Consider the following 109,885-nt stretch of genomic DNA (forward strand, 5'->3'; position numbering starts at 1 on the left):
TGCCAATTGAGCTAATGGCGCTTGCGACAGGAGAAACATTAACACCGGTGGGGGCGCCGTACGAAATCGAGATGCGGCCCCCACCGGATCCCGGCACTCAGCCCCCGCTGACGATGCGGGTCGAGAGCCGCTGCTTGCGGATCTGCGCCGACGTGAACGGGAAACGCACCCACTTCTCCTTGCCGAAGAGCGCGGTCTGGTCGCTCGACCACCGCGACCGCGGGTTCTCCGACTGCGAGTAGGTGAGGATGGTGCGCGCGATCACCTTCTGCTTGCCCCGGAAGGCGATCGCCTGGATGTGTGACGAGCCGTAGGTGACCGGCGCCCAGCGATCGGTGTTCTGGGCCGGTGCGTAGGGCTCGACGACGTTGGCGTTGCCTGCCTCGTGCGACCCTCCGCCGAGCGCGATGGGCGGCGCGCCTCGGTCGCCGGCCACGTGGACGGCACCCCATCGGGCATCGATCGGCACCCCAGCCTCCGCCAGCTCGGCCAGGCCGTCCTTCATCGCCGCCACGACCTTGGCGTTGCCTGCGTCGAGCCCGCGCGGAGTGTTCATCGGATCGGCCGCGCTGAAGGGCACCTTCCAGACGCCCTTGGCGGGCAGGCGGCGTACGAATGCCTCGAAGATGTGGGTACCCACCGAACCGACGTCGCTGCGGCCGTTCCAAGCGGCCAGCACGTCGCAGGCTGCGCCCCCGGCTGCCGCCTTGCAGACCTTGTCGAGAGCACCGTCTGCGCGCATGACCTCGGCCCCCATCACCCGGTTCTGGTGCTCGAAGGAGGCGAGCCGTGCCGGCGAGATCTTCCGGCCGGCACGTTGCAGCTCACCCGGGTAGGCGTAGACCATGCGGGTCCGCAACGACCGCTCGCACTTCTCACATCCCATGATCTTCGGGAAGCCCTCGAGGGGCTGCTGAGGGTTGGGCAGCCAGTAGGAGTCGTTCGCGTTGGCCACCCAGTCCCGCCGGAACGCCTCCGGCTGGTTGGCCGGGCCGATGATCCCCGGACGGGCCGCGTCGGCGTCGGTCTTCCAGGCGCACTGACTTCCCGCCAGCACACCGTTGAGGCCGGGCAGCCCGGCCACCTTGAAGAGCAGCTGACCGATCACCGTCATGCAGGTGTTGAGCTGCTTGTTGGTCACGTTCGGCGTCACGGAGTGGTCGGCGTAGACGACATTGCCCTGACGGTCGGCAGCGATCGTGTTGACCCACGGGATCCCGCCCCACTTGTCGGACTTCGCGAGCAGGTCGCGCACGTTCGTGGCCTCACCCATCGCGAGGAAGCTGTCGAAGGTGCGCAGCTGCTCGGCATTGGCGTCGCGGATCGCCCAGAGGGTCAGCGGTCCCCACGGCATGAACTTGTCGGGGGCGTCGATGACGTACCCCTCGGCGGTGCGGTAGACGTCCTCCCGGACCACCTTCACCGAGCCGTCGGCCTGACGCACCTTGACGTCCACGACGCCCTTCATCAGCTGCGCCGGACCCCGGGAGCCGATGTAGGTGGTGGTGCCCGCGACCGTCGGGTACTCGTAGGGCGTGAAGCGGTACGACGTCGAGACCGTGTGGCTCCAGGCCACCGACTTGTTCCACCCGATATTGACCACCGGAGACCCGATCAGCGAGGCGCCGGCGACGTCGTACTTGCCGGGGATCGTGAGGTGTTGCTGGCTGAACCGGTAGCGCCCGCGCCACGGGAAGTGCGGGTTGCCCAGCAGCATGCCCCGGCCGGTAGTGCTGAGATCGCCGCCGACCGCGGTCGCGTTGGACCCGAACGGCGTCTCGTCCCTACGGAGCGCCGCACGCAGCGCCTTCGCGTCGACCTGCTCGGCGAGCGCCTCGACGTCCTTCGCCTTCAGCGCGTCGAGGCCGCCGACGGGGAGCTTGAGCCCCGGCAGCTCCGGCAACCCGGGGTCGGTGAGCGACGCCGGGGAGGCCGTCACGATCTCGTGCACGAAGACGCCGGTGGAGGCGAGCAGGTTGGCGAGGTAGACGCCGTACCAGAGGTCGATCGGTTTGGCCTTCTGGTTGAGGAAGGCCATCCCCGAGCACTCGGGATCGGTCACGCCCCGCGCCCCACCCTGGTCGGCGAGCCACTTGTTCACTCCGGCCGTGTAGCCGTCGGCGAGCTTCTTGGCGCGCTTGCTCGGGCCACGGACCGGGTCGGCGAGGAGCTTCTCGACCACCTTCCGCTGTCGCAGGTCGCCGACGAGCGTGTCGATCTCCAGGTTCGTCGCCTTCAGCTGCACCTGGTCGTCGTAGCTGCCCTCGCCGTAGTGGAGGGAGCGCTGGCCCAGTCCGGTGATCAACGTGTCGGCGAGGGTGCAGATCGACGTCTCCGCCGAGGCGTAGCCGCTACCGAACCCGAGATCGCCCCAGGAGTCAGCGACCACGTGCGGGATGCCGTGCTTGGTGCGGGTGATCCGGGCGGTGTAGCGCGGCGCCGCGCGCTTCGCCGCCGGCTTCGCAGCGGGCGCGACCGCAGCCAACGTGGGAACGGCGGGTTGACCGGACGCCTGGATGCCGACCGCCGAGAGGGTCGGGACCACGAGGGTCAACGCAGTCAGGGCAAGGAGACGACGAAGGTGCACCTGCCTTCAACGCCGGACGCGTGATGTTGGTTACGCCAAACGACCGGCGACTGCCACCAACGTCATGACCGAGTACATCTAGAGATAGAGGCCTGCCGAAGCCTCGCCCAAGCGATCCGCAGCGACGGCGTGCACGTCGCGTTCACGCATCACCACGTAGACCTCGCCGTTGACCTCGACCTCGGACTTGTCCTCCGGGTCGAAGAGCACCCGGTCACCGGCCTCGACCGCCCGGACGTGCGGGCCGATCGCGACGACCCGGGACCAGGCGAGCCGGCGACCGCCCATCGCCGCGGTCGCGGGGATCACGATTCCGCCGGAGGAGCGCCGCTCACCGGACTCCCGGTCGATCTCGACCATGAGCCGGTCGTGCAGCATCTTGATGGGGGTCTTGTCGCTCACGGGTGTGGGTCAGCTCGCGATCTTGCGGATCACACGCAGGACGACGATCACGCCGACGACGCCACCGACGACCTTGAGGATGTTGTCGGTCCGCGGCTGGCCCGTCTCCACATCCACGAAGTGAGCCTTGAGGCTCGCCGTCTGCCGGTTGGCGATCGTCTTGGGGTTCGCGCGGTAGACCAGCTGGTCGATCGTCGCGACGAGCCGTTCCCGGGTCGCCTCGATATCCGCTTCCAGGGCGTTCATCTCGTTGGTCACCCGCGAAGGCTACCAAGCGGTGTCGCCAGCAGCCGGGCGCGATACGGTCGAGAGACAGCCGCCGAGCCGAAGGACCCGACGTGACCGAGCAGACCCGCCTCTCCCCCGGCGACCTCGCCCCCGACTTCACCCTCCCCACCGACGACGGCAGCTCGGTGACGCTCTCCGACCTGCGCGGACAGAAGGTCATCGTCTACTTCTACCCAGCCGCCATGACGCCGGGATGCACGAAGCAGGCGTGCGACTTCACCGACTCCCTCGACTCGTTGCGCTCCGTGGGCTACGAAGTGCTCGGCATCTCCCCGGACAAGCCCGAGAAGCTCGCGAAGTTCCGGGAGCGCGACTCCCTCACCATCAGCCTCCTCTCGGACGTCGACAAGTCGGTGATGACGGCCTGGGGCGCGTTCGGCGAGAAGAAGCTCTACGGCAAGGTCGTGCAGGGCGTGATCCGCTCCACGATCGTCCTCGACGAGGAGGGCCGGGTCGCGGTCGCCCAGTACAACGTGAAGGCCACCGGTCACGTCGCGAAGCTGCGCCGCGACCTCGGCCTGGACTGAGCTGTGGCCCCCTGACAGGGGGCCACACTGGTCTGCACCAGTCGTAGGCCACGGGCGTCGCCACGCCCACGGCACTACACTGGCCAGCCGCGCCGAAGTGGTGGAACTGGCAGACACGCAGGTTTTAGGTACCTGTGCCTCCGGGCATGAGGGTTCGAGTCCCTCCTTCGGCACGCTCAAGAACCTTCATCAGGAGACTCCGTGAACAACACGCCACCCAACGGCCCCGGCAACCAGCCCTGGGGCCAGCCCGGCCAGGACCCGCAACAGTGGGGCCAGCAGCCCGGCGGCCAGCAGCAGCCCGGCGGCCAGCAGTGGGGGCAGCAGCCCGACCAGCAGCAGTGGGGGCAGCAGCCCAACGACCCACAGTGGGGCCAGCAGCCCGGCGGCCAGCAGTGGGGCCAGCAGCCTCCCGGCCAGTGGGGTCAGCCCGTCCCGGGCGGCCCGGGCGGTGAGCCGCCGAAGAAGAAGACCGGCCTGATCATCGGTGCCATCGTGGCCGCGCTCATCCTGGTCGGCGGTGGCATCGCTGCCGCGATCGCCTTGAGCGGTGACGACGACAAGGACGACAAGAAGGCCGTCGACAAGACCAGCCAGTCGGTCGAGCCGACGGACTCCACCACCACCGACTCCACCGAGGAGCCGACCGACACGCCCACCACGGAGGACACTCCCCCGACGCCTGACGGTGACACCGTCACCGGTGACGGCTACTCGTTCGCCCTCCCCGACGGTTGGATCGACGCCAGCACCGACCCTGGTGCGACGTCCACGCCGAGCATCGACACCGTCGCCGCGTGGGGCAACGAGCTCAACGGCAGCCGCGCCAACATGATCGTGGAGACGCAGGCAGCCGGCACGGCGACCGGCCCGGACGACCTGAAGGAGACCTGGATCGCCACCATGACCCAGGCCACCGGCGGAGCAACCCCGGAAGACGCTGACTCCATCACCGTCGACGGTGACGAGACGATCGGCGTCCGATTCGAGCGCGACAACGGTGCCGGCGTGCAGATCGTGCAGATCGCCCACCTGCTCGTGCACGGCGACACCGCCTACGCGATCACGCTGAGCTTCCGTCCCGACGACGAGTCCGAGGTCATGGACTACTTCGACGAGATGATCTCCAGCTGGAGCTTCGCCTGATCCACGATTGAGCACGACTGCGCCCCTGGCCATCCGGCCAGGGGCGCAGTCGTCTCTGGCCGTCAGCCGCGCAGCGCGGCGGCCACCAACGGGGCGACCTCGGTCAGCGCCCGGCCCCGGTGCGAGATGGCGTCCTTCGCCTCGCGGCTGAGCTCGGCTGTCGTCACCTCGTGGCCCTCGGCACAGAAGAGCACGTCGTAGCCGAACCCACCGCTGCCACGCACCTCTCGGATCACCCGGCCGTCCATCCGGCCGTGCACGACATGCTCGGAGCCGTCGGGGAGGCAGAAGGCGACGGCACAGGCGAAGTGCGCGCCGCGACGCTCGTCAGGCACGTCCTCAAGCTGCGCAAGAAGCAGGGTGTTGTTGCGCTCGTCAGACTTCGGCGGTCCGGACCATCGGGCCGAGAGCACACCGGGCATGCCGTTGAGCGCATCGACGCACAACCCCGAGTCGTCGGCCAACGAGGCGAGGCCCGTGGCAGTGACACCGGCCCGCGCCTTCACCAGCGCGTTCCCTGCGAAGTCGGGCTGATCCTCCACCGGCTCGGTGTAGCCGTCGACGTCGTCGATGCCGAGCACCCGGATCCCCGACACGAGCGGGCGGAGGATCCGCTCCATCTCCTCCAGCTTCTTGCGGTTGCGGGAGGCGAGGAAGACGACCGGCTCAGCCATCGGCCAGCGCACCCTGCTGCAACACGGTGAGGTCCGCGCAGCCCTTGGCGGCCAGGTCGAGCAGGGCGTCGAGCTCGGCACGGTCGAAGGCGGCACCCTCGGCGGTGCCCTGGACCTCGACGAAGGATCCCGCGCCCGTCATCACGACGTTCATGTCGGTCTCCGCGCGGACGTCCTCCTCGTAGGGCAGGTCGAGTCGCGGCGTCCCGTCGATGATGCCGACAGAGACCGCGGCGACCGAGCCCGTCAGCGCGCCCGGTACGCCGAGGGTCCGGCAGGCGTCGGCCAGGGCGACGTACGCCCCGGTGATGGCGGCGGTGCGGGTGCCGCCGTCGGCCTGGAGGACGTCGCAGTCGATCTGGATCGTGTTCTCCCCCAGCGCCTTGTAGTCGATGACCGCGCGGAGCGACCGGCCGATCAGTCGCGAGATCTCGTGGGTCCGTCCACCGATCCGACCCTTGACCGACTCCCGGTCGGAGCGGGTGTTCGTCGAGGCGGGCAGCATCGCGTACTCGGCGGTGACCCACCCGAGCCCGGAGCCCTTGCGCCACCGCGGCACCCCCTCGGAGGCGGAGGCCGCGCACAGCACCCGGGTTTTGCCGAACTCGACGAGGACCGACCCTGCCGGGTGATCCAGCCAGTTGCGAGTCAGCTTGATGGTGCGGAGTTCGTCGTGGGCCCGGCCGTCGGCGCGTTCTGTCATGGCCTCGACCCTACGTGGGCGCGGCCGCCCAACGCACAGGGCCCGATCCCCCCGAGAAGGACCGGGCCCTACACGTTGCTGTCGCGGAATCAGCAGGTCACTTGATCTCGGCCTTCTGCACGCGAATCCAGCCGATCACCAGCGGAAGCACGATCCAGATGAAGCCGCTCGTACCGATCTGCGCCCACTCCTTGCCGGAGAGGCCGTCCGGGTTGAAAAGCATCGAGGAAGAGGTGCTCAGGTCGAACCAGAGCAGCTTGTCCTGCATGGAGGTCCAGATGCCGGTGACGATGGAGACCACGGTCGGCACCGCGAAGTAGGCGACGATCGCGAAGGCGCTGTTGAGCAGGGCGATGCCGAAGGCGAAGCCCCACACACCACCGAGCACCAGCGCGAGAACGATCCGCGCCAGGAACGGTCCACTCACGTCCTCCCACGGGTCCGCAGCGCCCGCGATCGGGGTGAGCACCAGCGCAATGGCCACCGCGACGAGGAACGCGGCGAGGATGAAGATCAGCGCGGCGAGGAACTTCGCCGCCAGGACCCGTCCCCGGTGCGGCACCAGCGAGAAGGTCACCAGTCCGGTGCGCTGTCCCCACTCCTGGGTGACCAGAAGGATCGCCAGCACCGGCAGCAGCATCCCCTGCGGCATCGCGGAGAACTGCAGGAAGGCGAGGAACGGCAGGTCGTCCTTGCTGAAGATCAGGAACAGCGTGTTGACCAGGACCGTGACGGCGCCGATGGCGATCAGCAGCCACAGACCGGCCCGGGTGTCGGCCATCTTGCGGATCTCGACCTGCACCAGCTTGGCCAGGGAGGGGCGGGAGGTGCCGGAGATGTCGATCATCCCCGGCTCGAGTGCGGTCTGGGTGCTCATGCCTGGGTGCCTCCGGTCTGCTCGCTGTAGCTCTCACGCTGGGTTCCCGCGGTCAGCTCGAGGAAGAGGTCCTCAAGGCCACCGTCGGCCGCACGCAGCTCGATGAGGGTGATGCCGTGCTTCGCGGCGACAGCGCCGATCTGCACGGACTCGGCGTCCGCGCGGTAGCCGTCGGCCACCGGGTTCGCCTGGATGCCGGCCTCGGCAAGCGCAGCCACAAGCTGCTCCTGCTCGACGGCACGGACATAGGTGCCAGACTCCTGCAGCAGCTCCTCGGGCGTGCCCTGCGCGACAATCGTGCCGCGGCCGATCATGACGAGGTCGTCAGCGATCATCTGCACCTCGTGCAGCAGGTGGCTGGAGAGCAGCACCGTGCCGCCACGGTCGGCGTACCCCTTGAGGAGACCGCGCATCCAGCGGATGCCGGCCGGGTCGAGGCCGTTGGCCGGCTCGTCGAGGATCAGCACCTGCGGGTCGCCCATCAGGGCGTTGGCGATACCGAGCCGCTGGCGCATGCCCAGCGAGTAGTTCTTGACCCGCCGCTTCGACTCGGAGTCGGTCAGCGAGACCAGCGCAAGCATCTCGTCGACGCGGGAGCTCGGGAGCCCCATCGTCGCGGCGCTCAACGCCAGCACCTCGCGGCCGGTGCGGCCGGCGTGCTGTGCGGAGGCGTCCAGGAGCACCCCGACGTGACGTCCCGGGTTGGGGATGTCGAGGTAGTCGTGGCCGCCGACGGTGATCCGCCCCGCGTCCGGGCGGGTGAGCCCGACCATCATCCGCATCGTGGTGGACTTGCCGGCGCCGTTCGGTCCGAGGAAGCCGGTGACCCGACCCGGTAGGGCGGTGAAACTGACATCGTCGACGGCGGTGAAACCGCCGTACTTCTTGGTGAGGTTCTCAACCTTGATCATGGCATCCAGCCTGCCGGAGCCGCCTGCCCGGCACATCGGCCCGGAGCATGGATCCACCCCCTACCAAAGTCGGTAGCCGAGCCGACTCGAGCATGGGATAGGAGCTCCCTACTACGCCACTAGGCTGAGCGCCGTGAAGTGGCGGATGGAGTGGCGACCCGAGGTGCGACCGTGGGAGGTCGCGCCGATCTCCCGCGGCGGCTCCATCGCCCGCTATCTCGGATGCCTGCTCATCAGCGCCCTGGTGTGGAGCCAGACCTGGGGATTCTTCCAACGAGCCCACTGGTGGGTCGTCGCGCTCGACCTGCTGGCCGGAGTGGTCACGTTCGCCTTGGTCAGCTGGCGCCGTCGCCGGCCGCTCGCGGTCGCGCTGGTGACCGCTGTGATCGCATGCGCCTCCGCGACAGCCGCCGGGCCGGCAACCCTCGCTGCCCTGTCGGTGGCGACCAGACGCCGATGGCCCCACGTGATCCTCGTCGGCCTGGCGACCGTCGTCAGCGGCGAGATCTTCTCCCGATGGACCCACGCCCCCAGCGACAACAGGCTCCTGGACCTCTCGGTGACCATCGGCTTCGTCGCCGCGCTCATGTCATGGGGCATGTACATGGGCTCCCGGCGCGAGCTCCTCTACAGCCTCAAGGAGCGGGCCGAGCAGGCCGAGGCGCAACAGGAGCTGCGCACCGACAAGGCCCGGGGCGACGAGCGCGCTCGCATCGCCCGCGAGATGCACGACGTGCTTGCCCACCGGATCAGCCAGGTCTCGATGCTGGCCGGCGCACTCTCCTTCCGGACCGATCTCTCCGCCGAGCAGATGCGCGAGCATGCCGGGCTCATCCAGTCCCAGGCCAACCGGGCCCTCGACGAGCTGCGTGCGGTGCTCGGGGTGCTGCGGGACCGGACGAGCGGCGAGCTCATGGACCGGCCGCAGCCGACCTGGGCAGATGTTCCGGCGCTGCTCGCCGAGGCCCGGGTCGGCGGCACCCAGGTCACCCTGGACGATCAGGTCATCGATGCTGCCACTCTCTCCGGCGCAACCGGACGGACGGCGTACCGGATGGTGCAGGAGGCGGTGACCAACGCCCGCAAGCATGCCCCCGGGGCGGTGGTGCGGATCGAGGCTCGGGGCGGCCCCGACGAGGGGCTAGCACTCACGATCCGCAACCCGCTCGGCTTCGGCGATGTCGCTGCCCCCGGCTCCGGGCTCGGCCTGGTAGGCCTCGCCGAGCGGGCCGCGTTGAGCGGCGGAACCTTGGAACACGGCCGTGAGCGAGGCGAGTTCGTGCTCAAGGCCTGGCTACCGTGGACCCCGTGAATCTCGACGCCGGAGCCAACGCCGCACAGATCCGACTCCTCATCGTCGACGACGACCCGCTGGTGCGGTCCGCGCTCGGTCTGATGCTCGGGGGTCAGGCCGACATCTCGGTCGTCGCGGAGGCCGGTGACGGTGCAGCGGGGGTGGCTGCGGTCCGCGAGCACCGCCCCGACGTGGTGCTCATGGACATCAGAATGCCGGGCATGGACGGACTGGAGGCCACGCGACTGCTCCAGGACGAGGCCGCACCGCCTCGCATCATCGTGCTCACCACCTTCGACGCAGACGACTATGTCGTCTCGGCAGTTGCTGCCGGGGCCGAAGGCTTCCTGGTGAAGGACACACCGCCCGGCGACATCGTGACGGCGGTGCGAGCCGTGGTAGCCGGCGACCCGATGCTCTCTCCCTCCGCGACCGCCTCCCTGATCCGTCAGGTGCGCAACGATGCCCCCGATCGGACGTCGGCAGCCCTGGACCGGGTCGACCGGCTCACCGAGCGCGAGCGCGACGTGGCGCTCGCCGTAGGCCGGGGGCTCAGCAATGCGGAGATCGCCCGCGAGCTCTTCCTGTCGCTGCCGACGGTCAAGGCCCACGTCTCGCGGATCTTCGACAAGCTGGAGGCGACGAACCGGGTGCAGATCGCGATCTGCATGCACGACGCGGGACTCGTCTAGCCAGGGAGCCCGGCCCGGGGAGTGCTGATCGGCCGTTTCTAGATCTCGTAGACCGCGCCGACCCGAGCCAGGTCGAGCGGCCCGGTCCAGCGCGAGCGCGCCTCGTCGTACGCCCGCTGCTTGTCGTGCCACGGCGGCACGTGGGTGATCACCAGCCTGCCTACCGCGGCGCGGGTGGCGAGGTCACCGACCTCGACCCCGGTGAGGTGCAGATCCTCGGGGTTCTCCTCGCCGTCGCAGAAGGCGGCCTCGGCGAGCATGAGGTCGGCACCCACCATCGCGCGCTCCAGGCCGTCGCAGGGACCGCAGTCTCCGGAGTAGGCCAGCACCTTGTCGCCGCAGCTGATCCGCAGCGAGTAGGCGGGCACCGGATGCACCACGTCGAACGCCTCGACAGTGAACGGACCGAAGGTGAAGGCCTCGGCCGGATAGGTACGGAAGTCGAACTCCTCATGCATCCCTGGCTCCGGCGCCAGATCGTAGGCCCCGGCCAGTCGCTCGGCCGTGCCGGCGGGCCCCCAGACCGGGATGATCGGCGCATGGCCGCTCGGGTGGTAGCGACGCAGCACGTAGTAGCCGCAGAGGTCGAGGCAGTGGTCGGCGTGCAGGTGGCTCAGCAGCACGCCGTCGATCGCCAGCGGGTCGGCGAAGTTGTGCAGGCTGCCGAGCGCTCCGCTGCCGAGGTCGAGAAGAACCCGCCAGGTGCGGCCCTCGTGCTCGGCCTCCAGCAGGTAGCAGCTGGCCGGTGAGTCGGGCCCTGGATAGGAGCCGGAGCAGCCGACGACGGTGAGCCTCATGCCAGCCCTCCGACGTACTGGTGCGCGGCAGCCAGCTCGGGGCCGAGGAACCGGCGCCCGATGCGCTCGAACTCCTCCGGCGCACCGGTGGTGAGGAAGCGGTGCTCGGGCGCACCCTGAGAGCGCATCAGATCCGCTCCGGCCAGCGTTCGGTAGACATCCTTCGCGCACTCCTCGGCACTGCTCACCAGTGTCACCTGGTCACCCATCACGTAGGAGATCACACCAGTCAACAGGGGATAGTGCGTGCACCCGAGGATCAGCGTGTCGACGCCGGCCGAAGTCAGCGGGTCGAGGTACTCGTGCGCGGCGGCCAACAGCTCGGGACCGCCGGTGATGCCCTGCTCGACGAAGTCGACGAAGAGCGGACACGATCGGGTGTGCAGGTCGACGTGCGGCGCCGCCGCGAACGCATCGTCGTACGCCATCGACTCGGCCGTCGCGCGCGTGCAGATCACCCCGATGCGACCGGTGCGGCTGGCGGCCACCGCGCGGCGGGTCGCCGGCAGGATCACCTCCACGACCGGCACGTCGTAGCGCTCGCGGGCATCGCGCAGCATCGCCGCACTGGCCGAGTTGCAGGCGATGACGAGTGCCTTGACGCCCTGGTCCACCAGGTGGTCCAGACACTCCAGCGCGTACTCGCGGACCTCGCCGATCGGCTTGGGACCGTAGGGCTGGCGCGCGGTGTCACCCAGGTAGAGGACGGACTCGTGCGGCAACTGGTCGATCACGGACCGGACGACCGTGAGACCGCCGAAGCCCGAGTCGAAGATGCCGATGGGAAGGTCCGTCACGAGAGAGCAATCTAGACGCCGACGGCCTCGCTGGCAGCAAGAGGCGATCCAACTCACTACCGTGGAGGGATGAGGTCCCTCCCGCACGCCCCGATCCGCCGGCTCAGCGTCTTGGTCGCGACCCTGCCGATGCTGCTCGGCAGCGCGGCCTGCGGGGCGGTGACCTCAGGCTCGCCCGAGGTCGCCGCACCCGAGACGAACGCCCGCGCCTCCGTCAACGACCGGCACGTCCTGCTGATCTCCCTCGACGGCTTCAACCCGAAGTCCCTGGCGCTCCTCGGGCAGAAGCAGACGCCGAACCTCCACAAGATCATCAGGCGAGGAGCAACCACCCTCAACGCACGCACGCTACGAGAGCGGACGCAGACGCTGCCCAACCACACCGGCATGATCACGGGCCGGCGGGTGGACCCCGCCGAGGGCGGCCACGGTGTCTGGTTCAACACCGATCCCGGCACCACGGTCAGTGATGCCGCGGGCGAGCCGGTCGCCTCGGTCTTCGACGCGGTGCACCGGGCCGGCGGCACGACGGCGCTCTTCACCTCCAAGGACAAGTTCCGCTACTTCCAGCGCAGCTGGCCCGACACGATCGACCGGTTCACCTATCAGAGCGACAACGCGAAGCTGATGAAGTCGACGCTCAAGGACCTCAAGACACGCCGCGCCTTCACGATGCTCCATCTCTCGGCACCTGACGCCGCCGGCCACCGCTACGGGTTCCTGAGTCCCGCCTACCTGCGGGTGGTGAAGCGGGTGGACGCTCTGATCGGCAAACTGCTCACGAAGCTGCGCAAGCGCCCCGAGCTGGCGGAGGGACTCGTCGTGCTGGTGACCGCTGACCACGGCGGCCCCCGCAACCACAAGCTGCACTCGAAGGTCAACCTTCGCGCCAACTACCGGGTGCCGCTCCTGGCCTGGGGCGACGGCGTGGCCCGCGGTGACCTCTACCGGCTCAACCCGGGGTTCCGGGACCCCGGCACGAAGCGCACCGGCTATGCGGGCACACAGCCGATCCGCAACGGCATGGTCGCCAACCTCAGCACGTCGCTGCTCGGCCTGGACGCGGTGCCGGGCAGCACCCTGGATCCTGCGCAGCAGCTGGACGTCTTGCGCTGACGCGATCGCACCGTGGCCAGCGGGCAGCTTGAATCCACCCCGCGGGACAGCAGGCTCAGGCCCAGAGCTGGCCCTCGAGGCGGGCCTCCGCCTCGTCCATCGTGCCCTCATAGGCTCCGGTGGACAGGTACTTCCACCCGGCGTCGGCGACCACGAAGGCGATGTCGGCGGACTCCCCCGCCTTGGCCGCCTTGACCGCCTGCCCGATCGCGGCATGGAGGATGGCGCCGGTCGAGATGCCGGCGAAGATGCCCTCGAGCTCCAGCAGGTCCCGCACCCGGCGTACGGCGTCACGAGGGCCGACCGAGAAGCGGGAGTCGATGAGCGAGGCGTCGTAGAGCTCCGGCACGAAGCCCTCGTCGAGGTTGCGCAGCCCGTAGACCAGCTCGCCGTAGCGGGGCTCGGCAGCCACGATGCGCACCTCGGGCTTGGCCTTGCGGAAGAAGCGGGAGACGCCCATCAGCGTGCCGGTGGTGCCCAGCCCCGCCACGAAGTGGGTGATCTCGGGGAGGTCGGCCAGCAGTTCCGGGCCGGTGCCCTCCTCATGCGCCAGCGCGTTGGCCGCGTTGCCGTACTGGTAGAGCATCACCCAGTCCGGGTGCTCGGCCGCCATCTGCTTGGCCACCCGCACTGCCTCGTTGGAGCCACCGGCCGCCGGCGAGGAGACGATCTCGGCTCCCCACATGCGGAGCAGCAGGCGGCGCTCCTCCGAGGTGTTCTCCGGCATCACGCAGACGAGCCGATAGCCCTTGAGCTTGGCGGCCATCGCCAGCGAGATGCCGGTGTTGCCCGACGTCGGTTCCAGGATCGTGCAGCCCGGACGGAGCAGCCCGTCTGCCTCGGCCTGCTCGACCATCCGCAACGCCGGCCGGTCCTTGATGGAGCCGGTCGGGTTGCGGTCCTCCAGCTTCGCCCAGATCCGCACGTCGGGATGTGGCGAGAGTCGGGGCAGGCCGACCAGCGGCGTACCCCCGACGGAGGCGAGGAGGTTGTCGAAGCGGGCCATGGGTCGGATCAGGCCGTCTCGCCCGCTCCGCCCGCGACGGCGGGCAGCACGACGACCTGGTCGCCGTCGGCGAGCTTCGCCTCGAGGCCGCCGATGAAGCGCACGTCCTCGTCGTTGATGTAGACGTTGACGAAGCGGCGCAGGTCACCGTTGTCGATGAGTCGGTCCTTGATGCCGGCGTGGTTGGCCTCGAGGTCGTCGATCAGCGCGGACAGGGTCTCCCCCTGGGCAGTGACGGCCTTCTCGCCGTCGGTGTAGGTGCGAAGGATGGTGGGGATCCGGACCTCGATGGCCATGGGGTGCTCCTCTGGTGTCGGTATGCCCGTCTCCGGGCGTGTATCGGTGGTTCGGTGTGCTCGGGATGCTCAGCCGAGTTCGGGGACCACGGCGACCTCTTCCTCGGTCACCTCGCCGTCCACGATCCTGTAGGACCTGAACTCCACGGGTCCGTCGTTATTCCCGTGCTCACGGGTGGAGACGAGCACATAGTGGGCACCGGGCTCGCTGGCCAGCCCGATGTCGGTACGGCTCGGGTATGCCTCGGTCGCGGTGTGCGAGTGATAGATCACCACCGGTTCCTCGTCGCGATCCCACATCTCCTTGTAGAGCTCCAGGAGCTCCGTGGAGTCGAACTCGTAGAACGTGGGACTGCCGGCGGCGTTGACCATCTCGACGACACGCTCCGGTCGGTCGCTGCCCTCCGGACCGGCGACGATGCCGCAGGCCTCGTCGGGATGGTCCCGCTTGGCATGGGCGACGATCGCGTCGTAGGTGGCCTGATCGATGGTCAACACGGGCCTCAGCGTAGTTGAGCCGGTCCGCGGGCCGGACCGCCACCGTCCACCGTGTGGATGGTGAGACGAATCGGCCCGGAAGGTGGAAGTCGTCTAGGCTGCGCCCATGTCTGAACTCCACCCCACCCTGGACCGCGTGTTCGGCACCGTCCTGGACCGGAACCCTGGCGAAGCCGAGTTCCACCAGGCGGTCCGTGAGGTCCTTGAATCGTTGAACCCGGTGGTCGAGGCTCGCCCGGAGTACGCCGGCAACGGCGTCATCGAGCGTCTCTGCGAGCCCGAGCGCCAGCTCATGTTCCGTGTTCCGTGGACAGACGACAACGGCGTCGTCAACATCAACCGCGGCTTCCGCGTGGAGTTCAACTCCGCGCTCGGCCCCTACAAGGGTGGTCTGCGTTTCCACCCCACCGTCAACCTCGGCATCGTGAAGTTCCTCGGCTTCGAGCAGATCTTCAAGAACGCCCTCACCGGCCTCCCCATCGGCGGCGGCAAGGGTGGCTCTGACTTCGACCCCAAGGGTCGAAGCGACGCAGAGATCATGCGTTTCTGCCAGTCCTTCATGACCGAGCTCTACCGTCACATCGGTGAATACACCGACGTTCCGGCCGGCGACATTGGCGTCGGCGGCCGGGAGATCGGCTACCTCTTCGGTCAGTACAAGCGGATCACCAACCGCTACGAGTCCGGTGTCCTCACCGGCAAGGGCCTCGCGTACGGCGGCTCCCAGGTGCGCACCGAGGCGACCGGCTACGGCACGGTCTTCTTCACCCGCGAGATGCTCGCGACGAAGAACCTCACGCTCTCGGGCCGCCGCGTGGTCGTCTCCGGCTCGGGCAACGTGGCTATCTACGCCGCCCAGAAGGCGACAGCCCTGGGCGCGCAGGTCGTGGCCTGCTCCGACTCCGGTGGCTACGTCGTCGACGAGGACGGCCTGGACCTTGACCTGCTCAAGCAGATCAAGGAGATCGAGCGCGGCCGTCTGACCGACTACGCGGAGCGCCGCCCCAAGGCCACCCACTACGCCGAGGGCTCGGTCTGGTCGGTCCCGTGTGAGATCGCGCTGCCGTGTGCAACCCAGAACGAGCTGCACGCTGCGGACGCCAAGACCCTCGTGGCCAATGGCGTCCTCGCGGTTGCCGAGGGTGCCAACATGCCGTGCACCCCCGACGCCGTGGCGATCCTCGCCGAGAACGACGTGCTCTTCGCTCCGGGCAAGGCCGCCAACGCCGGCGGCGTGGCCACCAGTGCGCTCGAGATGCAGCAGAACGCCTCCCGCGACTTCTGGCACTTCGACCACACCGAGCAGCGCCTCGACCAGATCATGATCGACCTGCACAACCGCTGTGCGGAGGCGGCCGACACGTACGGCCTCCCGGGCAACTACGTTGCTGGCGCCAACATCTCCAGCTTCGTCCAGGTCGCCGACGCGATGCTGGCACTGGGCGTCATCTGATCGATCGGGTCACGACCGCGAAAGCGCCCCGGAGCTGTCGGCTCCGGGGCGCTTTCTCGTCTTCGGCGATCAGTCGCCGAGCGCGTCGACCAGGGTCTCCTGCAGGTAGCCGACCCACTCGTAGATGTCGTGAGCCTGGCCGACCGGATCGTCGTCGGGCAACGCCGCCCAACGTGCTTCATCGCCCTCCTCGATGCCGAGGCGGGTCGCCAGCGCCAGCCTGATGTCGGTGAACGAACGCATCCAGAGCTGGGCCCGCGGCAGATCGAGCTCGACGTCGAGATACAGCCCTTCGTCGGTGAGCTCGGCCGGCAGTCCCGCCTCCTCGAGATCGTCGATGATGGCGATCGCCGCCGTAGCCTTGCTGCTGCGCAGCGTGCTCTCGGTGTAACGGCGGAACTCCCCCGCCGCCTCCTCGTCGTCGACGTACGCCGAGGGGAAGAGCCGGGCCAGCACCGGATCCTCCGGCACGGTCGTGGGACCGGTGAAGTCGAACAGCGCCTCGAGCGGGTCCGAGCTGACCGGCGCCGCGGCCTCGTCGCGGAGCAGCTCCACGAGCTGGCTGGCCAGCGAGCGCAGCAGGTCGGCCTCGAAGCCGGTGAAGTTGGCGATGGTCCGGCCGCTGCGCCGGTGCCGCTCGAAGCCCGTCACGTGGACTGCTCCATGGTCGCCCACAGCCCGTACTCGTGCATCGCCTGCACGTCGCGCTCCATCTCCTCGCGGCTGCCGGTGGAGACGACAGACCTGCCGTCGTGATGCACCTCCAGCATCAGCTTCTCCGCCTTCGCCTTGTCGTAGCCGAAGTAGGTGCGGAAGACGTAGGTCACGTAGGACATCAGGTTGACCGGGTCGTTCCACACGATGGTCACCCAGGGCTTGGCGAGAAACGTGATCGCGTCGGGGAGCTCCGTGACATCGGGCTCGGCGTGGATCGGACTCACGCGGTCATCGTGGCACAGTAGGCCGCGTGACTGTCGCATCGGCCATGCCCTCGACCGCCTTGCTGACCGACCACTACGAGCTCACCATGCTCCAGGCAGCGCTTCGCTCCGGCACCGCGCACCGGCGCTCGGTCTTCGAGCTCTTCGGCCGGCGGCTCCCGGAGGGCCGGCGCTACGGGGTGGTCGCCGGAGTCGGGCGCGCGCTGGAGGCGCTCAAGGCCTTCCGCTTCGACGACGAGGTGCTCACGCTGCTGCGGGAGCGCTCCGTCGTGGACGAGGCGACCCTCGACCACCTGGCGCAGTGGCGCTTCGAGGGGGATATCTGGGGCTACCCGGAGGGCGAGATCTACTTCGCCCACTCCCCACTCCTGGTCGTCGAGGCGACCTTCGCCGAGGCCGTCGTCCTGGAGACGCTGCTGCTGTCGATCTACAACCACGACTCGGCCATCGCCTCCGCCGCCTCTCGGATGACCCTGGCTGCGGCGGGCCGACCCTGCATCGAGATGGGGTCACGGCGTACCCATGAGGAGGCCGCGGTCGCCTGTGCCCGCGCCGCCTGGCTGGCCGGCTTCGCCTCGACCTCCAACCTCGCCGCCGCGCAGCGGCACGACATCCCCACCAGCGGGACCTCCGCGCACAGCTTCACCCTCCTGCACGACACGGAGGAGGCGGCGTTCCGCGCCCAGCTCGCCTCGCTCGGCACCGACACCACTCTGCTGGTCGACACCTACGACGTCACCGCCGCCGTACGCACCGCCGTGGAGCTCGCCGGCCCGGGGCTGGGGGCGGTGCGCCTCGACTCCGGCGACCTCGGCGTCCTCGCCCACGACGTGCGCCGCCAGCTCGACGAGCTCGGCGCCACCGAGACCCGGATCATCGTCACCAGCGACCTCGACGAGCACGCCATCGCGGCCCTCGCCGCTGCGCCCGTCGACGGCTACGGGGTCGGCACCCAGCTGGTGGTGGGCAGCGGGCACCCGACCTGTGGATTCGTCTACAAGCTCGTCGCGCGGGAGAACTCCGCCGGCACCGTGGAGCCGGTCGCCAAGCGCTCCCCCTCCAAGGCGTCCCTAGGCGGACGGAAGTGGGCGGCCCGCCGCCTCGGCCCGGACGGGCGCGCCGCTGCCGAGGTCATCACCGGCACGCCCCAGCTTCGGCCTGAGGATCGCCCACTGCTGACGCCGCTGGTCCGCGGGGGCGAGGTGGTCGGGGCAGAACCACTCTCCGCAGCCCGGGAGCGGCACGAGCACGTGCGCGCAGAACTCCCCCGGGTGGTGCGGATGATGAGCAAGGGCGAGGCCGCGCTGCCCACACTCTTCGAGTGAGCCTGTCCAGCACCGGGTGGCGCACTAGGCTGAGACCATGACCCGGGCACTGATCGTGGTGGATGTCCAGAACGACTTCTGCGAAGGCGGCTCGCTCGCCGTCAGCGGAGGTGCGGCCGTCGCGCACGGTGTCGCCACCCTCATCCGTGCGTGGCGGAGCGGCGACGAGGGCGCCCCCACCTGGGCACACATCGTGGCGACCAAGGACCACCACATCGACCCCGGCGAGCACTGGGCGGCTCACGGCACCGAGCCCGACTATCGCACCTCCTGGCCGATCCACTGTCGCGTCGGCACCGAGGGCGAGGCCTTCCACCCGAACCTCGATCCGGCTCCCTTCGAGGCGGTCTTCCTCAAGGGCCAGTACGCCGCGGCGTACTCGGGCTTCGAGGGTGCTGCCTCCGACGGTGCCGGGCTCGCCGACTGGCTCCGCAGCCGCGGTGTCACCGACGTCGACGTCTGCGGCATCGCCACCGACCACTGCGTCCGCGCGACCGCGCTCGACGCCCGGGCGGCCGGCTTCGGAGTACGCCTGCTGGTCGACCTGTGCGCGGGCGTGGCGCCGGAGACCACCGCTGCCGCGCTGGCCGAGATGCAGGCGGCCGGGGTCACTGCCTGACCGCGGCCCCGCCGTTCAGGCTCCAGTGAAGCGTGGACGCCGCTTCTCCGAGAAGGCGGCCATTCCCTCGGCGACGTCCGCGGTCCGCAGCAGCATCGTCTGGGTGGTGCGCTCGTACTCCAGCGCCTCCTCCAGCTGGGGCAACGATGCGGCGTTGACCGACCGCTTGGTGGCGGCGATGCCGAGCGGCGCTCCCTGCCGGAGCCTCCGCACCACGCCGGCAAGCGTGTCGGCGTACTCCTCGTCGGCGACGCAGTGCGAGATCAGCCCGGCCGCGTAGGCATCGCTCGCCGGCAGCGGCTCCGCCAGCAGGGCCATCCGCATCGTGCGAGCTCGACCGATGGAGGCGGCGACGGTGGCTGCCGCGCCGCCGTCCGGCATCAGGCCGACGCGGGCGAAGGCGAGCAAGAAGGAGGCCGAGGCGGTGGCAACGTTGAGATCGCAGGCGAGGGCTGCACTCAGTCCCACCCCTGCTGCCACCCCGTTGACCCCGGCAACCACCGGCTTGTCGCAGCTGGTGATCGCCCGGACCAGGCGGTTGGCGGCATCCAGGGCACGCACGTCGAAGCGCTCGTGGGCATCGGCTCCACCGATGTCGGCGCCGGTGCTGAAGGCTGGACCGGTGCCGGTGAGCACCACGACGCGGACGTCGTCGCGCGATGCCGCCCGTTCCAGCTGCTCGGCAGCCGCGGTCACCATCTCCCCGGTCAGGGCGTTGAACACCTCGGGGCGGTCGAACCGCAGGGTGAGCACGCCGTCGTTCTCGGTGACCACCAGGCCCGCAACAGTCATGATCGCAGGCTAGTCGGACACGCCTACCGCGTTGACACCGGCACACACCCCCTGAAAACTCCGTCGGGACCCTGAAGGAGGAACGGTGGACCGCGGATCGTTCGCGCCGCTGCGGGAGCGCAACTTCCGCTGGTACTTCAGCGCGCGTGTGGTCAACACGCTGGGCACCACGATGGCATCGGTCGCGCTCGCCTTCGCAGTGCTTCACATCAGCGACTCCCCTGCCGCGCTGGGCACCGTGCTCGCTGCCCACAGCATCCCGATGGTCGTCTTCCTGCTGCTCGGCGGTGTTGTGGCAGACCGCTTCGACCGGGCCCGGCTGCTGCGCCTGTGCAACCTGATGGCCGGCCTGAGCCAGCTCGCCTCTGCGGTCCTGGTGATCAGTGGCCAGGCGGAGCTCTGGCACCTGGTGGTCCTGGGGGCGGCCAACGGCACGGTCTCCTCCGTCAGCCAGCCGGCGATGGCCGGCGTGGTGCCGCAACTGGTGCCGCGGGAGCACCTGCAGGCCGCGAACGTGCTGCTCTCGATGATCCGGGGCGGACTCACGGTGCTCGGCCCGTCGACGGCGGCGGCCATCGTGGTGACCCTCGGCCCGGGATGGGCGCTGGCGGTGGATGCGGCGACCTGGCTGGTCTCCGCCGTACTCCTGCTCGGGGTGCGGATCCCGCCACGCACCGGGAAGCACGGCGACTCGGTGCTCCGGGAGCTGCGGGAGGGATGGGGACTCTTCGTCGGGCACGCTTGGCTGTGGATCGTGGTCTCGGCCTTCAGCATCCTCAACGCGATCCACAGCGGCGCCTGGTTCACCCTCGGTCCGGTGCTCGCGAAGGAGACGATCGGCGAACGCGGCTGGGGGCTCGTGCTCTCGGCAGAGGCGATCGGGCTGCTGGTGACCACGGTGGTGATGCTGCGGGTACGACTGCGGCGCCCCCTGCTCTGGGGCATGCTGGGCTGCGCCACCTTCGGCGTGCCGATCCTGGTGCTGGGCGCGGACCTCGGCCTGGCCGCCACCATCGTTGCCGCCGTCGTGGCGGGCATGGGGATCGAGGTGTTCGGCCTCGGCTGGAACCTGGCGATGCAGGAGAACATCGAGGAGGAGAAGCTCTCGCGCGCCTACTCCTACGACATGCTCGGCTCCTTCGTCGCGATCCCCGTGGGCCAGTTGCTCTTCGGTCCGCTGGGAGCCGCCTTCGGGCTGCGGACGGTGATGGTCACCGCCGGATGCTGCTACGTCGCACTGGCGTTGCTCACCCTGGCTGCCCGACCGGTGCGACAGTTGGAGCGCGCCTGAGGTCCGGTCACGCGAAGGCGGCGCATCCCACGATCAGCACCACTCCCGAGCCAGCGTCGAGACCACGTTGTAGTTGCGGTTGGTGGTCACGCCGAGAAGCCGCTCGGCACGCAGCGGGTCCACCACGCCCTGCACGAGGTCACTCATGAGCAGGTGCACCGCCCGGTTGCGCACGATCAGCTTGTTGCGCTCGTCGCTGAGCTCTTCGATCTGTGCCCGGACCGCGGAGCTCGGCTCGTCACGCAGGAGCCAGACGTAGTGGCGGGCGAGTCCGTCGTCGTGCAGCTCCTGTGCGTCGGCCCCGACGGCTGCGAACTCCGCCCTGCTGAAGACGATCGTCGGCACCTCGAATCCACGGTTGGCCAGGAAGGAGCGTTCGAGCGCCTGCTCGATCCTGTCTCGCGAACGCATCCGGGTCTCGAACCGCACGTTGCCGGTGTTGATGTACGTCGCCACATCGGTGAAGCCCGCCGCCTCGACGCTTCCTTTGATCTCCTCCTTGGGGAACTTCCGCTTCGCACCGAGGTTGATCGCTCGCAGGAAGGCTAGGTGGGTGGCCATGCGCCCACCCTGCCCGATCGTCCCTAACAGATTCGTGGTCAAAACGGCCGATGACCACGAATCTGTTAGGGACGATCCCCTAGGGCAGCAGGAAGGAGGCCCGCCAGGCGCGGCGGTTGCGCGAACCGCCGATCATGTCGCACTCCTCCAGGAAGGGCATCACCTTCTCGCCCATCCAGGCGATGGTGGCGCGGTAGTTCGGGTTGGCCAAGGCCGCCTTGCGCGCCTCCCGTGGGTCGAGACCGACGGACTTGTAGGCGTCGGGGTGCACCAGCGAACGCATCATGATGTAGGCGCCCTGGGCGGTGATGGTCTGCGCGTAGGTGCGCTCCAGCCGGGACATCCCCTGGATCGCCTTCTGCAGCTCGTCACGGGCGAAGCTCACGTGCCGCGCCTCCTCGACCACATGGATCCGGGAGATCTGCCGGACGATGGGCTGCACCCGGTCGTCGTGCATGATCTCGCGCTGGAGCCGGTCGACGGGCTCCTCACCGATCAGGATCGAGGCATAGGCCGCCGCGCCCCGGCTGATCGTGGGATAGATCGGCGCCAGGCGGTGGATCCACGACCGCGGTCCGTACGCCGGCACGCCGAGCCGGCTCAGCGCCTTGCCGAACATGAGCGAGTGCCGACACTCGTCGGCGATCTCGGTCAGCTCGAAGTGGGTGCGGTCGGCACGCGGATCGTTGTGGTACACGTCGCGCAGCAACAGCTGCATGAGGATGATCTCGAACCAGAGCCCGACGCTCGCGATCGAGCCGATCTCGTGCTTGGAGAGCTCGATCTGCTGCTCGGGGGTGAGTCGCTCGAACATCGGCGTCCCCCAGAGCGAGAGCCGCTCCGGCACCATGTAGTGCAGCCCGGGCACCACCTCGGCATCCCAGTCGATGTCAACCTCGGGGTCGTAGCTCTGGCGGGCGGCCGACTTGAGCAGTCGGTCGGAGAGCGGGTCGCTGATCGTCATGGGGACCACTCCTGGCGGAATCGAAGTAACTGTTACCGTCGGTAACACCTATCGGCTAGTGTGACTGCCATGACACCGACGGTCAAGGACCCCGACGGCCGGAGCAGCCGCTGGGACGATCACCGCGAAGAGCGCCGTGCCGAGTTCGTGCATGCTGCCGTCACGGCGATCGAGGAGTTCGGCCCCGACGCGGGGATCGCCCAGGTCGCGGAGGCGGCCGGCGTCAGCAAGCCGGTGCTCTATCGCTACTTCGACGACAAGCAGGAGCTGCACAACCAGGTGGTCCTCTGGGCCGCCGACCAGGTGCTCGCCGGGATCGCCCCCGCGCTCGCTGCCGGCGAGCCGATCCGCGACCGCATCGCGCATGCCGTCGCCTCCTACCTGGACCTGCTCGCCGAGCATCCCCAGGTCTTCCGACTCGTCCTGAGTCACCGCCGCGGCGGTGACGCACTGCTCCCCCCAGGAGCGGACCGGATCAGCGCCTCCTTCGCGCGGGTGATCGGTGATGCGATGCGCACCCTGGGCCTCGACGCGGGCGGCGCGGAGCCCTGGGCGCACGGCCTGGTCGGCTTCGGCCTCGGCGCCGGCGAGTGGTGGCTCGACAGGCAGACCATGTCGCGAGCCGCCGTCAGCGGCTACCTCGCCTCCTTCATCTGGCACGGCTTCGCCGGCATGGCCGCCGAGCAGGGCATCGCCCTCGAGGATCTCGCCACCCCACCGGCACCGGCCGGCACCGTCACCCCGCTACGGAAGGACCCGTCATGAGCACTCCCCCGGTCGACACCGTCGACGAGGTCGACCAGACCGCACCCGAGGAGGAGTACGCCGGCCCGGCCACCCTGACGCTCGCGGACCGCGAGGTCTCGGTGGACGTGACCCTGCGGGGAGCGTTCCAGCCGATCGACGGCCGGTTCCACTGGTACGGCAGGATCGTCGCGACCGACGCCCTGGCCGACGTACGCTCGGGCGCCGCCGCGCGCCTCACCACCCCCCACGGGAGCGCCGACGCCAAGCTCTCCGACGTCGACCCCTGGGGCCGGTTCCGGATCACCGGCACCGGCCGCCCGCCCTTCTGACACGGGGCTCAGAGCCAGCCGGCACCCTCGGCGACCAGCAGCAGACCGAAGACAGCGAAGGCGGCGGCGGCGCCGTACTTGATGACGTTCTCCGGAAGCCGCCGTCCAAGGACGGCGCCGACCGCGATCGCGAGCGCGTCGGCGGCGACCATGCCCAGCGTGCTCCCGAGCCAGGTGCCGAACCACCCCTCGCGGGTGGCCAGAGTGATCGTCGCCAGCATCGTCTTGTCGCCCAGCTCGGCAAGGAAGAAGGCCACACCTACGGCCAGGATCGCCATGCCGGTGCTGTTGCGTGCCTTCGCGGCCTCCTCGTCGGTGAGCTCGTCACCGCGCAGCGTCCAGAGCGCGAAGCCCAGGAACGCGATGCCCGCGCAGAGCGCAATGGCGCCCTGGTGGTCGGCGAACGCGTCGCCGACCCAGTAGCCGATCCCCACTGACGCGAGGTGGACGATCGCGGTCGCGGCCGCGATGCCGATGATCACGTCGCGAGCGCGGTAGCGAGCGGCGAACGTCATCGCCATCAGCTGGCTCTTGTCACCGAGCTCGGCCACGAAGATCACGGCCGTGCTCAACAGGAACGCATACATGCTGCTTCTCCTCACGCCCGACCGCTGCCGTGTTCGCGCGAGATGCGACGAGGCTTCGACCGGGCACCTGGTTTCGGGGTGCTCATCTGGTCGAAAGTCTCGTCCGCCACCCGAAGGTGGCCCGCCGCACCGGACCCGGGGGTCAGCATGTCGACACGGCGATTGGGGACTACTCCCTTTCGCAGAGAACCCTACGCGACGCCGACCGGGATTCCGAATCCCGTCTCGTCACGTGCTCCGGCCCACACCTTCTGGCATTACATAGGCACCCTATGTAATCTAGCGGCGTGAACGACGAGCTCCGCGAAGCCAGCATCGAGTTGCTGCTGCACTGCGCACGCATCGTCCGGGCAGCACGTCAGGGCAGCTCCGCCCCGGTCGCCCAGATGCGCGTGCTCTCCGCCCTCGACGAACACGGACCCCTGCGCGTCAGCACCCTGGCCGCCATCGACAACTGCTCCCAGCCGACGATGACCGGCACCGTCGCGACACTGCTCAGCGGTGGCGACGTCACCAAGGCGCCGGACCCGAGCGACGCCCGGGCGAGCCTGGTGGCTCTCACCCCGGAGGGACGTGACCGCCTCGGCGACCTGCGCCGGCAGTACGCCGACGTGCTGGTCGCACGCATCGAGGCCGGCACCGGGCTGACCCCGACCGACCTGCGGGCCGCCGCCAACGTGCTGCGCACCATCCTGACCACCCCTGTACGAGAGGACGACCGCGCGTGACCCACGCCGCTACCACCGATGCCGATCCAGCAGCACCCGCCGGGCTGCTCCGCCAGCCACGTGCCGTCTGGGCCGTTGCCTTCGCCTGCGTCGTGACCTTCATGGGGATCGGTCTCGTCGACCCGATCCTCAAGGAGATCGCCGCGAAGCTGGAGGCCACGCCCAGCCAGGTCTCGCTGCTCTTCACCAGCTACATGGCCGTCATGGGCGTCGCCATGCTCGTCACCGGCGTCGTCTCCAGCCGGATCGGCCCCAAGCGAACCCTGCTGCTCGGCCTCGCGGTGATCATCGTCTCCGCGGCCCTTGCGGGCATGTCCGACAGCGTCGGCGCGGTCATCGGCTTCCGCGCCGGCTGGGGTCTGGGCAACGCGCTCTTCGTCGCCACGGCGCTCTCGACCATCGTCAGCGCCTCGCGCGGGTCGCTCGCCCAGGCGATCATCCTCTTCGAGGCCGCCCTCGGCCTCGGCATCGCCACCGGCCCCCTGGTCGGCGGCGTCCTGGGTGAGCACTCCTGGCGGGCGCCCTTCTTCGGCGTCTCCGTGCTGATGAGCATTGCCCTGGTGGCCACCGTCTTCGCGCTGCCGGCCACCCCGCCGCAGGGCCGCCGCACCTCACTCGCAGACCCGATCCGCGCCCTCAGGCACCCCGCGCTTCTGCTCGTCGCCATCATCGCCATCTGCTACAACCTGGGCTTCTTCACGCTGATGGCGGCCGGCCCGTTCGCCCTGCCGACGTTCGACATCATGGCGATCGGCTGGACCTTCTTCGGTTGGGGCGTGCTGCTCGCGATCACCTCGGTGGCACTGGCGCCGGCCCTACAGCGCCGCTTCGGCACCTGGCCGGTGATGACCACGATGCTGGCCCTCTTCTCGCTCGACCTGGCGGCCATGGGCGTCTTCCATGACCACACCGTGGTTGTGGCCGGCGGAATCGTCGTGGCGGGCGGATTCCTCGGGGTCATCAACACCCTGGTCACCGAAGCCGTCATGCACGCGGCTCCCGTCGAGCGCCCCGTCGCCTCCGCGGCGTACTCCTTCGTCCGGTTCACCGGCGGGGCGATCGGGCCCTACGTGGCGCTGAAGCTGGCCGAGCACGTGAACATCCAGGCGCCGTTCTGGTTCGGAGCCACCGCGGTCGCCGTCGGCGTGCTGGTGGCAGTGGTCGGCGGCAGACGAGTCCGGCCCGTCGCTCCTGCCGCCCACGGCGAGGAGGAGGCCGAGGCGGTGCTGGTCGGCGACATCGACTGATCTCGTCCGGGTCTCGACAGGCTCGACCACCGACCAGAGCGAGCCACCGACCAGAGCGAGCCACCGATCAGAGGTTGCCGCGCGCGTCCTGCTCCCGCTCGATCGCCTCGAAGAGGGCCTTGAAGTTGCCCTTGCCGAACCCCAACGAGCCGTGCCGCTCGATGAACTCGTAGAAGACGGTCGGGCGATCCCCCATCGGCTTGGTGAAGATCTGCAGGAGGTAGCCGTCCTCGTCACGGTCGACGAGGATGCGGCGCCTCTTCAGTTCCTCCACCGGCACCCGCACCTCGCCGATGCGCGCCCGCAGCTCGGGGTCGTCGTAGTACGAGTCGGGCGTCTCGAGGAACTCGATGCCGTTGTCACGAAGCAGGTCGACCGTGCGGAGCAGGTCGCCGGTGGCCAGGGCGATGTGCTGGCAGCCGGCACCGTCGTAGAACTCGAGATACTCGTCGATCTGCGACTTCTTCTTCGCGATGGCCGGCTCGTTGAGCGGGAACTTCACTCGGTGGTTGCCGCTCGCGACCACCTTGCTCATCAGCGCCGAGTACTCGGTGGCGATGTCGTCACCGACGAACTCGGCCATGTTGGTGAAGCCGAGCACCCGGTTGTAGAAGTCGACCCACTCGTCCATCCGGCCGAGCTCGACGTTGCCGACGCAGTGGTCGATCGCCTGGAAGAGCCGCTTCGGGTAGCCCTCGGGGCGCCGCACCGTGGATCGCCGCGCCACGTAGCCCGGCAGGTAAGGGCCTGCGTAGCGGCTGCGGTCGACCAGCGTGTGCCGGGTCTCGCCGTACGTCGCGATGGCGGCGACGCGCACCGTGCCGTGCTCGTCGCTCACGTCATGCGGCTCCTCGAGCACCACAGCACCCTGGCTGCGCGCATGCGCGATGCAGGAGTCCACGTCGGGCACGTCGAGCGCGAGGTCCACGACGCCGTCGCCATGGCGGCGGTGGTGCTCGAGCAACGGGCTGTCGGGAGACACACCGCCGGTCAGCACGAACCGCGCCGAGCCGGAGCGGAGCACGAAGCTCTTCGACTCGCGATGGCCGGTCTCCGGACCGCGGTAGGCCTCGAGCTCCATGCCGAAGGCGAGTTGGTAGAAGGAGGCGCTCTGCGTGGCGTTGCCGACCACGAAACAGACAGCATCGAGCGCGTTGACCGGGAACGGATCCCGGCTCGGGTCATGGTCGACGAGACCCACCAGCTCGCGGAGCTCGGCGGCAGAGAGGTCGGCGCGGCGTTCGTCAGCGGTCAGGGCGATGTGCGTCTCGGTCATAGAGGTGAGCCTGACCACATCGCGCAACCTGTGCAACACTCGCGTGATCAAGTGAACAATATGTCCACCACGGAGGCGAACGATGGACCAGTTGGATGTCACGTTGATCGATCTCTTCGCTGAGGAGCCCCGGGTCGGCGTCCTCGAGGCGTCGCGACGTCTCGGCATCGCCCGGGGCACCGTGCAGGCCCGCCTGGACCGCCTCGCCGCAGCCGGCGTCGTCACCGGCTGGGGTCCGGACCTCGAGCCGGCCGCGATGGGCTATCCGGTGACCGCCTTCCTCACCCTGGAGATCCGCCAGGAGGCCTCGCCCACCAGCGGACACGACCGGGTGGCCGACCACCTGGCCCGGATCCCCGAGGTGATCGAGGCCTGCACGATCACCGGCGCCGGCGATCTGTGGTGCCGCGTCGTGGCCCGCTCCAATCCTGACCTGCAGCGAGTGATCGACAAGGTGCTCGCCGAACCCGCCATCGTCCGCTCCGCCACCGTCATCGCGCTGGCCACACAGGTGCCGCGGCGACTGCGCCCGCTGGCCCACGCCGCTGTGACCGATCAGGGCTGAGCGGTCTCCAGGGTGACGGGTGGCCAGGCGCCGGCGTCCACGATCCTCCGGCTCCCCAGCGGACGGTCGAGGGTGAGAGCCACCTCCACCGGCGGGTTCCCCGGGCAGGTCGCCGCCCCGGTCACCTCCTCGGCGGTGATCACCACGCGCACCTCGTCGTCGGTCTCGACCACCTCCGGCTCCGACAGGTACGCCGTCACGTCCCGGGCGCTGCTGCACTGACGCTCGGTCGCAAGCAGGGTGATCGTGCGGCCGGTCGTGTCGACACCGCCGGTTGGAGCGGTCAGCTCGACCCGCTCCTGCCCGGGCCGCGTGACGACGCGGAGCTGGCAGTCGCCCCAGCCGTCGGGCTGCCAGGAGTCTCCGTGCCGCGCCAAGGAGAGCACCATGGCTTGTGCGCCCGGCCCCTGCTCGCTCCACTCCCCCAGCCCGAGCACCAAGTCGTCGGGGCCATGGAGCAGCACCACGTAGTGCGCCTTGAGCGCTCCGCGGCTCCGCAGCTCCGGGGGTGCGTCCAACGGCGCCTCGTCGAGCAGGTCGGCGAAGGCGCCGCGGACCCGGGCGTCCTCCGCCGCCGACAGCTTCCCTTCGCCTCCGGCCATGGCAGCCACCGGCCAGGCGCCGTCCTGGACACACGTCACCCGAGGCCCGGGAGCCACCGGCTCTTCGCCACGCCCCGTCTCGCCGGGCCCCGGGTCCCCACCTTGCCCGGCCTCACTCCACCACTGCCCGCCGACGACCGCGACGACGAGGGTGGAGGCAGCGACGACACCCAGCGTCGTACGTCGTCGTCCACGACGTGCGCGGGCGACCCGCCGCGCGCCCGCTGCCAGATCGCGGGACCGATCCGAGGGGCTCCCCTCGTCGGCCAGCGCCTCGGTCAGTCGTCGCTCGAACTCATCCATCCTGCTCACCCCACTCCCTCCGGAGCACCGCTATCCCACGGGAGACCCGGGAACGGACGGTGCCCTCGCGTACGCCGGTCAATGCGGCGATCTCGGCGTACTCCCGCTGCTCGTAATAGCGCAGCACCACCGCGACCCGTTGCTCGGCGGGCAGCCGTCGCACCGCCTCCCGGAGGCGGTCGCGCTCGTCGTATGCCATCGTGTCGTCGGCGGCCCCGGCCCCGCTGCCCTTCTCCTCCGGCGTCGGCACCGGCTGCTCCCGCCGTCGGAACCGTCGCCACCACGAGGTGTGCGCGTTCACCACCATGCGCGTGACGTAGGCGTCGACGTCCTCCACGCGGCTGATCCGCTCCCACCGCACCAGCGCGCGGGCCAGAGCCTCCTGCACCACGTCCTCCGCGTCGGCGGGGTCTGCCGTCAAGCGCCGGGCGAGGCGAAGCAGCGCGGGGCCGCGTGCCGCGACCCACCCGTCGAAGTCGACCGGGGCCGTGCCCTCGTGCTCCACCACTACCTCCATGCCCCTACAACGCCGCCCGGCCGGTTCGTGTTGCGAGCGTCTTGCGGATCGCCTCGGTACGTATGGCGCCGTGGCCTGCTGCGAACCCCGACACCTGCTCAGGGAGCGAGGCGAGCAGCGAGGTCGCGGGCCGCCCGGACCACCTCGGGCGCGAGACGCTCGACCTCCAGCGGGCCGAGTGTGACGACGCCGACGGAGGCCTCCAGGCCCGGGATGCCGAGCACTGGCGCGGCGAGACCCTTGGCCCCGGGCTGGAGCTCGCCGGTCGTGACGGCGTACTCCGCCTCGCCCCGGCGGCCGACCAGGATGGCCCGGCCCGCCGCGCCACGGCTGATCGGATGGCGAGCGCCGACGCGGTAGGAGACGTGGAAGTCGGTCCAGGTGGGCTCGACGACGGCCAGCGCGATCGACTCCTCGCCGTCGGCCACCGTGAGATGCGCGGTGCAGCCGGTCGCCTCTGCGAGCGCCCGCAGGACCGGCGCCGCCGCCTCACGAAGCGCCGGCTGCAGCCCGGCGCCCAGCTGCAGCACGCCGAGGCCCACGTGCAGGCGTCCGGACGCGTCCCGGCGGACGAGCGCATGCGCCTCCAGTGTCGTGACGAGCCGGTAGACGACGGTGCGGTTGACGCCTACCTCGGCAGCGAGCTCGGTGACGGTCAGGCCAGAGGCGGACTCCGCCAGCGCACGGAGCACCCGGAGTCCCCGGTCCAGGGTCTGGGAGGTCTCGGCGGGCACGCGCTCAGGGTAGACGAGCCTGCTCGCGACGCTCAGGAGGTACGCCGCAGCGCCCAGTCCCGGATCATGTCGATCCGCTGACGGAGCTGGTCGGCCGTCGCGACCGCGGCTGCGGGACCGCCACACTTCTTGCGCAGCTCGGCATGCGTGATGCCGTGAGCCTGGCCGGTGCGGTGGTGCCAGGCCGCGACCAGGCCGTTGAGCTCGCGGCGCAGCACGGCCAGCTGCTCGTGGGTGGTCACCTGCTCGACCGTGTCGGCCGGCATCGTCGGCTTCGCGGCCTTCTGCTTGGCGGCGCGCTCCGACTGCCGCGTGCGCAGCAGGTCGCGCACCTGGTCGGGCTCCAGAAGTCCCGGGATGCCGAGGAAGTCCATCTCCTCCTCGGAGCCGACGTGCACCTCGCCGGCGTGACCGAACTCGCCCCCGTCGTAGAGCACACGGTCGAAGGTCGCCTGGCTGCCGAGCGCCTCGAAGTTGCCGAGCAGGTCGTCGGATGCGCCCTCGCCAGCGTTGGCCTGGTCGATCAGGCCCTGCTCGGCGGCGAAGATGTCGCCCTCGTCGCGCACCGGACGCCCGAGCGCGTGGTCCCGCTCCATCTCCAGCGCGGAGGCGTGCTCCAGCAGGTGCGGCACCGACGGCAGGAAGACCGAGGCGGTCTCTCCCCGCTTCCGGGCCCGCACGAAGCGTCCGACGGCCTGGGCGAAGAAGAGCGGGGTGGAAGTGGTCGTCGCGTAGACACCGACCGCCAGCCGCGGCACGTCGACACCTTCGGAGACCATCCGGACCGCGACCATCCAGCGCGAGGTGTCCTCGGAGAACTTCGAGATCTTCTTCGAGGCCGCCTTCTCGTCCGAGAGGACCACGGTGGGCGCCTCACCGCTGATCGAGCGGAGCAGCTTCGCGTAGGCCCGGGCCGACTCCTGGTCGCTGGCGATCACCAGCCCACCCGCGTCCGGCACGTGGCGGCGTACCTCGGAGAGCCGTTTGTCGGCGGCTTGCAGCACCGACGGCATCCAGGCGCCCTGCGGATCCAGCGCGGTGCGCAGGGCGTGCGCGTGCTGGTCCTTCGTGAGCGGTTCTCCCAGCCGGGCGACGATCTCGTCACCGGCCCGGGTACGCCACTGCATCTCGCCCGAGTAGGCCATGAAGAGCACCGGGCGGACGACATGGTCGGCGAGCGCATGGGCGTAGCCGTAGGTGAAGTCCGCCTCCGAGCGCGGCACGCCCTCCTCGTCGGGGAGGTAGCGCACGAACGGGATCGGGTTGATGTCAGAGCGGAAGGGAGTGCCGGTCAGGGCCAACCGGCGGTGCGCCGGGTCGAAGGCCTCTCGGATGCCGTCGCCCCAGGAGAGCGCGTCGCCGGCGTGGTGCACCTCGTCGAGGATGACCAGCGTCTTGAACCGCTCGGTCCGGAGCCGGAAGGCCAGCGGGTTGACCGCGACTCCGGCGTAGGTGACCGCGATTCCCACGAAGTCCTTGGACGCCTTACCCTGGCCGGCGGCGTAGGTCGGGTCGATCGGGATGCCGGCCCGGCCAGCAGCCTCGGCCCACTGGATCTTGAGGTGCTCGGTCGGGGCCACGATGGTGACGCGGTCGACGATGCGTCGGCCGAGGAGCTCGGCAGCGACCGTCAGTGCGAAGGTGGTCTTGCCGGCCCCTGGCGTCGCGACGGCGAGGAAGTCACGGGGCGACTCCGCGAGGTACTTCTCCATGGCAGCCGCCTGCCAGGCACGCAGCGAACGGGCCGTCCCCCAGGCGGCACGGTCCGGCCAGGCCGGAGTGAGTGCGTGCGGTGCGGCGGCCTCGGGCCGACCCGTCACTCGCCATCCCCGCCGAGCGGCAGGCTCTCGTAGATCTCTTTGCACATCGGGCAGACCGGGAACTTCTCCGGCGACCGGTTCGGCACCCACACCTTGCCGCAGAGCGCGGTGACAGGGGTACCCATCACCATCGCCTCGGTGACCTTGTCCTTGGGCGCGTAGTGGGAGAACCGCTCGTGGTCACCTTCGTCGACGGGGACCGTCCGCCGGTCCTCCAGGACGTCCGTCTGACCGAATCCGAAAGGGGTGCTCACGGCTGACACTCTACGTCAATGCTCAGTTCTGGTGGGGGTCGGCGGGCCGGGTCGAGACCCAGGCGAGCTCTCCTGGCTGCCGCCGGAGCACGTCGCGCCGCAGGTGCTGGACGTCGGGCCGGAAGGGGTCGCCGGTGCGGGAGGGCACGACGTACCAGCTGCCCTCCTCGATCTCTCCTCGCAACTGCTCGGCGCCCCAGCCGGAGTAGCCGGCGAAGACACGCAGGTCGGCCAGCGCATCGCTGACCAGCTCGACGGGGGCGTCGAGGTCGACCAGGCCGACGTCGTCGAAGCATGGCCGCCACCCCGGCGGGGCGGCCGAGGCGTCGGCCAGCCGCCCCACTCCGAGCGCTCCGTCGGTCCCGACCGGACCGCCGCGGTGCACGGCGGCGGCAGCCAACGGACCACGCCACTCCGGAAGCACGTCGCCGACGCGCGCCGGCGTGGGCTGGGTGAGCACGACCCCCAGGGCGCCTTCGTCGTCACAGTCGAGCAGCAACACCACCGAACCGGCGAAGTGCGGATCGCGCAACTCCGCGGTGGCGACCAGCAACGCACCGGCTCTCGGCTCCATGCTTCGAGGATAGGAGGTCACCCGGCACCGCTCTGCACAGCGCGACCGTCGGCAGGGCAGCACTGGACGAGAGCGGCCGACCCACCCCGCGCGGGAGGGAGGGAGTGCGGTCGGGGAGACCGCGGCGCGGGATGGGTCGGTCGCAGACGGGGTCGATCAGGCGACGAGAGCCGCCTTGATCCGGTCGAGGAAGGTACGCGGCTGCGCGACGTGGCCCCGCAGCTCGTGTCCTTCACGAGCAGTCCGCTCCAGCTGGGCACCCACTCGGGTGCCCCGCTCCTCCACGTCGAGATGGGAGGCGCGGCCGGCCATGAGCGCCAGCATCTGGTGCTCCTTCGCGGTCGCGGTCAGCATGGCCGCGGCGATGCGGTCGCTACCGGGCTCGACGCGTCGGGCGTCGAGCACGGCGCGCACGCCGGGGAGTGCGTCCGCAGCATCACGCCACGCCTGCATGACCGCCTCCTCGAGATCGTCGGGCTGCTCGCCCAACGCCGTCTCGATGTGGCCGGCCAGGGCCGTGTGCCAACGCAGCTGCAGGCTCCCGATCAGGTCGAGGTCGTCGGCGAAGGTCTCGCTCACACCCGGGACGTCGCTCGGTAGGACGCCGTCGCAGCGCAGATTCGCCTCGTTGACGACGGCGCGGAGCACGTCGCCGCGGCGGTGAAAGGTATGCCAGGTCATGGTGTTCGTCCTCTCAGTTCACATACCGCCAGTACGTACTCAGAGTACGGACACATACCGTCGGTACCCAAGCGCGCCGTGCGTGACCTCTGGCACACCGACGGTATGTCTCGTTTTAGACTGGCCGGCATGAGCAAATCCGCTGCCAAGCGCCTGTTGTCCGAGATCCCCGGGGCGAGTCGTCGGCAGCAGTACTCCGCATCGACCCGCAAGGCTCTCGTCGAGGCGGCTCGGCAGCTCTTCACGCAACGCGGGTACGCCGCCACCTCGCTCGACGCGATCGTGTCGCAGGCGAAGGTCACCAAGGGCGCGCTCTACCACCACTACAGCGGCAAGCAGGCGCTCTTCGAGGCGGTCTTCGAGCAGCTCGAGCAGACGGCTTCGAAGTCGATCACCAAGGCCGTCCGCGGCTCACGGGACCCGTGGGACAAGTCCCGCGAAGCGCTGCGCGCCTTCCTCACCGCCGTCCAGGACCCCGGCTACCGACGGGTGGTCATGCAGGAAGGGCCCGCGGTCCTCGGCTACGAGCGCTACCGCGAGCAGGAGCAGCGCTCCTCCTACGCGATCGTGCTCGACATCGTCCGCAACGTGCTTCGCGCTGGCGACTGGGAGCTCGACGAACCCATGGTCGACACGTTCGCGCGGATCTTCCATGGAGCGCTCAACAGCGCCGGAGAGAGCGTCGCCACGGCGACCGATCCAGAGCTGGCCAGCGCACGGGTGGAGGCCGCGATCGGCCTGATCCTCTCCGGGATCCGGGCCCTGGTCGACCAGGGTGTCGAGCTCACCGTAGGCCCCACCTCCGGAGCCGACGCCGAAGCGTGAGCCGCCGGAGGCGCGAACAGCCCCTGTCGCTCAGTTGAAGGTGACGCCGCCACGGTCGCGCGGCACCAGCTCGAGCCACACCCGCCCAGCCGGGACCTTGAGCTCGCCGGCCTTGGTCTTGAGCGTGATGACGCCGGAGAGCCCGTCCTTCTCGAAGGTGCCGCGGATGACGCGCCCGTTGTGGAACAACGTGGCCGGCCCTGTGCCCTCGAGCTTCGTCTCCGGCACCGGGTTGCCGGCCGGGTCGCGATAGCCCGCGTCACCGATCTGCACCTGCAACACCAGCACCGAGTCGGCGAGGAACTGGTCGTCAGCGGCCGCGTAAGTGTTCTTGTTGACGTAGTGGCCGTCCTCGAACGCCCAGGTCGTCGTGTGGCTGCCGAAGTCGGCCGAGATGCTGGTGGCCGGACGCCCCTTCGGCAACTCGTCGGCGCTGCCCCAGGGCAGGTAGTCCTTCGGGCGGTGCTCGGCCACCTTGGCGCTCTTGGCCACCTCGTTGAGGTTGGCCATCACGTTGTAGGGCGCGCGCCTCGACCCTTCGCGGTAGAGGCCCGTCGCCCCTTCCTGGTGGAACTTGACCCCGGCAGCGTTGAGCCGGGCGATGGTCTGTCCAGCCGCGCCGCTGGTGACCATCTGACCTGCGACCGGCTTCACGATGCCGATGTCGGAGGCACGCATCGAGCGGATCGGGCCCGCGACGTCAGGCAGCTTGGAGTAGAAGAAGACGGCCAGGCGGGTCAAGCCGCCCTCCACCAGCTCTTCCACCACCAGGTCAGCGGTGCCCAGGCCGACCTGGGGAGCGCTCGAGGCCGTGTTGTCGATCTTGGCCACCAGCACCGGCCGGGTCAGGCTGGAGGACTTGCCGTCCGCGACCTCGAGACCGGTCAGCGGCCAGGTGCTGTTCAGCACCTGCTCGGTGCCCTGACCCTTCGGGTTGCTCTTGTCACCGGAGTCGCCGCCCCCGTCCTCTCCCCCGCAACCGGCCAGCACGAGGCTGGCAAGGGCAACGGCAGCGATGGTGGGGCGCAAGGCACGCACGGGATCTCCTCAGGAGTTCTCGGGGGAAGTTTCGCCTAGAAGTGTGCAGGCGCGACCTCCCCTGCCGGGGGAGGCGCGCCCTACACACTCGAGCGTGAGCGTGGCCTCAGCGCTTGCGCAGCGTCGCAGCGAACCAGGAGTTCGTCCACGGCACCGCGTAGGAGACGCGCTTGCCGGTGCTGGGCGCATGCAGCATCACGACCTTGCCCGCCTTGCGGCCCGCGAAGATGCCGGCGTGGTAGACGCCGCCGCTGCCGTAGAAGAACATCAGGTCACCCGGTCGCATCGCGGAGCGCGGGATGCGGCGCGCGAACGAGGCCTGCGCTCCCGAGGTGCGCGGGATCGCCCGGAATCCCGCCGCACGGAAGCTGAAGTAGAGCAGGCCCGAGCAGTCGAAAGCGTGCGGGCCGGCCGCGCCGTACCGATAGGGGTCGCCGACCTGCTTGCGGGCGACGCCGAGAGCCCGGACGGTGGGCGATGCGGGTGGCCGGATGCCGAGCTGGCCGGGCTTGGCGGCACCGGCCTCGTGTCCCTTGCGGGTAGCCAGGTCGGTCTCGAGCGAGGACGAGGAGTCGTCGGAAGCCGGAGCCGCCTTGGCCGGAGCGACCGAGACGAAGGTCAGGCCGATGAGCAGGATGGTGAGCAGCACCCGAGCAGGCAGCAGCAGAAGTCGCGAGGACGCGAGCATGAGGAGTTCCTTTCCCACGCCTGTGAGGTGAGCTGTCGGGTTAGGGCCGGAAAGTGCCCTGCCGTCCCCGCTGGCGCGAGTACCGGCTTCACCCCGAGCGGCCGCGGTCCGTGGACCTGGCCGCGTGGAACCTGTGGGTCCCCCACTCCTGCCCGTGATGTCGATGGCTTGGACGTGACCGTGGCGGGCAGGACTCGGCGGAACCGCGGTCACGTTGTTCAGTTGTAGAGGGCACCCACTCGGGAGCGGCGCCGCTGCGGGACGCTAGGTGGATCCGGGGCCGGATTTCAAACCAGAACAAGCGAAAACGGGTGTGACGTACGCCGTCACACCCGTTTCCACGGTGCGGATCACGCTCGGAGCGTGACCCGTCTCACGCCCTCAGCCGAGCGTCACTCCGCCGTCGACATAGAGCGTCTGCCCGGTGATGTACGACGCCTCGTCACTCGCCAGGAAGGTCACCGCGGCCGCGATGTCGGCCGGGAAGCCCACCCGCCGCACCGGGTTCTGCTCGGCGCTGAGCCGGCGGAACTCCTCCACGTCGAGCTTCAACCGCGCGGCAGTCGCATCGGTCATCTCGGTGGCGATGAAGCCCGGCGCAACCGCGTTGGCGTTGATGCCGAAGGGGCCGAGCTCGATGCCGAGCGTCCGGGTGAAACCCTGGACGCCCATCTTGGCCGCGGAGTAGTTGGCCTGGCCACGGTTGCCCAGCGCCGAGATGCTGGAGATGTTGACGATCTTGCCGTACTTCTGCTCGACGAAGTGCTTCTGAGCGGCCTTCGTCATCAGGAAGGCGCCCTTGAGGTGGACGCCCATGACCAGGTCCCAGTCGAGCTCGGTCATCTTGAAGAGCAGGTTGTCGCGGGTGATGCCGGCGTTGTTCACCAGGATGTGGATGCCACCCAGGTCGCTGACCACGCGAGCGATCGCAGCATCGACGGAGTCGGCGTTCGCGACGTCGGCACCGACGCCGATCGCCTTGGCGCCGGGCACCGAGCCCTCCAGGCGGGACGCGGCCTCGGTCGCCGCCGCCTCATCGAGGTCGATGATCGCGACTGCGGCCCCCTCCTGGGCGAACCGCTCGGCGGTGCCGAACCCGATACCTCGCGCAGCACCGGTGATCACCGCTACTCGTCCGTCGAAACGACCCATCTCGTGTCTCCTCAGCTCTCATCCGCTATGTGGTGACATCAAACCAAAGCCGCTCGGATCCGCTCCGCGTAGGTCGCCGCTTCACCGTCGTCGTACGAGTGGCGCGGCCAGAAGAAACCCCGCAGGCCATCGCCCTTCGTGCGTGGCACCACATGAAGATGGAGATGAGGGACGGACTGCGAGACCACGTTGTTCATCGCCACGAAGGAGCCTTGGGCGCCAAGGCCGGAGACGACCGCGGACGCCAGCCGCTGGGCGGCCTCCAGGAACGGCTCGCGCAGGGCGGCGGGCAGGTCGGGCAGCGTCACGACATGCGTCCTGGGCACCAGCAGGACGTGCCCCTTGAAGACCGGGCGACGGTCGAGGAAGGCCAGCAGCTCGGGCTCGTCGAGCACCACCTCGGCATCGGCCTCACCGTGGATGATCGAACAGAAGACGCAGTCCATCCGCTCACGTTAGAGCGTGCGCGGGCGGTGCGTCGCGCGATGCGTCGGTCCCTCGCGAGACGAGAGCGCAGTGCATCGCGATGCCGGTGACCGCGAAGAAGGTCCACTGCAGCCAGTCCGACCTCGACCAGGCGACGGCAGGGAACGCCACCTGGGCGCCCGCTCCGAGGACGAAGCCGAAGCCGAGGCAGAGCAGGCTCGCGCCGCGCGCGTACCAGCGCGCAACTCCCTCGGGGTGCGCCATCGTGTGGAAGAGGACGAGGAAGGCCAGCGCGACCAGTTGCACGGCCCCGCCGACCTCGTGTGCCCGATCGACGAGGGCTGAGCGTGTCGCCTCTCCTGCCATGACGAGCCAGAGGCCCAGCGTCGCGATCAGCAGGCCGACGGCGAGCACGGTCCCGGTCCAGCGCACGGGAGCACGGTGCACCGGGAGGCTGTCGGCGTACCAGAGCACCGCCGTTCCTCCGGTCAGTGCTGCGAGGCAGCCGAGCCACTGCGCGAGGTACAGGAGATCCACGAGGGCATCGTTCCACCCCGCCGCCTCAGTCGCCGGGCCACTCCCCCGTCCAGCGCTCGAACGCGCGGGCACCGCCACGGTCGACCAGCGCCTTGACGGCAGCGAAGATCGCGCCCTGCACTGCCGCGGCGACGATCACCTCACGTAGCGCGTACTCCGACTCCAGCGCCCGAGGTGGGTCACTGGTCTCCCCGGGCGAGGCGCGCTTCCAGACCTGCTTGAAGACCTGACCGGCCACGACACCTGCCAGCACACTGCTGGCCAGGCCGACCGGCTTGTAGAGCACCTTCGCGCTCGTACTGGTGGACTGTTCGTGTCGAGACATCGTTCTCCCCTCACCGCGCGCGTTCACCGACGACGCCACCAGACGAGCAGGCCGATCACCGCAAGCACGCCCACCGCGACCGCCCCTGTCACTCCTGGCCGCTCGGCTGCCGTGCTCCGGACGTCGGCTGCGGCGTCGACGGCAGCACCACGCACCTCGTCGGCCTTCTCCCGGGCGCGCTGGGGCACGTCCAGCTTGGCGGCCAGGGCGTCGACGGTCTCGGCCATCTGCTCGCGCTGCCTCTCGATCCCTGCCTGGATCTCTTCGGGGGTGCTCACTGCTGCCTCCTCAGGGTGGCGACGTCCTCCTGGACGTTGCTGATGGTCCGTTCGGGTGTGGGCGGGACCGCCTCGGTGATCCGGGACTTCCCGATCAAGGCGGCGATGCCTGCGACGGCGAGCAGCACGGCACCCACGATGAGCGCAGCCAGCCAGCCGGGCATCGCCGTGGCAAGACCGAGCACAGCCGCTGCGAGCAGCACCCCGATCCCGTAGACGGCCAGCGCTCCCGAGCCGCCGAGCATCCCGATGCCCGCCCCCAGCCCCCTGCCCTTCTGCTTCATCTCCGCCTGGGCGAGACGCAGCTCTTGGCGCACCAGCTCGCCGGCTTGCTCGCTGAACGCGGCCAGCAGCTCCCCGGTGCTCGGGTCCGAGGCCGTTGTGGTCGTCTTCGCGCTCATCTCTCCTCCGTCCTCAGGTTCTCCGTCCATCCCGGGATCCATCGAGCACACCCCGGTCTGCGTCGCGGTACCCGTCGAGCCACAGCCCATGAGAGAAGCGCGCCGGCCGAGTACGTTCCGGCCCCGCCGAGCGCCCTCGACGCAGCTGAACAATTCGGGCATACTTCCGCGATGCGCTCGCTCTCCACTGCTCTTGCCGTGCTTCTCATCCCGGTCCTGGCCGGTTGCGACGATGAGGACCGGCGCTCCGAAGACGCCCAGGCCGCCCCCACGGAGGCGGTCGCCTGCGCGACCGACCTGACCCTCACCACGGTCGGCTCCGAGCCAGTCGTCCTGAAGGAGGCCGGCGCCGTCTCGCTCGGCGGCGGCAGCGCCTACACGCTGTGGGCCGCCGACTCTCCGATCGACATGGCGCCCGTAGGACTCGTGACGGGGCCGGAGTTCGCCCCAGACGCGACCACCGCCACCATCGCCATCACTGTCTTCAACGCCGACTCCGTGCCTCCGCCGATCGCCGCGGGTGCCATCGTGCCTGCAAGCAACGAGTTCGGGGACCTCGTCTACGTCGCGTCCGCCCGCCAGGAGGGCTCGGACCTCACCGACGCAACCGGGATGGCCGGCACCCTGACCGTGCGCGACGTCGGCGAGCAGCTCTGCGTGGAGGTGGACTATCGCGACGACCAGAAACATCTGTCCGGCGTGGTAGGCGCCGCCGCCGTGAGTCTGTCTTGAATCGTGAGGGGTTCTTGAGCTGATGCAACCTCCCTCAGCCAGTTCGCGTCCAGTGAGTGTGCGCGCGGCAGTCGCCGCCCGACCGCGACGAAGGAGTCGAAGATGAGCGCAACGATCCGCCGTACGGTGGCCCTGCTGGCCACCACCGCCCTCCTGTGGGGAGGGACGACGCCCGCCGAAGCACTGCCCGGTGACGCCATCGCGAGCGCCAAGGACAGGCGGCACGACGTGAAGCTGCTCGGCTCGACGCAGAAGGGCCCGTCCCGGGCCGTCCGCAAGCAGATCGACATCCGCAACGCGAAGCTCGTGGTGCTCTACGACTACTACCGCATCGACATCAGGGTGAAGAAGCTCGCTGCGAGCAGGAGCACGTACGACCAGATCTTCGCCGTGTCGTTCAGAGACGACACCGGTCAGGAACTCGGGGCCGCGCACTTCACCCACAAACCACGCCTAGGCTCGTTCGTCACCATGGCCGGCAAGGACGATGTGTGCGAGGTCTCCGCCTTCAAGCTCAAGCGCGCCACCAACACCATCAGCGTCAAGGTGCCGCACCAGTGCACACCGCTTCCCGGCGCCACCCGCTTCAAGGTGACGACGGCAGTCGGCCTGTGGGGCACCGAGGACCGGCTCTGGGCGCGGGACCGGGCCAGCGCGCGGATCGTCGGCTAGGTGGAAGTACGCGGCTAGAGTTCGGCGGGTGAGCACGGAACCCGTTGCCAGCACCAGCCGTGGCGCGCGCCGGAAGGCCCGGACCGCCTCCGCGATCCTGGACGCCGCCGAGGGGCTGTTTCGCGACCGAGGTGTCCAGGCAACGACGATCGAGGAGATCGCAGAGATCGCCGACGTCTCCGTCGGCTCGGTCTACTCCCACTTCAAGAGCAAGGCGGGTCTCTATCTGGCCTTGGTCGAGAGGGCACTCGACCTCAACGAGCAGGCGATGGCGCGGGTCGCCGAACAGCGGCTCTCGAGCCCACTCGAGCGGGTGCTCGCCGCCGGCGAGGCGTACCTGCGGTTCCACCTCGAGGAGCCGGGCGCTTTCCAGATGATCGCGCTGCGCGTTCTCGAACCAGGATCCGGACAGGCCGAACCGGAGGTGGAGGCTCGGATCGCAGACCGCGTCGAGGCACTTGTCGGCGCGGTCCAAGCCGACCTTGCCGCAGGCGTCGCTGCCGGGGAGATCAGGGCCGACCTCGATCTCTCCCGGCTGACCCGCTTCCTCTGGGGGTCGTGGAACGGCGTGATCGCCCTCTCCTTGCGCGAGGACCGGCTCCGCATCGACAACGAGGAGCTCGAGCAGACGCTCGCGCTCGGACGCCGGCTGCTCAGCGACGCGTTGCGCGTCGACGGCTGAGTGCCATGGTCGCGTAGCCCACGAATCCGACCGACGTCGTGACGAACGACCCGACCGCCACAGCGCGATAACGCGGGTCGTCGGCCCACTCCGGGCGAAACGCAAGGGGCAGGAACATCATCGCGTTGCTCCAGGCTCCAGCAGCCAAGACCGTCTGCAAGGGCCGCGGCGCGTCGGGCACCGCAGCACCCATCGCCACCGTGGCCGTGCCGAGAGCCGCGAGATCCAGGTGCCACTGCCGGACCCGTGGCCCGCTGACGATGCCGAGCGCTCGCGCACGCTCCTTGTCCGCGATCACGAGGCTGTAGAGCCAGCCTGAAAGTGCGCTCACCGCCAACTCGGTCAGCCCGGAGGCCACCAGCGCCGACGGCACCTTCCGCTCTGTCACCGCTGCACCTCGGCGAGCCGGGCGCGATGCGCGCGCTCGTAGAAGCGGCGGCCGACCCGGTTGTGGTAGACCCAGGCAGCAGCAGCGATGGCCCCGCGCTTCTGGAGCCAGAAGCGGTCGCTGGCGAAGGTGGGTGGGCGGCGTACCAGAGGCACGTCGGCCGTGACGATCCCGGCCCCGTCGTCACGGCCCCGGAAGGCGAGCACGCGACCGTCTGCATCGCAGACCTGCGTGCCGCCCTCGAGTCGACCGCGATAGCGGAACGGCGTGCCGAGGAAGTCGCACTCGACGCGTCCCGCGTGCGCCGCATGGACCACCGGCGCACCGACGTGGCGGGCGAACGCGGCCGGGGCGGCGTTCGCCCGGGCCAGGTTGCGCCGTTCGACGCCGCTCAGCAGGGGCCAGTCGGGCATGCTCCACCAGCCCGAGCCACCGAGGACCAGGTCGACCTGGCCGCCGAGCCGCGCGACCGTCTGTGACCGCATCAGCTCCCAGCAGAGCGCCACCCCGATGCTGAGGCCCGCGGCGTCGAACCTGCCCGGATCGGTGCCGCCCACATAGAGGGCGCTCTCCCACATCGTCGGCAGGTCCTTGTCGTGACGGCCCAGCAGGCCATCGGGCCCGAAGAGGAAGAAGGCATTGCGCACGTGCCCGTCGGCATCGCGTACCAGCGCGGAGCCGCCGATGTGGATGCCGTGCGCGGCCGCCAGCCGGGCCAGCAACACCGCCGGCTCACCCTCCGCAGGGGGCGCGGATCGGGAGATTCGAGGCTCGAAGCCCATGCCCGTCGTGAAGAACTCCGGGAGCACGACCCAGGCGGCGCCCTCCGAGGCGGCTGCCGTCGCGAGGCGTTCGGAGTCGGCCAGGAACCGGTCGCTGTCTCCGAGCGCGGCGTCCAGCTGGATGGCTGCCACCCGCACCTTGTTTGAAGTCTCGTTCATAATTGAACGGTACTTCATTTATGAGGAGTGCGGTACCCCCGTCACGGCACGCGGGAAGAGTCGCTGGACCGCTTCGGCGATGGCCTCCCGACGGGCCGCCAGGAAGGCGTCGCGCCCGCGACCCTCCGGGACGGCGTCGCGCTGGTCCGCCCAGGCTGTCGCCAGTTGACTGACGAACACGAGGACGTCCCACGGCTCCCACTCCGCCGCCAGAAGACCGGACTCCTGCGCCTGCCGGATCTGCTCGACCTTGCCGGCAACGACCACTTGGAACGGATCTTCCGCCGTCGCGCCCGCCGCATCGAGCTCGAGCTGACCCCAACGCATCAGCCGCAGGCGGTGGGGATGCTGCACGACGTGGTCATGCACGCGGGCTGCGTAGCCGGGCAGGTCCGCCGGGTCCAGCGGGACCGCGTCGGCCATCGCCGTCAGCTCGCGCGCCGCAACGAAGCGATAGAGCTCCGCCTTGCTGCGGAAGTGGGCATAGACCCGCTCCTTGCTCGTCCGGGCCGCCTTGGCGATCTGCTCCACACGGGCACCTGCGATGCCATGCTGCGCGAACTGCGTCGTCGCGGCGGCGATGATCCGGTCACGGGTCGAGCCTGCCTCTGCCATGACGCGAGGATAGGAACCGAACCGGACTGTTTGGAAATCCCCGAACATGCCGTACGGTCAAACCGAACCGTTTGGTATGAGCAAGGGAGCAGGACGATGCACCAACGCACACTGGGGCAGGGACTCACCGTCTCGGCGATCGGCTACGGCGCCATGGGCACCGCCATCGGCTACGGCCCGACCGACGACGCCGAGTCGATCTCCGCCGTTCGCCGCGCGCACGAGCTCGGGGTCACCCATTTCGACACCGCAGAGATGTACGGCTGGGGCACCGGGGAGAGACTGCTGGGCACAGCTCTGGCGCCGGTCCGGGACGAGGTCACGATCGCGACGAAGTTCGGCTTCACCCCCCGGTTCGCTCCGAACTCGCACCCCGAACACATCCGCGAGGTGGTCGAAACCAGCCTCCGGAACCTCGGCGTCGACTCGATCGACCTGCTCTACCAGCACACGCACGACCCCAGCGTGCCCGTCGAGGAGGTGGTGGGGACGATGCAGGAGTACGTCACGGCGGGCAAGGTGAGGTACCTGGGTCTCTCGAACACCAGTGTCGAGAATCTTCGCAGGGCACACGCCGTCCACCCGATCTCGGCCCTGCAAGCCGAGTACTCCCTCTTCGCCCGCGAAGCGGAGTCGCTGCTGCCCGTGCTCACGGAACTTGGGATCGGGCTGGTTGCCTACTCACCGCTGGCGCGCGGCTTCCTCTCCGGCGCCGTACGGCCGCGCAGTGAGTACGCCGACGACGACTTCCGCCAGCACGTCGGCTGGTGGGCTCCGGAGAACTATGACGACAACGTGCACGTGGTGGCAGAGCTGACCGCGATCGCGAGCGAGAGGGGCATCACGCTCGCCCAACTGGCCCTCGCCTGGCTCCTCGCCCAGCACGAGACCGTCGTCCCGATCCCCGGATCACGCAATCCCGGCCGAGTCGAGCAGAACGTTGCCGCCGCCGACATCGTCCTGACCGACGTGGAGTTGGCCCGCATCGACGCACTCGTGCCCGCTGGCAGGCCCGGGCGCGGAGCCATCGCCTGACTCAGGGCGCCAGGAAAGCAGAAGGCCCGGCTCGGAAGACCGAGCCGGGCCTGAGCCACGTGGAGCTGGCGGGAATCGAACCCGCGTCCTAAAGCGCAGTGCCAGGTCTTCTCCGGGTGCAGTCAGTGCTGTCGTTTTCTCGGCCCCGGCGCTCGCACTGACACGTCGCCGACAGGCCCAGTCACGGAAAAGTCCCGTTCACCCTCCGTGACGCGGAGTGAACAGCAAGTCCCCTAAATGAGGCCTGGGTCCGGGACGGAGACGGATGCCCGGTCAGACCCTTCGATCACCGCAATCAGGCGGCGAGAGCGAAGTCAGTGCGCTTAGCGTTGGCACTTATTGGTTTCCAGCGATCGTTTACGAGATGACGCTGGCTTCTCGACCCGCTTCCCCTGGGACGTACGTCCCCAGTCGAAACCGATCAGCCCCTCTTGAGTTTTCAACGTGAACTGCGCCTGCAGTCTACGGGGTCCAACGCACGGGGCGCGACCGGTATTCCGGCCCCGCCCCGTGTGTCGCCTGGCTCGAGCCGCGCCTCAGCGCATCACGATCGTGCGGCTCTTCTTCGCCTTCGTGCCGACCTGCTTGACCGTCAGCTTGAAGCGGTCCTGGCCCCGGGTGTTGGAACGGTTGCGGTCGATGTCGACGACGTCGCCGTCACGGTCGGCGCGCCAGGTGCCGTGGGCGATCTTCTTGCCGTTGTGGCGCAGCACGACCTTCCAGCGGCTGCCGGGCCTGGCGTCGTCCACGTCCACGTCCACGTCGTAGCGGCCGTGGTCGAGGTCGACGCTGAAGTCGACATCGGCGCCACCTACCCGGAAGTCGCGCGACTTCTCGGGACCGTCGGCGTGGGCGAGGCTCGTGGACATGCTCACGACTCCAGCGGTGAGCGCTCCGGTGGCGGCGAGGGCGGTGGCGGCCTTGCGCATGCGGGACATCTGTTCTCCTCCGAGTTGGTGGTCTTCCGTGCCCCCACCGTGGTACCCGGCGGTGAGAGCACGGTGACAGCCAGATGAGAAGGCTCTTAGCCGGCACGGCACACCTGGCCGGACGGAGGTGGACACCTGTCCGCGCGCCTCTGGTGCGGCGGCGTGTGGTCGCCCCATGACCCCTGGGCTCACCGCGGAAGCGACCACGACCCCGCGTTACGACGAGGGAGGCACGGACTCCCGCCCACTGGGAGCCGGGCCCGCGTCACTGCCGACTACTGGCGGAATACAACCATCTGCCGTGTCCTGGCTCACAGACGAGGAAGACTTCGTGGCGCTGACCATTGCTGACCTGTTCGAGCACGTCGTGGACGTGTGTCCCGACCGCACCGCGCTGATCATCGGCGGCGACCGGCTCACCTACGCCGACATCGAGGCGCGGGCCAACGCGTTCGGGCACCACCTGAGCAGCCAGGGAGTCGCGGCCGGAGATCACGTCGGGCTGATGGCCCGCAACGTCACCGACCACGTCGTCGCGATGCTGGGCATGTTCAAGATCCGCGCCGTGCCGATCAACATCAACTACCGCTACACCGCCTCCGAGCTGGACTACCTGATCGATAACTCCGGGATGGTCGCCCTGGTCCACGAGCGGCAGTACGCACCGGTCCTTGCTGAGGCACTCGGCGAGCGACGTCTGCTCGGGGTCACCGTCATCGAGGACGGCAGCACGCACGAGACGACGTACCCGAGCGTGGCGTGGGCGGCAGCGCTGGCCGGCCAGCCCACCGCGCGCGACTTCGCGGAGCGCTCCCCCGACGACCTCTACATCGTCTACACCGGCGGCACCACCGGCTACCCCAAGGGCGTCATGTGGCGTCAGGAGGACGTGTGGCGCACGCTCGGCGGCGGGATCGACTTCGCCACCGGCGAGCGGATCGAGGAGTTCACGCAGTCGCAGGTCGCCGCGGCGACCACGCAGCCGCTCGTCTGCCTGCACCTGGGGCCGATCATGCACGCGAACGGCCAGTGGGGCCTCCTGCTACGGCTCTTCACCGGCCAGACGAGCGTGCTTCTCCCCCACTTCGATCCGACCGAGATCTGGCAGGCGATCGACCGTGAGCAGGTGCGGACCATCTCGATGATCGGCGACGCCATGGCACGTCCCCTGATCGAGGAGCTCGAGCGCGGCGGTCACGACGGCAGCACCCTGATCACCGTCACCAGCTCCTCCGCGATCCTCTCCGCGGAGGTGAAGGACCGCTGGCTCGCCGCCTTCCCGGACCTGAACCTGGTCGACGTCATCGGTGCCTCCGAGACCGGGTTCACCGGCAACGGCAAGGTCGACGCCGGAAAGCCCGACCAGGGCACCGTGGTGAAGCTCGGCCCGGAGACCGCGGTTCTCGACGAGGAGAACCGGCTCCTCGACCCTGACACGGAGGTCGGCGCCGTCGGTCTGATGGCGCGCTGCGGCAGCATTCCACTCGGCTACCTCGGCGACCCGGAGAAGACGGCGCGCACGTTCGTGACAGTCGACGGCATCCGGTACGCCGTCCCCGGCGACTGGGTGCGCATCGAGCCGGACCGCCATCTCACCCTTCTCGGTCGAGGTTCCAACTGCATCAACACCGGCGGCGAGAAGGTCTATCCGGAGGAGGTGGAGATCGCCCTGAAGTCGCACCCCGGCGTCTTCGACACTCTGGTCTTCAGCCTCCCCGACGCACGCTTCGGCCAGCAGGTCGCCGCGCTGGTGCAGACCCGTCCCGGACTGGACCTCGATCTCGACGAGGTGCGCACGCACCTGCGCGCCTCACTCTCCGGCTACAAGATCCCGCGCACCATGTTCGTCGTCGAGCGGGTCCCGCGGCATGTCACCGGCAAGGCCGACTATCGTGCCGCCCGCGAGCTCGCCGAGCAGCGGGCCACCGCCTGACCCCACCAGGACAGGAGTAGAGAGATGGAGTTCGTCAAGGTCGAGCGGCCGGTGCCCACCGTCGCCGTGGTGACCATGAACCGGCCGGAGCGGATGAACGCGATGGCCTTCGACGTCATGGTGCCGGTCCGCGACCAGCTGCGCGAGATCGGGAACGACAACGCGGTCCGCGCGGTCGTGCTCACCGGTGCAGGCTCCGGCTTCAGCGCCGGGGCCGACCAGAAGTCGGCCGGCCGGCCGCCGCACGTCGACGGGCTCACCCGCCCCACGTACGCACTACGCAGCCTGGAGGTGCTGGAGGACGTCATCCTCACCCTGCGCCGGCTGCACCAGCCGGTGATCGCCGCCGTCAACGGAGCCGCGATCGGCGGCGGCCTGTGCCTGGCTCTTGCCTGCGACGTGCGGATCGCCTCGACCACCGCGTACTTCCGAGCCGCCGGCATCAACAACGGGCTCACCGCCAGCGAGCTCGGCCTGAGCTACCTGCTGCCTCGCACGGTCGGGCTGAGTCATGCCGCCGACATCATGCTGACCGGCCGCGACGTCGATGCCGAGGAGGCCCTGCGGATCGGGTTGGTCTCGCGCGTCTCCGACCCGGTGCTCGACCAGGCGATCGCGATCGGCGAGCGCATGGCCGAGCTCTCCCGCCCCGGCGTCGAGCTGACCAAGCGCTCCCTCCAGGCTGGGACCGCCGCCACCTCACTGGAGAACTACATGCCGTCGGAGGGGCTCGGCCAGCTCTACCTGCGCCTGCTCACCGACAACTTCGAGGAGGCTACGCTGGCGCGGCGCGAAGGCAGGGCACCGGTCTTCCGCGACGAGCGGTGACCCGGCAGGCTGTCCTCCATGACGATCACCGAACCGGCCCAGCACGGCGTCCGCTTGCAGGTGAGTGATGAGGGCATCGCCACGGTCCTCCTCGATCGCCCCGCCAAGAAGAACGCCCTCGACGGCGTCATGTTCGCCGGACTCGAGGCGGTCCTCGCCGAGCTGCGGGAGCGCACCGACCTCAAGGCGGTCGTCCTTTCCGGTGCCGGAGGCTCCTTCAGCGCGGGCATCGACCTGGGCTTCCTGGCGACCTCCGACGGCCTCTCCGAGCTGACCACCCGCACCCACGGCCCCGCCAACCTCTTCCAGCATGTCTGCTGGGGATGGCGTGACATTCCCGTGCCGGTCATCGCCGCTATCGAGGGCGTCTGCTTCGGCGGAGGGATCCAGATCGCGCTCGGCGCCGACTTCCGCATCGCCGCCCCGACCGCACGGATGGCCGTGCTGGAGGCGCGCTGGGGGCTGGTGCCCGACATGGCCGGCTTCCCCCTGCTCCGCGGCCTGGTGCGCGCCGACGTCATGCGCGAGCTCGTCTACACCGGACGCCAGCTGAGCGGCGAGGAGGCGCAGCAGGTCGGCCTGGTGACGCGTCTCGCCGACGACCCGCTCGACGAGGCCATGGCTCTCGCACGGCAGATCTCCACCGCCAGCTCCGCGGCGCTCCGGGCCGGCAAGCGCCTGTTGGGGGCAGCGCTCGACGACTACGCGGACGCTCCGGACCTGCTCATGGCGGAGTCGGTCGCACAGCAGGCGCTGCTTGCATCACCGGAGTTCCTCACGCGTATCAACGGCGGCTGACGGCGCTGCCGACGAGTCCCCTACTCCCCGAAGAGGGACGCCGCGTTGTGCCACAACACCGCGCGGAGCCAGCCGTCGTCGAGGCCCGGGTGCTGCTCGCGGAGCCGGCGGAGCGCGTCGATCTGGTCGGCGTACGGGTAGGGGATGTTGGGGAAGTCGGAGCCCAGCAGCACCTTGTCGCCCAGCGCGGCCAGGCGGGGCAGCAGAGTGCGCGGGAAGGCCCCGCCCATCTCGTCGAAGAACGCGGTGAAGGCCATCGTCGTGTCGAGGCGAACCCGCTCATAGAGCTCGGCCAGCTCGAGGAACTCGGCGTACTCGGGCGCACCGAGGTGGGCGATCACCAGCGGGAGCGCCGGATGCCGGCGGAGCAGCTCCGCCACCGGCTCCGGCCCCGTGTACGCCGTAGGCACCGGCCCGGAGCCGGCGTGCAGGATCACCGGCGTCCCGGCCTCGGCGATCAGGCCCCACACATCGTCGAGGAGCGGGTCGGTCACGTGGAACGCACCGACTTGGACGTGCACCTTCCAGAGCTCCACCCCCTCCGCCAACCGCTTCGCCACGTACGCCGCCGACTCCGGCTCCGGGAAGAACGTGCCGCAGCGCAGGGCACGGGGAAACCGCTCCGCGAAGCCCACCGACCACTCGTTGAGGAACTCGGCCATCCCGGGCTTGTGGGCGTAGGTGAGCTGGGAGAAGCGACGTACCCCGAAGCCCGTCAGCCTCTCCACCAACTCCTCGTCGGTGCCGCGGTAGCGGATCGGCCACGGACGACCGATCAGCGGACCGGCGGTCTCGAAGACCGCGCGCACCTTCGTGCCCATCGGCTCGGGGTAGAAATGGGTGTGGATGTCGAAGAGGCCGGGGAGTCCGAGGGACTCGACAAGCTCGGCCAGCGGAGCAGGGTCGGTCATCGGATGCCCTTGAGACGGCGGCCGAGCTCCTGCTCCTTCTCCCGGTTCGCCTGTCGCTCGGCGATGCTGTGCCGCTTGTCCCACTGCTTCTTGCCTCGGGCGAGAGCGATCTCGACCTTGGCGCGGCCGTCCTTGAAGTAGAGGGAGAGCGGGACCAGCGTGTAGCCCTTCTCTCCGAGCTTCTTCTCGATCTTGTTGATCTCGGCCCGGTTGAGCAGGAGCTTCCTCTTGCGCCGCGACATGTGGTTCGTCCACGTGCCCTGGGTGTACTCGGGGATGTGCACGTTGTGCAGCCATGCCTCGCCGCCGTCGATGTCGGCGAACCCGTCGACCAGGTTGGCACGGCCCTCGCGCAACGACTTCACCTCGGTGCCGACCAACACCAGCCCGGCTTCCCACGTGTCGTCGATGTGGTAGTCGTGTCGCGCCTTCTTGTTCTGCGCGATCAGTTTCGTGCCCTGCTCCCTGACCATGGCTCGATTCTCTCAGGCAGGAGCAATCGGTTTCTCGGAGCCCAGCCGAACCGAGTCAGAGCCAGTTCATCGGGTTGACCGGCGACCCGTTGACCATCACGGTGTAGTGCAGATGGCAGCCGGTCGACCATCCGGTGTTGCCCATGTAGCCGATCACCTGACCGCGCTTCACCCGCTGCCCGACGCTCACCGTGTAGTTGCTGGCGTGGTTGTAGATGCTGGCGAGTCCGACGCCGCGCACGCTGCCGTGATCGAGGATCAGGCGATTGCCGTAGGCGGTCTGGAAGTAGCTAGAGATCACCGTGCCGTCGGCGGCGGCAAGCAACGGAGCGCCACAACCGCCAGCACCGAAGTCGGTGCCGTCGTGCAGCGACCGGTAGCCGTAGATCGGGTGCGTGCGCCACCCGAACGGCGAGGTCACGTAGCCGTTGCGTACCGGATTGCTCAGGTAGCCACCCGGGTTGCTGGTCGGGGTGGGGCTGTTGCTCTTGGTCTGCTTGCGGGCGCGGTCGCGCAGCATCTGCTCGATGCGACGCTGGTCGGCCTCCAAGCGCTTGAGCGTCTTCAGATCGCGAGCCTTGATCCGGCTGGCCTTGTCGGCCGCGGACCGGCGGTCGGAGACCAGCTCCGCGACGGCCGCACGCTCCGCCACCGCCTTCTTCTCCAGGCGCTTCATCCGGGCCAGGTTCGCGGCCGCCTCCTTGCGGCGCCGCTCGACGTCGTCGCGACGCTCCTCGACCTTGTCGCGGCGTACGCCGAGGAGCACTTCGGCAGCCTCGAGCTCGGCGAGCTGGGTGTCTTGCTCCTGCAGGGAGTCGCGGGTGGCGGCGCGGACCCGGGCGACATCGCCGAGGTCCTCGGCGTTCAGCAGGGCGGCGAAGCCCTCCAGCGTCGGGTCCCCTCCCTCGTAGGCGTCGGCGAACATGCGGTCGACGGTGCCCTGCTGGTCACGGACGTCCTGCTGGCCTGCCTTCAACTCCTCGATGGCCGTGTCGAGATCCGCCTCGGCCTGGGTCAGCTCTGCCTGCATCTTGGCATCGAGCACCCGCGCGGTCTCGAGCTTGCCACGGGTGGCGGCCAGTGTCGTACGCGCGGCATCGAGCTGCGCCTGCGACTGCTGCAGCCGGGCCGTGGCCTTGCGCAATGCGGCACTGGAATGCTCCAGGTCGTCGTGGGCGTGGGCCAACTGCTTCTTGACCTCACGCTGCTTGTCCTTGAGGTCGTCGGCGAACGCGAGCGGGGCGAGGGCGACGCCGAGGACCGTCAGGAAGGCCGCGATGAGGGCCGTCAAGCGGTACCGACGCTCGCTGGGGAAGAGGCGAGCCACGGGTGAACCTTTGTCCGGGGAAGTGAACGCCTCGACGTTAGACCACGGCGATCAGACTTTGAGGTATTTCCTCGTCAACACGAGTGTCGGAAGCACCGTGAGCAGCGGCCCGATCACAGCGAGCCACGCAACAGCCTGCAGATAGTCCGGGAAGTCCACCCACGGCATGAAGACCAGCGACTCGCGGAGCTTCTCGTGGATGCCGAACCACATGAACGCGCCGAGCGCCCCGGAGGCGAGCGCGACCCCGATGATCGCGGTCACCAACGCCTCGAGCAGGAAGGGCAGCGAGATGTAGAGACTGGAGGCGCCGACCAGACGCATGATGCCGATCTCGCGACGCCGTGCGAAGGCCGCCAACCGGATGGTGTTGGCGACGAGGAGCAGCGCCGCCAGGATCAGGAACGCACCGATGCCGAGCGAGCCGTACTTGAAGGCGTCGATGGTGGAGTAGATCGGGTCGAGGATGTCCTTGGCGGTGAAGACCGAGTGCACACCGGGCAGTGTCTGGACCGAGCTGACGACACGCTCGTAGTCCCGGGGATCCTTCATGGTCACCCAGATCGATGAGTGCATCGCCTCCGGCGAGGAGATCCGGAAGTTGTCACCCATCAGCTCCTTCGAGCGGTCGTACGCGACCTGCTGGGACTCCTCGTACCAGTCCTTGACGTACTTGTTGCCTTCGATGGCCTTGATGACCGCCTGCTTCTCTGCGTCCGAGACCGGACCGACGCAGCCGACTTCGCCGCGCTGGCCGTTGCACAGATAGATCGTCGCCTGAAGCTGGCTGCCGAAGTACTCCTCGGTCTTCTGCGCCTGCGAGTTGAGCAGGATGCCGAGACCGACGAGGGTGAGGGAGACGAAGAGGGTCAGCACCACCGCGACGTGCATCGAGAGGTTGCGACGCAACCCCTGGCGGAGCTCGGAAAAGACGTGTCGAAGCTGCATGTCTCTCAGTTCTGGTTGCCGTAGATGCCGCGGGACTCGTCTCGGACGACCCGCCCGTCCTCGAGCTCGATGACCCGCTTGCGCATCTGGTCGACGATGCTCGCGTCGTGGGTGGCCATGAGCACCGTGGTGCCGGTCCGGTTGATCCGGTCCAGCAGCTTCATGATGCCGATGGACGAGGTCGGGTCCAGGTTGCCGGTGGGCTCGTCGGCGATCAGGATCATCGGCCGGTTGACGAACGCCCGCGCGATCGCCACCCGCTGCTGCTCGCCGCCGGAGAGCTCGTCGGGCAGCCGGTCCGCCTTGCCCTCGAGCCCGACCAGCTCCAGCGTCTCGGGGACCAGCCGGTTGATCTGCGAGCGGGACTTGCCGATCACCTGCAGCGCGAAGCCGACGTTCTCGGCGACCGTCTTGTTCTGCAGCAGCCGGAAGTCCTGGAAGACGGTGCCGATCTGGCGCCGGAGCCGCGGCACCTTCCACGACGCCAGCCGATTGATCTCCTTGCCCGCGACATGCACCTTGCCCGAGGTGGGCCGGTACTCGCGGAGGATGAGCCGCAGGAACGTCGACTTGCCCGACCCCGACTGGCCGACAAGGAAGACGAACTCGCCCTTCTCGATGTCGACCGACACCTGCTCAAGGGCCGCGCGGGTCTGTCCCGGGTAGGTCTTGACGACCTTTTCGAAGCGGATCACTGGACGGAGTCTAGATGCTGGGCCAAGCCGGATCTCGTAGGCTGCCCGGGTGCGCCGGTCGCTTCTCCTCCCCCTCTCCCTGCTCACGACCCTCGCCCTCACGGGTTGCTCGGGCGACGAGGAGGCACCCCAGGAGCGGCCGCTGCCGACGATCGAGGCAGCGCGCAACCCGGAGCTCCCGGTCCGCCCCGGCGACTTCTGCGACCGCATCGACGCACGAGCCGTGGCCGCCGCGGTGGGCGAGGAGCCCACGACCGCGCACTACGGCAACGGCGAGCGTGCCGAGCTCGCCGACGGGGTCGTCGACGTGGCCCACGAGTTCGGCTGCGTCTTCACCGCCGAGGACGGCATCCGGGCTCGAGCCTGGGTCGCGGTGCCCCCGATCACCCCGGAGCAGGCGGCACGCCTCTCCCCCGGCACGGGTTGCCACGACGAGGGCGACGGCCTCGGCGAGCACGGCTTCGCCGCCACCTGTACGACGAAGCGCGGCACCACCGCCACGCTTGCCGGCCTCTACACCGACACCTGGTTCGGCTGCTCGCTCACCGAGCCCGAGGGTGCGGCGAGCGACTCACCGGAGCAGGAGGCCCTCCAGGAGCGGTTGGGAGCGTGGTGCGCGAGCGCCGTACAGGCTGCGGCGACGAGCTGAAACTGGCGTCTCGACACTCTGAAGCTGGCGTCTCGACGGCTCAGGTGGCGTCGGCCTTCTCGGCGCCACGGCGCCAGCGGATGCCGGCCTCGAGGAATCCGTCGAGCTCGCCGTCGAAGATCGCCTGGGGGTTGCCGGACTCGTAGGAGGTCCGCAGGTCCTTGACGATCTGGTAGGGGTTGAGCACGTAGTTGCGCATCTGGTCGCCCCAGCTGGCGGCGACGTCGCCCTTGAGCTCCTTGAGCTGCGCGGCCTCCTCGGCCTTCTTGAGAGCGAGGAGCTTCGCCTTGAGGACGATCATCGCGGCAGCCTTGTTCTGCAGCTGCGACTTCTCGTTCTGGCACGACACCACGGTGCCAGTGGGGAGGTGGGTGAGCCGCACTGCGGAGTCGGTGGTGTTGACCGACTGACCGCCGGGGCCCGAGGAGCGGTAGACGTCGACCTTGATGTCGTTCTCGTCGACCTCGATCTCGTCGGTCTGCTCCAGCACCGGCACCACCTCTACGGCGGCGAAGCTGGTCTGGCGGCGGCCCTGGTTGTCGAAGGGGCTGATCCGCACCAGCCGATGGGTACCGGCCTCGACCGAGAGCGTGCCGTAGGCATAGGGGGCCTTGACCGCGAAGGTCGCCGACTTGATGCCGGCCTCTTCGGCGTAGGAGGTGTCGTAGACCTCGACCGCGTAGTTGTTGTGCTCGGCCCATCGGGTGTACATCCGCAGCAGCATCTCGGCGAAGTCCGCGGCGTCCACACCTCCGGCACCCGAGCGGATGGTCACGAGCGCCTCGCGGGCGTCGTACTCGCCGGAGAGCAGGGTGCGCACCTCCAGTGCCTCCACCGACTTGCCGATGCGCTCGAGCTCGGCCTCCGCCTCGGCCAGGGTGTCCGCGTCGCCCTCCTCCTGAGCAAGCTCGACGAGGACCTCGAGGTCGTCGACCCGATCGGCGAGGGAGGTGAACCGCTCCAGCTCGCCGTTGAGGGCGGAGAGCCGGCCGGTGATCCGTTGCGCGTTCTCCTGGTCGTCCCAGAGGTCGGGCGCAGCCACCTGCTCCTCGAGCCCGGCAATCTCGACGCGCATCGCATCGACGTCGAGCACCTTCTCGATCGTGCTCATCGTCGCGCGGAGTTGCTTGAGTTCTTGGTCGAAGTCTGGGCCAGCCACAAGAGGCAAGGCTACCGCTCGACACGAACTGCTCCACCAGAGGTTTGCCTGGCCTTGCTTGAATCCGAGATGTGACCACTCCCCCCGACGCCGCCAGGCGCACGCCGCGACCGCCACGTCCCTTGATCGAGCTGACGGTGCAGAGCGCCCAGCAACTCACTCCGCACCTGGTGCGCGTGGTCGCCGGCGGCCCCGGCATCAGCGCCTTCGCAGACAATGGCACGACCGACAAGTACGTCAAGATCCGCTTCCCCGAGCACGACGTCACCCGCACCTACACGGTCCGCGAATTCGATCCCCAGGCCGGCACCCTGACCATCGACTTCGTCGTGCACGGTGACGAGGGGATCGCCGGCCCCTGGGCCGCGCGCACGAAGCCCGGCGACCCCCTCACCTGCGTTGGACCGGGTGGCGCCTACACCCCCGACCCGGCGGCCGACTGGCACCTCTTCGCCGGCGACGCCTCCGCCCTGCCGGCGATCGGCGCCGCTCTGGAGGCGCTGCCGACCGACGCCCGAGGCGCCGCCTACCTGCTCGTCGAGGACATCACGGAGAGACTCGACCTCCAAGCTCCCGCAGGCGTGGAGCTGAACTGGCTCTTCCACTCCCCCTCCGGGAGCGACCCCACGCTCCTGGCCGACGCCGTGGCGGCTGCGCCCTGGCCGGCGGGCCGCGTCCAGGTGTTCGCCCACGGTGAACGCGAGTCGATGAAGGCCCTGCGCGCCGTGCTCAAGGGACGTGACGTGGCCCGCGAGGACCTCTCCCTCTCCGGCTACTGGGCCTTCGGGCGCACCGAGGACCGCTTCCAGGCGGAGAAGAAGGAACCCATCGGCCAGATCGACTGACGGTTCGCCGCAGGATCCTCAGGATGCGCTCGCCGATCGGTGCGCGTGCGGCACCGGACATCCCTGCGGGAAGGTGCCGAGCTCGTCGATGCGGTAGCCGTCCGGATAGCTGCGGATCCGCGGGTCCTCGATCAGCGGACGAGGGGTACGTCGCGGTGGCAGCAGGCCGACGAGGCGGCCGCGCAGGCGCAGCCCCGCCCGGCTCAGCCGCACCACCCACGCCGGGGGCCTGCGGTAGCCGAAGGCCTCGAGAAGCGGGTCGTCCATCAGCGCACGGCTGAACACCTCGACAAGCGGCCGAAGCGGCCGCGGATAGAAGCTGAGCAGCAGGCGCAGCGTGGCGTCGGCCACCCGGCGCCCGCCAGCGTCGAGCGCGAAGTGCTCGGCCTCGTAGGCATCCATGAGGTCGGCGAAGCCGGCGTAGGTCTCCGGGATGTCGCGAATCCCCATGTGACGCCCCAGCTCACGGTAATAGGCGACGCTGGCACGCACCTCACCCTCGGTGAACGGACGCTTGGCGTAGTCGTCCATCCAGCGCTTCGGGACCACGACGAAGGTAGCCAGCACGTAGAGCATCTCGTGGTCGGGAATGTCATAGCTCCGGTGCATCTGGTTGATCCGGCGGATCGCAGCGCGCGCCTCAGGGTGGTCGAAGCCCAGCATGCTCGGCGGCTCCAGCAGCAGCGCGGTGTCGTCGTACCTCTTCTGGGCGTGATCGCCGAACTGGCGGGTCTCGTCGAGGAGCGCACCGATGCCCGGTACGGCATAGGTGCGGAAGAGCGCGAAGCTGAGCGCCTGGAGCGTGTCCCACGGGAACTCCAGGGTGGACAGGTTGCGGTAGATCGCGACGTAGTCACGCTCGGGGTCCAGGCCTGCGTTGACTCGACGCCAGTGGTCTCGCTTCATGGTCCGAGATTAGAGCGTGCACTCCAATCTGTAAAGTGTTCTCCGTGCGCACCCCTGCCCAGAGCCGCAGCAGCGCCTCCGCCGACCGCATGCTGGAGGCCACCCAGACCCTGCTTCGCGAGGGCGGCCTCGGAGCAGTGACCATCGCCGCCGTCGCCTCCCGAGCCGGCACCTCGAACGGCTCGCTCTACCACCGCTTCGGCGATCGCACGGGACTCCTGCTGGCGACACAGGAACGCTCCTTCGCCGAGATCACCACCGAGACTGCCGAGGCGTTCGCCCGGGCCGACGCAGCCCTGGCCGCCGGGCACGAGCGCGGAGAGGCGGCCCGCCTGCTCGCGGCCGCCGCCCTGGAGATCTTCACCCGCCACCACGGGACCCTGCGAGCCTTCATGGTGGAGACCCAGGGGCAGCCGGAGTTCGAGGAGCAGTCGGAGCCACACCTGCACGCCATCGCCGCCCTGGTCACCTCCTGGCTGAGCCGCAACCTCGGCGCCAGCCCTGCTGCGGCCGAGGCTGCCTGGCGGATCCTCTTCTCGATCGGCGCAGCGCAGGCACTGGTGGAGGAACGCCGGATCTCCCCCGCAACCCTCGACCGCGACGAGTTCGCCGAAGCCGTGGCCCGCGCGATCCTCGCCGTCACAACGACGTCGCCCGCATCTCACTGAGACGAGCGACCCACAAGGCGTGACCCCCGCCACGCTCTCTCGTTGAGGGGTTCATGCGACGCATGACGATCGGACTGTCCGCCCTGGCCACGGCCGCCCTGCTCGCGACGGGCCTGGTGGCGGGCGAAGAGCTCCTGCCCGGCGACGAGGCGCGCGCGGCCGTACGGATCGATGTGCCGGCCAAGGCACCGGCACAGACGGCAGCCAAGAAGGCGACGTTCACGAAGCGGGACGTGATGGTGATCGGCTCCAACTGGGGAGGCACGGCGCAGGTCGTCGACGCCCGCAGCTACCAGGTGCTGAAGCAGATCGACATGGTGCCCGACAAAGCGCAGGAGATGCGCGACATCTACACCAACCCGCTGAAGCTCGCCCTCTACCTGGCGATCCAGCAGGTGGTCGGCGAAGGCCACGACCAGTTGGTCGACGACCTCTTCACCACCCCGGACGGCAACCTGATCGCGGTCTCGCGGCCGAGCCTGGGCGACGTCGTGTGGATCGACCTCGCCACGAACAAGATCGTGGCGGAGCAGGAGATGGAGGGCTTCCGCACCGACCACATGCAGGTCTCCCCCGACGGCAAGCGACTGCTCGTCTCGGACTCGACCAAGAAGAAGGTTCACGAGTACGTGCTCGGCGGCCGGGGCATCGCCGAGACCGGCAAGCACCTGCGCACGTTCCCCTCCGGCGAGACGCCGCACGAGTCCAACTACATCGACCGGGGCCGCAAGATCGTGCACGCGAGCATCGGCCGCGTCTACACACCCCTGGACGCCGGCGAGCTCGGTCCGCTGGGCGATCTGATCAAGGCGGACCGCTGGCTGCAGGTCGTGCGCAACTCGGACTTCAAGATCCTCCAGCGCTGGGACATGGGCAAGGAGCTGAAGGAGGCCGGCTACCCGCACATGAGCTCCGCAGTGCGGCCGATGGCGATCTCGAAGGACGAGCGCTACATCTTCCTCCAGGTCTCCTTCTTCCACGGGATCGTCGTCTTCGACACCCAGGCACCCGACCTCAACAACAAGGTCGACTACACGCTCGGCGGCGTGCCGGAGCCCCGCACCGGCCGGGTGCTCCGCCTGGTCGACCTGCCGATCGCACCCGCCGTACGGAAGATGCCGCGGGAGAAGTACGTGCTCGACTCGGCCCACCACGGCATGGCGATCAACAAGCGCGGCACCAAGCTCTGCGTCGCCGGCACGATGTCCGACTACGGCGCGATCGTGCGGATCGGCGGCCTGAAGACGGGCGCTTGGAAGCAGAAGATCTTCCCCGTCGGCCTGAAGCCCTACTGGGCCACCACGAGCCCTTACTCCAACACCTGCTGGATGTCGATGAGCGGCACGGACGAGGCGATCGTCTACTCCTACGCCAAGGAGAAGGTGATCGCGAAGATCCCCACCGGCGACCACCCACAGCGCATCCGGGAGGGCCACGTCAGCAAGCGCGTCCAGAAGGCGTGGGCTCGCTGATCGGGGCATTCCCGGCAAGCTGAGGCTCACTCCGGACCGAAGAGCTCGGCCTCACGTCGCGCGAACCCGCGGCGTGCGCTTGCCAACAGCAGGCGCATGCCCGGGCCGCCGATGGCAGCGACCCGCTCCGCGGCCTCCGCACTCAGTCCCTTGAAGATCCACGGGAGGAAGCGGCGCGCATGACCGACCGACGGCCTCCCCCGGAACTTCTCCCGCTCCACCACCTCCCACTCCTCGCCCGGAACGTAGCGCTGCACGATCGGAACCGCTTCCGACTCCTCGTGCCCGAGATGGCGCCCCAGTGCCGCCTCGAGCTCGGCAAGGTCGTCACGCAGGTCGTTGCGGACGTCTTCGTCCGCGCCCCCGGCAAGTGCGGCGAAGCCCGCATCGCACGAGGTGAGGAGCGGGTCCAGCACCGCATGCTCGTCCTCCATCTCCTGGAGCACCCGCAGGCTCTCGACGTCGTCTGCCGCGCGGGCACGCTCGGTCAGCAGCGGCCAGAGGATCTCGTCCTCCTTGGTGTGGTGGAGGTGGAGCTCCGTGGTGAAGAGCTGCCAGCGATCCCGCAGCCGCCTCCAAGCGTTGCCGTCCTCGGGTGATGTCCCCTCGGCTGCCCTTCGAAAGTCACGCAGGTCGCGGCGGAAGGCATGGTGCAGCACGTACATCATGGTCAGGTCAGCGGGCCCCGGCGGCGCGGCAGCCTGGCCGGGCAGCAGGATCTGGTCGGTCATCGGTGGACTCCTTCTGGTCGTTCTCCAGGTTGCTTCTCACGGCACCGTCGCAGCAGGCACTGGAGGGCCGCTGGCGCCCCACTGGACGCCGTCGGCCGGCGCCGGCCCCGACGCGACCCGGGCTACCCTCCGAACATGACGAACCCTCGGAGCAACACCGTCGACTCGATCCTTCGCCGCAGTGCCGCACGTCAGCCCGACCGGGTCGCGCTGACCTTCGCGGACCGCGCCTGGACCTACGCGGAGTTGGACGCCGCGGCCAGCCGGGCGGCGGCGTACCTCCTCGGCCTGGGGCTGGCCAAGGGCGACCGGGTCGCGACCGTGGGGGCCAACTCCGACGCCTACCTGCTGGCATTCCTCGGCTGTGCCCGGGCCGGGCTGGTGCATGTGCCCGTCAACTACGCCCTCACCGGGCGGGAGCTCAGCTATCTGATCGGCGACGCCGGAGCTCGCGTGGCGCTCGTCGACCCAGAGCTGGAGGGTGCCGTCGAAGCAGTACGGGCCGACACCGCCCTCGAACAGGTCCTGCTGCTCCAGGGCGGCCCGGAGGCGGCGTTGGAGTCCTGGCGCTCCGGGGAGCTCCCGGTGCTCGACGTCGAGGTCGCGGACACCGACCTGGTGCAGCTGCTCTACACCTCGGGCACCACGTCGGCCCCCAAGGGCGCCATGATGACCCACCGGGCACTGATGCACGAGTACGTCTCCTCGGTGATCGCCCTCGACTTCGACGCCGACGACGCGCCGCTGCACTGCATGCCGCTCTACCACTCGGCGCAGATGCACGTCTTCCTCGTGCCCTACCTGATGGTGGGAGCGACGAACCACCTGCTCCCCCGCCCCGACGTGCCCGAGCTGCTCCGCCTGGTGGAGCAGAACCAGCACCGCGCGCTGTTCCTCGCGCCGACGGTCTGGGTGCCGTTGGCCAACCACCCGTCGTACCGACCCGAGGGGCTGGCGTCGCTGCGCAAGGCGTACTACGGGGCGTCGATCATGCCCGTGCCGGTGCGGGAACGGCTGGCGAAGGAGCTGCCCGACCTCGGCTTCTACAACTGCTTCGGACAGTCCGAGATCGGCCCGCTCGCGACGGTCCTGCGGCCCGAGGAGCACCAGGAGCGCCCGGACTCCTGCGGTCGCGCGGTGACCTTCGTGGAGATGCGTGTCGTCGACGAGCATGGCGCCGATGCCGAGGTGGGTACGCCGGGCGAGGTGCTCTATCGCTCGCCGCAGCTCTGCCTGGGCTACTGGAACAAGCCCGAGGCGACGGACGAGGCCTTCCGGGACGGTTGGTTCCACTCCGGCGACATGGTGGTGCGCGACGCGGCCGGCTACATCACCGTCGTCGACCGGATCAAGGACGTCATCAACACCGGCGGTGTGCTGGTCGCCTCCCGCGAGGTCGAGGACGTGCTCTACACCCACGACGCGGTTGCCGAGGTCGCGGTGATCGCGACCCCCGACGAGAAGTGGATCGAGGCAGTCACCGCCGTGGTCGTGCTCAAGGAGGGAGCCGCGGCCACCGAGGAGGAGCTGATCGCCCACGCCCGCCAGTCGCTGGCGCCGTTCAAGCTGCCCAAGCGGGTGATCGCCGTCGCCGACCTCCCGCGCAACCAGAGCGGCAAGCTGCTGAAGCGCGAGCTCCGAGACCGCTTCAGCTAGGAGCGCCGGGCGGCGGCAGCCGGAGCTCGAGGCGGCTGCCATTCCCGGAGTCGCCCGGGCCCCGCCGGAGCGAACCACCCAGCTCCTCGGCGCGCTCGCGCATGGAACGCAGGCCGATGCCCTCCGAGGTCTCCGCGGCGAAGCCGACGCCGTCGTCGGTCACCGTGAAGGTCGCGCCACCGTCGGCCCGCCGTCGCACCACGATCTCGCAATGGCGTGCCTGGGCGTGCCGGGTCACGTTGAGCAGCGCCTCGCTTGCCATCTGGTAGATCGCCACCTGCGTGGCGGGCGCAAGATCCACCTGCGGCGCGGCGGAGACCGTCACCTCCAACTCCGCGCTGCGGAAGCGCCCCGCGAGAGCGGTGAGCGCGCTCTCCAGGTCGCCGTCGTCGAGCGCCAGTGGGAGCAGCGAGCGACTCAGCCGCCGTACCTCCTCCCCCTGGTGCAACAGTTCGCGCTCCAAGGCATCCAGCATCTCCTCGGAGGCCCTCGGATCGCGCTCCCGCAGCCCCCGGGCTCCGATCAGTCCGAGGCGGATGCCGGCGAGCGCGGGGCCGAGGCCGTCGTGCAGGTCACGGCGCAGCATGCGCCGCTCCTCGTGACGCACACTCGCCACCCGACTCCGGGCACGTGTCAGCGCGGCCACCGACTGCTGCAGATCGATGGTCATCCCGACCAGCCCCGCCACCTCGGTCAGCATCCGCGTCGTGCGCTGATCGAGTTGCTCACCGGGACGGGGCCGGGCTACCAGCAGACCCACCTCGTGGCCCCGGCTGGTCAGCGTCACGACGACATCGTCTCCTTGGACCTCTGACCGTTCCTCCGGGCCGGACGGGTGGATCTGCACCTCCGCCAGCCGCAGGCTCCGGCACAGCGCCTCGGCGAGCCCCTCGATGTCGTAGTCATCGCCGGCCTCGGCGCTCCTCAGGAGCCGACCCGGGTCCGCGCCCGCTCCGTAGACGAGGCGGTCGACGCGACGTTGGACCAGGCGCCGCAGCGGCGTGGCCCCGAGGCCGACCAGACCGACGGCGAAGGCCAGCGTGACCTCCGACCGATCGGGCACCACCGCGGCAGCGAAGGCGATCAGCATCAGATAGGCGAGCGCGACCGTCACCGTCATCACGGCCCAGACGACGCCACGGTTGACCCGGGCGTCGACGCCCCACAACTGCTGGCCCAGGACGAGAACCAGCAGAGCCGCCGGCAGAAAGAGCTGAGCCAGCAGCAACAACGTGCCACTGATCTCCGCGGCCGGGGCCGACCAGCCCTCCGGCACCGGCACCAGGAAGGCCGCCAGCGCGACCACCATCGCCGTATGACCGGCCAGCAGCCACCGGAGCCCGCGCTGCTGCGCCTTCGGCGCGCGACGCGTCCGGAGCAGCAGCCAGACTCCTTCAGCCACACCGAGCAGGGCGATCACACGGTCCGGCCAGTAGCCGAGCCGGACCCGTGCCGTCTGCCACCACTCCAGGTCAACGCCGAGCGGGTTGTGCGGCAGGCCCGCGACCACGGCCGTCAGGCCCTGCAAAGTGCCGAGCAGGATCGCAACGGCGGCCACGGTCACGACCGGCCAGCGGCGGCGCGCTCCGGGAAGCACCAGCAACGGGATGACGGCGATCGTGGCGTAGACCCCCGGCACCCAGGCCCAGTACGGCAGGTAGAAGGCGAGTCCGTGTCCCGGCCATGCGAGGGCGGCGTACCCGGTGGCGAAGCCGGCAGCGCCACAGCCGAGCGCGGTCAGTGCCAGCAGCCAGACCACCGGGTGACGCGTGCGCGGCAGCATCATCACGACGACGATCCCGTAGACCACCGCGGTCACGACATCCATCACCCAGTTGGCGAGCTCCTCGGGAACGGTGCCGGCGATGAGGAGCCCGAGGACCGCGCCGGCAGCGAGCAGCCACGAGAGACCACCGATCAGCCAGGCCAGCGACCGCCAGGGTCGCCGCAGTCGCGAGTACGTCGGCGCGCTCGGCATGCTCACGACGTAGGAGCCACTCACGGCGGCCCGGCCAGTCGGGAGCGTGCGGCGCGGGCGACGGCGGGGCCGATGATGAGCTCCCCGCGCGCCACCCCACGGATGGCGCGCAGCACGTCGTCGGCGTCTGCCGACTTCAGGAGGTAGCCGGAGGCGCCTGCGCTCAGCGCACCGGCCACGTGGCCGTCGTCCTCGTGCATCGTCATCACCAGAACCTTGAGCTCAGGGTGCGCCTCCAGCAGTTCACGGGTCAGGTCGATTCCCGACTCCCCCGCCAGGTCGAGATCCATCAGGACGACCCCCACACCCCGTCCGACCAGCTCGCGGGCTGCGGCAGCGTCGCCGGCGGAGCCGACCAGCTCCAGGCCGTCGAGGGCACCGATCAAGCCAGCCATGCCCATCCGAAAGACTGGATGGTCGTCGACGATGCCGACCCGGAGCACACCGACGGCGCCGCCGCCGTGGGCGCTGACGAGCTGCTGCTGGAGGATGGCTGTCTCCAGCCCGCCCACCGCCGCACTCGCGTCGACGCCGAGCTCCTCGCGCAGCGTCTCGCGGAGCCGCCGCAGCGCGGCGAGGCCGTCGACCTGGCGCTCAGCACGCACCAGGGCGGCGGCGTAGAGCATCCACAGGCGTTCCCGGTGCGGATGCTCGGCGCACTCCGCCTCAAGTCGTCGGGCGGCCTCCGCGGGGTCTCCGTCGTGCATGCGGATCAGCTCCCGCAGCTCGACCGCAGCCGTACGTACCTCCTTCAGCCGAACTCGCTCCGCCATGACGCCCGGGTCGTCGCCCAGGTCGAGATAGGGCTCGTCGCGCCACGAGCCGATCGCCTCGTCGAGCCGGTCGGCGACCTCGCGCAGCGCGGGCTGCTCGGCCGCGGAGGCCAGCAGCCATGGGCGTTCCAGGTCCGAGCGGACAACGGTCGCCGCAGCGACCGCGGCCTCCAGACGACCGGCGTCGATCGCCTCCTCGGGTAGCCGCAACGTATACCCCAGCGCGGAGGTCTGGATCACCGTGCCTGCCCCGCGCGAGGGCCGGTCCGGCTCGAGCACCTTGCGCAGGCTGGAGACGTAGCCCTGCAGGGTCACCGCGTAGCTGGCAGGAGGCTGGTCGCCCCACAGCGCGTCGACCAGCCTCTCCAGGCTGACCGGCCGGCCCCGGTGCAGCGCGAGCGTTGCGAGGAGCCGGCGCGGCTTGGGCGCACCGACGTCGAGGAGCTGCTCCCCGACCTCGACCTCGAGCGGGCCGAGCACACGGAATCTCACCCGCGCAAGGCTACTCAGATCCATGTCTGCACATCGTGAAGTTTGCAGAGATCCTGGGGCCGCTGCGCCTGGCACGAGATCCCCGTCGGGCTCCGCGGCTCAGTGCCCGATGACATCGGCCGGGTCGTAGGTCTCACGCACGCTTCGCAGAAGCCCGGCCGTCTCCTCAGGCCACGCTGTCGCGAAGGCGCTCGGCTGGTTGAGGGCGCCGACGAAGTTCGGCTGGAACCCTCCGCTCGCCCACGGCGCCATCGCCTTCGCCAGCCCTCCGACCGCGGCGGGCACCGCGTCGGCGAAGAGCTCGGGTACCGGCGCGCTGACCACGAAGAGCCCGTACGCCGCATCGCGACCGACGACAGCATCGGGACGTTTCGGCGGCTCGGCGAGACGGCCGCCGAGGCGGCGTACCTCGATCATCGCGAGCGGCGCCGCGGTCTGCGGCCCGGCCACCGCAAGCATCTTCCGGGCGGCCGTCGGGTCGAAGTCGCGCAGAAGCGCACCTGCCTCGAGCACCGGCATCGGGCGGACGGGATCGGCGTGGACCGCGCCGATCCCGGAGGCCGGGAGGACGCCGAGGGTGTCCAGCAGCGGTGACGCGAGCGAGCGCAGCGGCGCGACGAGGGTGGCTGCCTCGTCCGCCCCGACGAGATCCAGCGGCACGGCGATCCGCAGATGCACGACGAAGCGGCCGCGCAGCGGTACCGGAACCGAGTCGAGGTCGGGCATGCGCACCAGCGCCGCGGAGGTGTTGACGTGCTCCGGGACCTGCGCGGACCAGGTCGCCCACGTGGTGAGGACTGTCTCCGCATCGCCGGCGTCGAAGAAGAGGCCACCGCCGTAGAAGGTGCTCAACGGCAGGAGGTCGATCTCGACGGCGGTCACCACGCCGGGCACGTGCTTGCCACCGAGCAGGGCCCGGAACAGCTCCGGGTGCTCGGCCTCCGAGGCCGTCACGATCTCGCCGGTGCCGGTGACCACCTCGGCGGATCGCACATAGTCCGTGGCCCAGCCGTAGCTGCGGCCGAGGGGGCTCAACCCGCCGCCAAGCAGGAAGCCGATCACTCCGACCGCAGGGGCGGAGCCCGCCAGCGGTGTCAGCCCGTGCGGCGCCACAGCGACGATCACCTCCTGGAAGCGGCAGCCCGCCCCGATGCGGGCACTCGACCGCTCGCCATCGATCGTGACCGTGTCCAGGCCACAGGTGAGGAGGGCGGTGCCGCCCTCGATGGCGTGCGTCCAGCCGTGGCCGGTGCCGACAGGGTGAAGACGACGGCCGGCGGCTGCGGCAGCGCGGACTGCGCGGACGACCTCCGCAGAGGTACGCGGCTCGAGCACCTCGTCGGGTCGGTGCTGGTGGGCGAGGTTGAAGACGGGAAGTGTCGTGGACATCAGGCTCCTTTGGGGTTCGCCGCCAGCATCAACTCCTCCGCTGGAGCCGGGTTGGGGACCGACTGGAGGCCGTGCCTCTCCTGACGCACCGACCTCGCACCAGTGCTCTCCCAGTGACGGTCCAGCGCCTCCCCAGCGCGACGCGGCAGGTTCGGGTGAGCCCGGCGAGACCCGCGGGGCTGCGCATCACGAGAGGGGAAGCACCATGCATCGACCCAGCGACGCCCGTCGCCGACATCTCGGACGCCTGGCGGTCTGCGGCGCACTCGTCGCCATGCTCACGCCGCTGACCGCAGCAAGCGGTCCGGCGGCGACGGCGGCGACGACGACGACGGCGACCAGCAGCCAGGCCGGCGATCCACCCGGCACGACCTACCGCTACCGAGGCACCTTCACCGCGAAGGTGAGCCACGCCGTCTATGTCAGCTGGGGCGGCGGCGACAGTGAGGACCGGATCGTCGAGGCGACGATCGCCGGCACGATCCCCGATATCCGGATGAGCGGGCGAGACATGATCGCGATGGGCCCCACAGGCGCCCGGACGAGCGTTACCTCGGCCAGCGGCGAGGGCATGACGCGCACGAACTCTGGTCGCTACATCGAGACCTGCGAGGGCTCCAGCGGCACCGCTTCCGGCAAGCCGATGCTGCTGCCCTACGGGCCCGATGGGCGCAACGCCCTCACCCCGTTCGCCCTGCTGACCGTGCCGGCTTCCTGTGTCGACAGCGACGGCCGGTCGGGGACGCGGAAGTACCGGTACGGACCGCTGTCGGTCTCGATCTGGGACGAGCGGGTGGGCACCGAACGACTGGAGATCCCCTTCCATGAGGCGCGCGGTGTGCCACCCCTCCAGGGCGCGGACACCTGCCCCGGCTACATCGAGGGGCAGACCCCCGTCTGCGAATACGTCATCGAGGGCACCCTGGCCCTGGAGCTGGTCAAGAAGGAGCCACCGGCTTCGACGAAGGCGCCGCGGAGCAGGGCCAAGGTGGGGCGCGGCGCGAGGAAGGCGACGGCTCGGGTCACCTGCCCGACCGGCTGCTCGGTCACCATCCGCCTTACGCCGCTCACCGGCGGTCCCTCGCTCGCCGTCCCCTCGCGTCGCCGCCGTGGCTCCGGGGCGGACGACCACGCTCCGCGTGCCGATCCAGCCGGGCAAGCGTCGCCTCGCCAAAGCGGCGGGAGGAGTCCGCATGACGCTCGGATTCCGGCTCCCGGACGGCAGCACCTACTCCCACACGAAGAAGGCACGCCTGTGAAGACCTCGTCGATCCCCGGTCTGCCCCGCGTGGCGACCCGGCTGCTGACCGCAACCACCCTGGTGGCCACCTTGCTCACCGCTGGCGCCGCTGCGTCCGACACCACCGCGCCCATCACCGCGCCCATCACCGCGCAGGCAGGCGCCGACGGCACCATCACCTATGTCAAGGGAGACGACGTCTGGGTGGCACGAGCCGACGGCAGCCAGCCGCGCCGGGTCACGACCGACGGCACCGCGGCCCGCCCGTGGCGCTCTCCGACGGAGGCTGACAACGGGACGATCGTGGCCGGCCGAGGCAACCTGATCTACCGGATGGACCAGTGGGGCACCGTGCTCACCACCCTGGATCCCCCGGACATCGCGAACTCCGCCGGTGAGCTGCTGGGGGGCGCACCGGCCCACCTCGCGGTCTCACCCGACGGCAGGACCATTGCCTACACCTACGAGAGGTACAGCTGCCCGCTCAACGCCCCCTGCCGGGTGCGCCATGTCACGGCCTTCACCTCCGCCACCACGATGATCAATCCGGATGTCTGGGGGGTGACCTACTACGACAACCCCTCGTGGATCACCAACACCCGGGTGGCGGTCAATGCGGACCTGATCGACAACATCAACCTCTTCGACCTCGGGCGCGGCCTCACCCACTGGTTCGACGAGGACGACTACACGACCGACGACCAACCGCTCTTCGACTTCGAGGTCGCCCGCCATGCGGCGTACGCGACCGCCATCCGCAACAGCGCCGACCGCGCCCACGTCGTCTTCTACCGCGTCAGGGGAAACTACCGGTCCGGCGGACGACCGCCGATTCCGGAGGGCTTCTGCGCCACCACGCCGGTGAACGGCATCTCCTCACCCACGTTGTCGGCAGACGGCGAGCTGGGCGCCTGGCAGGAGCCGGACGGGATCTGGATGATCCAGCTGGGTGTCACCGCACCCTGCACGATCGAGCCCGCCCTGGTGGTCGCCGGCGGCTCGCAGCCGTCCTACTCACCCGCCGCGCTCCAGACTAGCCGACCCGAGACGCGGAGCTTCGTGGTCCGGAAGACGCCGAGGATCACTGGTCGCGTGAAGGTGGGGGCCAAGCTTCGCGTCACCGCGCCCGTCATGGCACCGGCGCCTACGAGCCTGACCTACCAGTGGCTCCGCGGCACCGCTGCGATCAAGGGCGCCACAGGGAGCACCTACAAGGTGACGGCCCGGGACCGTGGGAAGGCGATCCGGGTGCGGGTGACCGCCCGCCGCCCCCAGTACGCCGCCAAGGCGGTCGTCTCGCCGGCCGTGCGCATCAGGCGTTGACCTTGGTCGGCTGAGGCACCGTGCACACCACGCGGGCGCCTCAGCCGGCGACCCGGACCTCGGCGGCGCCGGTCGCCCCGACCTGCCCGCTCGTCAGGCCGCCGACGGTGACGGGCAGGTCGAGCGGCGCCCGGAGCGCGACGTTCACGGCGTCGCCATGCACCGAGACCCGCACCCGTAGCCCGGGGTAGCGCTCCATCGCGCCAGTGGCGCGCAGGTACTCGTGTACGGCGGCCACCGCCAGGTCGGTCGCCAACGGGACGACCCCGTCGCCGACACCGTGCTCGAAGACCGCCGCGCCGCGCACCTCGTTGGCGCCCGCCAGGGCGGCGCCATCCGCGAGGCTGTCCAGCGACTGCCGCTGCAGGTAGGCCGCCGACGCGTCGACCACCACCCCGCAGAGCAGAAGCAGCACGGCGGCGAACCCGATGATCAACGGCGTGACCGTGCCGCGCTCACTCGCACGTCGCGGTGGCGCGCCGAACCGACCGGTGCTGCTCATCGGCGCGCCTCGACGTAACGGCCGGTGGGGACGCGGTGCACCGACTCGACGCGGAGGCTCGAACGACCACCGCCGAGCACCTCGGGCATCAACGGCAGCGCAACCTGGGTGCTGATGCGGACCGTGGCGACCGAACCGGGCGAGAGGCAGGGATGCGGAGCGCAGTCGATGGTGAGCTCGAACGGACCCTCGATCCCCTGGTCGCTGAGAGCGACGCGTGCTGCCTGCTGCGCGCGCTCGCGGCCCTGCGCCTCGTCCTCGGCCAACGTGAAGGCCCGACCGGCGGCCCGCGCCGCCGCGCTTGCCCCGAACGCGCCGCGCTGCACGTCGAAGACAGAGATCAACAGGTAGACCAGCGGCACGAGCAGCAGGACGCCGAGCCACACGAACTCCAGGACGGCGTTGCCGGCCTCGCCCCGTGTCCGACGTTCCCGGCTCACGGGCGCTCCCGGATCGCGTGGCCCGTGACCACCAGCTCGACGTCCGGACCCCACAGGCCGAGGGTCGGCACCTCCGCACGGATGGTGACCTCGACGGCCGGTGCGCCCTCGATCCGCGCGAGCCGCGCTCGTACGTCCCGCGCGAACCGAGCGCTCAGCGCGCCACGGATCTGGTCGCGGGCATAGCGCTCACCGACCCCGGGCGTCGCGTCCGCCACCGCTGCCCGACGGGCTGCCTCGGAAGCGGCCGCCGTCAAGGTGTTGCGCACATGGAGGACCAGCGCCAGCTGCATCACGCCCAGCACCAGCGGCACCAGGATCACGACCACCAGGACGAAGTCGACGATCGCCGCGCCGCCCTCCGGATCAGCCCGTGACCTTCGCCAGTGCATCGCTGAGCAACGCCGTGAGCCGGCCGTCGGCGAACTCCCAGAGGCCACCGACCAGACCCGCGGTCATGACCGTGACCAGCACCCATCCTGGGACGTCGCCCCGCTCGTCGTCGGGCGGCGAGGAGAACCTCCACCAGACCGTCGCTATCTTGCGCATCATCCCGAGACTTCCTTTCCCCGTCTGCCCGTCACGCTCATGCGGTGACGAACGAAAGCCCCACCACGCCCGGCCAGAAGGCGACCAGGACGGTGGCAGGGAGAACCAGAAAGACGACCGGCACCATCATCAGCACCTCACGACGTGCCCCGGACTCGATCAGCTGGCGCCTCATCGCGTCGCGCACATCGCCCGCCTGCGCATGGAGCACGTCGGCCAAGGGGGTGCCACGCTCGACAGCCACGGCGATGGCGTCAGCGAACCGGCGGACCTCGGGCACACCGGTGCGCGCGGCAAGCGCGTCGAACGCCTGCGCCACCGGGGTCCCGGTGCGCACCTGCGCCAGCACCGCTGCCAGTTCGACGGCGAGCTCGCCGCGACTGCACCGCACCACACGGTCGAGAGCAGCGGTGGTGCCCTCACCTGCAGCGACGCTCAGTGCCAACAGTTCCGAGATCGCCGGCAGCTCCGCCAGGATGCGGCGTTCGCGGCGACGCACCTGGGCGGTGAGGCGGTTGTCGCGCAGCAACACCCCGAACACGAACGCCGCGCTGCAGAGGAACAGTGCTCCCAGCACGGAGGCCTCGCCCGTGGTTGCGCGCAGGATCGAGAGCGCCGCGACCGACGCGAACGCCACGAGTCCCCACGCGACCTGCTCCACCCGGAGGTCGTGCACGCTTCGTTCTCCCCCCAACCGGGCGAGGCGGCGGCGTACCGAGACGGAGCCACCCACCATCCGGTCCACGACGTCGGCCGCGCGGCGCAGCAGGTCGGCTCGCGCGTCGGACGGAGCGCCTGGTGCGCCTCCCCACCCAGGAAGGTCGCGCAAGTAGGGCAGCACCCGCGTCGCCGGGTCGAGCCGGCGGGAGGACCCGAGCGACCGAACAGCCAGCAACAGTCCGGTCGCGCAGAGCCCACCGACCGCGCCGCCCACCAGTGCCGCGCTCACCCGAGCACCCGTCGCTCTGCAGGCAGCCGCCCGATCCGCATCATCACGGCATAGGCGACGACGCAGCAACCGGCCGCCAGGAGCAGCACGACCGCGCCACCAGGAGTGCCGAATGCTCGCACCGCATCGGTCTGCGCGCTCATCATCAGCAGGATCGCCCAGGGCGCGGAGACGGCCAGCCGAGCAGCGTTCACCGCCCATGCCTGGCGGGACTCCAGCTCCGCACGGATCCGCTCGTCGTCACGCAGGTGGCCCGAGAGGTTGCGGAGCAAGCGACCGAGATCTCCGCCTCCGACTGCTCGGGCCACCCGCAGGCCCTCGACGACCCGGTCGCCCACCGGGTCCGACAACTGCTCCTTGAGTGCATCGAGCGCCACGTCGAAACGGCCGGTGGTCTGGTAGTGTCGGGCAAAGCCTGCGAAGACCGGTCGGAGCGACTCCGGACCCCGATCGGCCAACGCAGCAAGGGATTCCGGCAACGAGAGTCCGGCACGGACGCCGGAGGCGAGGCTGTCGACCACCTCCGGCCAGACCTGCGCGAACTCACGTTGGCGACGTCGAGCCCGGCCTGAGACCAACGCGACCGGCAGGCTCCCGGCGATGGCCGCGAAGACAGCGGCTACCGGCGGCGTCGACGTGACCGCCAGCATCACGACGAACGCCAGCAGAGCAAGCACCAGGCAGGCGCATCCCAGGGCCCGCGGGCTGAACCGCCCGAGGCCCGCACGGGCGAGCAGGTCGGCAGTGCGCGACGGTCGCGGCCCTGCCGAGCGGGACGATCGCGGCACCGAGCAGGAGAGCCAGATCAGGAGCAGGCCCGCCCCAGCCACCAGACCGACAGCGGCACCCATCAACGGCCGCCGTTGAGCAACGCGTGCACGTCGATGCCGACCCGCGAGAACTGTTCGAGCCGCGGGGGCAGGCCCGCGCGGCGTACCAGCTCCTCGTGCGGACGTTCGAAGATCGCCTCGGTCTCGACCACTCCTGACTCCGCACGGCCGGGAACGCCGACGATCTCCATCACGCGCCTCGCGCCCGCCGGGTCGAGCGCCAGATGGACGACAAGGTCCACGCTGGCAGCGACCGTCGGCTGCACGAACGCGGCCGAGATGTTCTCCCCCGCCAGCAACGGAAGGGTGCACATCTTCACCAGCGCCTCACGGGCGGAGTTGGCATGCAGCGTGCACATGCCCGGCAGTCCGGCGTTCAGAGCCAACAGCAGGTCAAGACACTCCTCGGAGCGAACCTCTCCGACGATGATCCGGCTCGGCCGCATCCGCAGGCTCTCTTTGACCAGGTCACGCAACCGCACCTCGCCAGTGCCCTCCAGGCCCGCCTGCCTGGTCTGGAGTGGAACCCAGTCGGGATGCGAGAACCTCAGCTCGAAGACCTCCTCCGCGGAGATCACCCGGTCCCCACCGGGGATCGCCGCGGCGAGGCAGTTCAGCATGGTCGTCTTGCCGCTCTGCGTCCCGCCCGTTACGAGGATGTTGAGACCGGCCCGCACCGAGGCGCTCAGGAAGGACGCCGCCGCCTCGGTCAGCGTGCCGAGCTCGACCAACGTGTCGAGCCGTGCGGCACGCATCGTGTGCTTGCGGATGTTCACGGCCGTGAAGCCACGGGAGATGCCGGCCAGCGCGACGTGTAACCGGTGCCCCTCCGGCAGGAGAGCATCGACGAACGGCTGCGAGAGATCGACGCGCCGCCCGCTCGACTTGAGCATCCTCTCGACCAGCTCGTCGACCTCCTCGGCGGTGAGCACCGTGTTGGTGAGCTCGTGCCTGCCTGCGCGGGCGACGAAGACGCGGCTCGGCTCGTTGATCCACACCTCCTCCACGGTCGGATCGTCCAGATAGGGCTGCAAGGACCCGAACCCGGCGACTCGGGCCATCAGCTCCACCACCATGGCGGCAGGGTCCGACAGCGAGGCGACCTGACCGGTCAGGCTCAGTCGGTCGTGGTCGGCGACCACCTGCTCCACGATGCGGCGTACCGCGTCGACCTGCGCCTGGGGGTCGAGCCGCTCGCGGCGTACCTGCTCGCGCACCCGCGCGTCGAGCAGCACCACCTCTGCGGGCGCGCCGACAGACAGCGACATGGACCGATCCTTTCCCGAGAATGCGGATCCTGCCGTCAGTTGTATGTGGAGTGGGTGCGTTTGTCCATGGTTGCGCCGCCTTCTGTGGACAGACGGGAATCTGCCCGCGGTCGTCGACGCCCCCTCGCCCGGCCGAATGAGGACACCTGCCCCTGTCTCCCGGGCCGCACGCAGGGCGACGCTGGCGCCTCCGAAACACGAGAGGACCACTGTCATGAAGTCACTGCGGGTCGTAGCCGCCAGCGCCGTCGTCGTCACGGCGCTCTTCACCGGAGCATGCGACGACGACTCCAAGGACGCCAAGAAGGACGCTGCCCCGGCCACCACCGACGCGGGCGACGCCGACGATCTGGACGGTCTCGACACCCAGCAGAACAGCGATGAGCGGCTCGAGACCGGACTCCCCGAGGAATGCTTGGAGCCGTTCCCCTTCGCCTTCGGCGAACCGGACCTGGGCGAGGTCGAGATGCTCCCCGAGGAGTGGCCCGAGCCACCCGTCGAGGCGGTGCTGTGCAGCACCTCCGGCACCGTCGGCGAGTCGATCGAGACCGCGGACTACGCCACCGACGCCGACCCCGAGGAGGTGCTGGCGGCGTACCTCGAGGCCCTGGCCGCCTACTCTCCCGAGCGCACCACGGTCGCCGAGCTCGGCCGCGACGTGATCGACGGGCAGGCCGGCGACGTGTGGTTCCGTGTCGACGCCGAGCCGGGCAGGTTCACCCTCACGTTCAGTCACTGATGTCGGCCCTCTCCGACACCATCGCGCCATGGCGAACCCGCACTCCGCAGCGCGACCAGGCTGGGCTGTCATCGTCGGCAGCCTGGCCTGGGTGCTCTGCCTCGGGGCGCTCGCGCTCCTGCTGCTGAGCGAGGATCCCTTCCCTGCCGACGCGCACTACTACCAGAGCCGGGAGTACTTCACGCTGCATGTCGTCACCGGAATCACCTCCGGCACCGCGGCCACGATCGTCCTGGCCCGCAGCATCCACCCGGCAGGGGTGGTCGCGGCGGTCATCGCCCTCTGCTTCGCCACCTCCGCGTTCAGCCTCGGCTGGGCGTTCGTCGCGGCGGAGCGAGGCTGGCCGGGCGTCGGCCTCGCCGTGCACGGGTTCGCCGGCGCCTCCCAGCCCGGCGTCTTCGTGGCGATGGCCGTGCTGCCCTGGGTGATCCGGCGCGACCCACCCGCGGACGGGCCGCGACGCGCGGTGATCGGGATCGGGACGTGCGCCGTGCTGCTCCTCACCCTCGTCGCCGTCACACAGCAGCAGGACGGCGCACCCACCAACCCGTTGGCCGGCATGCCCGGCAGCCCCGCACCACCGGTGTGGACGATCCTCTCGCTCTTCGTGACCTGTCTGGTGGTCGGTGCTCTCGGCCTCGCCGACCTCGTGCTCGGCTGGCGGCGCGGGCACCAGGGCGACGGCCGGGCTCTGGCCTTCCTCGTCGCAGGCACCGCGGTGCTGCTCGCCACCATCGGGCTGGTGCAGTTCCTGCCCGCGCACCCGGTGTGGGCCGTGCTGCCCGTCCCCTTGCTCTTCCTCGGCCAGACGATCGTCTCCCTCTCCGTCGTGGTGCTCACCCTCGGCACCTGGGATCTCGACTCGGGGCGCGGCGTACCGCGCGCTGCCACGGGGGCGCTGCTGGCCGGCCTCGCCGCTCTGCTCTACCTGCTCCTCGTGACCGCCGCCGAGCACCTCCTCGGCGTCGACCCCGTTCCGGCCGGCCTGGGCGCCGTCCTCGTACTCACCCTGGTGCTGCATCCACTGCGCCATTCACTGCAGCGCTGGGTCGACCACCTGCTGCTCGGCGCCGCCGCCGAGCCGACGGCACTCGTGGCCAGCGTCGGCCGCCGACTCAGCGAGCACACCGCCGACGAGGTCCTCCCCCACCTCGCGGACAACCTCCGGAGCAGCCTGCGCCTGGGCACCGTCGAGATCGCGCCGTACGCCGGAGCCCCGGTCCGCTCCCAGGCCGCGGACAACACGGATCTCCCCGCCACAGGCTCCGAGGAGCATGCGGTGCCGCTCGTCATCGGCTCCCGCGCCGTCGGCGACCTCCGGATCCGGCCGCGTCCCGGACGGACCGTCGCGCCGGCCACCCTGGACGCGTTGGCCCAGAGCGCCGCGCTGGTCGCGGCAGCGGTGGATCTGGCCGCCACCAACCAGCGGCTGCGCGACGCCTCCAGCCGCCTCGTCGAGGTCCGCCACGAGGAGCGGCGCATGCTGCGCCGCGAGCTCCACGACGGTCTCGGGCCGGCACTCGCCGGCGTCGCCCTCGGCCTGGCGGCTGCCCAACGGCGGATCGCACACGACCCGGGAGGCACCGCCGGGCTGTTGGAGGAGCTCCGCGAGGAGGTCACCGGACGCATCGACGACGTGCGCACCCTGGCGCGCGCCGTGCTGCCACCGGCACTCGACGACGGCGACCTTGCCGCGGCACTCGACACGCTGGCAACGCGCTTCCGCGGCGCAGGCATGAGAGTCGAGGTGCGATGTGGAGCAGCCGATCTGGCGACGCCCACCCAGGTCGCCCTCTACCAGGTCACTGCCGAGGCCCTGCTCAACGCCCACCGCCACGGTCGGGCGCGAACGGTGGTCGTCGACGTGGGCCGGTCGCTCGACGGACTGGTGCTGGAGATCACCGACGACGGGGTCGGCATCGACACGAACTCGAGCTCGACCGGCGTCGGCCTGCAATCGATGCGCGAGCGTGCCGACGCTCTCTCCGCCACCCTGACCGTCGGCCCCAACGCCCCGGGGCCAGGATCCTTCGTGAGGATGCACCTGCCATGACAGCACCCGAGATCCGCGTCGTCGTCGTCGACGACCACCCGGTCTTCCGGATCGGCCTCAGCGCCCTGGTCGACGAGCTGCCCGGCATGCGGGTTGTGGGCCAAGCAAGCAGCCAGGAGGAGGCGGTCGAGGTCACCCTGGGCCTTGCCCCCGACGTCGTGGTGATGGACCTCGACCTCGGGCCAGGCTCCGGCGCCGACGCCACCCGGGACCTGCTGGCCGCCCGGCCCGGGACGGGCGTGCTGGTGCTGACCATGTTCGGCGACGACGACGCGCTCTTCGCTGCTGTTCGCGCAGGCGCTCGGGGCTACCTGCTCAAGGGCGCTGAGCCGGCGGAGCTGGAGCGCGCCCTGCGCGCCGTCGCCGACGGCGCGGTGATGCTGGGCCCGCAGGTCGCGGCCCGCGCGGTCTCCTACCTGACCGGCGCGCAGGGGGTGCGGACGGGCCCGTTCGCCGAGCTCACCGACCGGGAGCGGGACGTCCTCGAGCTCTTGGCACGCGGGCACGACAACGCCACGATCGCCCGCCGCCTCGTGGTGACCAGCAAGACGGTGCGCAACTACGTCTACGCCATCAGCACCAAGCTGGGCGTGCCGGACCGCTCCGCCCTGATCGTCAAGGCCCGGGACGCGGGCATCGGCGTACAGCCTTGACCACCTGTTGCAGGTGCCCGGCCAATCGAGGACCAGCGTCCCTGGCACCAGGGACACGCCGCCCGGAAGGGTGCCGAGCATGAACACTTCTGCACCCCAGCCGGCCGCGACCCGACCGGCCGACACCCAGCCGGCGCGCTCCGGTCCGTGGCCGCTCTGGGCGGTCGTCGCGGGCGGACTCGGCCTCGCCGCCACCGTCATCTTCGACAGCCGTGCTGACGGCCCCGGCAACGAGCACACCGTGAACGTCTCCGACATGGCCGGCCTCGACCACGTCCCGTTCCGGATCGGCGGCATGATCGGCTACCTGGCCGTCGCCGCGCTGCTCGTGCTTGCCGCGGTCTGGCACCGCCGGGTCACGCAGCGCTTCACCTGGTCCCTCGGCGCTCCGCTGGTCGGCTTCGGGCTGGTCGCCGCGGCAGCGGCCCTGAGCCTGGCCTACGGCTGGAAGGCCGCATTGGGCAACTACATGCACGGCGGGGTCGAGGAGGGCACCTACGACGACCCCGGCCTCTACGTCTACTACGTCATGAACGACTTCAGCCCCTTCATCGGCTGGGTCCCGGTCGCAGCCGCCCTGCTCGGTCTGGGCTGGATGGGCATCCGCGAGAAGCTGCTGCCGCGCGGGATGGGCTCCTTCTGCGGCGGCCTCGGCATCCTGCTCTTCGGGGCCGTCGCCGTCACCGGCGTGCCCGGCCTGCCGTTCGCCGCCGCACTCGGCCTCGCTGTCGCCGGCCTCTGGCTGACCATCGCGCGCTGCCCGATCACGCGCGAAGGCGACTAGGCCGGGGTGGAAACGGCTTAGCACCACCAGGCTCTTCCCGACCGGGGGCGCACGGGGGCGTTACCGGTCGGGAAGAATGCACGGGCACGTGATCCCGCGACTCGAAGGCCCCCGATGACCTCCACCGAGCGACCGCCCACCCCACCGAGCAACACCCTGACCGCCGTGATCGGCTCCACCATCTTCGTGAGCCGCTGGCTCCAGGCACCGCTGTACCTCGGCCTGATCGTGGCCCAGGCGGTCTATGTCGCCCTCTTCTGGAAGGACCTGATCCACCTCATCCAGGAGTTCAACCACCTGGGCGAGGAGGACATCATGCTGATCGTCCTCGGCCTCGTCGACGTGGTGATGATCGCCAACCTGCTGATCATGGTGATCATCGGCGGCTACGAGACGTTCGTCTCCCGCATCAACATGCGGGGCCACCGTGACGAGCCGGAGTGGCTCTCCCACGTCAACCCCAACGTGCTCAAGGTGAAGCTGGCGATGTCGATCATCGGCATCTCCTCGATCCACCTGCTCAAGACCTTCATCGAGGCCCACCACATCGAGCCCGAAGTGATGATGTGGCAGACGATCATCCACATGGCCTTCATCGCCTCGGCGATCGGTCTGGCCTGGATCGACAAGATCAGCGGTACCAGCGACCACTGAGCCCGGCTGTCAGTCCTCGTGCTCGGCGCGAGCCCGCTTGGCCGCGTCCTGGATCTCGAAGAGCTCCGTGGCGAGGCCGCCGAGGGTGCGGGCGACCTCGCGCACCGCGCCCGTGACGACGCCGCCGACCTGCGAGACCGCGTTGATCGTGGCCTCGACGGAGTCCTGCACGGCGTCCTTGCGGATCTCGGCGCGGCTGATGCGGTCTCGTTCGATGCTCATGGTGCCTCCATCCTGAGCCACGCCCCGGTCTCGCGACAAGAGATCCGGGGCGTGGGGCGGCTCACCGCCGTGACGTCGTACGACGTGGCTCAGGCGGCCTGAGCGACGCGGCTCTGCTCGACCGGGGTCTCCGCGCGCTCCCGCTGCCAGGGCAGGCGGTTGGGCAGTGCGAGCCGGAAGATCTTGCGTGCGACCGAGCCGAGCTGCTTGTGCAGCGGTCCGGTGTTGTAGGGCAGGCCGTAGCGCTCGCAGATCTCCTGCACCTCGGCGGCGATCTCCGGGTAGCGCCGGGCCGGGATGTCCGGGAAGAGGTGGTGCTCGATCTGGTGACTCAGGTTGCCGCTCATCACGTGCATCAGCTTCGAGCCACTGATGTTGGCCGAGCCGAGCAGCTGCCGGTAGTACCAACCGCCGCGGGTCTCGTTCTCGGTCTCCTCGATGGTGAAGCTGGAGACACCGGCCGGGAAGTGGCCGCAGAAGATGATGTTGAACGCCCAGATGTTGCGCACCAGGTTGGCCACCGCGTTGCCGGCCAGCGTGGAGACGAAGAACGGCCCGGTGAGCGCCGGGAAGACCAGGTAGTCCTTGAGCGCCTGGTTGCGGATCTTGCGGATCAGGCCGGCGTGCAGGTGCTTCGTCTCGGCCCAGGTCTTCTCCCCCGACATGATCTTGTCGGCCTCGAGGTCGTGCACCGCCACGCCCCACTCGAAGAGCGTCATCAGCAGGAACGCGTAGACCGGGTTGCCCAGGTAGTAGGGGTTCCACTTCTGCTCCGGGTCCATCCGCAGGATGCCGTAGCCGATGTCGCGGTCCTTGTCGAGGATGTTGGTGTAGGTGTGGTGGATGTAGTTGTGGGAGACCTTCCACTGCTCGCTGGGGCAGACGTTGTCCCACTCATACATGCGGGAGCTGAGACCGGGGTCGCCCATCCAGTCGTACTGCCCGTGCATGACGTTGTGGCCGATCTCCATGTTGTCGAGGATCTTGGAGACGCTCAGCGACGCGACGGCCAGCGGCCAGGCCGGCGGCAGGTAGAAGAGCGCCCGGCCGGCAACCTCGAAGCCGCGCTGCGCCTTGACGACGTTGCGGATGTAGCGCGCGTCCTCCTCGCCGAGATCGGCGATCACACGCTGGCGGATCGCGTCCATCTCGGCACCGAACTGCTCCAGCTGCTCGGCGGTGAGCAGGAACTTCTCAGAGGTCTCGCTCGTCTTGCTCGTCTTGCTCATGTCGATTCCTTTTCCGGATCGTCCCTAACAGATTCGTGGTCACAACAGGGAACTGCCACGAATCTGTTAGGGACGATCTCCAAGAGGGGGTGGGGGTCAGAGGGTCACGGAGCAGTCGCCGTCGGGGGCGGAGACGCAGATCCGGATCTCTTCGTCGGGCAGGGAGGAGGTCTCGCCGGTGAGCACGTTGCGCACGGTGCCCTCGGACTTGGTGGCGACGCACGAGAAGCAGATGCCCATCCGGCAGCCGAACTCAGGAGCCAGTCCCAACGCCTCGGCCTGTTCGAGCAGGGTCGCCCCCGTGTTGGGTGCTGCCTTGTCGCTGCGAGTGAAGCTCACCTCGCCGCCGGCCTCCCCGGCAGAGGTGCGCGGGGGCTTGAAGTACTCGACGCGGAGGGCCGGCGACAGCTCGCCCTCGGGCCCCGTGTACGCCGCGCGGACCGCCTCGATCAACGGCGCCGGGCCGCACGCCCAGGTCGGCACGTCGCGGAACTCCGGCACGACGCGACCGAGCCACGCGGGGCTCAGCGCCGGGTCGCCCAGCTCGGGGTGCAGCAGCCGCACGTCGACGCCGTACCCGGAGCGCGCGACCTCGGCGAGCTCCTCGGCGAAGATCTGGTGCTGCGGCGACTGGGCGTAGTGGAGGAAGGTGACCTCACCGCGGTGGGTGCGCCGCTGCAGGGTGCGCAGCATCGACATCACCGGCGTGATGCCGGAGCCACCTGAGATGAGGAGCAGCCGGTCCGGGACCCGGTCCGGCAGGACGAAGTCGCCCTGCGCCTGGGAGAGGTGCAGCAGCTGGCCGACACCCGCCTCGGCGAGGAAGCGGGAGACCACGCCGTCGGGGTTGGCCCGCATCGTGATGGTGAACCGGTCGCCGGGGCCGGACTCGGCGCTGGAGACCGAGAAGACCCGGGTGGTCCGACGGGAACCGGGGATCTCCACGCCGACCTGCACGTGCTGGCCGGCCCGGTGGCCGCGCCAGGTGGAGGTGGGCTGAAGGGTCAGGGTGGTGACGGGCGGGTGGCCGTCGACGGCCACCTCGCGGTGCACCTCGACCACGCGAGCGCGTACCTCGCGGGCCGCCCACATCGGGTTGACCAGTTCGAGGTAGCGGTCCACTCCGTGCGGGGAGGCGAGCGCCTCGACCACGCGGGAGCGGAGCAGAGTCTGGGTGATGCTCATCGAGACACGTCCTCTCGGGATTCAGTGAACATCTGTACACCGAAAATCTGCCGCACCCGGCCACCCCGAGTCAACCAAGGATCGACGTGACCTCGCGCACGGTGCACATCTGTGCACTCAAAACGCTCACTAGACTGCAGCCGTGACCCCCACGCCCGAGCCGGAGAGCCGCCAGGAGAAGAAGGACCGCACCCGGCGGGCCATCCTCGACGCCGCTCTCGACCTGTTGGCCGAGAGCTCCTTCGCCGCCCTGTCACTGCGCCAGCTCACCAAGGCGGTCGGCATCGTGCCCACCGCCTTCTACCGCCACTTCGCCACCCTGGACGAGCTCGGCCTGGCGTTGGTCGACGAGTCCTTCGTGAGCCTGCGCAGCATGCTGTCGGAGGTACGCCGCGGCGACCCCCGGCCGGAGCAGCTCATCGACGCGTCCGTCGACGTGCTGGCCGCCCACCTCGCCGAGGACGTGCCGCACTTCCGGTTCATCTCGCGCGAGCGGTACGGCGGGGCTGGAGCCGTCAGCGGGGCGATCCGCCACGAGCTCGACCTCTTCGAGCGCGAGCTGGCCCGCGACCTCGGACGGATGCCGGAGCTGGGCGCGTGGGGCGCCCGCGACCTCGCTCTCCTCGCCGGGCTCTTCGTCAACCTGATGGTCGCCGCGGCCGGGGAGTTCGTCAGCGCGGACGATCCCCGGGCACGGGCGCGGATCACCGAGACGGTCCGCCACCAGGCGCGGATGGCTGTCGTCGGTGCGGCGGGCTGGTCACCGCTGCCCGACTGACCCCCGCCGGGCAGCGCGACGACGCCGGTGACTCAACGAGCGGTGCCGCGAGCGCCTCCTCCCCGCATCCCGTCCGGAGGCTGGAAGCCGCGCGATCCAGACTCGCGCAGCTGAGTACCCGCCCCCTCGATCGCCGCATCCAGGTCGGCGAGGACGATCCGGTCCCCCGCAGCCAACCCGTCGATGATCTCGACATAGCGGTCGCCGATCCGGCCTACCTGCACCTGGCGGCTCCGCGTCGAGTCACCGGAGCGGAACCGCACCGTCGCCCGCTCCCCGGCGACCGTGACCGCCGAGACCGGCACCCGCAACGCGTCAGCGACCTCACCGACCACCACCTCGACCTGGGCGCTCGCGCCGCTCGGCAGGGACACCACGGGCTCGGGCACCACCACCGTCGCGGCGTACGACGTCACCCCGTCCGCGCTCTCCCCCACTGCGGCGACGGCGCTCACCGTGCCGGTCGCCTGCTCGCTCTGCCCGGGCATCGCGACCCGAGCCTGCTGACCGATCTCCACGTCGGCGACCTGCTCCTCCCTGAGGGCCAGCTCGACCGCGACCTGCTTGCCGGCGAAGATCACCAGGGCGGTCTCGCCCGCGGCGAGCACGTCGCCCTGCGACACGTCGAGCCTGACGACCCGGCCACCACGGGGCGCGCGGACGACCGTCGCCTTCAGGTCCTGGCGAGCGCGGGCCAGGTCAGCGCGAGCCTGGTCGATCGCGGCCTGGTCGAGAGCTAGCTGAGCTGCGGTGACTGCGCGCGTCGACGCCGGCTCCGTTGCCGCGTTCCCGGCATCCCGCGACGGGCCGGTCTCCGACGGACCCGTCGACTGGGAGTCGGCGGACTCCTGGGCGGGCTGTTGCGTCCCCTGGCTTCCGGGTGCGGAAGCGGCGGACCGGACCGCTACCCCCGCCTCGCCGAGCGTCGTGGCCAGATCGGTGATCGCGACCTGCAGGGCGTCCTGCGCGACGGCCGCGTCGCTCTGCGCGGACTGCACCTCGACCAGCGCGGTCGTGCAGGCGGGCGCCAGCTCGGCCGCCTCGGTCACTGCCGCGGCGTCGTCCGGCACCGGCGCACCGTCCGAGGACGTCGCCTCCGTCGAAGGTGCGCCGTCTGTCGGGGACGCACAAGCCTCGGTCTGCCGGGCGAGCGCCGCACGTGCCGTGGTCAGTGCGGCACTCGCCACACTCTGCGCGCCGCTGACCGCCTGCTGCTGCTCAGTCATCCGGGCGATCAGCGCCGGAAGGGTCACCGCGTCGGGTTGGCCGCTCTCGCCCGCCTGGGCGCTCTCGCTCGACTGGGGCTCGGTCGCTGTCGGGTCGGCGGGGGCGGGCGTGCTTGCCGACGTCTCGGTCCGCGCCGCCGCGGCCTCCGTGGCCGAGGCGATCTGGGCCGCCTGGTCCTCGGCCAAGGTCGCCTGCGCCTGCGCCAGGCCGGCGCGGGCGCGCCGGACCGCGGCGCGCGGCTCGGCGCGTTCGAGGGTCACCAGAACCTGGCCGGCCCGCACCCGCTCCTCCTCCGCGATCCGCACGGACGCCACCGTGCCCTCGACTGTGGAGGTCACGTCGGCACGCCTGGCCGCATCGACGGTGCCGGTGAGTGTCATCACCTCCTCGACCGCTCCGTGCTCGACGACCACGGTGCGGAAGCGGCCGCCCTCGTCGTCCCCGGCAGCGGCCATCGTCGTGCCTGCCGCCGCGAGCGCGAGCAACACGGCTCCGAGCACGACCGATCGGCCGCGGGGGCGTCGTACTCGACGGCTCATGCTGGACAGGCTGAACAAGGCAGGCATCTCTCTCCTCCTGGGTGGGTCACTCGCTACGGAGCGCGTCGATGGGCGCCAGGGCAGCGGCCCGGGCCGCCGGGTGCACCCCGAAGCCGATGCCGATCCCGAGCGCGACAAGCAGGGCGGCCAGGGTCGCCGTGACCGACACGGTGACCGGCTGGTCGATCAGCCGGGGCAGGACTGCGGCGGCGCACCAGCCCGTGGCGATGCCCAGCACGCCGCCACCGAGCCCGAGGATGCTGGCCTCGGTGAGGAACTGGCGCCGGATCACCGACGGCGTCGCGCCCAGGGCCTTGCGCAGCCCGATCTCCCGGAACCGCTCGGTGACCGAGACCAGCATGATGTTCATGACCCCGATCCCGCCGACCAGCAACGAGATCGCGGCAACGCCGGCCAGGAGCACGGTCATGGTGCGATTCGTCTCGTTGGCGGTCGCGACCAGGGACTCCTGGGTGCTGACCGTGAAGTCGGGGGTGTCGACCGCGTGCCGGGTGGCGAGCACGGCGGAGATCTCCTGGTAGGCGGCGCTGAGCAACTCCGCCGAGCGGGCCTGGACGTAGATCGTGGTCACGGTCTCCGCGGTACTCCCGTTGATCTGGCGCACCGTCGTCATCGGCGCCAGTGCCTGGTCGTCCTCGCTCTCGGAGACGTCGCCGACTCCGGACTCCCGCAGCACGCCGATGACGGTGAGACCGCGGCCGCTCACCCTGAGCTCCTGCCCGACCGCCTCTGCGGCGCCGCCGAAGAGCTCGTCCGCCGTGTCAGCGGCCAGCACCACCACGGAGGCGGCCTCGGCGACCTCGGTGTCGGTGAAGAACCGTCCCTGTGCCAGGGCCCGGTCGCGCACCACCCGCCAGTCCCGGGTGGTTCCGACCAGGCGCGAGGTCCAGTTGACGCTCCCGGCCGTCAGAGACGCGGCGCCGGAGCTGACCGGTGCGACGGCGGCGATGTCGGGCGCGACAGCGACATCGCCCAGCGCCTCCGCGTCGGTCAGGGTGAGCGTCGTGGCGCTGCCGAAGCCACCGCGGTTGCCGTCGCTGTCGGTGCTGCTTCCCGGCGAGACGATCAGGAGGTTGGCTCCCAACGCGTCGATCTGCGAGCGCACCTTCTCCTGGGCTCCCTGACCGAGACCGACGGTGACGATCACCGAGCTGATCCCGATGACGATGCCGAGCATGGTCAGCGCCGAACGCAGTCGGTGCGCCCGCACTGCCTCGACCGCCGTGCGGAGGTTCTCCAGCCAGCTCATCGAGCCACCCCCGCCCCGGCATCCTCGAGCAGCCCATCGCGCAGGGTCAGCACCCGATCCGCCTCCGCCGCGACCTCCTGCTCGTGGGTGATCAGCACGATGGTGCGCCCCTGGTCGTGCAGCTCCCGGAAGAGCGCCAGCACGTCTGCGGTCGCCCGCGAGTCCAGGTTGCCCGTGGGCTCGTCGGCGAGGACGAGCGCAGGGTCCGTGACCAGGGCACGTGCAATGGCGACGCGCTGCTGCTGACCGCCGGAGAGCTCGCCAGGCCGATGGTCGGCACGGTCGCCGAGCCCCACCCTGGTCAGCGCCACGGTCGCCCGCCGACGACGCTCCAGGGCGGTCACCCCGGCATAGATCAGCGGCAGCTCGACGTTGCGCAGCGCCGTCAGCCCCGGGAGCAGGTGGAACTGCTGGAAGACGAACCCGATCTCCCTGTTGCGCACCGCGGCGAGCTGGGCCTCGTCCATCGCGGCGACGTCCTGGCCGCGCACCAACTGCCGCCCGGAGGTCGGCACGTCGAGGCAGCCGAGGATGTGCATGAGCGTCGACTTCCCGGAGCCGCTGGGTCCGACGACGGCGACGTACTCGCCGGCCACCACCACCGCGTCGATGCCACGGACGGCCTCGACCGCACCGGCACCGGTGGAGTAGGTCTTGCGAACCCCTTGCAGCTCGAGCACCGGGGTGCTCATCGCGTGTCGCCCGGCGAAGACTGCGGTACGCCGCCCTCGGGCATGCCGCCCGGCATCTCGGGGAATCCCGCGGGCGGGTCGCCGGCCGGGAAGCCCCCCGGTTGTTGCCGACCATCGCTACCGCGGCCACCCTGCCGGGAGGCGAGTCGCACCCGCTCTCCCTCACTGAGCCCGTCGACGATCTCCGTCTGCGCACCGCGGACCGAACCCGTCTGGACGCTGCGGCGGTCTCCGTCGGCCAGGAGCACGTAGCTGCCGCCGTCGGCGTCCGTGCGGATCGCCGCGGTCGGCACCGTCAGCGCCTCGCCCTCGTCGCCGACGACGATCGCGACCGCGGCCGACGAACCGACGTAGAGCCCCGTCACGTCCTTCGCGACCCGGAGCTCGACGCCGTACTGGGCCGCACCCGAGCTGCTGATCGTCGCGACCCGGCCTACCCGGGTCACGGTGGCTTGCACTGCCTCGGACGCGCCGGTCACGGTGACCTCGGCCTGCTGCCCTCGCTCGACCTGGTCGATCTGCGCGGCGGCGACGGTCGCACTCACCCGATAGCGGCTCGTGTCGACGACGGTGACGGCTGCCGACGTCTCGTCGGTGGGTGCCGCTCCGCTGCCCACCTGCTCCCCCGCCGCGAAGCCCACCGAGGTCACCGTGCCGCCGTACGGCGCCCGCAGGACGGCGCCCTCGAGCGCCGCCGCGGCCGAGGCGCGGTCGGCGCGGGCAGCCACGAGGGCACTCCGGTCGGCGGCAACACGCGTGGCGTCGCCGGAGGCGGAGTCCGCGACCGTGGCCTCGGCAGCCGCAACGCGCGCCACTGCGGCGTCGTACTCCGCCTGCAACGCCGTCGGGTCGAGCCGCGCGATCACCTGCCCTCGCGTGACCTCGTCACCCGCCTCGACGAGCACCGCGCTCACGGTGCCGGAGCCGGCGAAGGCGAGTTCTTCCTGGCGTCTGGCCTCCAGTGTGCCGCTTCCGGTGACGGTGGCACGGAGCGAGGAGAGAGTGGCGCTGGCCATCACGGTGGCCGTGCCTTGCTCCTCGTCCCCGACCAGGCGCGTCACGCCGAGACCGGCGACGAGCACCAACACCGCAGCCGCGATCCACCAGCGGTGGCGCAGACGGGGCAGACGCACTCTCAGACGGGCAGGCACAGGCATCCTCCTCAGGCGTGGCGGCACCACTCGCCGAGAAGCCTGGAGTGCCTGCCTGTGTCGCGGACCTGCCCGACCTGTGCGCAGCCTGTGTGTCCGGGAGCCGCTGGCTCAGGCGCGTCTGGCCACAGGCTGAAGATCGATCGCCCGCTGCAACAGCGCGACCGCCGCCAGCTGCGAGGGAACGTCCAGCTTGTGCAGCACCGCGCGCACCTGGCTGCGTACCGTGTCCACCGAGACGCCGGCTGCCTCCGATACCTCGGTGACGGTCATGCCCTGGCGCAGGGACTCCAGCACCTCACCCTCGCGGGGGGTCAACAGCTCCAGGCGTGCGAGCAGCTGACGGTGACCCTCCGACCAGCTCTCCCACGCCCGAACGAGTCGGCGTCTCTCCCGGGCGGAGTGCAGCGTGCCCTCGCGGCCCACGCCACGCACCGCCGCCGCCAGCTCCTCCAGACCCACGGTGACCGGCAGCACCCCGGCGGCGCCGGCATCGATCGCGGCCCCCCAGTGCGGCTCCTCCCGCACGCCCCACAGCAGCAGCCAGCGGGTCTGCGGGCTGCTGCGGATCAACCGCAGCATCGACGAGACGTGGCCGCGGTCCAGCACCTCGAGAAGCAACACCGCCTCGTCGCTCCAGGCCGCCACCGCACGACGGAGGCGTCGCACCTCCTCGGGGCGCTGGGTGAGCGGGAAGGCTGCCGTCGCGAACCCGCGCGCCGCCAGCGCGGCGCTCACGGCCTGCGTGGTGAGCAGCTGGTCGCCCACCACGGCCAGCCGGGGCAACGCATCCCGGGAACGCCCCAGATCAACCGGGGACGGCGACGAACACATCGTCGATCACCCCGTTGAACTGGTCGGTCGCCGAGGTCGGCAGCGCGCCGCCGGCGAGCACCTTGGCTCCGATCGCGAAGGGGACGTCGGAGGCGAACTCCACGGTGCCGATGTCGCCACGCTCCTGCCGTTCCTCTCCCTCCGGTGAGCCTGAGACCGGGTCGGTCACCGCCAGGGTCAACAGGCCGCCGACGCGCGTGCACCGTACGGCGAGCCACCGGCCGCGCTCGATCGGTCCCGGCCACGCCACCACCACCGCTCCGTCGCTGCCCGCCACCCGGCAGGACGGGACCCCGTGGTCGAGCTGCAGCTTGAGCTGGGCGGTGTCGGCGAAGAGCCCGCGCTGCATCAGGTTGTCGCCGTTGTCGCTCGGATCGCCCTCGGACACCTCGTCGAGCTGGAAGGTGGCCCCGAAGCTGAAGTCGCGCTCGCCCGGGGAGAGCGCGTCGGCAGTGTCCCAGACCAGGAGCGCCGCTGACGGCGCCTCCGGGCTCCCGCCGTAGGCGGGCAGCCGAAGCGCACCGCCGTCGCCCGCCCCAGGGGCGAGGCGCACGCGGCCGCCGTTGGCCGTTGTCACCTCTGTCCGCACGCGTGCCGACCCGGCGTTGCGCACGTCGGGAAGCACGCTGCCGAACTCCGCGGTGACGTGGTCGAAGTCGAGCACGATCTCGGCGCTGCTCCCGGCCGACCCGGTCGGCGCCTCGGTAGGAGGCGCCGACCGCTCTGGCGAGCCCGCTGTCGCACCGCACGCGGCGAGCGGCAGCAGGGCCATCAGGCACAGGTACGGCGCGCGCACGGCGGACTCACCCCAGCGCCAGGAGCACGCTGAACATGACCACCCGGGTGGCGGCAGGGTCGGTGACCGCCGTCCGGCCGGCAACGGGACCCGCCGGTTCGTCCGTGGCGCTGTCGGCGGCGACGGCGTAGATGCCGCCGCCACCTGCGCCCTGCGAGGCGCTCCGGCCCGTCATCGAGCCCGGAAGCGCCCAGCTCGTCTGCTCCGACGACTTGGCCGCCCAGTAGGTGTGCAGCCAGCCCGGCGCCGGCGAGGTCAGCGCCGGGGCGGTGTGCGGCGCCGCACTGGCCGTATCGATCGCGGAGCCGTGCGCGGCGACCGTGACCTCCGCCCCCGTCGCCCGGTAGGCGCTGATGCTCAGGTCAGCCTTCGCGATCCCCGAGAGCTGCACCGAGACCACCGACCCGGCGTCGGCTGCCGTTGCGCGGCGCGTCCACAGCCGGCCCTGCACGTTGCTGCCGGACTGGGCCTCGACCTGCGTCCAGCCACCGGGATCGGCGATCGACGGGCCGGTGGTGTTGACCGTCATCTCCAGCAGCAGCAGGTCGCCGGCCTCGACGGCGGCCGGCACGGTGACCCGGTGCACGGTCGCGTTGGCATTCGCCGATGCCGCGGCGGCGAACGCGATCGCGGCTGCCGGTGCCGCCTGCACCTGGACCTGGTGGGTGACCTGCGCGACCGCTCCGTCATCGTCCGTGACGGTCAGGGTCACCGGATACTGGCCCGCCGCCGCGAACGTGTGACCGACCGTCGTCCCGCTCCCACTGCCGCCGTCCCCGAAGTCCCAGGCGCGGCTGACGACCTCGCCATCGGGATCCTCCGTGCCCGCGGAGTCGAAGGTGCAGGCCAGGTGGACGCAGGAGGAGGTGAAGGCGGCCTGAGGCGGCTGGTTGGGACCCGCGCCGTGGCCGGAGGCGTCCTGGAAGAGCACATGCGCGCGACCACTCCAGACGACGCCGTCGACGCCCGGCCCCGAGCGCACGCTCGCGGTGCCGGCGACCGGCCGACCGGACTGCGCGCCTTGCGCCCAGTCGATCCGGCGCAGCGCACCGTCCGGAGTAGCCCAGTAGAGGGCGTCGCCGGTGCCGAACATGCCGCGCACCTGGGCGAAGTCGATGCCCCCCACGTTGCCGGAGGCGACCAGCCGCTTGGCACCCACCACGCCGCTCTGGGCCGTGAAGTAGCGGTAGTAGAGCTGGTTGCTTCCGGTGAGGGTGAAGTAGAGCCGGCCGGAGTCGTAGAAGAGGCCCGTCATCCGCGAGACGTCGGAGCGCCAGTCGGTGAACGGCACGACCAGCTCGCTGCCGTTGACCGCCTCGGCCGCGCCGAAGGTCGTCCCGTCGAAGCTGCGCCGGACGAACTGGCCGTCGGACTGGGCGAGGTAGAGCCAGCCGTTGAGCATGAACGCCCCGCGCACCGCGTTCCAGTCGATGCCGGCGCCCGGCACCGCCGCTGCCGCACCGACTGTCGTCAGCGTCACCGGGCGGCGTACCACTCCGGTGGCACCGATCGAGTAGACGTCGTTGGGCAGCTGCGGCGTGCTGGTCGCCGGGAAGACCAGGCCGTCCGGGCGCATCCGGGCGATGCGGCTCTTCAGCTGGTAGTTGCCGATCCGGTCGGTGTCGGAGGCGACCCACAGGCCCTGCGGGGTGTCGAGGAAGTCGAAGACCCCAACCCCCTTGGTGCGCCCCGGGTTCCAGGAGAACGGCAGGCCGTTGATCGGGTCGAGAGCAGCGATCCCCTCGCGCGCCACCGCGCCCTGGCCGGCGTTGTCGCCTCGGAACGCGTTGTTCTGCCAGCGGAAGTGGCCCCCGACGTAGACCACCGCATCGGTGACCTCGACGCCGTACGTGGTGTCGCCACCGGTGTAGTCCACCCAGGAGGGCTGCACCGCGGCGCCGGAGGCTCCGGTCTCCCAGCGGGCCGTGGTGTCGCAGGGCGCGTTGCTGCCGCCGTAGGCGCCGGTGGTGGAGACCACGAAGAAGGAGCCGTCGGGGGCGAAGTCGATGTCGCGCATGTAGCTGTCGAACGACTGCGAGCAGGCCTGCGTGTAGAAGCTGGTGCGGAAGTCGGCGGGGGCCGCCGCGGCACCGCCGACATCCAGCATCAGGAGCTGGTGGCTGGTGACGCCCTCCAGCGTGTCGAAGTTGCCGACCGCGACCAGGCGGTCACCAGAGGGGGTGATGTCGAACTTCAACACCTGGGTCACGCCGTCGTTGTGGATGCCGGCGACGGCCAGGCTCATGAACGGTGTGCGTGCACCGGTGGTGGGGTCCAACGTGGCGAGCGCGCGTTGGGCCTTGCCCCCGACGTGGGTGAAGGCGCCGCCGATCCACAGACGTCCGCGCGACATCCCGAGGTCGCGAATCTGCCCCGAGACGGTGCCCGCGTTGAAGGTCGACACGACCGATCCGTCGGAGATCCGGATCCGGGCGATCCGGTTGCGCGCGACGCCGCCGATGCTGGTGAAGTTTCCTGCCACGTAGACCGTCTGGCCGTCCCCTGCGTCGAGCACCTTCTGCACGGTGCCGTTGGGGTCGGGGGTGAACCCGGTGCGGATGACACCGGTGTTGGCGTCGAACGCCAGCAGGTTGCTGCGCGTCAGCACGGTCTGCGACCCGTCGTTGCGGGCCGTGTCGAACGTGCCGCCCAGGAGCACCGTGTCCCCGACGCGGGTCACGGAGAGCACGCGGCCGTCGAGGACGTGGGGAGTCCCGCTCGCCGCGACCTCGCTGGCGAGTCGACCGCCGGGAGTCGAGGCAGCGGTCGCCGGCAGCGCTGCGCACACCGGAAGGAACAACACGAGGACCGGCAAGATGATGGAGAGAGATCTACGCATGAGGGGTAACGCACCCTTCGCCGAGTGGACAGCCCGAGGTGGACGACTCGACGCTAGGAGCCTGTGCTGCCGCTGGTTCCGGGCTGCGGGCGAACTTCCCTCATATCGGTGATCCACGGTGCTCACCGGCCGACCACGACAGCCAGGTCGACGGTGCGTTCGACGCCCCGCACCCGCGCCTTCGGCAGCCGGTAGCGGCCCGCTGCGACCGGCGCTGCCGTGTCGAGCACCTGAACGCCGGGGTTCGCCGTCTGCGCCAGCCGTCGGCTGAGCAGCCGATCCGGTCTCCCCCACCGCACCTTGGGCCCCCCGGCGGTGGCCACGAAGCGGAGCACCCAGGAGCCGTAGCCCGCAACCGGCGTCGGCGCACGGGTGCCGCGACGGCCGCCCGACGTCGTGCTGTGCCGGGCCTGGACCCTGAGGTCGCCATCGGCCGAGCGCAGCACGACCAGGGTGAGTCGCAGGGCGCGACGGCGCGACGTCGTGACGGCGATCCGGCCTCCGACCTCACCGGTCGCCAGTCGGTGCGACCAGAGCCCGACCGCCAGCTGCGGCGTACGCACCGCTGCCGCTCGCCGCCAACCGGCGGGCGCAACGAGCCGCGGCTTGCCGGCGCCCGCAGCGTGGAGGAGCACGAGGTCGCCGGGGCGAGCGCTCGCGGGCACCCGCACGCGGAGTCTCTTGGTGTGCGCGCGGCGTACGGTCAGGGGCCGACCGACCGGGTGAAGCGTGTACGGCGCTGCCCCCGTCACGTCAGGCCACGGCCCCGCCCCCACCCCCTCCTGGAGCACGAGCTGCACGGCCCCCTCCGACGCAGGAACCGTCGCACCGGGCAGCACCTGCGCCGCCGCAAGATCCGGACGGGCAGAGGAGGCGGTGCGCCGCCACGGGGCGCTCCACTGCCGACCCGACGCGTCGAGCCAGTGCAGGTGCTCGCCCGCCAGGAACATGCCGCGCATCGTGGCGTACGGCGCCCCCTCGCCCCCGAGATCGGCGACGGCCCGTCGGGCACCCACCACGCCGCCGGCCGGCGAGAAGGCCCGGGTCCATAGGCGTGGGTCGCCGGCCAGGGTGTAGTAGACCCGGCCCGCGTCGTACACCAGTCCGGTGATCCGGCGGAGCTCGTCGCGCCACTGCGACAACGGAACCGTCCCGTCGGCTGCGGTCGCCGGCTCTGCAGCGCCGAGCCCGTCGCCCTGCCACGGGCTGCGACGCAGTACGGGTGCGTCGACGTCAACGTGGAAGACCTCGCCGTCGAGCACGAAGCCGGCGCGCATGCCCGTGAACGTAGGGCCGGTGGTGAGCTCACCGGCTGCGTCGGCCCCGACGGTGCGGCGGAACCCGGGAGCACCGCTGCCCACCACGTCGGCCGGCAGGGTCGGTTGCCCGACCTGACGGATCGTCCTGCCCGTGGGTCGCATCCGGGCGATCCGACCGCGCAGCTGCCAGTTGATGCGGTCGGTGTCCGAGGCGACCCAGAGCCCGTCCGGGGTGGGCAGGAGGTCGAAGACCCCCACCCCTCGCGTACGGCCCGGGTTCCACGGCAGGGGCAGTCCGTTGAGCGGATCCAGCGCGGCGATGCCGGAGCGAGGGACCGCGCCACTGCCCGCGCGGTTGCGTCCCCACGGGTTGTTGAGCCAGCGGAAGTGCCCACCTACGTAGACAGCCGCGTCGGTCACGACAGCCGCCGTCATCGTGTCGCCGCCCGTCGCCGCCACCCAGGTGGGCGCACGCGTCCCTCCGGCGACCTCGAAGCGCGCCGCCGAGTCGCACGGACTGTCGGGGCCCTCGGCCCCGCCCGTGGTGACGGCGACGAGCCACTCCCCGGAGGGAGCGAAGGCGACATCGCGGAGATAGGTGGTGTTGGCGGAGGAGCACTGCGCCGCATAGAAGTCGGTCCGGAAGCCGGAGAGGCGGGCATGGGTGCCGGCGACGTCGAGCACGGCAAGCTGACGACGGGATGCGCCCTCGACGGTGGTGAAGTTCCCGACCAACGCGACCTGGTCGTCGCGCGCGTCGAGAGCGAGCACCTGGGTCACCCCGCCGTGATGGGTGCCCGCGATCCGCAGTCCCATCTCCGCGGTGAGCCGACCCGTCCCGGGATCCACGGTGGCCAGCGCGCGCCGGGCGCGGCCCGCGACGTGGGTGAACGCGCCGGCCACCCAGAGGCGGTCGCGCACCAGCGCGAGATCGCGGACCTGCCCGGTGATCGCACCGGCATCGAAGGAGCGGACCACCCCGCCGTCCTCCACCCGCAGGCGGGCGAGATTCTGGCGACGGACACCGCTGACGGTGCGGAAGTCGCCGGCGATGTAGACCGTCTGCCCGTCACCGGCAGCGAGCACCGTCGAGACGGGGCCGTCGACCACGGGCGCGAAGGCCGGCAGGACACGACCGGTCGCGGCATCGAAGGCGACCAGGTTGCGTCGACGCAGCACCCTCCCGGTGACGTGGTCGCGGACCCGACGGAAGTCGCCGCCGAGCACCATGGTGTCGCCGGCCCGCGTCACCGACTCCACGCGGCCGTCCAGGACGTCCGGGGTGTCACGGACCGCCACCTCCCCGGCCAGCTGGCCGCCGCCGACCACCGGCGGGTCGGGGGGCGGGTCGGCCACGGCGGGCGGTGGCAGGAGAGTCGCGAGACAGATCGTGGTGAGCACGAGAGCGACGCGGCAGCGCATAGTGACCTCCGGAGCCGGTCGGCGTCCCCCCACGGGCGCCGGCGTGCCTCCACGAGACCAGTGATCGCCCGGGTTGGGCGGTCCGGACAACACAGATCCCCCAAATCGGTGACGTGCCGGCGGCCTCGTCGGCGTTGTCTTGTGCCTGTGTCGTCGGGGGTTGTGCAGCAGGGTGGTCGGTGGACAGCGCCGACCCGGCTGCTCGCCGTCCTCTTTCTCGGGTATCCGCTCTGGTGGGTGCTCGGCCTCGCGGCAGTGGTCCCGATCGCGGTGGCCGCGGCCGCAGCTCTCCGGCTGCACGGACGGCGGCTGGGTCCTGCTACGCAAGTCCGTGGCCCGCTGCGACTGCCAAGGCCTTCGCGACAGGAGCTGGACCTGCCACCGGGTGCGGTGCCGTGGCTCCTCTTCCTGCTATGCGTCGCGGGTGGCGTCCTGGTGCTCGGCACCGACGCGCCGGGCGCGGTGCCGGGCGGCTTCGGCTCCGGTCGCCTGCTGGTCTTCGGCTACCGCCTGGCGTGGTACCTCGCCTGCACCGCCCTGCTCCTCTGGTTGGTGAACACCTCCCGATCGCGTCTGCCGGACCGGACCGTCCACGGCATCGTCGGGAGCCTCTGCCTGGTGGCCACCGTCGGCGGCCTCATCGGCATGGCGTGGCCCCATCTGGCCTTCACCTCGCCGGTCGAGGCGGTGCTCCCGCACGGCCTGCGCAGCAATGCCTTCGTCGGTTCTCTGGTGCATCCGGAGGTCGCCGATGTGCAGCAGGTGCTGGGACGCGCGGAGGCACGGCCGAAGGCACCGTTCGCCTTCACCAACACCTGGGGCAGCGTGCTCGCGCTCTCGACCGTGTACGTCGTCGCCTGGGCAGGCGGCCGCGGACGGGCGGCACGGGTCGGGGTCGCGGCGCTGCTGCTGGTCGCACTGGTGCCCGCTGTGCACTCCCTCAACCGGGGACTCTGGGCCTGCCTGCTGCTCGGCGCACTGGCCGGCACTGCGCTGGCCCTGCGCCGCGGACGCGGCCGGCACCTGCTGGTCGGCGCGGTGGTCGTCGGCCTGGTCGGCCTGGTGCTGCTCGGCCCGTTGGTCAGCATCGTCGGCGAGCGGCTCGCCCACCAACACAGCAACGAACGCCGAGGGAGCCTGGCCGCGACCACGATCTCGTCGGTGACCTCGGGCTCACCCATCATCGGCTTCGGGAGCACCCGCGACGTGCAGGGCAGCTTCGCCTCGATCGCCGGGGGTTCGCGGCCCGACTGCCCCGCCTGCGGCGTACCACCGCTCGGCACGCAGGGCCATCTCTGGCTGGTGCTCTTCTCGCAGGGCTGGTTGGGGGTCGCGCTCTTCCTGAGCACGCTGGCGTGCGCCCTGGCCCGCTGTTGGCGCTGCCGTACCACCAACGAGACGCTCGCCACGGTGGTGCTGGCGATGTTCGCCGTCCAGCTCTTCGTCTACGACACCCTCGGTCTGCCACTCCTGATGGTCGCGATCGCGGTCGGGCTGGTCGCGCGCGAGCAGCGCGGGAGTCGCCCGCTGGGGGCGTTGCGCACCGGTCGCCAGCTCCGGGAGCGGCTCCGGACGGCGGCCCCCGCGACCGTCGCCCTGGTCGCGCTCGGGGCCGCTGGTGCGGCCGTTGCCGCCCATCCGGCTGCTCCACGCGATCAGGCCACGCGCGTGCACGTCGCCCTCACGCTGCCGCCCGATCCGTACTCGGTGCCGGCCGTGACCGATCTGGTCGAGAGCAGGACACTTCCCCGGCGCGAGCTGCGCATGACGCTGGATACCGAGGCAGCGCTGCTTCTCTCCGAGCGCACGTTGAGCAACGCCGCTGCCACGCTCGGGACCCAGGATCCCGGCGTCACGGTGCCGCTGCTCCGCGACTCGATCGGTCTCGCTGCCGAGCCGCACACCCAGATCCTCCTCGTCACCGCACGGGCGGGGAGCGCCGCAGCGTCGCGGGCCCGCGCGCTCGCCGTCGTGGACTCCTACCTGGCGACGCGGCGGAGCTACGTCAGCGAGCGCCGCAACGACCTGCTCGCCCGACTCCGGCAGGACCTGCGCCGGGTCCTCCCGTGGGACCAGTCCAGCCAGGTCCTGATCGGCCGACTCACCAGTGCCGACGCCCGGGTGCGGGCGACGCCGGACGACGTCGGCCGGGTGGTCGCCGTCGACCCGGCCCGCACCGTGCCCGGCGACCTGGCCGTGCGCACCACCAGCGGAGCGGCGCTCGGCCTGCTGGTCGGAGCGGGCCTCACCGCGGTACGCCGACGCCGGACGCACGCGTACGAAGGAGGGTCACGATGACGATGACCACCGCAGGACCGCCACGGATGATCTGGGCCCGGCTGGCTGTCGACCCGCTCGCCCGCCCGCTGGCGCACCGCCTGGCACCGCTCCCGGGCGTCACCCCCAACCGGATCACCGCGATGGCGTTCGGACTCGCCCTCGGTGCGGCCGCCTGCTTCGCGACCGGCTCCTACCGTTGGGGTGGGCTGCTCTTCCTCGCGCGCTACTTCTTCGACTGCGTCGACGGGATGGTGGCCCGAGAGCAGGGCACCGGTTCGGCGCGCGGCGCCGCCCTCGACATCTCCGCCGACGTGGTGGGCACCCACGTGGTGGCGGCCCTGCTCACCTGGCGGCTCCTCACCGACGGCCACCTCGCCCCCGGTCCGGCGCTGGGCCTGCTCGCCCTGCTCGGCATCCACAACTGGGCGCTGGGGCACCGCAAGCACCTGGCCGAGCGTGCCGGGCTCGGCGACGGCGGCTTCGACCATCGATGGCACCTGCCCGGCCTGCGTGCCTGGACGGCGTACGCCGACCGGCTCGGCATGGCCGCCTTCCCCTGGGTCCTGGAAGTCGAGATCATCGTCTTCGGTCTCGCCCCGCTGCTGCTGCCGGCCGACCTGCTGGCCTGGTCCGTCTGGTTCGGCTGTGCCGGCTACGGCGTCGTCGCCCTGGTCACGCTCGGGCGCATCCAGCGGATCGCCGCACGAGAGCCCCGGGAGCTGCCGTGACCACTCCTGACGTCGACGTCGTCGTCTGCACCCGCAACAGGCCCGCACTGCTGCGGGAGGCGCTGGCCGCCATCAGGGCCCAGGACTACCCGGGCCGGGTCACCACCTACGTGGTGTTCGACGGCGGGGACCCGGAGCACGCCCTGGAGCGGACGGAGACCCACCGAGCGGTGCGGGTGCTCGGCAACAGCCACTCCCCCGGCCTGGCTGGCGGTCGCAACACCGGGATCCTGGCCGGCGCCGCCCCCCTGGTCGCCTTCTGCGACGACGACGACCTCTGGCTCCCCCGGAAGCTCTCCGCACAGACCGCCAGCCTCGCCCGCGACGCCACCGACACCGCGGTGTCCGGCATCGTGGTCCGCTACGCCGACCGGCGGGTGATCCGGGTGCCCCAGTCGAGGGACCTCGAGCTGCGCACGCTGGTACGCCGCCGCGTCATGGAGGCGCATCCCTCCACGGTGCTGGTGCGGCGCACGGCACTCGCCGGCATCGGCCTGGTGGACGAGGAGATCCCCGGCAGCTACGGCGAGGACTTCGACTGGATCATCCGGGCCGCCCAGCACGGGCCGATCACCGTCGTCCCCGAGCCGCTGGTCGAGGTGCGCTGGGGCATGTCGCAGTTCTCCCAGGACTGGGCAGTGATCGCTGCCGCCATCGACTACGGGCTCGCCAAGCATGCCGTCTTCCACGAGGATCCGGCGGCGCTGGCGCGACTGTTGGGCCGCAAGGCCTTCGCCGAGGCGGCACTGCGGCGCCCCGGCGCACTCCGCTCAGCGGCCCGCGCACTGCGGACCCGAGCGGCCGAGCCGCGGGCCTACCTCGCCGCCGCCGTGGCTCTGCGGTTGATCTCGGCCCGCCGCCTGATGGATCTCGCACACCGACGGGGGCATGGCATCTGAACTGATCATGTGACTCAATTCACACGTCGTCGCGTACCCAGTATTGGGTAGGCGGTGGTGCCACGCCGCCCTGGCGGCCCCTAGCCTCACGGGCGCTGGGGAGACCACAGGTGCGGCGATCGCGTCGCACCGCGACACGATTGCGACACACCATGACGCTGCACCGGCTGCGCCCTGCCCTCCTCACTGCCCTGCTCTCCCTGCCCCTGCTCTCCCTGCCCCTCACCGGTGGCGGTGCCCCGGCGGGCGCGACACCACCGGCTCGCGACTGGGTGACCGCTCCTTCCTCCGTCGGCGATGTCGACCTCACTCCCGGCTCAGGCACCGTGCAGGTGCTGCGGGTGCTCGAGCCGCAGCCCAGGGTGCGGCTGCGCAGCGCCCGTGCCCACCGGGCCCCGGCCGGCACGCACCGCCTCCGTTGGTCGGTACGGGTGCGCACGGAGCGGGACCGCACCATCAGCCTCGTGCTCCGTTCGTCCGGCGATGGCGAGCGGCTGCGGCGGCGTACGGTCCGCGTACCGGGCGGTCAGTGGACCACCGTCAGGCTGACCACGGGCACCAAGCGCGCGGGCTACCGCCCGGTCGTGGTGGCCCGAGGCCTTGCCCGCGGCGAGCGGCTGCGCCTCAAGCCGGTCCGGATCCGGCCGGTGAGCGACACCCAGCAGCCCGGCAACCCGCCGCGCGAGAACAGCCCAGGCGACGGCTGCCGCTACACGGTGCGAGGCCTGCCGAGCTGCGGCAGCTATCTGGGCATGGCCTACGGCTCCAACAGCGACCCGGCGCCCCTGGAGCGGGAGCTCGGCACCCCGGTCGGGGTACGCCGCACCTACTACCGCGCCGACCAGGTGGCGAGCGCCGTGCGCACCGCCCGCGCCGACATCGCACACGGGCGCCTGCCCTGGATCAGCTTCAAGTTCCCGCACTCGTGGGAGGCGATGGCAGCGGGCAAGGGCGACGCCTGGGCGAAGTCGCTGGCCGCGGAGTTCGACCAGCTGCCGGGACCGGTCTGGCTCGCCTTCCACCACGAGCCCGAGACCGACGGCGACATCCAGGCCTGGCGCCGTGCGCAGGAGCGCCTGGTGCCCCTGGTGCGCGGGCACGCGGACAACATCGCCTACACGGTGGTGCTCACCGGGTGGCACCAGTTCTACGGCCCGGCGGAGTACTCCCTCGACGCCATCTGGCCGCGCGGTGTGAAGGTCGACGTGGCCGGCTTCGACGTCTACAACTCGCACGGCGTCGTGAAGGACGGGCGCGAGATGGCGCCGACGCGGATGGACAGTGCCTACTTCGCCAAGATCTCGGCCTGGGCCAAGCAGCAGGGCGTCGCCTGGGGCATCGCGGAGACCGGCTTCACCGACACCGCGTTCCGCGAGGACCCGACCTGGATCCAGCGCACCCGGCGTGAGCTCGAGTCCCGCGACGGCGTCGCCATGGCCTACTTCAACTCCGGCCTGAACTCGATCGCCTCCTGGGAGCTGGGCACCGGCCGCAAGTGGGAGGCCTTCGCGCAGGCAAACCCGAGCGCGGCCCGGCTACCCGCGCAGTGACCACTCCTGCCATGCAGTGAGGAAGAGCCGGGCACGGTCGGCGATGAGGTCTCCCTCGGAGCCGTCGGCGAGCGGCAGGTACCGGGCCGCCATCTCTGCGAGGTAGAGCCCCGGCATCAGGCCGGCCGCCGGATCGTCGCCGACGACCGCCCGCCAGGCCGGTTCGGCCCGGCGCAATGCGGCCAGCACCTGTTCCGGCGCCCTCATCGGGGAGACGTTGACGGCCCAGTGCAGGACGTCGAGGCCCGCCGGCACGCCGGTGGCGAACCGCTCCCAGTCCCAGAGCCCGAGGCGGCCGCGGCAGCGGGCCATGTTCCAGGGTGCCCAGTCACCGTGCCAGGCCGAGACCGGAACTGGGCGGTCGGCACGGTGGGCGAGGCTGCCCCAGCAGGCCAGGGCGGAGGCACGGGTCCGGTCGTCCGCGACGGAGCCGAGCCTCCGCCGGATGCTGTCCCACCAGTCCATGGTGGCGGGTCGGGCCGACGTCTCCCGGAACAGGTCGGTGAGGATCCGCATCTCCCGCACCGGCGGACGGCGCCGATCACGGCGGTGCTGCCACCGGTCCTGGGGCAGCGCGGTCATCAGGAGCACCGGCATGCCCAGCCAGGCGCCGTACCAGAGGGCCGTCGGGACGCGCAGTCCACGCTCGGTCAGGTCGGCGACGGTCGCCAGTGCCTGCGCCTCCGCCCGGATGTCGTCCCAGGCCAGCGTGGAGCGCCCCAGCTTCACGAAACAGCGGGGCCTGCCGTCGCTGCCGAAGACCTCGATCACCGGCTTGCGGTTCACCCGCGCGGTGCCGGTGGAGACAGCGAGCCGCACCTCGTCGCCGAGCACAGCCGTGAGGAACTCGGCCAGCGAGTCCTCCTCCGGCCCCGTCACCGTGATCCGGTCCCGAGCGACCGTGCCGAGACCGAGGCGCAGCGCACCGGCCAGCCCGAGTCGCAGCATCCGCGCTCGCGGACCGGCCGCCGCGCTGGCCTGCTCGACGACGCGTGCCGACACCGCGTGCGGTGTCACCGGTACGGCGGTCTGCCGTCCTCCCGGCAGCACCAGGAAGTCGCGGGAGCCCGGGGATCGGTCGCCCTGGTCCCGGGTCACCGTGGCTCGCGGCCACAGCACCGACATCGCCTCGACGAGGGAGGTGTCCTCCACAGGAACGACAGCCATCACGACTCCCTGACGCAGGCGAAGAGGTGACGTCCGTAGTTGCCGTCGAACGGTGGCCGGTCGTCCTGGTCGGGCCCGAGGTCGACCACGCGGTCGAACGTGGTGTGCTCCTGGAGGAAGCGACGCACGTGGTCGGTGTCCCAGGAGGCGAGCGACTCGGCGAACCAGCGCTCGTGTGCCTGCCCGGTATCCACGAAGAGGACACGTGCCGTGACCCGGTCGAGAGCCTGGAGGAGCTCCTCCGGTCCGGTCGACCCCCGGCCGAGCGCGAAGTGGTGGAGCAGGCTGAAGCACGAGACGACGTCCCACCGCTGGGTGGTCTCGCTGAGCAATGCCATCGCCTCGCCCGTGCGGACCTGCCCGGGTCGGAGTCCGTAGGCGACCCGGCCCACCTCCGGGGCCAGAGGATCCCGCTCGATGCCGGAGGCGACGAAGCCGTGCGCCTCCATCTGGGCGACGAACCAGCCGTAGCAGCTGGCCACGTCGAGATAGCTGCTTCCCGCCCCGGCTCCGAGGCCGGCATCCGGCAGCAGCGCGAGCATCGCCTCAAGACGGTCCACGCAGCCCCGCGCGATGGGCCAGTCGTCCAGCTCAGGGGCCTCGATCGGCTGGTAGAGCAGCGGTTCACCGCCGATCCACGACATCGCGCGCAGCATCTCCTGCAGCGGCGTGTCCACGCTCCAGCGCTTGACCCGGACGGCGATGCGATCGATGCCCTGGGCAGCGGCCGTCGCGATCCGGTGGTGTCCGTCGATCACCTGGTAGCAGGAGGAGTCCCTGATCGGCGCGACCTCGATCGGTCGCCCGGCAGCGGTGCGATGGTCGTCGCCCCGCTGGCCGTCGCCGCTCCCCGCCGGCGCGATTCCCACCTCTCGCAGCCAGTCCCGGGCGACCGCGACGATGCCGACGTTGTCGGCGGCTGAGAAGTACTGGCCGGAGAGATCGATGCAGGTGCGGGCGAGATCGGCGTAGCTCGAGCCGAGGATCTCCACATCGGTGATGGGTCGCATCCTGGCGACCCGGAGCAGCTCGGCGTGCGGGCCGTCGGTCACCCGCCGCGAGGGCCACAGCAGGTCGCCGGAGGCACGTGCGTAGTCGGCGGCGGAGAGCTTGTTCTGGCCGCCGAGGAGAAGCCGGTCGATCGGCACCACGAGGAGCTGAGGCTGCCAGGTCAGGCGCTCGCGCAGTCCTTCGCGGATCCCTCGTGGCATCGGGGTACGCCGCGCGGTTCGGTAGGTCCCGACGGCCACCCGATGGGCTCCCTCCCGCAGGATGCGTGCCAGATGGCGGCCTCGGGCGTGGTGTGCCCAGGTCAGCATGGCCATGTCAGACGTCCTCTCGCCAGATCGGTTGATGTCCCAGCAACTCGGTGAGCACGCGATCGTCCTCGGCGAACTCGGCGAGCAGCCGACTGCGCAGCTCGGGGTCGAGGTCGGCTCCCGGACGCGCGTTCCAGACCGCGACCTCGCCGCAGTCCCAGGGGTCGAGCCCCAGCTGTTCCTGGAGGCGCCGGAACTCCTTCTGCGGCTCCGCGAAGAGCCGTTCGGCCTCGACCAGGTGCACTCGGTCGCGACCGAGGGTCCGATACAGCCGACGCACCTGCTCGGCGTAGTGGCTGCGCCCGAGATAGGCATGGTGACGGTGGCTGTGACTGGTCGAGCCCGGCACCGAGACGAGCCGCTCGGCCTCGCCGGCCAACCGCTCCGGCTCCCGGCGCACCGCCTCGGCGAACTCCAGGTCATCGAAGCCGCGCGCGGTCTCGTGCCGGTAGGCGGAGTAGGCGCGGTCAACCGGGTCGCGCAGCACCACGACGACCTGCACATGGGGAAGGCAGCGGGCGATGCGCTCGGCGGCGAGTGGGTGGAAGAGGTAGTAGCCGCTGCACTCGAACGTGTGCGGCGTGTGACCTCGAGCCAGCAGGCGGGCGGTGACCCGGAGCGGGAAGTGGGCGAGGTACCAGCGCATCCCGTGGTGGTACTGGTCGTCGAAATAGCCGGTGCCCTTGACCATGGTCGGCCGCACCAGCTGCGGGTGATCGCCGAGCATCCGGAACAGTGTCGTCGTGCCCGCCCGCTGTGCGCCGACCACGATGACCGCCGGACGCAGGCGCCATCGGGCGGTCGCCATGCCCCAGGCGAGCGCCACCGACCGCACGAGGCGGCGTACCGGCGGCGGCAGATGGTCGCGCAGCGCGCGGGTCCGAGTGCGGGTACGGGCGCGAAGGCCGCTCGGGCGGTCCGCCATGGTGGTACTCCTCTTCTTCGTCATCGCCAGGCCTCGCTGTCGCGTGTGGCGAGGCCCCTCCAGGCCTGGTCGAGGGCCAGCCCGGAACGGAACCGGTAGAGCGAGGCGACGAACAGGGCACCGCTGCCGGCGAGCCCGAGCAGCAGCCACCAACCGTCCACGTCGCTGAGCGCCAGCAGTCCGCAGGGCAGACCGACGCACACCGTGGTCACCGACGCTGCGGTGAGGGTGATGCGCGAGAACGGATGCACCCGCTGGCTGCGGCCCACCTGCCAGAAGGCGAGAGCGCACCTGCTCACGACGGCCGCCGCCCAGGCGATCGCGGCGCCCACGATCCCGAGACCGGGGATCAGCAGCAGGCAGAGCGACAGGTCGATCACCAGCGCGAGTGCGGTGTTGCCCGCACTGGCCAGGCTCCGGCCCGACATCAGCAGCAGCGTGTCCACCGGCCCGGAGGCGACCGCCACCAGCATGGTCAGCGCCATCACGACCACCACCAAGGGTGCATGGTCAGTCGAGGCGGCAGCCGGACCGAAGAGAGCGAGGTAGTGCCCGGCCAGCATCAGGACGGTGAGGTGCAGCGGCCAGGCCAGCAGCATGCACCAGGCGGTCGCCACCCGGTAGATCTCCCGCAGGGTAGCCCGGTCGTCGTGCACGAGGATCTCGGTCAGCCGAGGTTGCAGCACCTGCTGCACCGCCTGGGTGCTCAGCTGCCCGAGCGGCACGAACCGGGTGGCGACCGTGTACGCCGCGGCCGCCGTGGGCGAGACGAGCGCAGCCACCACAAGGATGTCCGCCTTCTGCATGCCGATCTGCGCCATCCGGGCGAGTCCGCGCAGCCAGGTGAACCGCCAGAACGCCTGCCGCACGCCGGGAGACGCCGGACGCGGCGAGGAGCCGCTGTGCCCTCGCCGGCGCAGGGTCGCCCGCAACGAGTGGAGCGCGGCGACCGCGGCAACGACGTGCGAGGCGGCCCATGCCGCGGCGACACCGGCCAGTCCGGCGCCGCCGAGCAGGGCGAACCCGACCGCGACCGGCTGCAGGCCGGCGCGCAGCAGGCGGTCGATCAGTGCCGTGCTGCGCAGTTCGGTGAGCGCCCGCGCGGCTCCCAGGCTGATGTCGGCGAGGACGGCGGCAGGCAGGACACACAACGCGATACGCAGCGCGGTCACCGTCTCGGCCCCCCAGCCCAGCGCCGTTCCGAGGGCACCCGAGACGGCGATGCCGGAGAGCGTCACGGTGACCGCCACCGTCAGGCACACAGCCCGCGCGTTGCGCAGGAGGGCGAGGATGTCGGCGGAGCCGCCTCGGGCCTCGTGGCGGAGCAGGAAGCGTGCCAGGCCGGTGTCGGTACCGAGCACGGCCATCCCCTCCACCAGCACGAACCCAGCGGTGATGGCGAAGAACGCACCGGCGTTCTCCGGGCTGAGGCCGCGCGCCACGAGGGCGACCAGGGCGAACCCGGCCACCCCGGCCACTGCGGAGCCGGCCAGACCGAGAGCACCGCCGCGCGCCAGGGTTGCGAGATGGCCCGGCACCGCCGCCTGGAGCGTCCTGGTGGAGCTCATCCGGAGACCCGCCGTCCTTGCCCGGCGTGCACGAGGGCGACCGACAGGCCAAGGCTCCCCGGCACGGCGCCGAGCGCCTGTTCGAGGTCCTCGACGTGGGTCACCCCCGCGGTGACCGACAGCAGCAGCCGGTCCACCCTCGGCACGAGGAGCTCGCCGGTCTGCCCCGGCAGCTCCACCCCGGAGACGATCACCACCTGCGCGCGCTCCCGCAGCACGTCCAGCACCTCTCCCATGGCAGGCGAGGCGACCAGGTCGGTCCAACGTGCGGGGTCGTCCGCCTCGCTGCCGCCTGCCCGGCCGATCACCTGGAGGAAGTCGTCCTCCGGCTCCAGAGCCTCGTCGAGCTCGGCCTTCCCCTGCAGCACCTCGTCGATGCTGCGGGGCAAGTCGCTCGGACCTTCGAGGTCCCGGCACACCGCCAGCCGGACATGCACCGTCGCCATCCGAGCGCGTGCGAACCCGGCAGCGAGGTCGGCCGCGAGGACCGATGCCTCGAGGGCCCGCGCGCGGCGCGGACCGGCATCGGCGACCAGGAGCACGCCGGGGCCCGCCGCGTCGGAGGCGAGCAGCCTGGATCGCAGCGCGTCCGGAACGGCCGGCCCCAGGACGTCGTACCCCGCGGTGACCAGGTCGAGGGTCGACCCGACGGTGCGACGATGCCGCCGGCGCAGCAGGAGGAGGCCGCCGCACGCGGCGAGCGCTGCCCCGGCCCCGATGCCCGCCGTCACGTACGGACGCGCCAGCAGTCCTACCGGCGCCTGCTGTGCCGGGGTGACCACCTGGCCGGGGTCGCGGCTGACGTACCCAAGAGCAGTGAGCTCGCTCTGCAGCTGGGAGACCTGCACTGCGGAGGCACTCACCTGCTGCTCCAGCAGGGCCCGGCGTGACGATCCCGCGGGCAGCCTGTTCTTCTCCTGCGTGAGCGAGGCGAGGTGGTCCTGCGCGCTGCGGATCTCCTCCCGCAGGTGTGCCTCCCGGTCGAAGACGGCCGCTTTGGTGCGTTGCGCACGGTAGTCGAGGAAGGCGGTCGCGAACCGGTCGGCGACCTCACGGGCACGCGTCGGATCGCCTGCCTGAGCAGTGATCCTGAGCAACTGCGTGTTGGGGGGAACCTCGACGTCGATCGACGAGCGCAACTCCTCCACGGCGCCGCCGATCTCCTTGGCCACGGCGCGTGTGACCGCGTCCGACGCGACCAGCCGGGCCTCGGTCTCCAGGCTCAGCACGCCCTCCCGCGCGTCCGGGTTGAAGGGGTTGCCCTCCAGCGGCGTCACCAGCACGGTGGCGGTCGCCGATCGCTCCGGAGGTGTACTGCTCGCCCAGCCCCACCCGGCCGCGCCGCCCACGGCGGCGAGCAGCGCGACCAGGAGCGACGGCAGCAGCCACCCTCGTCCGAAGTTCTTCATGGGCGTCATCGTGGGCCGGTCCCACCGCTGCACGGACCCGTTGCCGGGCAGGTACCCCGATATTGGGGAGGTCGACAGCCCGTACGGCGGAGGATCGTGGGTGCTGAGGGACCTGGGAGTACGGCGCTCACACCTGATTCGCAGGCCCCTTCGGGGGGCACACGCCCGCCAGTCAGCCGCCCCGTCCTCGACGGTCCGACCCTCCCCAGCCGGGCCGCGACGGGATGCCGGTTGGCTGGCGGGTCTGCCCCTCTCAGCCGACGGAACCGCCCCCAATCTTGGGTAAGCTCCCCAAGGCTGATGACTCCGCGTGATTCCGGACGTAATCTGGCGTCGTGGCAGATCCATCTCCGTCCTGGGGAGCGGCCAAGTCCGGGAGAGAGTCGCCACAGCAGAACGCGAGCCATTCGGGGGCCCGGAGCACTGCTGAAGGCCACGGGAACTCGACGCACGGGCTTGTCCACCTCAGACGCTTCACCCCGACCTTGGCGATCGCAGCGATCGCCGCCACTGTCGTGCTCGCGATCATCCGCATCACCGGCGGGAGCGCCCGCATGGAGCAGGTGGCCACCGCGACGCACGTCTGCTTCGCGGTGAGCATGGTGGCCGGGGCCTTGCTCCTGCTTGCACGTTGGCGGTTCCTGGGCGAGGACAGCTCGGCCTGGCTGGCCTGCACTCTGCTCGTGCTTGCTGTCTACCTGCGCCCCGAGCTCATCGTGGGCAGCGGCGTGCAGGAGAACGCCCTGCGGATGTCGCCTGTGGATCTCGCGGTGATGACACTTCTGGTCTGGGCGATGCGATCAGCCTCGGCGGGCCTCGCACCGAGTGGGTGGCGGCACCCGGTGCTCCTCGGCCTCGTAGCGGGCCTCGCTCTGAGCGAGGCCCGCTTTCTCGTTCAGGAGCGGACCGGCGGCCACCTGCCGACCTGGCTGACCATGCTGCTGATCGGTTGCTTCCTGCTCGCCTCCTGGTTCTGCATCCGCTCCGTCCTCGGCATGGAGGGGATGCCGGTCGTCTATCGCTGGCACCTGGCGGTGCCCCTCAGCCTGGCGATCGGCTATCACCACTTCGTCGCCAGCGGCGGTAGCCCTGCTCCCTTCCCGCACCTGACGTGCGCGCTGGTGAGCACGCTGGCGGCGTTCGAGGTGATGGCGACCTCGCTGGCGCTGGTCCAAGACGCACACCAGGTGCAGCTCGGTCAGCTGGCCGAGCTGGCCGAGCGCGCCCAGCGCGCCGAGCACACGGTCGAGCACGACCAGGAGCTGTTGCACGAGGCACGTGCCACTGTCGCCGGTATCTCCTCAGCCTCTCAGCTGCTGGCCACCTCGGCGAACCGGATACCACAGCCCGAGCGGGCCGAGCTGCAGGCGATGCTGGAGGCCGAGATGCGGAGACTGCAGCACCTGCTCGACGCCACCCACGAGGAGCCGACGGAGCGTTGGCTCGACCTGGACGACGTGGTCCATCCGCTCGTCGTCTCGCAGCAGGCGCAGGGTTCCGCGATCGAGCACCGCCGCTCTGGCCTTCGGGTGTGGGGTGACCACGACATCGTCACCGCCGCGGTGCACGTGCTGCTCTGCAACGCCCAGCGCCATGCTCCCGGAGCGCGCATCACGATCTGGACGCGCCTGGCCGGCACCACGGTGGTGCTTCACGTGGCCGACGACGGCCCCGGGGTCGCCCCCGACCTCTCCGAGCGGCTGTTCACCCGCGGCGCCCGCAGCGCCGACTCGGCGGGGCAGGGTCTCGGGCTCTATGCCGCTCGGAAGAGTCTCCAGGCGCATGGTGCCGACCTGCTGGTGATGCCCAGCGCCCAAGGGGCGCTCTTCGCGCTCGCGCTGCCCCAGGTGGCGCGATGCAGCGCGTGAAGGTCGCCGTGGTCGAGGACCACACACTGTTCGCCGAGTCACTGGTGCTGGCCCTCGGTATGGAGGGATACGACGTCAAGCGGATCCCGCTGGGTGAGCCCGGGCGCGACATCAGCACGCTGCTGCCCTCGATTCTTCGCTCCACGCCACGCGTGGTGATCCTCGACCTCGACCTCGGCAGCCATGGCAACGGGGCACGCCTGGTCGAGCCGCTGACCCGATCGGGCACCGCGGTGCTGGTGGTGACCGGCAACACCGAGCGGAGCCGCTGGGGCGAGGCCATCGCCCACGGCGCCCGACGCGTGCTGCCCAAGAGCGCCCCTCTGAACGACATCGCAGCCAGCATCCGCAAGGTGAGTCAGGGGCTGCCGGTGCTGGACCGCGAGGAGCGAGCAGAACTGATGCGGGCCTGGCATGCCGAGCAGGTCACGGTGCGCGACGCGCGAGCGAAGCTCGAGCGCCTCACCCGCCGCGAGTCGGAGGTGCTGGGCCACTTCCTCGAGGGTCGCCAGGTCAAGGAGATCGCCCAGCTGAGTGTCGTCTCGGAGGCCACGGTGAGGACGCAGGTGAAGTCGATCCTCGCCAAGTTGGAGGTCTCCTCGCAGATCGCGGCGGTAGGTCTCGCCCGCCGGGCACGCTGGAGCCCGCCGCACGCCTGAGCGCGTGTTGGGCAGTCCGCCCGAGAGATCGCCTATTTCAGGCATGCCAGAGCGGTCCCCGGCTCCTACTCTCGAATCCGAGCCCCTCAGGGGCGCACGAGGTTGGGGGTGCGCGATGCGCGTGTTGCTGGTCGGTTCGTCCGGGGGCCATCTGGCCCAGCTGCTCTGCTTGCGTCCGTGGTGGAGCGAGTACGAGCGGCACTGGGTCACCTTCCAGACCGAGGACGCCGTGAGCCGCCTGGCGGAGGAGTCGGTCACCTGGGCCCACCACCCCACGACCCGCAACGTGCCCAACCTGGTGCGCAACGCGGCGCTGGCCCGGCGCGTGCTTCGCGAGCAGCGGCCCGACGTGGTGATCTCCACCGGCGCCGGCGTCGCAGTGCCGTTCTTCTGGCTGGCCCGGCTGCACGGCATCGCGTCGGTCTACCTGGAGGTCTACGACCGGATCGACTCGCGCACGGTGACCGGACGACTCTGTCGTCCCGTCGCCGACCTGTTCCTGGTGCAGTGGTCGGATCAGCTGCGGCTCTATCCCTCGTCGGTGCTCCTGGGGCCGGTGTGGTGATGCCGGCGCCCGTCTCCACGCCCCTGGTCGTCGTGCTGGTCGGCACCGATCACCATCCGTTCGACCGACTGGTCGGCTGGTCGGCGACGCTCGCTGCGGAGGGCTGGGCTTCCTGGTTCGTGCAGCACGGCGCCACCGGCTGGCCCGCCCATGCACCCAGCACGCTGACCGGCAGCCCGATGCTGGCAGACACCGAGCTCAGGCAGTTGATCGACACCGCCGACTGTGTGGTCACCCATGCCGGGCCCGGCCTGCTCATGGATGCCGCGGCTGCCGGTCATCGACCGGTGGTGGTGCCCCGGGACCCGGCACACGGCGAGCACGTCGACGCCCACCAGCTCCGCTTCGCCGCGCGGATGGCCGAGACCGGCCGGGTCCGGATCGCACGCGACGTCGGCGAACTGCGGTACGCCGTCCAGCAGGCGCTGCGCAGCCGCCGGACCGGCGCAGTGCCCGACGGTCCCGGAGCCGTCTGCGACCGTCTTTCGGCCTTGGTGACCGACACCCTCGCCCGGCGCCGGCTCGTACGGTCGTCATGAGCGTCGCCACGCAGAGGACCGCGGCTCGCCCCCTCGAGCCGCGCCTGCGCCTGGCGACGCCGGTGCCCCCCGGCCGTCTCCGGCGGGCACCGGTCGGCGCCGGGGTGGATCTGGTCAGCGCGGCAACCTCCTCCGCCATCGGATTCACCCTGGCGCCGTGGGCCGATCGCGGCCCGCTCCTCCTGCTACTCGCCCTGGTGCTCCTCTGGCCGGTGCTGGTGGCGACCGCCGACCGTGGCCGCCCCTCCCTGCTCCATCCGTCGGCGACCGGGCGCACGCTGCTCCGCGCCGCCGTCCAGACGCTCTGCCTGATCGGCATGGTGGTCTGGATCGCAGACCTCGAGATCGCGCCCGGCCTGGTGTTGCTCCTGGTCGGCGCCACCGTCGCCATCGACCTGGCCGCCCGGAGCATCCTCGACCGCTACCGCGGTGCCGAGCGCCGCGTGCTGCTGGTCGGGCCGCGCGACTCCTGTGCGCGCCTGGCCGAGGAGCTGGGCCGAGCCGGCGCGGGGCGACTCCGCGTCGTCGGCTGGTGCACGACCACCGTCGACGTCGTCGCCGAGGAGGCATGTCGAAGCGAGGCGGACGACGTCGTGCTGCTGCCCAGCGAACAGCTCACCCCTGCCACCGCTCGTCATCTCATCTGGCGATTGGCCGATCAGCGACGGCGCGTCCACCTGGCCCCGACTCCCGTCGGCGTGGGCGAGTCGCGGACCCGCGTGGAGAGCCACGACGGAGTGACGCTGGTCGGCCTGAACCACAGCGAGCTGCGGAGCCTGCGCCGGACGCTGATGCTCCTCGCCGGGCGGATGTGTGCGGCTCTGCTGCTCCTGCTGCTCGCACCCCTGCTGCTTCTCCTCGCGGTCGCCATCCGCCTCGACTCCCCCGGCCCCGTGCTCTTCGTGCAGGAGCGGATCGGACACTGCGGACGCCGCTTCCGGATGCTGAAGCTGCGGACGATGGCCGAGCTCGGCGACGTACCGGAGCGCGTCGCCGACCAGTTCCTCTTCAAGCTCCGCCAGGATCCTCGGATCACGCGGGTCGGCGCCTTTCTACGCCGCTACTCGCTGGACGAGTTGCCGCAGCTGATCAACGTGGTGCGCGGCGAGATGGCGTTGGTTGGCCCGCGGCCGTGCCTCCCCGAGGAGATGGCCCGGTACGCGGAC

The 109,885-nt window shown here is 70.5% G+C and carries 115 protein-coding genes, 2 tRNA genes, 1 other RNA gene and 1 riboswitch (2 of these 119 only partly in view); of the genes, 44 read left to right on the plus strand and 74 right to left on the minus strand.

Annotated features, from left to right (window positions below):
• The 4 genes from DNK54_RS06565 to DNK54_RS06580 all read right to left on the minus strand — a co-directional run.
• Positions 1 to 21 (minus strand) — tRNA-Lys (locus tag DNK54_RS06565); it reaches 52 nt to the left of the window's first position.
• Positions 22 to 97: 76 nt separating this feature from the next.
• A complete protein-coding gene (locus DNK54_RS06570) occupies positions 98 to 2,545 on the minus strand; it encodes a penicillin acylase family protein (protein WP_239459989.1) in 2,448 nt (815 codons plus the stop codon).
• Positions 2,546 to 2,665: 120 nt separating this feature from the next.
• Positions 2,666 to 2,965 carry a GroES family chaperonin gene (locus DNK54_RS06575; RefSeq protein ID WP_110206462.1) on the minus strand — a complete coding sequence of 100 codons (300 nt, stop codon included), beginning with the start codon at positions 2,963 to 2,965 and terminating at the stop codon, positions 2,666 to 2,668.
• Between the two features lie 33 nt (positions 2,966 to 2,998).
• A complete protein-coding gene (locus DNK54_RS06580; RefSeq protein WP_239459964.1) occupies positions 2,999 to 3,247 on the minus strand; it encodes a DUF3618 domain-containing protein in 249 nt (82 codons plus the stop codon).
• 80 nt (positions 3,248 to 3,327) lie between these two features.
• On the opposite strand from DNK54_RS06580, the gene bcp reads away from it, so the two are divergent.
• From bcp to DNK54_RS21260, 3 genes are all read left to right on the plus strand, one after another.
• Entirely contained in the window at positions 3,328 to 3,804 is a 477-nt protein-coding gene (gene bcp, locus DNK54_RS06585) for a thioredoxin-dependent thiol peroxidase (protein WP_110206148.1), read from the plus strand.
• A gap of 91 nt (positions 3,805 to 3,895) precedes the next feature.
• Positions 3,896 to 3,977 (plus strand) — tRNA-Leu (locus DNK54_RS06590).
• A gap of 28 nt (positions 3,978 to 4,005) precedes the next feature.
• Positions 4,006 to 4,950, plus strand: a complete 945-nt coding sequence (locus DNK54_RS21260) for a hypothetical protein (protein ID WP_204164448.1) — start codon at positions 4,006 to 4,008, stop codon at positions 4,948 to 4,950.
• A 62-nt stretch (positions 4,951 to 5,012) separates the two neighbouring features.
• Here the strand turns inward: DNK54_RS21260 and rdgB are convergent, their stop codons facing one another.
• From rdgB to DNK54_RS06615, 4 genes are all read right to left on the minus strand, one after another.
• Positions 5,013 to 5,624 (minus strand): RdgB/HAM1 family non-canonical purine NTP pyrophosphatase, encoded by a 612-nt coding sequence (rdgB, locus tag DNK54_RS06600; RefSeq protein WP_110206464.1) that lies wholly within the window; start codon positions 5,622 to 5,624, stop codon positions 5,013 to 5,015.
• Positions 5,617 to 6,327 carry a ribonuclease PH gene (rph, locus tag DNK54_RS06605; RefSeq protein WP_110206149.1) on the minus strand — a complete coding sequence of 237 codons (711 nt, stop codon included), beginning with the start codon at positions 6,325 to 6,327 and terminating at the stop codon, positions 5,617 to 5,619. The genes rdgB and rph overlap by 8 nt, the downstream gene beginning before the upstream one ends.
• A gap of 97 nt (positions 6,328 to 6,424) precedes the next feature.
• Positions 6,425 to 7,204 carry an ABC-2 transporter permease gene (locus tag DNK54_RS06610; RefSeq protein ID WP_110206150.1) on the minus strand — a complete coding sequence of 260 codons (780 nt, stop codon included), beginning with the start codon at positions 7,202 to 7,204 and terminating at the stop codon, positions 6,425 to 6,427.
• Positions 7,201 to 8,115 (minus strand): ABC transporter ATP-binding protein, encoded by a 915-nt coding sequence (locus DNK54_RS06615; RefSeq protein WP_110206151.1) that lies wholly within the window; start codon positions 8,113 to 8,115, stop codon positions 7,201 to 7,203. Before DNK54_RS06615 ends, DNK54_RS06610 begins: the two co-directional genes overlap by 4 nt.
• Positions 8,116 to 8,248: 133 nt before the next feature.
• Between DNK54_RS06615 and DNK54_RS06620 the strand changes: the two genes are divergently transcribed.
• Positions 8,249 to 9,427 carry a sensor histidine kinase gene (locus DNK54_RS06620; protein WP_110206152.1) on the plus strand — a complete coding sequence of 393 codons (1,179 nt, stop codon included), beginning with the start codon at positions 8,249 to 8,251 and terminating at the stop codon, positions 9,425 to 9,427.
• Positions 9,424 to 10,101 (plus strand): response regulator, encoded by a 678-nt coding sequence (locus tag DNK54_RS06625; protein ID WP_275426250.1) that lies wholly within the window; start codon positions 9,424 to 9,426, stop codon positions 10,099 to 10,101. The genes DNK54_RS06620 and DNK54_RS06625 overlap by 4 nt, the downstream gene beginning before the upstream one ends.
• A 38-nt stretch (positions 10,102 to 10,139) precedes the next feature.
• Here the strand turns inward: DNK54_RS06625 and DNK54_RS06630 are convergent, their stop codons facing one another.
• The gene (locus tag DNK54_RS06630) at positions 10,140 to 10,898 is read right to left on the minus strand and encodes an MBL fold metallo-hydrolase (RefSeq protein ID WP_110206153.1); all 759 of its coding nucleotides are present in this window, start codon (positions 10,896 to 10,898) and stop codon (positions 10,140 to 10,142) included.
• A complete protein-coding gene (gene murI / locus DNK54_RS06635) occupies positions 10,895 to 11,695 on the minus strand; it encodes a glutamate racemase (protein ID WP_110206154.1) in 801 nt (266 codons plus the stop codon). The genes DNK54_RS06630 and murI overlap by 4 nt, the downstream gene beginning before the upstream one ends.
• 69 nt (positions 11,696 to 11,764) lie before the next feature.
• On the opposite strand from murI, the gene DNK54_RS06640 reads away from it, so the two are divergent.
• Entirely contained in the window at positions 11,765 to 12,811 is a 1,047-nt protein-coding gene (locus DNK54_RS06640) for an alkaline phosphatase family protein (RefSeq protein ID WP_110206155.1), read from the plus strand.
• A 55-nt stretch (positions 12,812 to 12,866) separates the two neighbouring features.
• On the opposite strand, the gene DNK54_RS06645 is transcribed toward DNK54_RS06640, so the two are convergent.
• The 3 genes from DNK54_RS06645 to DNK54_RS06655 form a co-directional block, all read right to left on the minus strand.
• Positions 12,867 to 13,817, minus strand: a complete 951-nt coding sequence (locus DNK54_RS06645; RefSeq protein ID WP_110206156.1) for a PLP-dependent cysteine synthase family protein — start codon at positions 13,815 to 13,817, stop codon at positions 12,867 to 12,869.
• A gap of 8 nt (positions 13,818 to 13,825) precedes the next feature.
• Positions 13,826 to 14,113 (minus strand): MoaD/ThiS family protein, encoded by a 288-nt coding sequence (locus DNK54_RS06650; RefSeq protein WP_110206157.1) that lies wholly within the window; start codon positions 14,111 to 14,113, stop codon positions 13,826 to 13,828.
• A 69-nt stretch (positions 14,114 to 14,182) separates the two neighbouring features.
• Entirely contained in the window at positions 14,183 to 14,611 is a 429-nt protein-coding gene (locus DNK54_RS06655) for a M67 family metallopeptidase (RefSeq protein ID WP_110206158.1), read from the minus strand.
• A 106-nt stretch (positions 14,612 to 14,717) separates the two neighbouring features.
• On the opposite strand from DNK54_RS06655, the gene gdhA reads away from it, so the two are divergent.
• The gene (gene gdhA / locus DNK54_RS06660; protein ID WP_110206159.1) at positions 14,718 to 16,064 is read left to right on the plus strand and encodes an NADP-specific glutamate dehydrogenase; all 1,347 of its coding nucleotides are present in this window, start codon (positions 14,718 to 14,720) and stop codon (positions 16,062 to 16,064) included.
• 69 nt (positions 16,065 to 16,133) lie between these two features.
• Here the strand turns inward: gdhA and DNK54_RS06665 are convergent, their stop codons facing one another.
• Both DNK54_RS06665 and clpS read right to left on the minus strand, forming a co-directional pair.
• Positions 16,134 to 16,715 (minus strand): DUF2017 domain-containing protein, encoded by a 582-nt coding sequence (locus tag DNK54_RS06665; protein WP_110206160.1) that lies wholly within the window; start codon positions 16,713 to 16,715, stop codon positions 16,134 to 16,136.
• Positions 16,712 to 17,005, minus strand: a complete 294-nt coding sequence (gene clpS / locus DNK54_RS06670; protein ID WP_110206161.1) for an ATP-dependent Clp protease adapter ClpS — start codon at positions 17,003 to 17,005, stop codon at positions 16,712 to 16,714. Before clpS ends, DNK54_RS06665 begins: the two co-directional genes overlap by 4 nt.
• Positions 17,006 to 17,049: 44 nt before the next feature.
• Between clpS and DNK54_RS06675 the strand changes: the two genes are divergently transcribed.
• Both DNK54_RS06675 and DNK54_RS06680 read left to right on the plus strand, forming a co-directional pair.
• A complete protein-coding gene (locus DNK54_RS06675) occupies positions 17,050 to 18,330 on the plus strand; it encodes a nicotinate phosphoribosyltransferase (protein ID WP_110206162.1) in 1,281 nt (426 codons plus the stop codon).
• A 37-nt stretch (positions 18,331 to 18,367) separates the two neighbouring features.
• On the plus strand, positions 18,368 to 18,949 hold the full coding sequence (locus DNK54_RS06680) for an isochorismatase family protein (protein ID WP_110206163.1): 582 nt from the start codon (positions 18,368 to 18,370) through the stop codon (positions 18,947 to 18,949).
• 15 nt (positions 18,950 to 18,964) lie between these two features.
• On the opposite strand, the gene DNK54_RS06685 is transcribed toward DNK54_RS06680, so the two are convergent.
• Positions 18,965 to 19,741, minus strand: a complete 777-nt coding sequence (locus DNK54_RS06685) for an enoyl-CoA hydratase-related protein (protein WP_110206164.1) — start codon at positions 19,739 to 19,741, stop codon at positions 18,965 to 18,967.
• Positions 19,742 to 19,826: 85 nt separating this feature from the next.
• Here DNK54_RS06685 and DNK54_RS06690 point away from each other — a divergent pair, with 85 nt between their 5' ends.
• Complete coding sequence (locus DNK54_RS06690) at positions 19,827 to 21,032, plus strand: MFS transporter (RefSeq protein WP_110206165.1); 1,206 nt, start codon at positions 19,827 to 19,829, stop codon at positions 21,030 to 21,032.
• Between the two features lie 33 nt (positions 21,033 to 21,065).
• On the opposite strand, the gene DNK54_RS06695 is transcribed toward DNK54_RS06690, so the two are convergent.
• Both DNK54_RS06695 and DNK54_RS06700 read right to left on the minus strand, forming a co-directional pair.
• Positions 21,066 to 21,593, minus strand: coding sequence for a DUF1697 domain-containing protein (locus tag DNK54_RS06695; RefSeq protein ID WP_110206166.1), 528 nt, complete (start codon positions 21,591 to 21,593; stop codon positions 21,066 to 21,068).
• Positions 21,594 to 21,672: 79 nt separating this feature from the next.
• Positions 21,673 to 22,557 carry an AurF N-oxygenase family protein gene (locus tag DNK54_RS06700; protein WP_110206167.1) on the minus strand — a complete coding sequence of 295 codons (885 nt, stop codon included), beginning with the start codon at positions 22,555 to 22,557 and terminating at the stop codon, positions 21,673 to 21,675.
• A 69-nt stretch (positions 22,558 to 22,626) separates the two neighbouring features.
• Here DNK54_RS06700 and DNK54_RS06705 point away from each other — a divergent pair, with 69 nt between their 5' ends.
• Both DNK54_RS06705 and DNK54_RS06710 read left to right on the plus strand, forming a co-directional pair.
• Positions 22,627 to 23,322 (plus strand): TetR/AcrR family transcriptional regulator, encoded by a 696-nt coding sequence (locus DNK54_RS06705; protein ID WP_110206168.1) that lies wholly within the window; start codon positions 22,627 to 22,629, stop codon positions 23,320 to 23,322.
• A complete protein-coding gene (locus DNK54_RS06710; RefSeq protein WP_110206169.1) occupies positions 23,319 to 23,633 on the plus strand; it encodes a DUF4873 domain-containing protein in 315 nt (104 codons plus the stop codon). The genes DNK54_RS06705 and DNK54_RS06710 overlap by 4 nt, the downstream gene beginning before the upstream one ends.
• Positions 23,634 to 23,641: 8 nt before the next feature.
• On the opposite strand, the gene DNK54_RS06715 is transcribed toward DNK54_RS06710, so the two are convergent.
• The gene (locus DNK54_RS06715; RefSeq protein ID WP_110206170.1) at positions 23,642 to 24,220 is read right to left on the minus strand and encodes a TMEM165/GDT1 family protein; all 579 of its coding nucleotides are present in this window, start codon (positions 24,218 to 24,220) and stop codon (positions 23,642 to 23,644) included.
• Between the two features lie 287 nt (positions 24,221 to 24,507).
• Here DNK54_RS06715 and DNK54_RS06720 point away from each other — a divergent pair, with 287 nt between their 5' ends.
• Both DNK54_RS06720 and DNK54_RS06725 read left to right on the plus strand, forming a co-directional pair.
• Positions 24,508 to 24,948 carry a MarR family winged helix-turn-helix transcriptional regulator gene (locus DNK54_RS06720; protein WP_110206171.1) on the plus strand — a complete coding sequence of 147 codons (441 nt, stop codon included), beginning with the start codon at positions 24,508 to 24,510 and terminating at the stop codon, positions 24,946 to 24,948.
• Positions 24,945 to 26,195: an MFS transporter gene (locus DNK54_RS06725; RefSeq protein ID WP_239459965.1), complete on the plus strand. Its 1,251-nt coding sequence runs from the start codon at positions 24,945 to 24,947 to the stop codon at positions 26,193 to 26,195. Before DNK54_RS06720 ends, DNK54_RS06725 begins: the two co-directional genes overlap by 4 nt.
• Before the next feature lie 67 nt (positions 26,196 to 26,262).
• Here DNK54_RS06725 and hppD read toward each other — a convergent pair whose 3' ends face one another.
• Positions 26,263 to 27,471, minus strand: coding sequence for a 4-hydroxyphenylpyruvate dioxygenase (hppD, locus tag DNK54_RS06730; protein WP_110206172.1), 1,209 nt, complete (start codon positions 27,469 to 27,471; stop codon positions 26,263 to 26,265).
• 82 nt (positions 27,472 to 27,553) lie between these two features.
• Between hppD and DNK54_RS06735 the strand changes: the two genes are divergently transcribed.
• A complete protein-coding gene (locus tag DNK54_RS06735) occupies positions 27,554 to 28,036 on the plus strand; it encodes an Lrp/AsnC family transcriptional regulator (protein WP_110206173.1) in 483 nt (160 codons plus the stop codon).
• Here DNK54_RS06735 and DNK54_RS06740 read toward each other — a convergent pair.
• The 7 genes from DNK54_RS06740 to DNK54_RS06770 all read right to left on the minus strand — a co-directional run bounded on the left by DNK54_RS06740 (position 28,027) and on the right by DNK54_RS06770 (position 33,521).
• Complete coding sequence (locus DNK54_RS06740; RefSeq protein WP_162602327.1) at positions 28,027 to 28,950, minus strand: hypothetical protein; 924 nt, start codon at positions 28,948 to 28,950, stop codon at positions 28,027 to 28,029. The genes DNK54_RS06735 and DNK54_RS06740 overlap by 10 nt on opposite strands.
• Positions 28,934 to 29,446, minus strand: coding sequence for a SigE family RNA polymerase sigma factor (locus DNK54_RS06745; protein ID WP_239459966.1), 513 nt, complete (start codon positions 29,444 to 29,446; stop codon positions 28,934 to 28,936). Before DNK54_RS06745 ends, DNK54_RS06740 begins: the two co-directional genes overlap by 17 nt.
• A gap of 110 nt (positions 29,447 to 29,556) precedes the next feature.
• Positions 29,557 to 30,192 carry an IclR family transcriptional regulator gene (locus DNK54_RS06750; protein WP_110206176.1) on the minus strand — a complete coding sequence of 212 codons (636 nt, stop codon included), beginning with the start codon at positions 30,190 to 30,192 and terminating at the stop codon, positions 29,557 to 29,559.
• A 32-nt stretch (positions 30,193 to 30,224) separates the two neighbouring features.
• Positions 30,225 to 32,012, minus strand: coding sequence for a DEAD/DEAH box helicase (locus DNK54_RS06755; RefSeq protein WP_110206177.1), 1,788 nt, complete (start codon positions 32,010 to 32,012; stop codon positions 30,225 to 30,227).
• Positions 32,009 to 32,230 carry a DUF3039 domain-containing protein gene (locus DNK54_RS06760; RefSeq protein WP_239459991.1) on the minus strand — a complete coding sequence of 74 codons (222 nt, stop codon included), beginning with the start codon at positions 32,228 to 32,230 and terminating at the stop codon, positions 32,009 to 32,011. The genes DNK54_RS06755 and DNK54_RS06760 overlap by 4 nt, the downstream gene beginning before the upstream one ends.
• 58 nt (positions 32,231 to 32,288) lie before the next feature.
• Positions 32,289 to 32,840, minus strand: coding sequence for a YqgE/AlgH family protein (locus tag DNK54_RS06765; RefSeq protein WP_110206178.1), 552 nt, complete (start codon positions 32,838 to 32,840; stop codon positions 32,289 to 32,291).
• 156 nt (positions 32,841 to 32,996) lie between these two features.
• Positions 32,997 to 33,521 carry a hypothetical protein gene (locus tag DNK54_RS06770; protein WP_110206179.1) on the minus strand — a complete coding sequence of 175 codons (525 nt, stop codon included), beginning with the start codon at positions 33,519 to 33,521 and terminating at the stop codon, positions 32,997 to 32,999.
• Between the two features lie 129 nt (positions 33,522 to 33,650).
• Between DNK54_RS06770 and DNK54_RS06775 the strand changes: the two genes are divergently transcribed.
• On the plus strand, positions 33,651 to 34,346 hold the full coding sequence (locus tag DNK54_RS06775; protein ID WP_110206180.1) for a TetR/AcrR family transcriptional regulator: 696 nt from the start codon (positions 33,651 to 33,653) through the stop codon (positions 34,344 to 34,346).
• A gap of 30 nt (positions 34,347 to 34,376) precedes the next feature.
• On the opposite strand, the gene DNK54_RS06780 is transcribed toward DNK54_RS06775, so the two are convergent.
• The 8 genes from DNK54_RS06780 to DNK54_RS06815 form a co-directional block, all read right to left on the minus strand.
• The gene (locus tag DNK54_RS06780) at positions 34,377 to 35,384 is read right to left on the minus strand and encodes a DUF3048 domain-containing protein (RefSeq protein WP_110206181.1); all 1,008 of its coding nucleotides are present in this window, start codon (positions 35,382 to 35,384) and stop codon (positions 34,377 to 34,379) included.
• A 106-nt stretch (positions 35,385 to 35,490) separates the two neighbouring features.
• Positions 35,491 to 36,072 carry a C40 family peptidase gene (locus tag DNK54_RS06785; protein ID WP_110206182.1) on the minus strand — a complete coding sequence of 194 codons (582 nt, stop codon included), beginning with the start codon at positions 36,070 to 36,072 and terminating at the stop codon, positions 35,491 to 35,493.
• 4 nt (positions 36,073 to 36,076) lie between these two features.
• A riboswitch (cyclic di-AMP (ydaO/yuaA leader) is annotated at positions 36,077 to 36,257 on the minus strand.
• Positions 36,258 to 36,453: 196 nt separating this feature from the next.
• Positions 36,454 to 37,224: an SDR family NAD(P)-dependent oxidoreductase gene (locus DNK54_RS06790; RefSeq protein ID WP_110206183.1), complete on the minus strand. Its 771-nt coding sequence runs from the start codon at positions 37,222 to 37,224 to the stop codon at positions 36,454 to 36,456.
• Positions 37,225 to 37,262: 38 nt separating this feature from the next.
• On the minus strand, positions 37,263 to 37,670 hold the full coding sequence (locus tag DNK54_RS06795) for an HIT family protein (protein ID WP_110206184.1): 408 nt from the start codon (positions 37,668 to 37,670) through the stop codon (positions 37,263 to 37,265).
• A gap of 4 nt (positions 37,671 to 37,674) precedes the next feature.
• Positions 37,675 to 38,187, minus strand: a complete 513-nt coding sequence (locus DNK54_RS06800) for a hypothetical protein (protein ID WP_110206185.1) — start codon at positions 38,185 to 38,187, stop codon at positions 37,675 to 37,677.
• A 25-nt stretch (positions 38,188 to 38,212) separates the two neighbouring features.
• Positions 38,213 to 38,512, minus strand: a complete 300-nt coding sequence (locus DNK54_RS06805; RefSeq protein WP_110206186.1) for a DUF4235 domain-containing protein — start codon at positions 38,510 to 38,512, stop codon at positions 38,213 to 38,215.
• A gap of 23 nt (positions 38,513 to 38,535) precedes the next feature.
• Positions 38,536 to 38,790 carry a DUF3618 domain-containing protein gene (locus tag DNK54_RS06810; RefSeq protein ID WP_110206187.1) on the minus strand — a complete coding sequence of 85 codons (255 nt, stop codon included), beginning with the start codon at positions 38,788 to 38,790 and terminating at the stop codon, positions 38,536 to 38,538.
• Positions 38,787 to 39,191 carry a phage holin family protein gene (locus DNK54_RS06815; RefSeq protein ID WP_110206468.1) on the minus strand — a complete coding sequence of 135 codons (405 nt, stop codon included), beginning with the start codon at positions 39,189 to 39,191 and terminating at the stop codon, positions 38,787 to 38,789. The genes DNK54_RS06810 and DNK54_RS06815 overlap by 4 nt, the downstream gene beginning before the upstream one ends.
• Before the next feature lie 171 nt (positions 39,192 to 39,362).
• On the opposite strand from DNK54_RS06815, the gene DNK54_RS06820 reads away from it, so the two are divergent.
• The 3 genes from DNK54_RS06820 (at position 39,363) to DNK54_RS06830 (ending at position 41,277) form a co-directional block, all read left to right on the plus strand.
• Entirely contained in the window at positions 39,363 to 39,923 is a 561-nt protein-coding gene (locus DNK54_RS06820) for a hypothetical protein (protein WP_110206188.1), read from the plus strand.
• 102 nt (positions 39,924 to 40,025) lie between these two features.
• Positions 40,026 to 40,595 (plus strand): hypothetical protein, encoded by a 570-nt coding sequence (locus DNK54_RS06825; protein ID WP_110206189.1) that lies wholly within the window; start codon positions 40,026 to 40,028, stop codon positions 40,593 to 40,595.
• A gap of 28 nt (positions 40,596 to 40,623) precedes the next feature.
• The gene (locus DNK54_RS06830) at positions 40,624 to 41,277 is read left to right on the plus strand and encodes a TetR/AcrR family transcriptional regulator (RefSeq protein ID WP_110206190.1); all 654 of its coding nucleotides are present in this window, start codon (positions 40,624 to 40,626) and stop codon (positions 41,275 to 41,277) included.
• Here the strand turns inward: DNK54_RS06830 and DNK54_RS06835 are convergent.
• Genes DNK54_RS06835 through DNK54_RS06845 form a run of 3 tightly spaced genes read right to left on the minus strand, consistent with a single transcriptional unit; the run spans position 41,249 to position 43,221 of the window.
• Positions 41,249 to 41,665: a hypothetical protein gene (locus DNK54_RS06835; RefSeq protein ID WP_204164450.1), complete on the minus strand. Its 417-nt coding sequence runs from the start codon at positions 41,663 to 41,665 to the stop codon at positions 41,249 to 41,251. The two genes, DNK54_RS06830 and DNK54_RS06835, sit on opposite strands and share 29 nt — an antisense overlap.
• Entirely contained in the window at positions 41,662 to 42,606 is a 945-nt protein-coding gene (locus DNK54_RS06840; protein ID WP_110206191.1) for a carbon-nitrogen hydrolase family protein, read from the minus strand. The genes DNK54_RS06835 and DNK54_RS06840 overlap by 4 nt, the downstream gene beginning before the upstream one ends.
• An 18-nt stretch (positions 42,607 to 42,624) precedes the next feature.
• On the minus strand, positions 42,625 to 43,221 hold the full coding sequence (locus DNK54_RS06845) for a TetR/AcrR family transcriptional regulator (RefSeq protein ID WP_110206192.1): 597 nt from the start codon (positions 43,219 to 43,221) through the stop codon (positions 42,625 to 42,627).
• A gap of 96 nt (positions 43,222 to 43,317) precedes the next feature.
• Here DNK54_RS06845 and DNK54_RS06850 point away from each other — a divergent pair, with 96 nt between their 5' ends.
• A complete protein-coding gene (locus tag DNK54_RS06850) occupies positions 43,318 to 44,256 on the plus strand; it encodes an aldo/keto reductase (RefSeq protein WP_110206193.1) in 939 nt (312 codons plus the stop codon).
• Positions 44,257 to 44,313: 57 nt separating this feature from the next.
• On the opposite strand, the gene ssrA is transcribed toward DNK54_RS06850, so the two are convergent.
• Positions 44,314 to 44,685: a transfer-messenger RNA gene (gene ssrA / locus DNK54_RS06855) on the minus strand.
• 107 nt (positions 44,686 to 44,792) lie between these two features.
• Positions 44,793 to 45,194, minus strand: coding sequence for a hypothetical protein (locus DNK54_RS06860; protein ID WP_110206194.1), 402 nt, complete (start codon positions 45,192 to 45,194; stop codon positions 44,793 to 44,795).
• A 292-nt stretch (positions 45,195 to 45,486) separates the two neighbouring features.
• Here DNK54_RS06860 and DNK54_RS06865 point away from each other — a divergent pair, with 292 nt between their 5' ends.
• Genes DNK54_RS06865 through DNK54_RS06875 form a run of 3 tightly spaced genes read left to right on the plus strand, consistent with a single transcriptional unit; the run spans position 45,487 to position 48,744 of the window.
• Entirely contained in the window at positions 45,487 to 47,118 is a 1,632-nt protein-coding gene (locus DNK54_RS06865) for an acyl-CoA synthetase (RefSeq protein ID WP_239459967.1), read from the plus strand.
• A gap of 24 nt (positions 47,119 to 47,142) precedes the next feature.
• On the plus strand, positions 47,143 to 47,946 hold the full coding sequence (locus tag DNK54_RS06870; RefSeq protein WP_110206195.1) for an enoyl-CoA hydratase: 804 nt from the start codon (positions 47,143 to 47,145) through the stop codon (positions 47,944 to 47,946).
• Between the two features lie 18 nt (positions 47,947 to 47,964).
• Positions 47,965 to 48,744, plus strand: a complete 780-nt coding sequence (locus DNK54_RS06875) for a crotonase/enoyl-CoA hydratase family protein (RefSeq protein WP_110206196.1) — start codon at positions 47,965 to 47,967, stop codon at positions 48,742 to 48,744.
• 20 nt (positions 48,745 to 48,764) lie between these two features.
• Here the strand turns inward: DNK54_RS06875 and DNK54_RS06880 are convergent, their stop codons facing one another.
• Genes DNK54_RS06880 through ftsE form a run of 5 tightly spaced genes read right to left on the minus strand, consistent with a single transcriptional unit; the run spans position 48,765 to position 53,098 of the window.
• The gene (locus DNK54_RS06880; protein ID WP_110206197.1) at positions 48,765 to 49,655 is read right to left on the minus strand and encodes an amidohydrolase family protein; all 891 of its coding nucleotides are present in this window, start codon (positions 49,653 to 49,655) and stop codon (positions 48,765 to 48,767) included.
• Complete coding sequence (smpB, locus tag DNK54_RS06885; protein WP_110206198.1) at positions 49,652 to 50,128, minus strand: SsrA-binding protein SmpB; 477 nt, start codon at positions 50,126 to 50,128, stop codon at positions 49,652 to 49,654. Before smpB ends, DNK54_RS06880 begins: the two co-directional genes overlap by 4 nt.
• Before the next feature lie 55 nt (positions 50,129 to 50,183).
• Positions 50,184 to 51,455, minus strand: a complete 1,272-nt coding sequence (locus tag DNK54_RS21670) for a M23 family metallopeptidase (RefSeq protein WP_110206199.1) — start codon at positions 51,453 to 51,455, stop codon at positions 50,184 to 50,186.
• A 51-nt stretch (positions 51,456 to 51,506) separates the two neighbouring features.
• Positions 51,507 to 52,403, minus strand: a complete 897-nt coding sequence (ftsX, locus tag DNK54_RS06895) for a permease-like cell division protein FtsX (RefSeq protein WP_110206200.1) — start codon at positions 52,401 to 52,403, stop codon at positions 51,507 to 51,509.
• A 5-nt stretch (positions 52,404 to 52,408) separates the two neighbouring features.
• Positions 52,409 to 53,098 (minus strand): cell division ATP-binding protein FtsE, encoded by a 690-nt coding sequence (gene ftsE, locus DNK54_RS06900; protein WP_110206201.1) that lies wholly within the window; start codon positions 53,096 to 53,098, stop codon positions 52,409 to 52,411.
• A 49-nt stretch (positions 53,099 to 53,147) separates the two neighbouring features.
• On the opposite strand from ftsE, the gene DNK54_RS06905 reads away from it, so the two are divergent.
• Complete coding sequence (locus tag DNK54_RS06905) at positions 53,148 to 53,747, plus strand: hypothetical protein (RefSeq protein ID WP_110206202.1); 600 nt, start codon at positions 53,148 to 53,150, stop codon at positions 53,745 to 53,747.
• Between the two features lie 40 nt (positions 53,748 to 53,787).
• On the opposite strand, the gene prfB is transcribed toward DNK54_RS06905, so the two are convergent.
• Positions 53,788 to 54,906 (minus strand): peptide chain release factor 2, encoded by a 1,119-nt coding sequence (gene prfB, locus DNK54_RS06910; protein ID WP_110206203.1) that lies wholly within the window; start codon positions 54,904 to 54,906, stop codon positions 53,788 to 53,790.
• A gap of 71 nt (positions 54,907 to 54,977) precedes the next feature.
• Here prfB and DNK54_RS06915 point away from each other — a divergent pair, with 71 nt between their 5' ends.
• On the plus strand, positions 54,978 to 55,751 hold the full coding sequence (locus DNK54_RS06915) for a siderophore-interacting protein (RefSeq protein ID WP_110206204.1): 774 nt from the start codon (positions 54,978 to 54,980) through the stop codon (positions 55,749 to 55,751).
• Positions 55,752 to 55,769: 18 nt separating this feature from the next.
• On the opposite strand, the gene DNK54_RS06920 is transcribed toward DNK54_RS06915, so the two are convergent.
• On the minus strand, positions 55,770 to 56,657 hold the full coding sequence (locus DNK54_RS06920) for an oxygenase MpaB family protein (RefSeq protein WP_110206205.1): 888 nt from the start codon (positions 56,655 to 56,657) through the stop codon (positions 55,770 to 55,772).
• 44 nt (positions 56,658 to 56,701) lie between these two features.
• On the opposite strand from DNK54_RS06920, the gene DNK54_RS21265 reads away from it, so the two are divergent.
• Together DNK54_RS21265 and DNK54_RS06930 are read left to right on the plus strand one after the other, a co-directional pair.
• Positions 56,702 to 57,325, plus strand: a complete 624-nt coding sequence (locus DNK54_RS21265) for a TetR/AcrR family transcriptional regulator (RefSeq protein WP_204164451.1) — start codon at positions 56,702 to 56,704, stop codon at positions 57,323 to 57,325.
• A gap of 62 nt (positions 57,326 to 57,387) precedes the next feature.
• Positions 57,388 to 58,797, plus strand: coding sequence for a YncE family protein (locus DNK54_RS06930; RefSeq protein WP_239459968.1), 1,410 nt, complete (start codon positions 57,388 to 57,390; stop codon positions 58,795 to 58,797).
• Positions 58,798 to 58,823: 26 nt separating this feature from the next.
• Here the strand turns inward: DNK54_RS06930 and DNK54_RS06935 are convergent, their stop codons facing one another.
• Positions 58,824 to 59,528, minus strand: coding sequence for a hemerythrin domain-containing protein (locus DNK54_RS06935; protein WP_110206206.1), 705 nt, complete (start codon positions 59,526 to 59,528; stop codon positions 58,824 to 58,826).
• A 135-nt stretch (positions 59,529 to 59,663) separates the two neighbouring features.
• Here DNK54_RS06935 and DNK54_RS06940 point away from each other — a divergent pair, with 135 nt between their 5' ends.
• Positions 59,664 to 61,184, plus strand: a complete 1,521-nt coding sequence (locus tag DNK54_RS06940; RefSeq protein ID WP_110206207.1) for a fatty acyl-CoA synthetase — start codon at positions 59,664 to 59,666, stop codon at positions 61,182 to 61,184.
• Here DNK54_RS06940 and DNK54_RS06945 read toward each other — a convergent pair.
• The 3 genes from DNK54_RS06945 to DNK54_RS06955 form a co-directional block, all read right to left on the minus strand.
• On the minus strand, positions 61,177 to 63,162 hold the full coding sequence (locus tag DNK54_RS06945) for a sensor histidine kinase (RefSeq protein WP_110206208.1): 1,986 nt from the start codon (positions 63,160 to 63,162) through the stop codon (positions 61,177 to 61,179). The genes DNK54_RS06940 and DNK54_RS06945 overlap by 8 nt on opposite strands.
• A gap of 20 nt (positions 63,163 to 63,182) precedes the next feature.
• Positions 63,183 to 64,427, minus strand: coding sequence for a BTAD domain-containing putative transcriptional regulator (locus tag DNK54_RS06950; protein WP_162602329.1), 1,245 nt, complete (start codon positions 64,425 to 64,427; stop codon positions 63,183 to 63,185).
• A gap of 99 nt (positions 64,428 to 64,526) precedes the next feature.
• The gene (locus DNK54_RS06955; protein WP_110206210.1) at positions 64,527 to 65,816 is read right to left on the minus strand and encodes an FAD-binding oxidoreductase; all 1,290 of its coding nucleotides are present in this window, start codon (positions 65,814 to 65,816) and stop codon (positions 64,527 to 64,529) included.
• Positions 65,817 to 66,021: 205 nt separating this feature from the next.
• Between DNK54_RS06955 and DNK54_RS06960 the strand changes: the two genes are divergently transcribed.
• Positions 66,022 to 68,379, plus strand: coding sequence for a hypothetical protein (locus tag DNK54_RS06960; protein WP_110206211.1), 2,358 nt, complete (start codon positions 66,022 to 66,024; stop codon positions 68,377 to 68,379).
• 40 nt (positions 68,380 to 68,419) lie between these two features.
• On the opposite strand, the gene DNK54_RS06965 is transcribed toward DNK54_RS06960, so the two are convergent.
• Genes DNK54_RS06965 through DNK54_RS06995 form a run of 7 tightly spaced genes read right to left on the minus strand, consistent with a single transcriptional unit; the run spans position 68,420 to position 72,917 of the window.
• On the minus strand, positions 68,420 to 68,881 hold the full coding sequence (locus DNK54_RS06965) for a pilus assembly protein TadG-related protein (RefSeq protein WP_110206212.1): 462 nt from the start codon (positions 68,879 to 68,881) through the stop codon (positions 68,420 to 68,422).
• Entirely contained in the window at positions 68,878 to 69,321 is a 444-nt protein-coding gene (locus tag DNK54_RS06970; protein ID WP_110206213.1) for a hypothetical protein, read from the minus strand. The genes DNK54_RS06965 and DNK54_RS06970 overlap by 4 nt, the downstream gene beginning before the upstream one ends.
• Complete coding sequence (locus DNK54_RS06975; protein ID WP_110206214.1) at positions 69,318 to 69,713, minus strand: TadE/TadG family type IV pilus assembly protein; 396 nt, start codon at positions 69,711 to 69,713, stop codon at positions 69,318 to 69,320. The genes DNK54_RS06970 and DNK54_RS06975 overlap by 4 nt, the downstream gene beginning before the upstream one ends.
• Positions 69,688 to 69,873 (minus strand): hypothetical protein, encoded by a 186-nt coding sequence (locus DNK54_RS06980; RefSeq protein WP_110206215.1) that lies wholly within the window; start codon positions 69,871 to 69,873, stop codon positions 69,688 to 69,690. The genes DNK54_RS06975 and DNK54_RS06980 overlap by 26 nt, the downstream gene beginning before the upstream one ends.
• 34 nt (positions 69,874 to 69,907) lie before the next feature.
• On the minus strand, positions 69,908 to 70,819 hold the full coding sequence (locus DNK54_RS06985) for a type II secretion system F family protein (protein ID WP_110206216.1): 912 nt from the start codon (positions 70,817 to 70,819) through the stop codon (positions 69,908 to 69,910).
• Complete coding sequence (locus DNK54_RS06990; protein ID WP_110206217.1) at positions 70,816 to 71,670, minus strand: type II secretion system F family protein; 855 nt, start codon at positions 71,668 to 71,670, stop codon at positions 70,816 to 70,818. Before DNK54_RS06990 ends, DNK54_RS06985 begins: the two co-directional genes overlap by 4 nt.
• Complete coding sequence (locus tag DNK54_RS06995; protein WP_110206218.1) at positions 71,670 to 72,917, minus strand: TadA family conjugal transfer-associated ATPase; 1,248 nt, start codon at positions 72,915 to 72,917, stop codon at positions 71,670 to 71,672. The genes DNK54_RS06990 and DNK54_RS06995 overlap by 1 nt, the downstream gene beginning before the upstream one ends.
• Before the next feature lie 214 nt (positions 72,918 to 73,131).
• Between DNK54_RS06995 and DNK54_RS07000 the strand changes: the two genes are divergently transcribed.
• The 5 genes from DNK54_RS07000 (at position 73,132) to DNK54_RS07020 (ending at position 77,800) form a co-directional block, all read left to right on the plus strand.
• Positions 73,132 to 73,656 (plus strand): hypothetical protein, encoded by a 525-nt coding sequence (locus DNK54_RS07000; protein ID WP_110206219.1) that lies wholly within the window; start codon positions 73,132 to 73,134, stop codon positions 73,654 to 73,656.
• A 28-nt stretch (positions 73,657 to 73,684) separates the two neighbouring features.
• Positions 73,685 to 75,709, plus strand: a complete 2,025-nt coding sequence (locus DNK54_RS07005) for a sensor histidine kinase (protein ID WP_110206220.1) — start codon at positions 73,685 to 73,687, stop codon at positions 75,707 to 75,709.
• A complete protein-coding gene (locus tag DNK54_RS07010) occupies positions 75,706 to 76,362 on the plus strand; it encodes a response regulator (RefSeq protein ID WP_110206221.1) in 657 nt (218 codons plus the stop codon). Before DNK54_RS07005 ends, DNK54_RS07010 begins: the two co-directional genes overlap by 4 nt.
• A gap of 79 nt (positions 76,363 to 76,441) precedes the next feature.
• The gene (locus tag DNK54_RS07015; RefSeq protein WP_110206222.1) at positions 76,442 to 77,146 is read left to right on the plus strand and encodes a hypothetical protein; all 705 of its coding nucleotides are present in this window, start codon (positions 76,442 to 76,444) and stop codon (positions 77,144 to 77,146) included.
• A gap of 114 nt (positions 77,147 to 77,260) precedes the next feature.
• Positions 77,261 to 77,800: a TIGR00645 family protein gene (locus tag DNK54_RS07020; RefSeq protein ID WP_110206223.1), complete on the plus strand. Its 540-nt coding sequence runs from the start codon at positions 77,261 to 77,263 to the stop codon at positions 77,798 to 77,800.
• Between the two features lie 9 nt (positions 77,801 to 77,809).
• Here DNK54_RS07020 and DNK54_RS07025 read toward each other — a convergent pair whose 3' ends face one another.
• From DNK54_RS07025 to DNK54_RS07035, 3 genes are all read right to left on the minus strand, one after another.
• On the minus strand, positions 77,810 to 78,022 hold the full coding sequence (locus tag DNK54_RS07025; RefSeq protein WP_110206224.1) for a hypothetical protein: 213 nt from the start codon (positions 78,020 to 78,022) through the stop codon (positions 77,810 to 77,812).
• Between the two features lie 89 nt (positions 78,023 to 78,111).
• The gene (locus DNK54_RS07030; RefSeq protein WP_110206225.1) at positions 78,112 to 79,251 is read right to left on the minus strand and encodes a fatty acid desaturase family protein; all 1,140 of its coding nucleotides are present in this window, start codon (positions 79,249 to 79,251) and stop codon (positions 78,112 to 78,114) included.
• 96 nt (positions 79,252 to 79,347) lie between these two features.
• Positions 79,348 to 80,436 carry a ferredoxin reductase gene (locus DNK54_RS07035; RefSeq protein WP_110206226.1) on the minus strand — a complete coding sequence of 363 codons (1,089 nt, stop codon included), beginning with the start codon at positions 80,434 to 80,436 and terminating at the stop codon, positions 79,348 to 79,350.
• A gap of 142 nt (positions 80,437 to 80,578) precedes the next feature.
• Between DNK54_RS07035 and DNK54_RS07040 the strand changes: the two genes are divergently transcribed.
• Entirely contained in the window at positions 80,579 to 81,214 is a 636-nt protein-coding gene (locus DNK54_RS07040; RefSeq protein ID WP_110206227.1) for a TetR family transcriptional regulator, read from the plus strand.
• Between the two features lie 32 nt (positions 81,215 to 81,246).
• Here the strand turns inward: DNK54_RS07040 and DNK54_RS07045 are convergent, their stop codons facing one another.
• The 8 genes from DNK54_RS07045 to DNK54_RS07080 form a co-directional block, all read right to left on the minus strand.
• Positions 81,247 to 82,980 (minus strand): permuted SH3 domain-containing protein, encoded by a 1,734-nt coding sequence (locus DNK54_RS07045; RefSeq protein WP_162602330.1) that lies wholly within the window; start codon positions 82,978 to 82,980, stop codon positions 81,247 to 81,249.
• A gap of 46 nt (positions 82,981 to 83,026) precedes the next feature.
• Positions 83,027 to 84,250 (minus strand): ABC transporter permease, encoded by a 1,224-nt coding sequence (locus tag DNK54_RS07050; protein WP_110206229.1) that lies wholly within the window; start codon positions 84,248 to 84,250, stop codon positions 83,027 to 83,029.
• A complete protein-coding gene (locus DNK54_RS07055; RefSeq protein WP_110206230.1) occupies positions 84,247 to 84,942 on the minus strand; it encodes an ABC transporter ATP-binding protein in 696 nt (231 codons plus the stop codon). The genes DNK54_RS07050 and DNK54_RS07055 overlap by 4 nt, the downstream gene beginning before the upstream one ends.
• The gene (locus tag DNK54_RS07060; protein ID WP_162602331.1) at positions 84,939 to 86,093 is read right to left on the minus strand and encodes an efflux RND transporter periplasmic adaptor subunit; all 1,155 of its coding nucleotides are present in this window, start codon (positions 86,091 to 86,093) and stop codon (positions 84,939 to 84,941) included. Before DNK54_RS07060 ends, DNK54_RS07055 begins: the two co-directional genes overlap by 4 nt.
• 111 nt (positions 86,094 to 86,204) lie before the next feature.
• On the minus strand, positions 86,205 to 86,879 hold the full coding sequence (locus DNK54_RS07065) for a helix-turn-helix transcriptional regulator (protein ID WP_162602332.1): 675 nt from the start codon (positions 86,877 to 86,879) through the stop codon (positions 86,205 to 86,207).
• Between the two features lie 22 nt (positions 86,880 to 86,901).
• Complete coding sequence (locus DNK54_RS07070) at positions 86,902 to 87,723, minus strand: hypothetical protein (RefSeq protein ID WP_110206233.1); 822 nt, start codon at positions 87,721 to 87,723, stop codon at positions 86,902 to 86,904.
• A gap of 7 nt (positions 87,724 to 87,730) precedes the next feature.
• A complete protein-coding gene (locus tag DNK54_RS07075; RefSeq protein WP_110206234.1) occupies positions 87,731 to 90,562 on the minus strand; it encodes a PKD domain-containing protein in 2,832 nt (943 codons plus the stop codon).
• A 122-nt stretch (positions 90,563 to 90,684) separates the two neighbouring features.
• Positions 90,685 to 93,243, minus strand: coding sequence for a hypothetical protein (locus tag DNK54_RS07080; protein ID WP_110206235.1), 2,559 nt, complete (start codon positions 93,241 to 93,243; stop codon positions 90,685 to 90,687).
• A gap of 147 nt (positions 93,244 to 93,390) precedes the next feature.
• Here DNK54_RS07080 and DNK54_RS07085 point away from each other — a divergent pair, with 147 nt between their 5' ends.
• From DNK54_RS07085 to DNK54_RS07100, 4 genes are all read left to right on the plus strand, one after another.
• Complete coding sequence (locus DNK54_RS07085; protein ID WP_162602333.1) at positions 93,391 to 95,541, plus strand: hypothetical protein; 2,151 nt, start codon at positions 93,391 to 93,393, stop codon at positions 95,539 to 95,541.
• Entirely contained in the window at positions 95,538 to 96,251 is a 714-nt protein-coding gene (locus DNK54_RS07090) for a CDP-alcohol phosphatidyltransferase family protein (RefSeq protein WP_110206237.1), read from the plus strand. The genes DNK54_RS07085 and DNK54_RS07090 overlap by 4 nt, the downstream gene beginning before the upstream one ends.
• The gene (locus tag DNK54_RS07095; protein ID WP_110206238.1) at positions 96,248 to 97,150 is read left to right on the plus strand and encodes a glycosyltransferase family 2 protein; all 903 of its coding nucleotides are present in this window, start codon (positions 96,248 to 96,250) and stop codon (positions 97,148 to 97,150) included. Before DNK54_RS07090 ends, DNK54_RS07095 begins: the two co-directional genes overlap by 4 nt.
• Before the next feature lie 152 nt (positions 97,151 to 97,302).
• Positions 97,303 to 98,700 carry a glycoside hydrolase family 26 protein gene (locus DNK54_RS07100; RefSeq protein ID WP_110206239.1) on the plus strand — a complete coding sequence of 466 codons (1,398 nt, stop codon included), beginning with the start codon at positions 97,303 to 97,305 and terminating at the stop codon, positions 98,698 to 98,700.
• Here the strand turns inward: DNK54_RS07100 and DNK54_RS07105 are convergent.
• The 5 genes from DNK54_RS07105 to DNK54_RS07125 are packed head-to-tail and all read right to left on the minus strand — an operon-like array spanning position 98,686 to position 105,088.
• Positions 98,686 to 99,867, minus strand: coding sequence for a hypothetical protein (locus DNK54_RS07105; protein ID WP_110206240.1), 1,182 nt, complete (start codon positions 99,865 to 99,867; stop codon positions 98,686 to 98,688). The two genes, DNK54_RS07100 and DNK54_RS07105, sit on opposite strands and share 15 nt — an antisense overlap.
• Positions 99,867 to 101,192 (minus strand): class I SAM-dependent methyltransferase, encoded by a 1,326-nt coding sequence (locus tag DNK54_RS07110; RefSeq protein WP_110206241.1) that lies wholly within the window; start codon positions 101,190 to 101,192, stop codon positions 99,867 to 99,869. Before DNK54_RS07110 ends, DNK54_RS07105 begins: the two co-directional genes overlap by 1 nt.
• A 1-nt stretch (position 101,193) precedes the next feature.
• On the minus strand, positions 101,194 to 102,111 hold the full coding sequence (locus DNK54_RS07115; RefSeq protein WP_110206242.1) for a sulfotransferase family protein: 918 nt from the start codon (positions 102,109 to 102,111) through the stop codon (positions 101,194 to 101,196).
• 20 nt (positions 102,112 to 102,131) lie between these two features.
• On the minus strand, positions 102,132 to 103,679 hold the full coding sequence (locus tag DNK54_RS07120) for an MATE family efflux transporter (RefSeq protein ID WP_110206243.1): 1,548 nt from the start codon (positions 103,677 to 103,679) through the stop codon (positions 102,132 to 102,134).
• Entirely contained in the window at positions 103,676 to 105,088 is a 1,413-nt protein-coding gene (locus tag DNK54_RS07125) for a YveK family protein (protein WP_162602334.1), read from the minus strand. Before DNK54_RS07125 ends, DNK54_RS07120 begins: the two co-directional genes overlap by 4 nt.
• Before the next feature lie 485 nt (positions 105,089 to 105,573).
• On the opposite strand from DNK54_RS07125, the gene DNK54_RS07130 reads away from it, so the two are divergent.
• The 5 genes from DNK54_RS07130 to DNK54_RS07150 all read left to right on the plus strand — a co-directional run.
• Entirely contained in the window at positions 105,574 to 106,956 is a 1,383-nt protein-coding gene (locus tag DNK54_RS07130) for a sensor histidine kinase (RefSeq protein WP_110206245.1), read from the plus strand.
• Positions 106,944 to 107,615 (plus strand): LuxR C-terminal-related transcriptional regulator, encoded by a 672-nt coding sequence (locus DNK54_RS07135; RefSeq protein WP_110206246.1) that lies wholly within the window; start codon positions 106,944 to 106,946, stop codon positions 107,613 to 107,615. Before DNK54_RS07130 ends, DNK54_RS07135 begins: the two co-directional genes overlap by 13 nt.
• A 115-nt stretch (positions 107,616 to 107,730) precedes the next feature.
• Entirely contained in the window at positions 107,731 to 108,180 is a 450-nt protein-coding gene (gene pssD, locus DNK54_RS07140) for a PssD/Cps14F family polysaccharide biosynthesis glycosyltransferase (RefSeq protein WP_204164452.1), read from the plus strand.
• A complete protein-coding gene (locus DNK54_RS07145) occupies positions 108,180 to 108,719 on the plus strand; it encodes a glycosyltransferase (protein ID WP_110206248.1) in 540 nt (179 codons plus the stop codon). Before pssD ends, DNK54_RS07145 begins: the two co-directional genes overlap by 1 nt.
• Positions 108,716 to 109,885: the 5' portion of an exopolysaccharide biosynthesis polyprenyl glycosylphosphotransferase gene (locus tag DNK54_RS07150; protein ID WP_110206249.1), read on the plus strand. The gene runs 192 nt beyond the window's last position; the window shows 1,170 of its 1,362 coding nt (coding positions 1-1,170); its start codon is at positions 108,716 to 108,718; the stop codon falls past the right edge of the window. Before DNK54_RS07145 ends, DNK54_RS07150 begins: the two co-directional genes overlap by 4 nt.

The organism is Nocardioides daejeonensis (assembly GCF_003194585.1).
GTDB classification, from domain to species: domain Bacteria; phylum Actinomycetota; class Actinomycetes; order Propionibacteriales; family Nocardioidaceae; genus Nocardioides; species Nocardioides daejeonensis.

What these genes read in the sequence shown, in the direction of transcription:
- DNK54_RS06575 (WP_110206462.1), bottom strand. Translation starts at nt 2,965, where the DNA reads ATGCTGCACGACCGGCTCATGGTCGAGATCGACCGGGAGTCCGGTGAG.
- rdgB (WP_110206464.1), bottom strand. Translation starts at nt 5,624, where the DNA reads ATGGCTGAGCCGGTCGTCTTCCTCGCCTCCCGCAACCGCAAGAAGCTG.
- rph (WP_110206149.1), bottom strand. Translation starts at nt 6,327, where the DNA reads ATGACAGAACGCGCCGACGGCCGGGCCCACGACGAACTCCGCACCATC.
- DNK54_RS06610 (WP_110206150.1), bottom strand. Translation starts at nt 7,204, where the DNA reads ATGAGCACCCAGACCGCACTCGAGCCGGGGATGATCGACATCTCCGGC.
- DNK54_RS06615 (WP_110206151.1), bottom strand. Translation starts at nt 8,115, where the DNA reads ATGATCAAGGTTGAGAACCTCACCAAGAAGTACGGCGGTTTCACCGCC.
- DNK54_RS06630 (WP_110206153.1), bottom strand. Translation starts at nt 10,898, where the DNA reads ATGAGGCTCACCGTCGTCGGCTGCTCCGGCTCCTATCCAGGGCCCGAC.
- DNK54_RS06640 (WP_110206155.1), top strand. Translation starts at nt 11,765, where the DNA reads ATGAGGTCCCTCCCGCACGCCCCGATCCGCCGGCTCAGCGTCTTGGTC.
- DNK54_RS06645 (WP_110206156.1), bottom strand. Translation starts at nt 13,817, where the DNA reads ATGGCCCGCTTCGACAACCTCCTCGCCTCCGTCGGGGGTACGCCGCTG.
- DNK54_RS06650 (WP_110206157.1), bottom strand. Translation starts at nt 14,113, where the DNA reads ATGGCCATCGAGGTCCGGATCCCCACCATCCTTCGCACCTACACCGAC.
- gdhA (WP_110206159.1), top strand. Translation starts at nt 14,718, where the DNA reads ATGTCTGAACTCCACCCCACCCTGGACCGCGTGTTCGGCACCGTCCTG.
- DNK54_RS06675 (WP_110206162.1), top strand. Translation starts at nt 17,050, where the DNA reads ATGCCCTCGACCGCCTTGCTGACCGACCACTACGAGCTCACCATGCTC.
- DNK54_RS06680 (WP_110206163.1), top strand. Translation starts at nt 18,368, where the DNA reads ATGACCCGGGCACTGATCGTGGTGGATGTCCAGAACGACTTCTGCGAA.
- DNK54_RS06685 (WP_110206164.1), bottom strand. Translation starts at nt 19,741, where the DNA reads ATGACTGTTGCGGGCCTGGTGGTCACCGAGAACGACGGCGTGCTCACC.
- DNK54_RS06695 (WP_110206166.1), bottom strand. Translation starts at nt 21,593, where the DNA reads ATGGCCACCCACCTAGCCTTCCTGCGAGCGATCAACCTCGGTGCGAAG.
- DNK54_RS06700 (WP_110206167.1), bottom strand. Translation starts at nt 22,557, where the DNA reads ATGACGATCAGCGACCCGCTCTCCGACCGACTGCTCAAGTCGGCCGCC.
- DNK54_RS06705 (WP_110206168.1), top strand. Translation starts at nt 22,627, where the DNA reads ATGACACCGACGGTCAAGGACCCCGACGGCCGGAGCAGCCGCTGGGAC.
- DNK54_RS06710 (WP_110206169.1), top strand. Translation starts at nt 23,319, where the DNA reads ATGAGCACTCCCCCGGTCGACACCGTCGACGAGGTCGACCAGACCGCA.
- DNK54_RS06715 (WP_110206170.1), bottom strand. Translation starts at nt 24,220, where the DNA reads ATGTATGCGTTCCTGTTGAGCACGGCCGTGATCTTCGTGGCCGAGCTC.
- hppD (WP_110206172.1), bottom strand. Translation starts at nt 27,471, where the DNA reads ATGACCGAGACGCACATCGCCCTGACCGCTGACGAACGCCGCGCCGAC.
- DNK54_RS06735 (WP_110206173.1), top strand. Translation starts at nt 27,554, where the DNA reads ATGGACCAGTTGGATGTCACGTTGATCGATCTCTTCGCTGAGGAGCCC.
- DNK54_RS06765 (WP_110206178.1), bottom strand. Translation starts at nt 32,840, where the DNA reads ATGGAGCCGAGAGCCGGTGCGTTGCTGGTCGCCACCGCGGAGTTGCGC.
- DNK54_RS06770 (WP_110206179.1), bottom strand. Translation starts at nt 33,521, where the DNA reads ATGACCTGGCATACCTTTCACCGCCGCGGCGACGTGCTCCGCGCCGTC.
- DNK54_RS06775 (WP_110206180.1), top strand. Translation starts at nt 33,651, where the DNA reads ATGAGCAAATCCGCTGCCAAGCGCCTGTTGTCCGAGATCCCCGGGGCG.
- DNK54_RS06785 (WP_110206182.1), bottom strand. Translation starts at nt 36,072, where the DNA reads ATGCTCGCGTCCTCGCGACTTCTGCTGCTGCCTGCTCGGGTGCTGCTC.
- DNK54_RS06790 (WP_110206183.1), bottom strand. Translation starts at nt 37,224, where the DNA reads ATGGGTCGTTTCGACGGACGAGTAGCGGTGATCACCGGTGCTGCGCGA.
- DNK54_RS06795 (WP_110206184.1), bottom strand. Translation starts at nt 37,670, where the DNA reads ATGGACTGCGTCTTCTGTTCGATCATCCACGGTGAGGCCGATGCCGAG.
- DNK54_RS06805 (WP_110206186.1), bottom strand. Translation starts at nt 38,512, where the DNA reads ATGTCTCGACACGAACAGTCCACCAGTACGAGCGCGAAGGTGCTCTAC.
- DNK54_RS06815 (WP_110206468.1), bottom strand. Translation starts at nt 39,191, where the DNA reads ATGAGCGCGAAGACGACCACAACGGCCTCGGACCCGAGCACCGGGGAG.
- DNK54_RS06820 (WP_110206188.1), top strand. Translation starts at nt 39,363, where the DNA reads ATGCGCTCGCTCTCCACTGCTCTTGCCGTGCTTCTCATCCCGGTCCTG.
- DNK54_RS06825 (WP_110206189.1), top strand. Translation starts at nt 40,026, where the DNA reads ATGAGCGCAACGATCCGCCGTACGGTGGCCCTGCTGGCCACCACCGCC.
- DNK54_RS06840 (WP_110206191.1), bottom strand. Translation starts at nt 42,606, where the DNA reads ATGAACGAGACTTCAAACAAGGTGCGGGTGGCAGCCATCCAGCTGGAC.
- DNK54_RS06845 (WP_110206192.1), bottom strand. Translation starts at nt 43,221, where the DNA reads ATGGCAGAGGCAGGCTCGACCCGTGACCGGATCATCGCCGCCGCGACG.
- DNK54_RS06850 (WP_110206193.1), top strand. Translation starts at nt 43,318, where the DNA reads ATGCACCAACGCACACTGGGGCAGGGACTCACCGTCTCGGCGATCGGC.
- DNK54_RS06860 (WP_110206194.1), bottom strand. Translation starts at nt 45,194, where the DNA reads ATGTCCCGCATGCGCAAGGCCGCCACCGCCCTCGCCGCCACCGGAGCG.
- DNK54_RS06870 (WP_110206195.1), top strand. Translation starts at nt 47,143, where the DNA reads ATGGAGTTCGTCAAGGTCGAGCGGCCGGTGCCCACCGTCGCCGTGGTG.
- DNK54_RS06875 (WP_110206196.1), top strand. Translation starts at nt 47,965, where the DNA reads ATGACGATCACCGAACCGGCCCAGCACGGCGTCCGCTTGCAGGTGAGT.
- DNK54_RS06880 (WP_110206197.1), bottom strand. Translation starts at nt 49,655, where the DNA reads ATGACCGACCCTGCTCCGCTGGCCGAGCTTGTCGAGTCCCTCGGACTC.
- smpB (WP_110206198.1), bottom strand. Translation starts at nt 50,128, where the DNA reads ATGGTCAGGGAGCAGGGCACGAAACTGATCGCGCAGAACAAGAAGGCG.
- ftsX (WP_110206200.1), bottom strand. Translation starts at nt 52,403, where the DNA reads ATGCAGCTTCGACACGTCTTTTCCGAGCTCCGCCAGGGGTTGCGTCGC.
- DNK54_RS06920 (WP_110206205.1), bottom strand. Translation starts at nt 56,657, where the DNA reads ATGAAGCGAGACCACTGGCGTCGAGTCAACGCAGGCCTGGACCCCGAG.
- DNK54_RS06930 (WP_239459968.1), top strand. Translation starts at nt 57,388, where the DNA reads ATGACGATCGGACTGTCCGCCCTGGCCACGGCCGCCCTGCTCGCGACG.
- DNK54_RS06935 (WP_110206206.1), bottom strand. Translation starts at nt 59,528, where the DNA reads ATGACCGACCAGATCCTGCTGCCCGGCCAGGCTGCCGCGCCGCCGGGG.
- DNK54_RS06940 (WP_110206207.1), top strand. Translation starts at nt 59,664, where the DNA reads ATGACGAACCCTCGGAGCAACACCGTCGACTCGATCCTTCGCCGCAGT.
- DNK54_RS06945 (WP_110206208.1), bottom strand. Translation starts at nt 63,162, where the DNA reads ATGCCGAGCGCGCCGACGTACTCGCGACTGCGGCGACCCTGGCGGTCG.
- DNK54_RS06955 (WP_110206210.1), bottom strand. Translation starts at nt 65,816, where the DNA reads ATGTCCACGACACTTCCCGTCTTCAACCTCGCCCACCAGCACCGACCC.
- DNK54_RS06960 (WP_110206211.1), top strand. Translation starts at nt 66,022, where the DNA reads ATGCATCGACCCAGCGACGCCCGTCGCCGACATCTCGGACGCCTGGCG.
- DNK54_RS06965 (WP_110206212.1), bottom strand. Translation starts at nt 68,881, where the DNA reads ATGAGCAGCACCGGTCGGTTCGGCGCGCCACCGCGACGTGCGAGTGAG.
- DNK54_RS06975 (WP_110206214.1), bottom strand. Translation starts at nt 69,713, where the DNA reads ATGCACTGGCGAAGGTCACGGGCTGATCCGGAGGGCGGCGCGGCGATC.
- DNK54_RS06980 (WP_110206215.1), bottom strand. Translation starts at nt 69,873, where the DNA reads ATGATGCGCAAGATAGCGACGGTCTGGTGGAGGTTCTCCTCGCCGCCC.
- DNK54_RS06990 (WP_110206217.1), bottom strand. Translation starts at nt 71,670, where the DNA reads ATGGGTGCCGCTGTCGGTCTGGTGGCTGGGGCGGGCCTGCTCCTGATC.
- DNK54_RS06995 (WP_110206218.1), bottom strand. Translation starts at nt 72,917, where the DNA reads ATGTCGCTGTCTGTCGGCGCGCCCGCAGAGGTGGTGCTGCTCGACGCG.
- DNK54_RS07000 (WP_110206219.1), top strand. Translation starts at nt 73,132, where the DNA reads ATGAAGTCACTGCGGGTCGTAGCCGCCAGCGCCGTCGTCGTCACGGCG.
- DNK54_RS07005 (WP_110206220.1), top strand. Translation starts at nt 73,685, where the DNA reads ATGGCGAACCCGCACTCCGCAGCGCGACCAGGCTGGGCTGTCATCGTC.
- DNK54_RS07010 (WP_110206221.1), top strand. Translation starts at nt 75,706, where the DNA reads ATGACAGCACCCGAGATCCGCGTCGTCGTCGTCGACGACCACCCGGTC.
- DNK54_RS07015 (WP_110206222.1), top strand. Translation starts at nt 76,442, where the DNA reads ATGAACACTTCTGCACCCCAGCCGGCCGCGACCCGACCGGCCGACACC.
- DNK54_RS07020 (WP_110206223.1), top strand. Translation starts at nt 77,261, where the DNA reads ATGACCTCCACCGAGCGACCGCCCACCCCACCGAGCAACACCCTGACC.
- DNK54_RS07025 (WP_110206224.1), bottom strand. Translation starts at nt 78,022, where the DNA reads ATGAGCATCGAACGAGACCGCATCAGCCGCGCCGAGATCCGCAAGGAC.
- DNK54_RS07030 (WP_110206225.1), bottom strand. Translation starts at nt 79,251, where the DNA reads ATGAGCAAGACGAGCAAGACGAGCGAGACCTCTGAGAAGTTCCTGCTC.
- DNK54_RS07035 (WP_110206226.1), bottom strand. Translation starts at nt 80,436, where the DNA reads ATGAGCATCACCCAGACTCTGCTCCGCTCCCGCGTGGTCGAGGCGCTC.
- DNK54_RS07045 (WP_162602330.1), bottom strand. Translation starts at nt 82,980, where the DNA reads ATGAGCCGTCGAGTACGACGCCCCCGCGGCCGATCGGTCGTGCTCGGA.
- DNK54_RS07050 (WP_110206229.1), bottom strand. Translation starts at nt 84,250, where the DNA reads ATGAGCTGGCTGGAGAACCTCCGCACGGCGGTCGAGGCAGTGCGGGCG.
- DNK54_RS07055 (WP_110206230.1), bottom strand. Translation starts at nt 84,942, where the DNA reads ATGAGCACCCCGGTGCTCGAGCTGCAAGGGGTTCGCAAGACCTACTCC.
- DNK54_RS07075 (WP_110206234.1), bottom strand. Translation starts at nt 90,562, where the DNA reads ATGCGTAGATCTCTCTCCATCATCTTGCCGGTCCTCGTGTTGTTCCTT.
- DNK54_RS07080 (WP_110206235.1), bottom strand. Translation starts at nt 93,243, where the DNA reads ATGCGCTGCCGCGTCGCTCTCGTGCTCACCACGATCTGTCTCGCGACT.
- DNK54_RS07090 (WP_110206237.1), top strand. Translation starts at nt 95,538, where the DNA reads ATGACGATGACCACCGCAGGACCGCCACGGATGATCTGGGCCCGGCTG.
- DNK54_RS07100 (WP_110206239.1), top strand. Translation starts at nt 97,303, where the DNA reads ATGACGCTGCACCGGCTGCGCCCTGCCCTCCTCACTGCCCTGCTCTCC.
- DNK54_RS07105 (WP_110206240.1), bottom strand. Translation starts at nt 99,867, where the DNA reads ATGGCTGTCGTTCCTGTGGAGGACACCTCCCTCGTCGAGGCGATGTCG.
- DNK54_RS07110 (WP_110206241.1), bottom strand. Translation starts at nt 101,192, where the DNA reads ATGGCCATGCTGACCTGGGCACACCACGCCCGAGGCCGCCATCTGGCA.
- DNK54_RS07115 (WP_110206242.1), bottom strand. Translation starts at nt 102,111, where the DNA reads ATGGCGGACCGCCCGAGCGGCCTTCGCGCCCGTACCCGCACTCGGACC.
- DNK54_RS07120 (WP_110206243.1), bottom strand. Translation starts at nt 103,679, where the DNA reads ATGAGCTCCACCAGGACGCTCCAGGCGGCGGTGCCGGGCCATCTCGCA.
- DNK54_RS07125 (WP_162602334.1), bottom strand. Translation starts at nt 105,088, where the DNA reads ATGAAGAACTTCGGACGAGGGTGGCTGCTGCCGTCGCTCCTGGTCGCG.
- DNK54_RS07135 (WP_110206246.1), top strand. Translation starts at nt 106,944, where the DNA reads ATGCAGCGCGTGAAGGTCGCCGTGGTCGAGGACCACACACTGTTCGCC.
- pssD (WP_204164452.1), top strand. Translation starts at nt 107,731, where the DNA reads ATGCGCGTGTTGCTGGTCGGTTCGTCCGGGGGCCATCTGGCCCAGCTG.
- DNK54_RS07145 (WP_110206248.1), top strand. Translation starts at nt 108,180, where the DNA reads ATGCCGGCGCCCGTCTCCACGCCCCTGGTCGTCGTGCTGGTCGGCACC.